This window comes from Thermoanaerobaculia bacterium, assembly GCA_035593605.1.
In the GTDB taxonomy this organism is placed as follows: domain Bacteria; phylum Acidobacteriota; class Thermoanaerobaculia; order UBA2201; family DAOSWS01; genus DAOSWS01.
On sequence record DAOSWS010000013.1, the window covers coordinates 1 to 106,208 of the forward strand.

78 protein-coding genes and 2 tRNA genes are annotated in these 106,208 nt (G+C 55.0%); 35 read left to right on the forward strand and 45 right to left on the reverse strand.

The genetic code is table 11. The features are described 5' to 3' along the window. Positions 1–83: 83 nt before the first annotated feature. A complete protein-coding gene (locus PLD04_07885; GenBank protein ID HXK68254.1) occupies positions 84–794 on the forward strand; it encodes a hypothetical protein in 711 nt (236 codons plus the stop codon). A gap of 85 nt (positions 795–879) precedes the next feature. Beyond that, positions 880–2,313 (forward strand): hypothetical protein, encoded by a 1,434-nt coding sequence (locus PLD04_07890; GenBank protein ID HXK68255.1) that lies wholly within the window; start codon positions 880–882, stop codon positions 2,311–2,313. A gap of 1,147 nt (positions 2,314–3,460) precedes the next feature. Here the strand turns inward: PLD04_07890 and PLD04_07895 are convergent. Continuing rightward, positions 3,461–3,533 (reverse strand) — tRNA-Phe (locus PLD04_07895). A 98-nt stretch (positions 3,534–3,631) separates the two neighbouring features. Here PLD04_07895 and PLD04_07900 point away from each other — a divergent pair. The 5 genes from PLD04_07900 to PLD04_07920 are packed head-to-tail and all read left to right on the forward strand — an operon-like array spanning position 3,632 to position 7,414. Next, on the forward strand, positions 3,632–4,123 hold the full coding sequence (locus PLD04_07900) for an HAD-IIIA family hydrolase (GenBank protein ID HXK68256.1): 492 nt from the start codon (positions 3,632–3,634) through the stop codon (positions 4,121–4,123). Next, positions 4,111–4,980, forward strand: coding sequence for a lysophospholipid acyltransferase family protein (locus PLD04_07905; protein HXK68257.1), 870 nt, complete (start codon positions 4,111–4,113; stop codon positions 4,978–4,980). The genes PLD04_07900 and PLD04_07905 overlap by 13 nt, the downstream gene beginning before the upstream one ends. 4 nt (positions 4,981–4,984) lie before the next feature. Beyond that, entirely contained in the window at positions 4,985–5,785 is an 801-nt protein-coding gene (locus tag PLD04_07910) for a hypothetical protein (GenBank protein ID HXK68258.1), read from the forward strand. After that, a complete protein-coding gene (locus tag PLD04_07915; GenBank protein ID HXK68259.1) occupies positions 5,785–6,828 on the forward strand; it encodes a radical SAM protein in 1,044 nt (347 codons plus the stop codon). The genes PLD04_07910 and PLD04_07915 overlap by 1 nt, the downstream gene beginning before the upstream one ends. Next, entirely contained in the window at positions 6,818–7,414 is a 597-nt protein-coding gene (locus PLD04_07920; protein HXK68260.1) for a hypothetical protein, read from the forward strand. Before PLD04_07915 ends, PLD04_07920 begins: the two co-directional genes overlap by 11 nt. A gap of 316 nt (positions 7,415–7,730) precedes the next feature. On the opposite strand, the gene PLD04_07925 is transcribed toward PLD04_07920, so the two are convergent. Continuing rightward, positions 7,731–7,817: transfer RNA gene (locus tag PLD04_07925), tRNA-Leu, on the reverse strand. A gap of 22 nt (positions 7,818–7,839) precedes the next feature. On the opposite strand from PLD04_07925, the gene PLD04_07930 reads away from it, so the two are divergent. After that, positions 7,840–9,900 carry a VacB/RNase II family 3'-5' exoribonuclease gene (locus PLD04_07930; protein ID HXK68261.1) on the forward strand — a complete coding sequence of 687 codons (2,061 nt, stop codon included), beginning with the start codon at positions 7,840–7,842 and terminating at the stop codon, positions 9,898–9,900. A gap of 4 nt (positions 9,901–9,904) precedes the next feature. On the opposite strand, the gene PLD04_07935 is transcribed toward PLD04_07930, so the two are convergent. Continuing rightward, a complete protein-coding gene (locus PLD04_07935; protein HXK68262.1) occupies positions 9,905–10,645 on the reverse strand; it encodes a hypothetical protein in 741 nt (246 codons plus the stop codon). Between the two features lie 6 nt (positions 10,646–10,651). Then, positions 10,652–10,837: a DUF4177 domain-containing protein gene (locus PLD04_07940; GenBank protein ID HXK68263.1), complete on the reverse strand. Its 186-nt coding sequence runs from the start codon at positions 10,835–10,837 to the stop codon at positions 10,652–10,654. A 162-nt stretch (positions 10,838–10,999) separates the two neighbouring features. Here PLD04_07940 and PLD04_07945 point away from each other — a divergent pair, with 162 nt between their 5' ends. Beyond that, complete coding sequence (locus PLD04_07945) at positions 11,000–11,521, forward strand: hypothetical protein (protein ID HXK68264.1); 522 nt, start codon at positions 11,000–11,002, stop codon at positions 11,519–11,521. Here PLD04_07945 and PLD04_07950 read toward each other — a convergent pair. From PLD04_07950 to PLD04_07960, 3 genes are all read right to left on the reverse strand, one after another. Next, positions 11,518–11,982 (reverse strand): DUF4440 domain-containing protein, encoded by a 465-nt coding sequence (locus PLD04_07950; GenBank protein HXK68265.1) that lies wholly within the window; start codon positions 11,980–11,982, stop codon positions 11,518–11,520. The genes PLD04_07945 and PLD04_07950 overlap by 4 nt on opposite strands. Positions 11,983–12,030: 48 nt before the next feature. Then, positions 12,031–13,368, reverse strand: coding sequence for an MATE family efflux transporter (locus PLD04_07955; protein ID HXK68266.1), 1,338 nt, complete (start codon positions 13,366–13,368; stop codon positions 12,031–12,033). 85 nt (positions 13,369–13,453) lie between these two features. Beyond that, entirely contained in the window at positions 13,454–14,062 is a 609-nt protein-coding gene (locus PLD04_07960; GenBank protein ID HXK68267.1) for a hypothetical protein, read from the reverse strand. 50 nt (positions 14,063–14,112) lie between these two features. Here PLD04_07960 and PLD04_07965 point away from each other — a divergent pair, with 50 nt between their 5' ends. After that, the gene (locus PLD04_07965; GenBank protein HXK68268.1) at positions 14,113–16,626 is read left to right on the forward strand and encodes a PEP/pyruvate-binding domain-containing protein; all 2,514 of its coding nucleotides are present in this window, start codon (positions 14,113–14,115) and stop codon (positions 16,624–16,626) included. Between the two features lie 8 nt (positions 16,627–16,634). On the opposite strand, the gene PLD04_07970 is transcribed toward PLD04_07965, so the two are convergent. The 5 genes from PLD04_07970 to PLD04_07990 form a co-directional block, all read right to left on the reverse strand. After that, complete coding sequence (locus PLD04_07970) at positions 16,635–19,031, reverse strand: sucrose synthase (protein ID HXK68269.1); 2,397 nt, start codon at positions 19,029–19,031, stop codon at positions 16,635–16,637. Then, positions 19,024–21,189 (reverse strand): HAD-IIB family hydrolase, encoded by a 2,166-nt coding sequence (locus PLD04_07975; GenBank protein HXK68270.1) that lies wholly within the window; start codon positions 21,187–21,189, stop codon positions 19,024–19,026. The genes PLD04_07970 and PLD04_07975 overlap by 8 nt, the downstream gene beginning before the upstream one ends. A 16-nt stretch (positions 21,190–21,205) precedes the next feature. Next, positions 21,206–22,135: a PfkB family carbohydrate kinase gene (locus tag PLD04_07980; protein ID HXK68271.1), complete on the reverse strand. Its 930-nt coding sequence runs from the start codon at positions 22,133–22,135 to the stop codon at positions 21,206–21,208. Positions 22,136–22,148: 13 nt separating this feature from the next. Further along, positions 22,149–22,361: a hypothetical protein gene (locus PLD04_07985; protein ID HXK68272.1), complete on the reverse strand. Its 213-nt coding sequence runs from the start codon at positions 22,359–22,361 to the stop codon at positions 22,149–22,151. Positions 22,362–22,594: 233 nt separating this feature from the next. Further along, positions 22,595–23,044, reverse strand: coding sequence for an Hsp20/alpha crystallin family protein (locus PLD04_07990; GenBank protein HXK68273.1), 450 nt, complete (start codon positions 23,042–23,044; stop codon positions 22,595–22,597). 189 nt (positions 23,045–23,233) lie between these two features. On the opposite strand from PLD04_07990, the gene PLD04_07995 reads away from it, so the two are divergent. After that, on the forward strand, positions 23,234–23,848 hold the full coding sequence (locus tag PLD04_07995; GenBank protein HXK68274.1) for a DUF4203 domain-containing protein: 615 nt from the start codon (positions 23,234–23,236) through the stop codon (positions 23,846–23,848). A 57-nt stretch (positions 23,849–23,905) separates the two neighbouring features. On the opposite strand, the gene PLD04_08000 is transcribed toward PLD04_07995, so the two are convergent. The 7 genes from PLD04_08000 to PLD04_08030 all read right to left on the reverse strand — a co-directional run bounded on the left by PLD04_08000 (position 23,906) and on the right by PLD04_08030 (position 36,261). Then, positions 23,906–24,391, reverse strand: coding sequence for a DUF3347 domain-containing protein (locus PLD04_08000; GenBank protein HXK68275.1), 486 nt, complete (start codon positions 24,389–24,391; stop codon positions 23,906–23,908). A 65-nt stretch (positions 24,392–24,456) separates the two neighbouring features. Continuing rightward, positions 24,457–27,573 (reverse strand): CusA/CzcA family heavy metal efflux RND transporter, encoded by a 3,117-nt coding sequence (locus tag PLD04_08005; protein ID HXK68276.1) that lies wholly within the window; start codon positions 27,571–27,573, stop codon positions 24,457–24,459. A gap of 7 nt (positions 27,574–27,580) precedes the next feature. Continuing rightward, positions 27,581–29,149, reverse strand: coding sequence for an efflux RND transporter periplasmic adaptor subunit (locus PLD04_08010; protein ID HXK68277.1), 1,569 nt, complete (start codon positions 29,147–29,149; stop codon positions 27,581–27,583). Further along, complete coding sequence (locus PLD04_08015) at positions 29,139–30,470, reverse strand: TolC family protein (GenBank protein HXK68278.1); 1,332 nt, start codon at positions 30,468–30,470, stop codon at positions 29,139–29,141. The genes PLD04_08010 and PLD04_08015 overlap by 11 nt, the downstream gene beginning before the upstream one ends. A gap of 51 nt (positions 30,471–30,521) precedes the next feature. Next, positions 30,522–30,857, reverse strand: coding sequence for a hypothetical protein (locus PLD04_08020; protein HXK68279.1), 336 nt, complete (start codon positions 30,855–30,857; stop codon positions 30,522–30,524). A 46-nt stretch (positions 30,858–30,903) separates the two neighbouring features. After that, positions 30,904–31,728, reverse strand: a complete 825-nt coding sequence (locus PLD04_08025) for a 4Fe-4S dicluster domain-containing protein (protein HXK68280.1) — start codon at positions 31,726–31,728, stop codon at positions 30,904–30,906. Positions 31,729–31,800: 72 nt separating this feature from the next. Then, positions 31,801–36,261 carry a fibronectin type III domain-containing protein gene (locus PLD04_08030; GenBank protein HXK68281.1) on the reverse strand — a complete coding sequence of 1,487 codons (4,461 nt, stop codon included), beginning with the start codon at positions 36,259–36,261 and terminating at the stop codon, positions 31,801–31,803. 87 nt (positions 36,262–36,348) lie between these two features. Between PLD04_08030 and PLD04_08035 the strand changes: the two genes are divergently transcribed. The 4 genes from PLD04_08035 to PLD04_08050 all read left to right on the forward strand — a co-directional run bounded on the left by PLD04_08035 (position 36,349) and on the right by PLD04_08050 (position 42,750). After that, positions 36,349–37,341 carry a sodium:calcium antiporter gene (locus tag PLD04_08035; GenBank protein HXK68282.1) on the forward strand — a complete coding sequence of 331 codons (993 nt, stop codon included), beginning with the start codon at positions 36,349–36,351 and terminating at the stop codon, positions 37,339–37,341. Positions 37,342–37,420: 79 nt separating this feature from the next. Beyond that, positions 37,421–41,365 carry an N-acetylmuramoyl-L-alanine amidase gene (locus PLD04_08040; protein HXK68283.1) on the forward strand — a complete coding sequence of 1,315 codons (3,945 nt, stop codon included), beginning with the start codon at positions 37,421–37,423 and terminating at the stop codon, positions 41,363–41,365. Positions 41,366–41,389: 24 nt separating this feature from the next. Further along, on the forward strand, positions 41,390–41,812 hold the full coding sequence (locus PLD04_08045; protein ID HXK68284.1) for a zf-TFIIB domain-containing protein: 423 nt from the start codon (positions 41,390–41,392) through the stop codon (positions 41,810–41,812). A gap of 23 nt (positions 41,813–41,835) precedes the next feature. Then, positions 41,836–42,750, forward strand: coding sequence for a CPBP family intramembrane metalloprotease (locus tag PLD04_08050; protein HXK68285.1), 915 nt, complete (start codon positions 41,836–41,838; stop codon positions 42,748–42,750). 30 nt (positions 42,751–42,780) lie between these two features. On the opposite strand, the gene PLD04_08055 is transcribed toward PLD04_08050, so the two are convergent. The 10 genes from PLD04_08055 to PLD04_08100 all read right to left on the reverse strand — a co-directional run bounded on the left by PLD04_08055 (position 42,781) and on the right by PLD04_08100 (position 53,739). Then, positions 42,781–43,386: a DUF1579 domain-containing protein gene (locus PLD04_08055; protein HXK68286.1), complete on the reverse strand. Its 606-nt coding sequence runs from the start codon at positions 43,384–43,386 to the stop codon at positions 42,781–42,783. 74 nt (positions 43,387–43,460) lie between these two features. Continuing rightward, positions 43,461–44,708, reverse strand: a complete 1,248-nt coding sequence (locus tag PLD04_08060) for an aconitase/3-isopropylmalate dehydratase large subunit family protein (protein HXK68287.1) — start codon at positions 44,706–44,708, stop codon at positions 43,461–43,463. A 1-nt stretch (position 44,709) separates the two neighbouring features. After that, complete coding sequence (locus PLD04_08065; protein HXK68288.1) at positions 44,710–46,176, reverse strand: sodium:solute symporter family protein; 1,467 nt, start codon at positions 46,174–46,176, stop codon at positions 44,710–44,712. Between the two features lie 86 nt (positions 46,177–46,262). Beyond that, positions 46,263–47,969 (reverse strand): right-handed parallel beta-helix repeat-containing protein, encoded by a 1,707-nt coding sequence (locus PLD04_08070; GenBank protein ID HXK68289.1) that lies wholly within the window; start codon positions 47,967–47,969, stop codon positions 46,263–46,265. An 82-nt stretch (positions 47,970–48,051) separates the two neighbouring features. Next, positions 48,052–48,966, reverse strand: a complete 915-nt coding sequence (locus PLD04_08075) for a hypothetical protein (GenBank protein HXK68290.1) — start codon at positions 48,964–48,966, stop codon at positions 48,052–48,054. Beyond that, on the reverse strand, positions 48,963–49,886 hold the full coding sequence (locus tag PLD04_08080; protein ID HXK68291.1) for a hypothetical protein: 924 nt from the start codon (positions 49,884–49,886) through the stop codon (positions 48,963–48,965). Before PLD04_08080 ends, PLD04_08075 begins: the two co-directional genes overlap by 4 nt. Before the next feature lie 119 nt (positions 49,887–50,005). After that, positions 50,006–50,956 carry a radical SAM protein gene (locus PLD04_08085; protein HXK68292.1) on the reverse strand — a complete coding sequence of 317 codons (951 nt, stop codon included), beginning with the start codon at positions 50,954–50,956 and terminating at the stop codon, positions 50,006–50,008. A gap of 34 nt (positions 50,957–50,990) precedes the next feature. Further along, entirely contained in the window at positions 50,991–51,473 is a 483-nt protein-coding gene (locus PLD04_08090; protein HXK68293.1) for a biotin/lipoyl-binding protein, read from the reverse strand. Then, positions 51,470–52,975, reverse strand: a complete 1,506-nt coding sequence (locus PLD04_08095) for an acetyl-CoA carboxylase biotin carboxylase subunit (protein ID HXK68294.1) — start codon at positions 52,973–52,975, stop codon at positions 51,470–51,472. The genes PLD04_08090 and PLD04_08095 overlap by 4 nt, the downstream gene beginning before the upstream one ends. Continuing rightward, positions 52,963–53,739: an enoyl-CoA hydratase-related protein gene (locus PLD04_08100; GenBank protein ID HXK68295.1), complete on the reverse strand. Its 777-nt coding sequence runs from the start codon at positions 53,737–53,739 to the stop codon at positions 52,963–52,965. Before PLD04_08100 ends, PLD04_08095 begins: the two co-directional genes overlap by 13 nt. Before the next feature lie 95 nt (positions 53,740–53,834). On the opposite strand from PLD04_08100, the gene PLD04_08105 reads away from it, so the two are divergent. Next, on the forward strand, positions 53,835–56,459 hold the full coding sequence (locus tag PLD04_08105; GenBank protein ID HXK68296.1) for a C25 family cysteine peptidase: 2,625 nt from the start codon (positions 53,835–53,837) through the stop codon (positions 56,457–56,459). 9 nt (positions 56,460–56,468) lie between these two features. Here the strand turns inward: PLD04_08105 and PLD04_08110 are convergent, their stop codons facing one another. The 4 genes from PLD04_08110 to PLD04_08125 all read right to left on the reverse strand — a co-directional run bounded on the left by PLD04_08110 (position 56,469) and on the right by PLD04_08125 (position 64,127). Beyond that, entirely contained in the window at positions 56,469–59,714 is a 3,246-nt protein-coding gene (locus PLD04_08110) for a thrombospondin type 3 repeat-containing protein (GenBank protein HXK68297.1), read from the reverse strand. 162 nt (positions 59,715–59,876) lie between these two features. After that, a complete protein-coding gene (locus tag PLD04_08115) occupies positions 59,877–60,383 on the reverse strand; it encodes a ferritin family protein (protein ID HXK68298.1) in 507 nt (168 codons plus the stop codon). Positions 60,384–60,477: 94 nt separating this feature from the next. Next, positions 60,478–60,921, reverse strand: coding sequence for a C-GCAxxG-C-C family protein (locus PLD04_08120; GenBank protein ID HXK68299.1), 444 nt, complete (start codon positions 60,919–60,921; stop codon positions 60,478–60,480). 20 nt (positions 60,922–60,941) lie between these two features. Continuing rightward, positions 60,942–64,127 (reverse strand): SpoIID/LytB domain-containing protein, encoded by a 3,186-nt coding sequence (locus PLD04_08125; GenBank protein ID HXK68300.1) that lies wholly within the window; start codon positions 64,125–64,127, stop codon positions 60,942–60,944. A gap of 79 nt (positions 64,128–64,206) precedes the next feature. On the opposite strand from PLD04_08125, the gene PLD04_08130 reads away from it, so the two are divergent. Continuing rightward, the gene (locus tag PLD04_08130) at positions 64,207–66,291 is read left to right on the forward strand and encodes an EAL domain-containing protein (GenBank protein ID HXK68301.1); all 2,085 of its coding nucleotides are present in this window, start codon (positions 64,207–64,209) and stop codon (positions 66,289–66,291) included. On the opposite strand, the gene lpdA is transcribed toward PLD04_08130, so the two are convergent. Genes lpdA through pdhA form a run of 4 tightly spaced genes read right to left on the reverse strand, consistent with a single transcriptional unit; the run spans position 66,288 to position 71,164 of the window. Next, a complete protein-coding gene (gene lpdA / locus PLD04_08135) occupies positions 66,288–67,706 on the reverse strand; it encodes a dihydrolipoyl dehydrogenase (protein HXK68302.1) in 1,419 nt (472 codons plus the stop codon). The genes PLD04_08130 and lpdA overlap by 4 nt on opposite strands. After that, entirely contained in the window at positions 67,706–69,043 is a 1,338-nt protein-coding gene (locus PLD04_08140; protein ID HXK68303.1) for a dihydrolipoamide acetyltransferase family protein, read from the reverse strand. The genes lpdA and PLD04_08140 overlap by 1 nt, the downstream gene beginning before the upstream one ends. Positions 69,044–69,059: 16 nt before the next feature. Next, positions 69,060–70,094: an alpha-ketoacid dehydrogenase subunit beta gene (locus PLD04_08145; GenBank protein ID HXK68304.1), complete on the reverse strand. Its 1,035-nt coding sequence runs from the start codon at positions 70,092–70,094 to the stop codon at positions 69,060–69,062. Beyond that, complete coding sequence (gene pdhA / locus PLD04_08150; GenBank protein ID HXK68305.1) at positions 70,091–71,164, reverse strand: pyruvate dehydrogenase (acetyl-transferring) E1 component subunit alpha; 1,074 nt, start codon at positions 71,162–71,164, stop codon at positions 70,091–70,093. The genes PLD04_08145 and pdhA overlap by 4 nt, the downstream gene beginning before the upstream one ends. Before the next feature lie 150 nt (positions 71,165–71,314). On the opposite strand from pdhA, the gene PLD04_08155 reads away from it, so the two are divergent. The 7 genes from PLD04_08155 to PLD04_08185 all read left to right on the forward strand — a co-directional run bounded on the left by PLD04_08155 (position 71,315) and on the right by PLD04_08185 (position 79,188). Beyond that, positions 71,315–72,082, forward strand: coding sequence for an electron transfer flavoprotein subunit beta/FixA family protein (locus PLD04_08155; protein ID HXK68306.1), 768 nt, complete (start codon positions 71,315–71,317; stop codon positions 72,080–72,082). A gap of 9 nt (positions 72,083–72,091) precedes the next feature. Further along, positions 72,092–73,054: an electron transfer flavoprotein subunit alpha/FixB family protein gene (locus PLD04_08160; protein ID HXK68307.1), complete on the forward strand. Its 963-nt coding sequence runs from the start codon at positions 72,092–72,094 to the stop codon at positions 73,052–73,054. Between the two features lie 9 nt (positions 73,055–73,063). Beyond that, on the forward strand, positions 73,064–75,022 hold the full coding sequence (locus tag PLD04_08165) for a (Fe-S)-binding protein (GenBank protein HXK68308.1): 1,959 nt from the start codon (positions 73,064–73,066) through the stop codon (positions 75,020–75,022). Next, on the forward strand, positions 74,964–75,356 hold the full coding sequence (locus PLD04_08170) for a YraN family protein (GenBank protein HXK68309.1): 393 nt from the start codon (positions 74,964–74,966) through the stop codon (positions 75,354–75,356). Before PLD04_08165 ends, PLD04_08170 begins: the two co-directional genes overlap by 59 nt. Before the next feature lie 47 nt (positions 75,357–75,403). Beyond that, positions 75,404–76,315 carry a mechanosensitive ion channel gene (locus tag PLD04_08175; GenBank protein HXK68310.1) on the forward strand — a complete coding sequence of 304 codons (912 nt, stop codon included), beginning with the start codon at positions 75,404–75,406 and terminating at the stop codon, positions 76,313–76,315. 127 nt (positions 76,316–76,442) lie between these two features. Next, a complete protein-coding gene (locus tag PLD04_08180) occupies positions 76,443–78,389 on the forward strand; it encodes a hypothetical protein (protein HXK68311.1) in 1,947 nt (648 codons plus the stop codon). Between the two features lie 100 nt (positions 78,390–78,489). Beyond that, entirely contained in the window at positions 78,490–79,188 is a 699-nt protein-coding gene (locus tag PLD04_08185) for a pirin family protein (protein ID HXK68312.1), read from the forward strand. Between the two features lie 34 nt (positions 79,189–79,222). Here the strand turns inward: PLD04_08185 and PLD04_08190 are convergent, their stop codons facing one another. The 6 genes from PLD04_08190 to PLD04_08215 form a co-directional block, all read right to left on the reverse strand. Continuing rightward, complete coding sequence (locus PLD04_08190; protein ID HXK68313.1) at positions 79,223–79,588, reverse strand: YdbL family protein; 366 nt, start codon at positions 79,586–79,588, stop codon at positions 79,223–79,225. A gap of 22 nt (positions 79,589–79,610) precedes the next feature. After that, a complete protein-coding gene (locus tag PLD04_08195; protein HXK68314.1) occupies positions 79,611–79,814 on the reverse strand; it encodes a hypothetical protein in 204 nt (67 codons plus the stop codon). 66 nt (positions 79,815–79,880) lie between these two features. Next, a complete protein-coding gene (locus PLD04_08200) occupies positions 79,881–82,772 on the reverse strand; it encodes a YdbH domain-containing protein (GenBank protein HXK68315.1) in 2,892 nt (963 codons plus the stop codon). A gap of 66 nt (positions 82,773–82,838) precedes the next feature. Continuing rightward, a complete protein-coding gene (locus PLD04_08205; GenBank protein HXK68316.1) occupies positions 82,839–83,693 on the reverse strand; it encodes a hypothetical protein in 855 nt (284 codons plus the stop codon). A 119-nt stretch (positions 83,694–83,812) separates the two neighbouring features. Continuing rightward, complete coding sequence (locus tag PLD04_08210; GenBank protein HXK68317.1) at positions 83,813–84,148, reverse strand: SH3 domain-containing protein; 336 nt, start codon at positions 84,146–84,148, stop codon at positions 83,813–83,815. Beyond that, on the reverse strand, positions 84,138–86,636 hold the full coding sequence (locus PLD04_08215; protein ID HXK68318.1) for a CocE/NonD family hydrolase: 2,499 nt from the start codon (positions 86,634–86,636) through the stop codon (positions 84,138–84,140). The genes PLD04_08210 and PLD04_08215 overlap by 11 nt, the downstream gene beginning before the upstream one ends. 114 nt (positions 86,637–86,750) lie before the next feature. Between PLD04_08215 and PLD04_08220 the strand changes: the two genes are divergently transcribed. Both PLD04_08220 and PLD04_08225 read left to right on the forward strand, forming a co-directional pair. Further along, positions 86,751–87,350, forward strand: a complete 600-nt coding sequence (locus tag PLD04_08220) for a TonB family protein (protein HXK68319.1) — start codon at positions 86,751–86,753, stop codon at positions 87,348–87,350. A 70-nt stretch (positions 87,351–87,420) separates the two neighbouring features. Next, positions 87,421–90,132, forward strand: coding sequence for a pitrilysin family protein (locus PLD04_08225; protein ID HXK68320.1), 2,712 nt, complete (start codon positions 87,421–87,423; stop codon positions 90,130–90,132). 111 nt (positions 90,133–90,243) lie between these two features. Here PLD04_08225 and PLD04_08230 read toward each other — a convergent pair whose 3' ends face one another. Together PLD04_08230 and PLD04_08235 are read right to left on the reverse strand one after the other, a co-directional pair. Next, positions 90,244–90,492 carry a zinc ribbon domain-containing protein gene (locus PLD04_08230; GenBank protein HXK68321.1) on the reverse strand — a complete coding sequence of 83 codons (249 nt, stop codon included), beginning with the start codon at positions 90,490–90,492 and terminating at the stop codon, positions 90,244–90,246. Between the two features lie 39 nt (positions 90,493–90,531). Next, positions 90,532–91,674 carry an aminotransferase class V-fold PLP-dependent enzyme gene (locus PLD04_08235; GenBank protein ID HXK68322.1) on the reverse strand — a complete coding sequence of 381 codons (1,143 nt, stop codon included), beginning with the start codon at positions 91,672–91,674 and terminating at the stop codon, positions 90,532–90,534. A 103-nt stretch (positions 91,675–91,777) separates the two neighbouring features. On the opposite strand from PLD04_08235, the gene PLD04_08240 reads away from it, so the two are divergent. The 9 genes from PLD04_08240 (at position 91,778) to PLD04_08280 (ending at position 105,975) form a co-directional block, all read left to right on the forward strand. Next, positions 91,778–93,832, forward strand: a complete 2,055-nt coding sequence (locus tag PLD04_08240) for a chloride channel protein (protein HXK68323.1) — start codon at positions 91,778–91,780, stop codon at positions 93,830–93,832. A gap of 77 nt (positions 93,833–93,909) precedes the next feature. Further along, positions 93,910–94,416 carry a rubrerythrin family protein gene (locus PLD04_08245; protein ID HXK68324.1) on the forward strand — a complete coding sequence of 169 codons (507 nt, stop codon included), beginning with the start codon at positions 93,910–93,912 and terminating at the stop codon, positions 94,414–94,416. A gap of 45 nt (positions 94,417–94,461) precedes the next feature. Next, the gene (locus PLD04_08250) at positions 94,462–95,028 is read left to right on the forward strand and encodes a DUF4126 domain-containing protein (protein ID HXK68325.1); all 567 of its coding nucleotides are present in this window, start codon (positions 94,462–94,464) and stop codon (positions 95,026–95,028) included. A gap of 3 nt (positions 95,029–95,031) precedes the next feature. Continuing rightward, positions 95,032–95,835, forward strand: a complete 804-nt coding sequence (locus PLD04_08255; GenBank protein ID HXK68326.1) for a PhzF family phenazine biosynthesis protein — start codon at positions 95,032–95,034, stop codon at positions 95,833–95,835. Continuing rightward, entirely contained in the window at positions 95,820–96,290 is a 471-nt protein-coding gene (locus tag PLD04_08260; GenBank protein ID HXK68327.1) for a YkvA family protein, read from the forward strand. The genes PLD04_08255 and PLD04_08260 overlap by 16 nt, the downstream gene beginning before the upstream one ends. Positions 96,291–96,310: 20 nt before the next feature. Next, complete coding sequence (locus PLD04_08265) at positions 96,311–96,940, forward strand: hypothetical protein (protein ID HXK68328.1); 630 nt, start codon at positions 96,311–96,313, stop codon at positions 96,938–96,940. 393 nt (positions 96,941–97,333) lie between these two features. Continuing rightward, positions 97,334–99,664, forward strand: coding sequence for a PKD domain-containing protein (locus PLD04_08270; protein ID HXK68329.1), 2,331 nt, complete (start codon positions 97,334–97,336; stop codon positions 99,662–99,664). A 12-nt stretch (positions 99,665–99,676) separates the two neighbouring features. Beyond that, positions 99,677–105,475, forward strand: a complete 5,799-nt coding sequence (locus PLD04_08275; protein ID HXK68330.1) for an RHS repeat-associated core domain-containing protein — start codon at positions 99,677–99,679, stop codon at positions 105,473–105,475. Between the two features lie 38 nt (positions 105,476–105,513). Further along, a complete protein-coding gene (locus PLD04_08280) occupies positions 105,514–105,975 on the forward strand; it encodes a hypothetical protein (GenBank protein ID HXK68331.1) in 462 nt (153 codons plus the stop codon). Positions 105,976–106,208 lie beyond the last annotated feature (233 nt).

Below are 106,208 nucleotides of genomic sequence, written 5' to 3' on the forward strand. Positions count from 1 at the left end.
TGAATAAGGATCATGCCGCATGAACCCTTTTTACACACCTATTGACATGACCTCGCCCACCAATTATCGGCTACAGAAAAAGAATGCAAACAGTTGGTTTTTGGCCTTTTGCCATGCCACTGGCGCATGAAGCTGGGCACCTGTTTCATGCGCATTTACAGGGAGGGATAGTAGGATATACGGGTACACATGGATATTGTAAACAAACAAAAGATTTATCAGGCAATATTTCAGCAGGTTTTGCATTCGCTGAAGGATTTGCCGACTGGTTTGCTAACTACTCGGCAGTTGGTTGTGGCTATGACATTATTGACGAAGGAAAACTAGTAGATGGAGTAAAACAACCATATTTTTGCAAGATTGAGGATGATAATAGTGGTGTCGAAGTATTCAATTGCGGGCGTTGCACGATCCCCATATGCACATCCAATATCGATTATTGTCAAGGGCAAGGAATGTATGAGGAAGTTCATGTTGCCTCTTTATTATGGGACCTTCTAGATAATGTGAGCTACTATCAAAGCGTAAATGGATGCGCAGTAGATGAAGTTTTGCCCGCCTTTTGCGTAAATCCCGATACAATTCCAGATCTTCCGTATTGGAGAGATGAAATCAACAGTGGGGTTACCCTTCTTAAATCTTGGAAGCCAGGGGGGTATTCAAGCATTTTGCAATTTTGTTCTTATCTTACGCGGCCTCCGCAGGCGGGGGATCCTGGGGGGCCATTGTACGGCCAGGAAGCAAAAGTTAATCATCTTCTCAAGCTTCACGGAATGCCTCATATCTTACAGTAAGATGACAGCTCTTTTTTTTGCCCTTCTATTGAATATGCATGTAGTCGATGTCATTCATTACCCTCCTTTGAATCAAAGAGGGGAGATGGCTGTCTCTCCCGAAGTCTACGATATCCTTTTTTACGGAGGATACCTCTATGCTGCAGGATTGAATGCACTCTCCATCTATGATCTGACAGAAGGAACATGGGATCTGAAGAATGTTATCCAGTTCAAGGGTAGTGGATACATTCCAAGACTCTACCGATGGAAAAACCAGCTAATCATCTCCTACTATGTAGATGAGGATGATAACGGGCTTCTCTTTTATGATATTTCAACCCCGATTCAACCCCAATGGATTAAGGAGTTTCATCCGCACGACGTGAGAGATGAATACATCATGATCAATAGTGGATTCCCAAATGAATGTCGGAGTACATGCAAAGTTGTAAATGATTTATTAATATGTAATATGGAATGGTATCCAACTGATCCCTATCCTTGCACATTCTACGGTAGTTATGTCCCCTTTGTTATCGACTTAAAGACCATGAAGACTCTGGATATCTGGATGCTGGACACAGGATGGAACTGCGACTGGAACGCATGGAGATCAATCAATCAATCAGGTTTTGAATATTTTGAGGGCAATTTTCTCTTCCAACAGGGTCAGGGACATTGCAAGATTCCAGGTGACTTTGTTTCAGAAGCTTTTGAAGATGGTCTTTCATCTACCCGATACTGCTCCGCATGTTACTACTTCTGCGAAGGCTGCCCCCTTGCACCAATTACGCGTTACAAGACGTGGCTCATGTTCGGCAGTGCTGGATACTTTAGCCCTCAACCACTCATGGATAAAATGAAAGCCGGAGTTACTTTGGGAGGTGAGTTTATATATATAGAACCTTATAGTTGCACACTTGACCAAATCTGGTTCACACCGCAAGATATTTCTGGGCATGAAGATTGGGTCTACTCAACCGATTTCGAGTGCCAGAGAGTCGCCAATTACGATCCAGAGACCGATAGCTCAAATAGTGAATTTGCCGGTGTTAATGTGATGGACCAACCTCTTTACAGAGTTAAAGTCTTGAACAATGTTGTCTATGTAACGGCGGAAAATCGGATTTACATGTTCGATCCAGTTCACTTCGACGAGGACCAACCGGTTGGAGATGTAACCGTGTGCTCTCAGGGCCCCATCCTGAGGTTTGCAGGTTCAGTCCAGGATGAGGATGGCATTGCGAGTGTAAGTGTACGCATCGGGGATGAGTTGATGGCATCCTATGAGTTTACCGATCCTTACTACCTGCCCCATCCACTTAGAAGAGAGCATGAGAGGCCCTTTGATCTTCATGATTGGACTGTCACGATCGACACTGCTTTACTCACCCCCGGCACCTATTCACTCAAGACTGTTGCCGTGGATTGGGAGGGAAGTTTCTCCGTAATCGAAGAGAGGGAGATCGAAATTGGTTCCACTAAATTTAAGAGCGATATTGTTCCGATGGATAGAGAAACTAAACTCATTAAATAATTCTTTCCGGGGATGACCGATTCCCAAAAATGTACGATGTGAAAAAAGGGGACGGTCCGCGGCCCTCTCACCTTCCCTGGGGCAGTCCCTCTTTTTTCAGGCCCTGTTCCGCGTTCAGGAGAATAACGAATAACTGGCTGTACGTGTGAGAGATTCGCCTCCCCGACTTCGCTCAGGGAGCTACATCGTGGCATGGTTTCGGCATGAAACGCCAAAACCATGATGGGCAGGGACGGAATTGAACCGAGTATACTTACGAATCCTACCCCGGAGGACCGATTCCGGATAACTACATTGTAGGTGAGATGTATGTGGGATCTTGTCTCGGTAGTTGGAGTGGGCAGGGACGGAATTGAGCCGAGTGGACTTACGAATCCTACCCCGGAGGACCGATTCCGAATAACATACATTGTAGGTGAGATATATGTGGGGTAATGTCTCGGTAGTTGGAGTGGGCAGGGACGGAATCGAACTGAGTCAACCCCAGATAACCCTCTTTCGAAGAGCGATTCCGAATGACGTACATTATTAAGTGAGATGAAGGTGCGGCATTGTCTCGGAAGTCGGAGTGGGCAGGGACAGAATCGAACTGAGTCAACCCTAGATAACCCTCTTTCGAAGAGCGATTCCGAATGACGTACTTTGTAGGTAAGATGAATGTGGGATCTTGTCTCGGAAGTCGGAGTGGGCAGGGACGGAATTGATCCGAGTATACGTACACAACCTACCCTGGAGGACCGATTCCGAATAAAATACATTGTAGGTGAGATGAATGTGGGATCTTGTCTCGGTAGTCGGAATGGGCATGGACGGAATCGAACTGAGTCAACCCCAGATAGCCCTCTTTCGAAGAGCGATTCCGAATAGCATACGATGTAAATGAGGTGATTGAGGGGGATAACCCCGGAAATTGGAATGGGCAGGGACGGAATTGAGCCGAGTGGACTTACGAATCCTACCCCGGAGGACCGATTCCGAATAACATACATTGTAGGTGAGATATATGTGGGGTAATGTCTCGGTAGTTGGAGTGGGCAGGGACGGAATCGAACTGAGTCAACCCCAGATAACCCTCTTTCGAAGAGCGATTCCGAATGACGTACTTTGTAGGTAAGATGAATGTGGGATCTTGTCTCGGAAGTCGGAGTGGGCAGGGACGGAATCGAACCGCCCACACGGGGATTTTCAGTCCCCTGCTCTACCGACTGAGCTACCTGCCCACCGCGCCTATCATACCCACTTCCCTACCGGTTGTCAAAGGTCACGGAGGGGCCGGGCTTCTATGGACAGGGGAGGGAAAACACGCTAGAGTATCGGCATGGAATCGCTCGAATCAATCCGATTGATCGTGACGGATGTGGACGGTGTCCTGACCGACGGCCGAATTTATCTGATGCCGGACGGAGAGGAAATCAAAGTCTTTAACTCGAAAGACGGGTCGGCCATCCGCCTCGCAATTCGAAATGGAATCCCCGTAGCCTTCCTTTCCGGAAGGGGAGGGAAGGCTCTGTCGGCCCGTGCCGAGGAACTGGGTGTCGAACATCTCATTATGTTCAGTCGAAACAAGGAGGAAGATTTTCTTGCTCTGACAGGGAGACTGGACATTTCTCCGGATGAAACGGCCTTTATCGGGGATGACATGATCGATCTGCCCGCCATGGCCCGTGCGGGGTTTACCGCCTGCCCTTCGGATGCTGTGCCCGAGGTTCGCGCCCGCGTGGATCGAATCCTCCACACTCCCGGTGGCGGGGGGGTGCTTCGAGAGGTGGTTGAACTGATTCTCAAGGCCAGGGGGGCATGGCCTCACTGAAACATTTTGCCGTTCTTATCCTCTTCGGGGCCTTTTCCCTCGTTTTCAAGGTACTTCCCGTCAGCGGCGCCCGAAGGGTGGGGGCCTGGATCGGAACGCTCACCCGGATTCTGCTCCCTTCCCAGGGCCGCCGGGTCCGGTCCCACCTGGAGAAAGCCTTTCCAACCTGGGGCTCACGGAAAATAACCCGCTGTATAAGAGAAAATTTTCGACATTACGGGATGACCTTCGCCGAACTTTACCATCTGGAGAAGCTCTATCCATCTGTAGAAATTTCAGGAATCCACCACCTTTCCGGAACGGGTGTGGTTCTCGTCACCGGCCACTGCGGAAACTGGGAACTGATGGCCCGGACCATTGCCCGGCGATGCGGAGGATTAACCGTTGTCGCGCGGGAAGCCTACCTGGATACGCTGAACGACTTCCTGGTTGGACTGCGAAAAAAAGGAGGGGTGGAGACCATTCTCCGCGGTTCTTCGGACAGTCCCCGACAGCTTCTCAGTGCGGTAAAGGAGGGACGGACCCTGGGCATGCTGATCGATCAGGATACGAAGGTCGAGGGGATTTTTGTCCCCTTTTTTAACCATCCGGCCCATACACCCGTAGGAGCCGCCCGTCTGGCCCTGAAGTACGGCATTCCTTCCGTTACCGGTTTTATTCACCGAACTCCCTCCGGTGGCCACATTCTTCACTTCGACGACCCTATCCAATCTGAAGGGCATACGGAGGAAACGCTGACTGCCCTCCTCACACGGCGGATCGAGGATCAGGTCCGTCGTCATCCGACCCAGTGGGTATGGGTGCACCGAAGATGGAAAAAGGTACCTTCCCGGGAGGAGGTGAACTCTGGAAGCTGAACGGTTGAGTCCCCTGATTCCCCAAAGTGTCGTTGAGGTTTCCGGGGCACTTCAAAAGAGTATCGAGATCTGCGGCATCCTCGAACCTGTCCGGATCTCAAACACAATTGTGGTGGACGGATTGCGCCGCATGGCTGCAGCTCTGGCTCTCGGTCTAGATGATATTCCCGTACAGGAGATTTCCGGAGATCCCCACATCCTGCGCTGGCATCTCAATCTAACCCGTCCGTGGAATCTTTTGGAAACCGCTCATGTCTACAAAGGATTAAAAGACAGCCAAAAAAAGGCCTTCCTGTCCGATCTTTCAATGGGAGATTCACCTTCAATTCCCGCCGTCATGGATCTGCTGGTCTCCGATCCTTCGCTTCATCCGGCCATTCTGGAAGGCAGAATGACCCTCGCAGCCCTGCGGGATCTGGCTGCCTCCGGATCGGACTTTCGATTCTGGGTGAAGGTTCTCCTGGAAGCGAAGGGAACGGTGGGAGAGAGAAGGGTGGCGGCTTCCCTGGTTCGAGATTGCGTCTTTCGAGAGACCCTTCCCGGGGTTCCCGCAGTTGCCTCTGTCAAAGACGTAATTGCATGGCTGCACCCCCTCGCCCATCCCGAAACAGACACCCGGATGAATGAACTGAACACGGCCCTCGGTGAGGTGAATCTTCCTCCGGGAGTGCGGGTTCACGCTGATCCCACGCTGGAACGGGAGGGGGTTGAGCTGTCGTTCAGGGTGACGCGGCGGGACCTCTCCCGGCTGGAAGAAATCAGGCAATCCCTTGCCCGCCTCTTCGAAAAACTGGATTTTCTCTGATGCGAATTCCCATTCCAAGCGTCATCGTTGTTGACGAGGCCGTGGAAGACCATCCGAGAGTAAGAAGCCTTCTCGACCTCCTTCCCCGGATCCCGGTTCAGACTGTTCCTGCAGGAGAGCCCTATGAAGGGAAAGGGTGGTGGATCACCCGGAACCTGGGATCGTTCCTGAGGCCATGTCCCGGTCAGAAGGGACATGTATGCTGCGGCTACTGGACGATGGAATGGATGCTGGGCTGTCCATTTCGCTGTGAGTATTGCGCTCTGCAGGCCTATCGGCCTTCAGGATCCCTGACCCTCTATGCCAATCTGGAGGACGGTCTGGAGGAAATCCGAGAACTCCGGCAGAAACGGCAGGGGCCGATTCGGTTGGGAACGGGAGAGTTCGGGGATTCCCTTGCCATGGAACCCTTCTTTCCCTTCGTGCGTGATGTGGTGGAGGCTGTGGGATCCCTGGATGATATGGTGGTGGAACTGAAGACAAAGAGCAACTGGATCGAACCTCTTCAGGACCTGCCGCACCGGGAGCGGATCATCGTAGCGTTTTCCCTCAATCCGCCGGATCTCATATATCGATACGAAACGGGAGCCGCTACCCTGGATGAGCGGCTTTCCGCCATATCCAGGGTTCTGGGCTGGGGGTACCGGGTTGCGGTCCATTTCGACCCGATCCTCCAGAGGCACGATTGGCTTTCTCTCTACGGAGAGGTCGTTGACCGACTTGCGACGATTCTCCCGGCTGAGAAGCTGGCGTGGATCTCCATGGGAACCTTTCGATTTCCAAAGGGAATGGATGACGCCATTCTTAAATCCTATCCTGAAACGGACCTCTTTCGCCCGGAGTTTATTCGCGCCAGAGACAACAAGATGCGATATCCGAGGCCGGTCCGGGAAATGCTCTACCGGGGCCTTCTGACCGTTCTGGAGAAGCATTACCCCCGCAGGGCCATCTATCTCTGCATGGAGTCTCCGGATGTGTGGAACCGCGTCTTCGGGGAACTTATGAATTCGGCCAGGCTGACCGCGAGGTTGGATGAACGGTAAGATTCTGATCGTCACGGCCCACCTCAAGGAGGCAAAGCTTCTCGCCGCCTCCCTGTCCGGGTGCGTATCGGGACCTCTTCCCTACCGCTACAGTGCTCCTGGAATGGTCATCCTGGTTGCCGGGCAGGGAGAAGAATCACTACGGCGGTCCCTCGTCAGCCTTCCCCTGACAGGGATTCGGGTTCTCCTGCTATTTGGGACCGCGGGCTCCCTGACCACAGTCTACGCACCCGGAATGGTCCTCGAGTGTCCCTGGGTTCACACCCTGGAGGGAGATATTCTGGTCTCTCCGTTGAGCCTCGGACTTCCAAGGGCCTCCATCCTGGCGGTTCCAGGGCCCGTGATCGATCCGGCTGAACGGGAAGAGCTCTTCAGAGAGCATGGGACCCTGCTGGTGGATATGGAGTCCGGAGGGTTTGTAAAAATCGTCAAGGAGAGGGGACTCCCCTGGGCTGTCGTCAAGGTTGTATCGGACACACCATCCGAGCCGGACACCTTCCCATTTTCAGTCGAACTTGATACACTACTTCGAGAGAACGCCCGGGTTTTTCTCGGTGCCGTTCAGGAGGTTTTTTGTGATCATTGAACGCAATAAACATGGGGAGATGGTCGTCATCAATGTGATGGGGACCATTACGCTCGGAGAGTCTTCCAAAAAATTTTCCGATTACCTGGAGAAGATATTGCAGGAACGCCCGAAGGGCGTGATTATCAATATGGACAAGATCGATTATGTCGATTCCACGGGAATCGGTGAACTGGTGGGATACCTTTCCCGCTACCGGGATGAAAAAATTCCTCTGGCTTTGGTGAACCCGAGGGAGAGAATTCTCAAACTCCTGACGATTACCGGACTTGAAAAGGTATTTCCAATTTTCGAAGAGATGAAGGATGCGCTGAAGTGGTGCGAAAGGGGGGACTCGAACCCCCACAGCCTTTCGGCCACAAGATCCTGAATCTTGCGCGTCTGCCAATTCCGCCACTTTCGCGACGCTCGATTATAGCACATTGATGAAGGATTCAAGCCTCCAGGGTACCCTCGTATCTTTCCTGAAAAAGAAGGGCGGAAAGCCCGTTGAGATCAGTGTTTTACGAAGACAGTTCGGGAAAAAGGTTGATGGTGTGCTGGAAGAACTGGAACTTACCGGCATTGCCGTTCGAATTCGCCGCCATGTCTGGGCCTATGGGCCGTTCACACGTTACCGTGTGGGCACGATCCGGATCCGGGCAAAACGGGGAGAACTTCGCCTGGAGGATGGCTCCCTCACCATTCCGTTGAAGAAGGCCCAGGGAGCCATGGATGGTGATCTCGTTCTCTGTCTGGCCGAACGCGGAGACGAGGGGCGGGTGGTCCGGATTCTCCGCCGTAACCGGGAAACCCTTCCTGGCTTTCTCGTGTCGGAAGGGAAGACAATCCTGTTCCGGCCATTTCGCAGAAATCTTCCCGATATGATTCCACGATTTGAAGACGGACATCCCGCAGATGGTTCCATTGCCTTTGAAGGCGCGATCGTCTTTTTTCCGACAGCGACCCGGCAGGGGCGTGTCAAGATTGGCAACTCCCTGGGAAAATTCGGGGAGCGTGGAATGGAGGCCCGGGTCCTCTACGCGGACCGCGGCTGGACCATGGAGTTTCCGGAGGAAGTGCTGAGAGAAGCCGAGTCGTCGGCCGATCGTTTAAGTAATATCCAGCTTTCCGACCGTACTGACCTTCGGGGGGAAACAATCTTCACCATTGACGGAGAGTACGCCCGGGACTTTGATGACGCAATCTCACTCTCAAAAATCGGACCTCGACGCTGGCGTCTGGGCGTTCACATTGCCGATGTGTCCCACTTTGTTCGACCGGGGACCTCCCTGGATGAGGAAGCCTTTGATCGGGCCACATCAACCTACTTTCCCGATACGGTTGTCCCGATGCTTCCCGAGGCCCTTTCCAACGGCGTATGTTCCCTGCGACCGGAGGAAGACCGTCTCACCCTGAGTGTCTTTATGGATGTCGACGAACGGGGAAGAACATCGAAAGTACGCCTCCTGCCCACCATCATCCGTTCACGTTATCGCATGACCTATACGCAGGTCCAGGCCATTCTGGATGGCAGGGAGCGTCATCCCCTGACCGATACGCTTCGGGAGATGAACCGGATTGCTAAGCGTTTTCATCGAAAACGGGTAGGTCTGGGCAGCCTGGACTTTGACCTTCCCGAAGTCGGCATCCTGTACGATGATCAGGGAAGAATGGTTGGTGTCCGTCCCGAGATCCGTTTCGACTCCCACCGTCTCATCGAAGAATTCATGATCACGGCCAACCGGGAAGTGGCAAAGATTCTGACCTTTAAGAAAATTCCCTTTCTGTACCGGATTCACGAGGATCCGGATAAAGGAAAGCTCCTGGAGCTGAAGATCATCCTGGAAGGCCTGGGATATCCCTTCCGGGTAAACCTTGAGGAGCTGACGCCGCTTCAGGTTCAGCGACTTCAGGATTCCTGGGAAAAGCGGCCCGAGGGCCCCTACCTGAATGAACTTCTTCTCCGTTCCCTGGCCCGGGCCCGGTACACTCCCGAGAATGTCGGACATTTTGGTCTGGCCCTGGAGTACTACTGCCACTTCACCTCTCCCATCCGCCGGTATCCCGACCTGATTGTCCACCGCAGAGTCAAAGAATACCTCTCGGGGGTCCAGTATGATCAGAAGCGTGCGGATCTCGCCTTCGATGAGCTTGTGCAGGCAGGCGACCATTGCTCAAAACGGGAATGGGAGGCCGAAGATGCCGAGAGGGAGGTCATGGAATGGAAGACTCTCCAGATCGTAAAGGAGAAGGAAAACCAGATCCTGTCCGGTCGCGTCAGTGGAGTGATTGAGACGGGCATCTTTATCATTCTGGAGGACTATCAGGTTCAGGGGTTTCTCCCCTTTGCCACCTATAAGAAGGATTATTTGACCGCCTCCACTCTCCGCCAGGAGGTTAGCGGCCGCCGTACTTCCCTATCCCTCAGGCTGGGAGATGAAGTCAGGGTGAAGATCCTATCCGTGGACCTGCACAAACGCTATCTTCGACTGGAGATTGTGTAATTCTTTACCGGCGTTCGAGGAGATTTTGGGCCGCCACCTTGATTGCGTGACGGATCGCCGGATTCTTGGTGATCCCCTGTAGATCGATGCGTTTCAGGGAGGATAGAAAACCAAGGGCTGTGCCGAGGGGAGTGGCAGGATTTTTAACCAGTGCCATCTTGATGCAGTACTGATTCGACCATTTGGGTAGCCGGGAAAGGTGGGTGAGGATTTCCCCGGACGTTCCCGGATCGTTGGCAATGACCTGCAAATGAACGATCGTCATTCGAGGATTTTCCATCAGGGCTTCAATCACTTTCAGATGTTTCTCCCGGCGAAGATCGGGCAGAAGAGCCTGGGGCGCCCTGCGGGCGAGGGAGATCTTTTCTCCAAGACCCATTCCGGGAAGGCGTTCCCGAAGGGTCTTTTCTCCAATTCGCCGTATCAGCGGCGGTGTCCTCTGGTCCAGGGTAATCTCCAGCAGTTCCTTCCAGTAGAGAACGGGCACAAATCGCTGAGCCACCGGGGAAGGCGTGGTTGGATTCCGCACCAGGGCGAAACGAACTTTGTGGAAGGAAGTAAGATCTTTACTTTCAGCGATATGGTGGATGGTTTTCCATGTACAGTTGGGGTTGGTAAGAATGGACAGAGACTCCTGCTCGTTGAGCTTGAAGTCGATCGATTCCAGCCTGGAAAGCACTTCCTCTTCCGATCCATCCCTGAATACGGTTGAATCGGAAGAAAGAGGTGAATTTCTCGGGGGCATCAGGGCTTAGGCTTTTTCCCTCTTGAAAATAAGACCGATGTGGTCCGTTGCACCGGATTTGAAGTTGACCGAGGTAAGGCCCACAAGCTCCCAGCCGTCCTGACCGTAGCCGTTCAGTTCAGCCTCGTAATCTTTCCGGATTTGATAGTTTTCCGACCTGAGATTGACGATTCGATATTCCCACGTTTTCATCTCCACACCCCTTTCCACGGGTTTTCACTCTTAAGTGTACACCTCCAGTGGTCACCATGCAAGGCAAATTGTCAAAATGGTGATTGAACGCACCCGGTCAAACTGCGCGAAAGAGCCTGCAGTTGGAATCCTGAAAGACGATGGGTGTGGGATAATCGAAGGGTGAAATCGAATCCGGCACGCCCTTCCCGTTTCCAGCGTTTTACGCGCTTCCTGATCCGTCATTCGGTCCCTCGAACCATCCTGACGTGTCTAATGGCTTTGATCACGCTTGCCGGCCGGACGCTCCTGTACCCGCCCGTACGGGGTGACATGTTCACGCTCCTCTACGAACTTTGCCTCTTTGCTTTTTTCTGGACAATTCTGATCCATCGCTGGCTCTACCGGGAGCCGAATCTCAAAGGGGTCGAAGGCCAGATCTCTGTTCCCGGCTGTCCTTCCTGCGGGAACGATCTTCCCATCGAAGAGGAAGCCTGCCCTTCATGCGGACAGGAGGTTCACACTCTCCGATGGATTCGAATACGATCTTCCGGGCTAGCCGTCTTTCCGTTCTGGATCCTGGCTATTGTTTCCGCATTTCTGGCGGGGCAGTCTCTCCTGGCATTTATTACGGGAGCTGCGGGCCTGGTCATGGCTTACAGTTACAGGGTTCTGATTCTCCCCTCCGGGGAAGGTGATCGCTAATGGGTTTCCGTTTCGCTGTTGCTTCCCGCGTTTCCAATATCCGCCACCACCTTCCAGTCTCCGTTCTTATCCTTCCGCCAGACGGTCAGGTACTTTCCCTCCGCCGTTCCCGAAGTGCCATCTTCCTTCTGGAATGGGAGGGTCCAGGTTCCGTAGGTGTAGCCCAGATCCCCCGAAGTGGAAAGCTCTGCGTGTAGGGGGGTCCAGGAGAGGTTCTTCGGGTTAAATCCGGTGGAGGAATAGTGACGACGGATCGCGTCAAGGCCCTTCACGACGGGGCCCTGATCGGGAAAGATACAGGCGTCTTCCGCAAAGTACGCCATCCAGCCCTCCAATCCATGTTCCGCCGTGGCCTTTCCAAAGGCACGGTCCGCTTCGAGAAGGGATTGTGCGGGATCCGGTACGGCGGAATCTGCAATGGCAAGACCCGTTACGAGTAAAAAGAGAAAGATGAGTTTCAATATGTCCTCCCGGTTGACCTGGATAGTGTGTCCACGACAGCACGCAGGTTAATCAAGATCCATCCATCGACGGCGTACGTACCGCCGGGTAATGAGAAAGGTCTGAAAAAAAATCGAAGCATTCATGGCCCACCATACTCCCTCCGGCCCAAGACTCAGTCCAACGCCCAATGCCAGCGCGAGGGGAATCCGAACCCCCCAGACGGCGGAAGAGACAATAGCCATCGTTGTCCGGGTGTCCCCGGCTCCATTCAGGCCCCCCGCGAGGATGACGCCCCAGGCCATGAAAGGTTCCGAGATCAGAGCAATGGTGAGATATCCGATCCCTTCTGTGATGACGGTGGGATTGTCTGAAAGGAGGGCACTCACCCATCGGGCATTCAGGATCACGGCGACAGTGAGGATCGAGACAATGGCTGTACCCATGGCAGCGGTGGTAAGTCCTCCGCGGTAGGCTTCCTCTCTCTCCTTTTTCCCAAGAAAGTTCCCCACAATCACGGCGTTGGCCATATTGAAGGCGAATGCGGGAAGGTAGATGAGGGATTCCACACGGTACCCATTGGTGAAGGCTGCCATGATGGCGACGCTGTCTCCGGGCAGGGCACCCAGAATCAGGTAAAGAGCCGTCGCCCCCGCCTGCCAGAGGACCTGAAGGAGTCCGGTTGGCCAGCCTATCCGGATAATTTTCCAGATTGACTCTTTGAGATAGCGGTGAGACTTTCGGAGGAACATCCTGAGGTGGTAAAGATTCAGGGCCGCTCCCAGAACTACCGATGCCGCCGTGGACAGGGCGATACCCCGGAACCCGAGGGGTGTGAAGAAGACAAAGAAAACATTGAGAGAAATATTGGTGACGCAGACAAGGGCCATCGTGGCCAGGGACTTTTTAATTCCCTCGCAGGCACGGAGGATTCCGTTGGTGTTGATCAGGACATAGTGAAAGAGCAGGCCCCCTGCATAGATCAGGATCAGGGGACGACCGTATGTTTTTACTACCTCGGGAACATTACTGATTTCCAGGACCCACGGGGAAAGCAGGATACCGCCGAGGCTCAGGAAGATTCCCAGAACGGTGGTTGTAAGGACAACGGAAAAGAGGGTTGAGGCATAGGTGTCGTTGTCGCGTTCTCCGCAGAGGCGGGAGACGACGGACACGGTCCCGACGGTCAGGGCGTTGGCCAGGACGGTAAAAATGAAATAGATCTGGACGACAAACCCGTAGGCCGCCTGAACCTCCTTACCGATTTGCCCTGCAATGTATACATCGGCGAAGGTGATGAGAAATTCGAAGACCATGATCAGCGTCATCGGCCAGGCCACGGCCCAGCTCCGGTTAAGGAGCGTCTTGAAAATGGGGCGGGGGGGCATCGTACCGGGATTTACCACTCAGAGAGTGTACACGATGAGGGAAGGGAAGATATAGAAGGAGTGATTCTTCAGGGACACAAATTGCGGGGGTCGATCAGGGGTTTTATTCCGGGTGAGGGATCGTCAGGCTCCGAAGCTTGCCGCAGACAAAAAGGGGTCCTGTTTGTGGATCGAGCATCCGGATCGCGGAGACGTCCATCAGGAAATGAACCGTGTCGCCAGGAAGCACGGAGGGCATCGGCCTGTTAAAGGGAATCGCCAGGTGGTATTCGATGGTCAGCTCTCCTCTTTTCACGATTGTAACCAGAAGAGCAGCGGGTTCTCCCCGATAGAGAGGGGCTGTGCCCGAGCTGACTACTTCACCGGGTATGCCGTATTGAATGGCGCATCGATCCTCACCCGACACGTACCATTCCTCTTCCTCCCCGATGGTCCGGTTGGGAAAGATACCGGCGACAGGTACATGCAGAACCTTCAGAGTCTTTCCGCAGAAAGAATTGATGGTGTCCTGCATGGCCTTCGTCAGATCCGTTGGGTCGGGGGAGTGGGCCTCCAGAGAGAGGTGAGTCAGGGGCCGCAGAAGATCGATCTCGGTTAGATAGGGACCGGCTTCGTCCTCCGGAAACGGTTGAGACAATAGAAGGATGGGAAGGAGAAGAAGCACAAGGATACCGATTCCATAATTCAACCCTGTCGGGATTCGTTGCTTCATCTTTCCATCATACACCATCCATCACACGCTGTAACGTACAATAGGTGTGGATGAACCCGGATAAACTGGAGATCGTAAATCTTTCGGAACTGGCGAAAAGGGATACCCGGGATCCCGGATTTTTCGGCGGAAAGGCGGCCGGTCTTGCCTCTCTGATTCGAAATGGAGCACGGGTACCGGACGGCTTTGTCGTTGAGCCCACATGTGCAGTCGTTGAGCAATGGTTAGAAATCTCTCGAGAATTTTTTCTGGAGCGGGTTCGCGCCCTATTGAAAAGAGGACCCGTGGCAGTGCGTTCTTCCGCCCCGGTCGAAGATTCACCGGAGCGATCCTATGCAGGCATCTTCGAAACCGTACTGAACTGCTCTACGGAGGAGGAAGTCCTGGTTGCGGCTTCCCGTTGCGTTGCCTCAGGGCAGTCTCCACGGGCTCAGGTATATGAATCTCAATCCGACCCCATTCCTGTGGGTATCCTAGTTCAATGCATGGTGGAAGCGGAGGTTGCCGGGGTCTGCTTTACCCGTGATCCACGGGGAACGGATAGAGCCTGTGTCGTCGAAGCCGTGCAGGGTGGGGGAGATTCTCTCGTTTCAGGGAAAATCTTACCCGATCGCTGGAGAATTTATCAAAACGGATTCGGGGAGGCGGAAATCCTTTCGGAAGAAAATGCGCATTTCCTCACCGGCGACCAGATCCATTCCCTCTATCAGGATGCCATGGATCTTACCCGTCATGCGGGATACGACCTGGACCTGGAGTGGGCCATCGATCACTCCGGAAATTTATGGTGGCTTCAGGCCCGACCGATCACGGTTTCCATGAAACAGCAGGAAACGTATCGAGTGGAACGTTCATGCCCTGAGGCTGCAGACGGACCTGTGACGGTCTGGTCCAACTGGAACGTCCGGGAGACGATGCCTGAGCCCCTTCATCCCCTGACCTGGGACCTCTGGCGCCGGAGCATTCTGCCTACCGTGACCGAACATCTCAGCGGAGTTCAGAAAACATCGCCTGTCTTTCCCCATCTTGCAGGACTGGACCGTGTCGAAGGAAGGATCTACTTCAACATGAATGCGGCTCTGGCAGCTCCGATCATCGGATGGATTATGGAGAGGATCCTTTTCACCATGGATCCGGAACATGGAAAGAGAATCCAACCCCTCATTTCGAAGGGGATATTAAAACCGAGGAACCTGCCCGGTCATTCGATTCAGAGATTACCGGGTCTCCTGCTGGCATCGTTGAAGGGATCGGCACGGTTTCTTCTGGCGGTTCGGCCGGGTAAGGCCATGAACTCCCTGGTGTCCGACTCTCGCACAATACAATCCCGCCCTGCCATCTCAGGGTTGTCCAGCGAGGAACTGCTGGAGGAGATTTATCTCTGGGAAAAGCCCGGCACACGCCGAATCCTTCTGGGACTTCAGATGGAAGGGCTTGCCATCGGGATGTTCCAGCTTGCCCGATATCTATTCCGGGACCATCCGGAGGCGCTTCACCTCCTGGCAACGGGAATTACCGCCAACCCCACGACACAGATTTCCCTGGCCATTGATGATCTTATCCATGAGGCCCGGCCCATGAAGGACCGGTTTCTGGACCATTCCACATGGCAGGATCTGGAGTCTTCACTTCAGCAGGTGAATGATGGGAAACGATGGCTCACCTGTTTCCATGACTTTCTGCAAACGAACGGTTTTCGAGGACCCGGGGAGTTTGATCTTTTCAGTCCTCGATGGATCGAGGATCCCGATATGATCCTTTCCCTGATCCGCACCGGTCTTGCCTGCGAACCCGGTGAGACAGTACGAGACCGAATGGTGCGTCTTGGAATCAGGAGGAAAAAAGCAGTCGACACAGCGATTCAGGCGTCCCCTTTCTGGAAACGACCACTCCTCCGTATTTCTGCCGATCTTGTGAACCGATTTATGCCCCTTCGAGAGGCACCCAAACACTATGGCATGGTTGTCTTCCAGCGAATCCGGCAGGCGGCCCTGGAGCTGGGAAAGCGTGGGGTGGATCGAGGCTGGATGTCTAAGCCGGACGAGGTCTTTTTTCTTTCGCTCCGGGAATTGGAGATTATGGCCCGGGAAGAGAAACCCCGGGAGGATATTCAGCAACGAATCCTGGAGCGAAGAAATCTTTTTACAGAGCAAAGAATGATTCACCCACCGGATATTCTCCGTTCCGATGGTGTTCCCGTACCCGGACCGAAAATAGAGAGGGAAGGACGTCTCACCGGTATTGCCGTCTCTCCGGGTTCGGTCACGGGACCTGCACGGATTCTCTCCGATCCCGATCCGGAGAAGTTGAAAGAAGGAGACATCCTGGTCGTGGGCTTTGCCGACCCTGGTTGGACGCCCCTCTTTCCCAGGGCGGCGGCCCTTGTGGTCGAGGTTGGTGGCCTCATGTGCCATGCCGCAGTGGTCGCCCGGGAGCTTGGAGTACCTGCTGTTTTCTCAGTACCGGGAGCACTTGCGCGCATTACGGAAGGTCAGGTGATTCAGGTGAATGGAACCGAGGGGTGGGTGGAGATTGAATCCGGGGGTCCGGCAGGTACGGTTTGAAACTGTGCTTACGTTATGGTTTTCACCCGGGATTTCAGGAGAAAACGATAGATGAGATCGCAGTATCGATCCATCTGGATCTTCCCCTTCTCCGATACGGAATAGCGCCAGAATCCATAAAGCTTTGCCAGACGTACCAGTTTTTCCGTATAGAGATTCCAGGTGTACTGGTCCCGTATCCTGGCAACGCCCTTTTTCGATAGAGAATCCCAGAATTCATGATCCTTTTCCTGTTTTCGATGGAAGGCTTCAAGGGAACGGGCCATCAACTCGGATCTTGACGTGTTTAATAGATGGCCGTTCTCCCCGTGCTGAATAATTTCGCTGGGACCTCCGAACCGCGTGGCAAAGGTGGGGAGCCCGGATGCCATGGCCTCCAGCACCGTCAAACCAAAGGCTTCGAAAAGAGCGGGTTGAACAAAGATGCCTCTCAAATCTGCCATGATTCGGTACGCCTCTCCAGCTTCTGCTTTTTTCAGAGTGGGAAGCCAGCGAAAGGACCCATGAAGATTGTAATGCTGAATGAGATCGTGGGCTCGGATGATCTGATCTTTCTCCTCAGGGTCCGATGATTCTTCCGGATGAAGTTTGCCTGCCGAAAAGACGAGATTGTACTCTTCTCTGAGAAGACTCGATTGACCAAAGGCATCAATCAGACCCGTGATGTTTTTGATACGGTCAAACCGGGCGAGCGTAAATATGGGGGGTTTTTCCGGGTTTTCGAGATGCCCCAGGATTCTGTCTTCTTCTGATTGGAAAATCCAGTGGCGAAGAGATTCTGTCACGTGGGAGGTTCTTCGTTCCATTTCATAGAAAGGGAAATAGATCGCATCATCGACTCCGGGTGGGATGACGTTAAACTTTGGAGCGAAGAGATTGATCCCGTTGATCACCTGAAAGAGACCGGGAAGGGAAAAGTGCTGGTAGGATTCGTATTGCCCGAGTTCATCTTCTGTTCCCGCAATCTCCTGGTAGGTGGAGGTAATGATGAAATCCGATTTATTCATGGAAAGCATGTCGGCGGTGAACTGAAGGGAAAAGTGGTAGTCAGCCTCCATTGTCTTCCAGTAGAGATCCGAGAAGAGATATTTCGACTTTTCCAGAGCGTGGGCAATGGTGCACTGGATAACGTTTAATTTATCCGAAAGAAGCGTGGCAACGAGGTTTCCATCGGAATAATTACCGATGATCAGGTCCGGTCGTCCCTGAAACTCACTTTGAAGAAGGGGGGCCGCTTCCTCCGCAAATCGTTCAAGATAGGGCCAGACTTTGAACCGGGAGATCCAGGAGGGAAGAGTGGTGCCGTCCTCCGACCGGAAAGGAATTCGTACAATCCAGGCATGATCAGTGTTCGCGACCTTCTCTCTGGGCAGATGGCAGGAAGTTTCTCCCGATTCGGGAATCAGGCGGGTCAGGATAAGGATTTTTGGTTCTACCTCCAATCCCGCCAGTCGGGTTTCCTCCTTGATGTGACGTTCGAGGGCCCGCACCTGATCCAGAATATAGATCACCTGCCCACCCGTATCGGGAAGCCCGAGAACATCTTCCTGGCCGAACCATCCATGCGGGGAAACGATGGCAATCCGGGAGATGAGCGGTGCGGGAACGCGGGAAATAAAAGCCTCCAGGAGGGTGTCGTCCGGTTCATTGATCAGATCCAGCAGAAGCTCCATGGACTCAAGAACCCGCCGGGCGGTGTTTCCCCATCCTGGTTCGTATCCCTGCCGCCTCAGTCGGTCTGACAGATTTTTCCAGGGTGTATCGGGATTCATGGTTTTTAACCAGTCCATTGTGCGGGGGAGAGTGGCATAGAGCTGATCGAAATCTGAAATCACGGAACCGTTGATCAGAAGCTGACGATCCCTGTGCGCGTGGAGTTTGAGAAATTTAAAGAGGTTAACGTTCCATTCCCCCGGATCCTGAAAGAACTTGCTGGACATATACCGGTTCAGGAAACGAATGCCGTTCCCGATATTTTTTGGATCTTTCTGGGAGGGGGCATAGCTGTAAAACGGCATCATGTCGATTCGGAGAGGACCTCCGAACGGACGTTCCGAGGTCAGGGTATCCTTTAGATCCAGGTAGTCCCCTGCCGAAATCTCTTCCATGAACTGACCGTCCGAGCTCAGCCGAAAAAAACGACTGCGCGCTCTGGTTTCACGAAATACGAGCGCAAGGTACTCTTCTCCGGTCACGATCTCCTGAATCCGATTCAGAAAAATCGCAACAGAAGACCGTTTCATGAATTGCGCGCTCTTTCCTTTCTCGTCACAGTACGTCTGAAATCCGAGCAGGATGTCATTTCGAAGGACAATCCGACCCGGTGTTGTGGCCATCCGGGCCAGAAAGGATTTAAGTTCGGGCAGGTCCCTGGGATTTAGATAGGCCGCGATACCATCACTCATAATGTTGAATCCCCTTCTTTGGGATTTTCACCAGACCATAATGCGCAAGGCCTTCAAGGATACCTGCCGTATGGGGATTTTTCGCGAAATAGAGATTTTTCAGACCGCGAAGCCGTTTCATTTCCGGTGCATGGTTACCCACAACGATCCCCTTGAACCCACCCCTCAGCATGGCTTCATCGTTACCGGAATCTCCGCTGGTGATCATATGGGTCAGAGGGATGGCCCATTTTTTTCCAAGGTAACGGACAGCTTTACCTTTTGAGGCTCGGTAGGGAAGGATGTCCAGGAATGAGCCGTGGGAATGAATCAGGGTATATCGAAGGCGGCGTCGGGAGAGGGCGTGATGAACGGCTGCGATATTGTCCCTGGAGAAGTCCATGTAGTAACTGACCTTCAGTTTTCTTTGAGCCGGTTTTTCCTGGAGCTCAAGAAAGGATAGCCCCTCCAGCGCTTCGAGCACGGCCTCTCGGTCCCATCGATGGGAGATGTGGGCCTCCCAGCCGGAGTCGCAGGCAAGATCTTTCCCATAGTTGATTTCGCTTCCCACGGAGGTGATCAGGACATCGGGTTGAGGAATGTGGTGTTCTTGAAGGTGTTTCATGGTGGATTCAAGGGTTCTCCCCGTTGCGATTCCGAACCCCATGCGGGTTCGAAGATCCTGGAGAGCCCGGAGAAAAATTTTCAAATCGGACGGTTTTCCACCTGTGAGTGTGTTGTCGATATCGGTGATCAGGAGGTGGGAAAAATCTCTGAAGCGATCCGCAACGGGCTGGGCCTTGTTCTTCCCTTTTCCGCCTCTCTTTCGGCCTGATTTGCGAAGGAGCCTGATTTCTTTCTCGTACAGCCTGACGTGGGCATCCCATGTGTAGATTTTCCGGGCGTTGACGATACCGTTTTTCGAACAGGTACGCCACTGCTTCTCATCTACGATCAGAGTTCGAATGGCCCTGGAAATATCTTTCGTTGATGTTGCATCCACCAAGATTCCGTTCTTGAGGTTGGAGAGAATATCCTTCGGACCCCCGTCATGGGTGGCCACAACAGGAAGACCGCAGGCGGCCGCTTCGATAATTGTCAGTCCAAAGGGTTCTGTCAGGGCGGGGTTAACAAAGACTCCCTTCTTTTCCGCTGCAATTCGGTAGAGCTCGGGTACCTCCACCTCAAAGTCATGACGTTTGGGGATGGCCATCTTTCCATACAGGTCATATTTGTCCATCAGGAGAAGCATCTCAGTCAGGACATCCCGCTCATTATCCTCCATGGAGGAGATATCTTTTCGAAGTCCGGCAAAGATGGCAATGTTTGCCATGGCCTGAAGCTCTTTATCCTTTCCATAGGCCTCGATCAGTCCTCCGATATTTTTCCTTCGATCCGGCCTGCATAGGGCAAGGATTAACGGTCGGTCCGGGTGGAGAAAGAAACGGTCCAATTCATCCATAAGCGAGGCATGTGCGACTCGATCCAGGTCCGTTCGCGCGGAATCTTCAACATAGGGAAAGAACTTTTCCAGGTTGAAACCGGGGGGAATTACGCAAAATCGGGGAAGCGTTCCTCCCTCATACTGTCCGTACTGCTGTGTGGATTCCTGGCTGGTGCTCGTAATCACAAGATCGACACCGGTGAGGATTTTCTCCTCCATCGCAATGCGGTGGTCAATTCTGAATTTACGAATCATCTCCTCTCTTTTTATGCCTGCGGCAGCAAGCCTCATCTCCTTGGACCGCCCCAGAGAGTGACCCGTAAAGACAAAAGGAACGCCAAAGTAGGAAGAAAGGCGCATGGCAACAATTCCTGCGTCGGCGTAGTGTCCATGGACAATATCGGGTTTCCGGCCTTCTCTTCGAGTGAAACGGACAACCCCGTCCACAAATTCTTCAAGGTGGGGCCAGAGATGTTCCTTGCGAAGATACCGTTTGCCTCCGCACCCGATTCGGACAATCCTGCAGGAATCGGATAGATTTTCAACAGGTTGCGAATAGTCTTCGGATACGGTTCGATCCTGGATGCGGCGGGTAAAGAGATCGACCCGGGTCACGCCTGGAAGACGGCTGACGTGGCGGGCAAGATCGACAACGTAGAGGATCTGGCCTCCGGTGTCGGCATCGCGTCCGAGCTCGAGGTTTTCGCCCCGGATGAGTCCGTGGAGGCTGAACATCTGGATATACAGGGGTTCACTCACAGGATTCCTCCCAGCGGGACATCAGTTCATGATAAATGGAAGGGTCGTGCGGAATGGCTCCCCGAATTCCACATATTCTGGATGCGAATTCCGTCGCCCGGTGCAGTATGTTCTGAAACTTCCAGCGCCTCAGAATTCCAACCGCCAGAACTGCTGTGTAGGCGTCTCCCGCACCGACCGTATCCATTATGGGAACATCCCGTTCCGGGGATATGGAGAAGGTTCTATCGGAAAGAAAAAGATCGCTTCCCTCCGAACCCCGGGTTCTCGCGATCCACGTCAGATCATACCGGGAAAGTGCGAAATAGGGGAAGTCCGATAAGGGTCCCGAGTACCCGGAACATTCTGCAATGATCTTCTCTTCTTCGTCATTCCACTTGACTCCATTGGATGCATGGAGGGAAGCAAGAACATGCTCTTTGGACCACTGTCCCTTTCGGAGGTTGACATCATAGAGAAGAAAGGTTTTAGGAGGGCGGTTCTCCCAGATGAGACGGGTCAGGCCGGCTCCACGCGGTGTCCGCTGGAGCAGGGTTCCGAAGCAGATAAGCCCCGGCCCGTTTTGAACGAGGCGGGAGAGGGTTGGAGTGTATTCCAGATAGTCATAGGCTTGATCGGTGAGGATGTCATAGGAGGGGATGCCTTTATGGTCAACCGTGACCAGGACCTGTCCGGTCGGGTAGTCTGGATCGATCTGAATCCCCTCCTGGGGAAAATTGAGATCCCTGAGGAGGGTGAGAATGTCTTTGCCGTCCGGATCCTGTCCGACTCGGCTGAAGAAGGTGCAGGGAGTCCCAAATGCGCGAATGTGGCAGGCAACATTAAAGGGTGCACCTCCAGGACGTTTTTCATCTCCAAAGTGATCAAAGAGGACTTCCCCGAAGGTAAGCGCTGAAGGTGTTGTCTGGATTTCGGGCTCCACCGGGTAAATCAAATTAAAGTATGACCGTGTACTGTAGAACCTTCTGAAGTTGCTGGCTCAGATGTACAAATTCCTGGTCAGTAAGAATCGTGCCCCGCTGGAAGGTAATCGAGGACTGTTCCAGATCGCCCCCTGCTGAAAATTGAAAGGTGATCTGGTCATCCGCGAGCAAGATCGATTCGACACGATCAAGATGAATAACCTGATTTTTTACCTTGACCCACATGGTTTCCTCCTCATCTTAATAGTAAGACATTATTACTATTATACTCTGAAAAAGAATGGATTTCAAATTACCCTGGAATGTGGATTTACGATACATTGAAGTATTGATAAAGGTTATTATCTATATGAAATATATACGCGATATAATAAGGTGTATTATTACTTATGGATATTTATGTTAATAACAAAAAAGGGAGACCGGAGGTCTCCCTTTGGTTCAGGTGAAGGGGAGTGTTAGCCCTTGATGGAAATCTTCTTTGGCTTTGCCTCTTCGCATTTGGGAAGGCGGAGGGAGAGAACGCCGTCCTTGTAGTTGGCTTCGATTTTTTCCCGTTCCACCGGGCAGGAGAGGGTAAAGGCGCGGGTGAAGGATCCGTAAGAGCGCTCCACGCGATGAAAGGTTTCGCCTTCCTCTTCTTTCTGAAAGTTACGTTCGCCCTTGATGGTGAGGGTGTTGTCATTCAGCTCTACGGCGATATCTTCCTTCTTGACTCCTGGAACTTCCATGGAGACATGGATCGCATCCTTGGATTCCTTGATGTCAACGGGCGGGTAGAACGACAGTTCCCTGGATCCTTCGCGTCCCGAGGTAAACCAGTCGGAGAGGAAGTCATCAAAGAGGCGATCCATTCTGCCTCGAAGGGTTCCCACTTCATTGTACGGCATCCAACGTCTGATGGTCATGGCTATGACCTCCTTTCGTGTATTTTCACCCTTACGATAATATCTGTTGTACAAAATGTCAAGTATGTGATACGTAAACGATAATAAATATGATATATATCATATCAAATATTAGGGTCAGGATAATGTCGAAGGGAGGTGGAAGATTTCCGTGACAAGGAGTTTGACTTTCTGGTACACTTGTTCTGCATGGCGTTCCCCTCACTGCAGGCTCTTATCTCGGGCTTCACGCTCATGACCCTGCTGGTTGGTCTGATAATCGGGCTATTCGGGTATCGATTACTAAAACTGACACTAGGGCTTCTTGGTTTCATCGTTGGAGCCTACCTGCTGGGATACCTGGCTTCAGCCATGCTTCCGGGCCGGCAGGCCTTTGTCATTGTTGCAGCCTTTGTAGGCGGGCTGTTCGGTGCGCTTTTTCTGGTTTTTGTTTACAAAGTCGGCCTCTTTATCCTGGGTCTCCTGGCCGGAGGTGCCATTGGAGCCGTCGTGGCCGCACCATTCCAGGATTCGCAGGCCCTGCTGATCGTGGCGGTTTTTGCCGTCGGTGGTGCTGTCACCGCGATTCTTGTCCAGAAGGTTGTCCTGATTGTGGCTACCTCCGTTGTCGGCTCGTGGCTCGTCATGACATGCATTATTCAATGGCTTGGACTCACGACCGATCCCCTGGGATGGTTTACCCGATCCGATCTGCTTAATGTGCGGAACACCCTTTCATTCCTGACGGTTCTTGCTTGGCTGACCCTGATGGGGGCCTGTGCCGTCTTTCAGTTTCATCGTCGAAGACCTGCTGAACCAAACTGACCGAGACCCGGTCTCTCCATTCCTTTCTATAGGTTAGAAGGCCTGTCTGACAAAATGTCATTTTCCATCATTGTTGATCGGGCGGGATTCGATTTTTTTTCCGCATCGGAGCATCTTGCTTCCATAGTATGGGTTGCCGATATCGTCCGTGGCCTGCATCCAGGACCCCGGGGCCATGGAACAGTAATAGGTCACCACGGCGGTATTTCCAGGAAGTTGGCCATGGAGGCGGATCAGGGCTTTGGAGAGGTCTTTAAAGAGGACTCTGGCATCTTCCAGTCCTGCCCTGGCGATCTTTTCCGAACACGTCCGAATCGATTCCGCGTCCTTGACAACCGATTCATCCCGGGCCTTCTCCTTCAGGTAGCTTTGGGATAGTTGAGACAGCTCCTTCGCCGCATCGGTGACGCCTTTGATGGAATCTCCTGCGAGGCTTTCGCGGATTTTGAAATAGGATGGAAGAAGCTCGTCGGTGATGGTTGAAGCCGCTGCAGCGGACAGGCTGAAACATAAAAGAATGAGCGAAAAAGTGATGAACTTCATGAATTTCTCCTTTGTGTAATTGTTAGATTTTGAACGTAAGGTTCAGTTTCATAGAAGGAAGCGGTTCACGTCATGGGATTCTCCCGTTTCAGGGGAATGGATCTCCAGATGAAATAGATGGCGGGATAGACGATGAGTTCACCGATAAAGGAGGTCAGAATGCCTCCCACCATCGGCGCCGCAATCCGTTTCATGACGTCTGCTCCGGTTCCCGTTGCCCAGAGGATCGGTACAAGGGCGATAAACGTGGTCACCACCGTCATCATCTTGGGGCGGATTCTCTGGACGGCACCGTGGTGGACGGCCTCCGTCAAGTCCCGGTAGGTAGCCATCCGCCCGTCTCTCTTCCAGCGGTCGTAGGCGATGTCGAGATAGAGCAGCATGACGACACCGGTTTCCGCATCCAATCCCGCGAGGGCGATCAGTCCGACCCAAACTGCAATGGACCAGTTATATCCGAGCAGGTACATCAGCCACACGGCACCCACGAGCGAGAAGGGCACAGCCAGAAGAACAATCAGGGTCTTGATCCAGGATTTCGTGGAAAGGTAGAGAATGAGGATAATGAGAAAGAGAGTAATGGGGACAATTACCAGAAGCCGATTTTTGGCCCGCTCCATATATTCATACTGGCCTGACCATTCCAGAGAGTATCCATCCGGAAGGATGACGCTTTTCGAAAGAGTTTCTCTGGCGGACCGAATCCAGCTGCCCACGTCGATTCCCCTGAGATCCACATAGATCCATGCATTGGGTCTTGCGTTCTCCGATTTAATCATCGGGGGACCCTGGTGGATCCGAATGTCGGCCAGGTAGCTCAGGGGGACCTGGGCTCCGGATGGTGCAGAAACGAGAGTTTGACCCAGAGCCTCCAGATTGTCTCGAAAATCCCTGGGGTAACGGACATTGATGGGGTACCTTTCCAGCCCCTCCACCGTCCAGGAAACATTCATGCCCCCAATGGCGGATGAAACGACATCCTGGATGTCCTCCACCACTACACCGTATCGAGCGGCCGCTTCTCGATCAATCTGAATATCGATATAGTTCCCACCCATGACACGTTCTGCGTAAGCGGAGAGGGTTCCCTTCAGGGGCCTTACGACAGCTTCGATTTCCCTGGCAATGCGTTCCAGTTCCCGGAGGTCTGGGCCTGCGACTTTGATTCCGACCGGTGTTTTAATTCCCGTGGAGAGCATATCGATCCGGGTCTTGATGGGCATGGTCCAGGCGTTGGTGAGACCGGGAATCTGGATGGCCCGGTTGAGTTCCTCAATCAGCCTTTCTCTGGTCATTCCCGGACGCCAAGCAGAGGGATCCTTGAGGCGGATCGTCGTTTCAATCATGGAAAGAGGTGCCGGGTCTGTTGCGGTGTCGGCCCGGCCGACCTTTCCCAAAACGGAATCTACCTCCGGGAACGATCGAATGATCTTGTCCGTTTGCTGAAGAAGTTCCTTTGCCTTGGTAATGGAGATCCCGGGAAAGGTCGTGGGCATATAGAGAAGATCCCCTTCCCAGAGGGGGGGCATGAATTCCGATCCGATATGCTGGAAGGGAATCCAGGTGATGGCCATAAGAAGGAGAGCTCCAAGGAGAATCAGCCATCGACGGTGGAGGACGGTTTGAAGGACGGGAGTATAGAGCCTGTGAAGAAGCTTTGAAACGGGGTGCGTGGCTTCGCTGTGAATTTTGCCTCGAACAAACCAGAACATGAGGATGGGAATGATGGTAACGGCCAGAATCGAAGAGGCCGCCATGGCATAGGTTTTCGTAAAAGCAAGGGGACGAAAGAGTCTCCCCTCCTGGGCCTGAAGCGTAAAGACCGGCAGAAACGAGATGGTGATGACGAGGAGCGTAAAGAAGAGGGTCGGACCTACCTCACGGGAGGAGTCCAGGATGATTTCAAAGTGACTCTTCTTTCCGCGCCACTCCTCGTAATGTTTATGTGCATTTTCTACCATGACAATGGAGGCGTCCACCAGAACACCAATGGAAATTGCGATGCCTCCCAGGGACATGATGTTGGCACCCAGGCCCTGGATACGCATGACGATGAAGGCAATCAAAATGGAGACCGGGATTGAGAAGATCGCAACAAGAGAGGATCGGACGTGAAAGAGAAAGAGAATACAGATCAGTGCGACAATGATCGATTCTTCGATCAGGGTGCGGGTGAGGGTTCGAATCGATCGCTGAATCAATGCGGTCCGGTCGTACCCTACGGAAACCGTAACGTCATCGGGCAATCCCTGCTTGAGTTCCTCGAGGCGCTTCTTGACACGCTGTATGGTTTCCATCGTGTCTGCCCCGGAACGGACCACGATGATCCCGCCGACCGTTTCTCCCTCTCCGTTCCATTCGGCGAGGCCCCGTCGAATTTCCGGCCCGATCGTGATGTGGGCGACATCCTTGAGGGTCAGAGGAGTACCTCCGGGTCCCGTGCCCAGGGAGATCGATTCCAGATCGGAGATCTCCTTGATGTAGCCCAGGCCCCGCACCATGAACTCCTTTTCGCTCATTTCGACAAGCCTCCCCCCGACATCCCGGTTGGATCGTTGAATGGCCTGCTTGACGGTTCGAAGAGAAACGGCAAAGGCCCGCAGTTTGACCGGATCGACTTCCACCTGATACTGTCGGATAAACCCTCCCATCGAGGCGACTTCCGATACGCCTTCCAGAGAGATAAGACCGTATTTGAGGTAGTAATCCTGAATCGAGCGGAGTTCGGAAAGATCCCGGACTGGAGAGTTTAATACATACATAAAGGCCCATCCCACACCTGTGGCGTCGGGACCCAGCTGGGGAGAAACACCGGAAGGAAGACGGGATGTCAGTCCGGAAAGATACTCAAGAACACGGGAACGGGCCCAGTACAGGTCGGTACCGTCTTCAAAGATCACATAGACAAAGGAAAAACCAAAGTAGGAATAACCGCGAACCACCCTGGCGTGGGGTACGGAAAGCATGGTTGTCGTGATGGGATAGGTGACCTGATCCTGTACGACCTGGGGACCCTGCCCCGGATAATCGGTATAGATAATGACCTGGACATCGGAAAGGTCGGGTATGGCGTCGAGACGGGTGGTCCGGACAGCCCAGATTCCGCCCAGAACAGCAAGGAGGACGGCAATCACCATCATTGTCTGATTTCGAAGGGACCATTCTATAATTCGACGAAGCATGGCCGCCTCAGGAAAGCGGACCGGAAGATCCGGTGAGCTTCTCAACCATCTTCTTGACCGCCTCTCTCAGGTTGGATTCGGAGTCGATGAGAAACTGGGAAGAGGTGACAATTCTTTCCCCCTCCTTGAGGCCCTGGAGAATCTCGGTGCGGTCTTCGCCTGCCCTGCCGAGTGTTACGGTTCGGGGAGCATAACGACCTTCTCCCAGATCGACAATCACAACATCTTTCTCTCCGGTCCGAAGGACCGACTGGGTTGGAATGGTCAGAACATTGCGGGCTGCAACCGGCTTGAAGGTCACAGTGGCATACATTCCCGATCGAAGATCTCCCGATCGGTTTTGCAATTCCAGAGTGACCGTAAGGGTTCGCGTTTTTTCTTTAACGGCCGGCTCGATGTAGCGGATTCGACCTGTGTGGGTCTTTCCAGGCAGGTAGGGAAGAGAGACATCCGCGGTGCTTCCGATGTCAAGCCACGGAAGTTGTTCCTCGTAGATTTCCACATTCAGCCATAGCGTGGAAAGATCGGCGATATGAAAGAGCTCCATCCCGGGCCGGACTGCCATTCCAGCAAGGCTGTCCATTCGCTTCATGACCAGGCCGGATACTGGAGCGGTAACGGTCAGGGTTCGAAGTATGGACCCCGATTCCTCAATCTCACGGACCTGGTCCTCCTGGATATCCCAGTACCGAAGCCTTTCCCGGGTTGCATCGAGAAGGGATTCTGCACGTCTTCTTGTTTCCTGGGACGCACCGGAAAGTCCCTCGGCATACGCCTTTGCGGAGAGAAGTTCCTGTTGCGTCTGAACAAGGGATGGCGAGTAAATATCAAAGAGAGGGTCACCCTTTTTTACAGACTGGCCCGGGTAGTTGACATACACCCGCTCTACCCAGCCTTCGTACTTGGGTGTCACGGTGGTCATCCTTTCCTGGTCAAAGTCCAGGTAGCCAACCGTGCGGATGGAGTGGGTCAAATCCATTCGCTGAACGGTGTCGGTCCGAACGTTCATGGTTTGCACCACTGCAGGGTCGATGGTCACGGTGGCGCCCGAGGATCCCGTGCGGTCAGCCTCTCCCTCATAGACGGGAACGTAATCCATGCCCATTTCATCTTTTTGCGGCACCGGGGATGTGATGGAAGGGTCCATGGGGTTTCGATAGAAGAGTACTTTCCCGCTGTCTGAATCCTGCGGTTTTGGTACGGAGTCCGGCTTACGGGCCGGAACGAGATCCATCCCGCAAACGGGGCACTCTCCCGGCTCTTCCTGGAGGATGTCCGGGTGCATGGGACAGGTGTACAGGATTTTACTTTCCTGGGAAACGGGCTCGCTCGACACAGCGGCGTGTTGTAAAGGAACGAGATCCATCTGGCATATGGGACAGGTTCCCGGATGGTCCTGAATTACATCGGGATGCATTCCACAGGTCCAGAGCTGTGTTTCTTTCGCATCTTTCTCAAAAGTTACGGAACTGGATCCCCTGAGCCACTCATCGATGGAATGCATGTGAAAGGGATCAAGAAAGAGAATGATCCCGACGATTATGCCGAGAATCAGAAAGGATAGTTTAGTTTTCATGAGGGGGGACTCCTTCAGCCAGCAAGGCCAGGGGGGCTCCAATTACACCTTCGAGCCGGATGAAAGCCCCCGCTATATCGGCCTGTGTTCGTAAAGAGGAAATTCGAACATTCAGAAGAACGCGTTCCGAATCGAGAAGTTCCAGCGCTCCCAGAGTGCCGGATGAATACGCTGCCAGGGTGGAATTCAGAGACTCCTGCGCCTGAAGGGTCAGCACGTCCCGAAAGAGAATCCACTGGTTCCAGAGCAGAGGAAGACGGGAAGAAAGATCGCCGAGGCTTTCATCGATGGAGCGCTCCGTCGATTGCAGGAGGTGCTCGGCCTCAATCTGCCGCTGGGTGGCTTCCTCCAGGGCTGCGGTTCTTCTCTCCCGATGGATGGGAAGATTGATCCCTGCGGTAAGCCCAAGAATGTCCCGACCGTTGTTGCTGGGGTCGGCATCACTCCGGCGTCCCACGGCGGTGTAGGTCAGGCCCGCTGTAATATCGGGGTAAAAGTTGGCTTTCGCCTCCTCCATACGAGCTTCCCAGGCCTGGATCATGGCGTGCCGGGCTGCCAGCTCGGGCCGTCTGAGTACCGCTTCCTCCCTCCATTGTGCGTATTGAACCTGGATTTCAACCGGTTCCGGAAGAGGAGGAACGGAGAGAATCGGGACCTCCTGGGAGCGGTTCATCAGGCCGTTCAGAAGAGCGACGCGTCGAGCACGTTCCTTTTGAATGTCCAGAAGCTTCTGCTCGTCCAGGGTGATCTCGGACTGGATTTTTAGAATTGCCTGTTGCAGTCCCGTCCCCGAAATGTAGCGGGTTCGCGCCAGCTCTTCAAAATGGGAAAGGATCTCCATATCCTGACGGATTAGATCGGCTCTTCCATCCAGGAAAGCAATCTCGGAGAGATGCTCCCGGGCCCGGGTCACAAAGTCCAGTTTTTGGGCTTCCGTGCCGGCCAAAGCTGAAGCGGATTCAAAAAGGGCCGCCTTTTCTCTTAGCTTTAGTTTCCCGAACCATGGGAAGGTCTGGGACAGGGAAGCCATAAGCCGCTGAGGGCCCAGCCTGGTCTCAGGGGACATGATGTAGGTGGTAAGGCCTACCATGGGGTCGGGAAGGGATCGGACCTGGGGTGCCCGTTCCGCCGCCGCCCGTGCGGAAGCCTCCGAAGCCAGGATGTCCGGGTTGGAGCGAATGACTTCGTTCAGCAGGGATCGAATATCTTCATTCGATTCCGCGGAGACAAGATCTTCCGCCGGTGAGAGAACATCCTGGGCAGAGAGAAACGATGTTGCGGTAATAACCACGAGATAAAAGAAACAGATACGATGCAGCATAAAACACACCTCCTTGGGTGAGTAAAAAAACTCGCCTGGCTGGAGGTCTGGTTAAATGAGTAAGGAAGAAACTTTCAGAAAAATAGGGGGGCCGTGTCGGGGAGGGAGAACGTTCTCCCTGGAAACCTGCCGGGAAGGATTCGTTGTTTCATCCATCACGACGGGAAGGACAGCAATGATTTCCGTATTGTCGGATCCCATGGGCCGCAGCGTGACCGCGTGCTCATCATGGGGGTCCGGTGTCTCGGTACAACAGGGGTTGTCCTGGGCCTTATGGTTGCAATGGCACACGCTGCTCCCCGACATCGGGCAGGCATGCCCGACGGGAAACGCCGGTGTCAAAAGGGTGAGGAGACCGGCCAGGATAAAAACCGAAACAACTCTCATATCCTTAGGATAACATATTGCATGACCATCTATTCCACCGGCAAGGTTATCCTGCCTGCCGACGGGTCTCGGAAAGGACTTCTTTTTCTCCCCGTACGGAAATTCGGACGGGTTCCACGGGGATGTCCAGTTCTGCCTGGTTCACGGCCATTTTCACGGCCTGTACGAGTCCGAAACAGCAGGGGACTTCCATGAAAGCCACCTGAATGGACCGGGGTCGGGATTGGCGGGCGATGTCGCGAATCTTTGAAATGTAAGCCTGAATATCGTCCAGCTTGGGACAGCCGACGGCAACAGCCTTGCCTTTCAGGAAATCCCGGTGAAAATTAGGATAGGCGAAGGGTACACAATCGGCGGCGATGACCAGGTCGGCATCCCGAAAGTAAGGGGCGGAAGGGGAGACCAGGTGCAGCTGAACCGGCCACTGCGTCAGCTCGGAGGGAATGTCTTCCGGCTCTTCCCCTGATGACGCCTCCTCTTTCCACGCGATCATTCGGGATCCGGGACATCCGCCTCCATGGTGGAGCTGAACCGTGTTTGATTCCCTGGAATTGTCTACCATTCCATGCTCCCGCATATGGTCCATGTGGGCCTGGAGCATCTCCGGAGCGACTTCCCTGATCCGCTGAACCGTGGCCGAATCATCATAGGGCTCCGCTTCCATTTCCTGAACGGTCATGGCGCCGGTGGGACAGGCTCCTACGCAGGCTCCCAGGCCGTCACAGAAAATCTCCCCGACCAGCCGGGCCTTCTTCCCCGCCGGTGTATCTACGAGCTGAAGGGCCTGCTCCGGACAGGACGGCATGCAGAGACCGCACCCGTCACAGCGGTCTTCATCGATTTGGATCATTTTTCTCATGACTTTCGGCATGACGCTCTCCTTGACATCATTCCCGCCATTGTATATTAGGAATCCTAATATGTCAAGGAGGTAAGATAACGATCAGTCGTCGGAGATATCGGTTCCGTTGGTGGCCCTCACGTCATAGAAGTAGATCGGGGAGGGACTTCGGTCGTCCGTACCTTCGCTGATAACCGTCTGCCAGGAATCGGGTGTCCCACCCATGAAATCCGGGGCTGTACCCCAATAGACGATGTAACCCGTGGCTCCGGCCGCAGTTCCCCAATCCAGGTCTGTAGTATCCACCCCCTTCGTGAGAAAGAGGGATACGCGGACATTGCCGAGGGAAGAGGAGGGAGATGCAGCGGGTGAAGAGGAGTTATGGGGTGTGGGAGAGGTGTCCACGAAGAAGTCATTCACATTGACATCGGTGTCCTGGCCCGAACCTGATGTACCTCCAGGAAGGCGGACCAGGGATTGCCCGGCATCATGAGCCGGTGTAGATGTCGTTTCCGGGCAGTTCCCGGTGCCCCAGGCCACCTTGTCGATGATCGAAGCGTCGGTGGAACAGCTTCCCGAAAGGGCGGAGGTGGAATTCACCAGAAAGAGATTTCCACCTCCCGCACCCATGTAAAATGTCGAATAGGTTAGGTCCGGAGTCACGGAGCCAAGGTAACCCCCGGATCTCGCAAGAAGAAAGTATTCGTGGGAGGGAATCGAAACCGAGGGTAATGCGACCACAGTATAGGTGCTGCCTGTGTCCGATTTGTATTGAATACTCTTTCCGCTGAGGCTGATGGCCGCACCCGTCGGATTGTACAGTTCGACACATTCATCGTCATGATTTGCAGCACCCTGAGTCTGAATCTGACTGATTACCAGGTGGTCCGTGGAAGGACCTACACCATCTGGAGCTGTGACAAACATCCGGTCTTCCGAGATCGTTTCAAGTCCGCAGGCATCGGTGGAGCGGATTCGGTAGTGGTACGGTGTGTCCTGGGTCAGCCCGGAAAGAACCAGAGAGTGGTTTGTGGCTGGACCATCAGATTGGGTGGATCCGTATGTGAGGGTCGTTCCATACTCCACGGTACTGTTCGTGTCTTCGTCGGTCGTGAAGGAGATCGTGGTCTGCACGTTGGATATGGGAGACTCCGTAATTCCGGAATGAGCTGGATAGCTTTCCGAGGTCGTAAAGGTGGATACCGAGCTCCACGTGGGACCATTGCCGGAGGCGTCTGTCGATCCAACCCGGAAGTAATAGAGAGTTCCGGTGTCCAATCCGGTAAGTGGGATGGAATGGCTGGTGACCCGGGTGCCGTCGAACTGGTTACCTGTGGGAGGATCGGAAAGGCCGTACTCAACGATGGAACTGGCATCTTCATCAGTCGTCCAGGTAATAAGAGCCGAGCACTCGGCGGGTGTCGCGGAAACGCTGGAGACCACAGGCGGAGTCGTGTCCGGCTCCGTCACTCCCCCGTCGTAGAAGAGCTCGATATATTCGTTGTTTGAACTGGCACCATCCGTCATTTCGGTGATGACGATCCCCGCACCGCAGGAAGTCGGTGCTCCCGCTCCCGGATCCCCCAGGGTGTCGGTCCGTGTCTGCCATGTCGAGCCGACTTCCGATTCTCCGCAGTTATCGACGCGGTAAACCGAAAGGTTGGCGCCACTGCCCACGGTCGGTCCTTCAATGATCGTCCCGACCTCATCCTCCAGACGATAGGCATAGTTGCTGGAGTTGATGACAAGCTCATCCCCGGAGTTGATATAGACCGTACCGGAAGGAAGCGCTCCCCATTCCGTCTCAAAGCCTGCCCGGGTGTTATTTCGTCCAACGACAACGTAGCCTCCCGACTGGATAAAAGTACCGGCCGGCATAATGGCGACGTACTGGCTGTTGGTTGTATTGATCAACTTCCAGCCGCTGATGTCCAGCTGGGTCGGGGTGTCTGTGGTTGAAAAAGTGAACGGGGAGCTGGTGACGGTGTTTCCGCACACGTCTCGAGTTTCGACCTCGTAGTAATACAGCGTTGATGCCGTGAGGCCGGATAGAGGAACGACGTGATTCGTGATCGATTCCGTTAGAGATTCGGTCGATCCAAGGGCGGGTGTTGTGCCGTACCGCACGGTGGAATCACCTTCCTTGTCCGTCGTCCAGGAGATGGTGACGGACGTATCCGCCAGGTTCGTTTCAAAGGGTCCGACCGTAATCGCTGGCTGAGTCGCGGCCGAGGTTGTGAAGGTCGAGACGGAGCTCCACGCGGGGCCGTTATTCGATGCATCGGTCGATCCGACCCGATAGTAATAGAGAGTTCCCGGGGTCAGGCCGTTAAGGGGTATGGAATGGCTGGTCACCCGGGTACCATCGAACTGGCTGTCCAGAGGAGGATCGGAGAGGCCGTATTCCACGATGGAATTGGCATCTTCATCGGTGGTCCAGGTAATCAGAGCTGAACATTCGGAGGGTGTGACGGAAACGTTGGAAATCACGGGAGGCGTGGTATCCGGCTCTGCCATGCCCCCGTCGTAGAAGAGCTCGATATATTCGTTGATCGAACTGGCGCCGTCGGTCATTTCGGTAATGACAACGCCCGCACCGCAGGTCGTTGGAGCTCCCGCTCCCGGGTCGCCCAGGTTGTCGGTGCGCTCATGCCATGTTGCACCGAGTCCCGGGTCGCCGCAGTTGTCGACCCGGAAGACCGACAGGTTGGCATCACTGCTCACCGTCGGGCCATCGATGATCGTCCCGATGTCATCTTCCAGACGATAGGCATAACTGCTGGAATTGATGACGATTTTGTCGCCGGAGTTGACGTAGACCGTACCGGAAGGAAGTGCACCCCACTCTGTCTCAAAGCCTGCCTGGGAATTGTTACGCCCAACGACGACGTAACCTCCCGACTCGATAAAGGTGCCGGCCGGCATGATGGTGACGTACTGGCTGTTGGTCGTATTGATCAGCTTCCAGCCGCTGATGTCCAGCTGGGGCGGTGTCTCGGCGGTCGTGAAGGTGAACGGGGAGCTGGTGACGGTGTTTCCGCACGCATCCGTCGTTTCGACTTCATAGTAGTAGAGGGTGGAGGATGTCAGACCGGAAAGGGCCATGACGTGGTCGGTGACCGATTCCGCCATGGATTCCGTCGATCCGAGAGCCGGTGACGTTCCGTACCGGACCGTCGAATCGCCGGTCTTGTCCGTAGTCCAGGAGATGGTGACCGACGTGTCTGCCAGGTTCGTTTCGAAGGGCCCGGCGGTGATCGTCGGCTGTGTCGTGGCCGTGGTAGAAAAAGTGGAGTCGTTACTATACGTCGGTCCGTTCCCTGAGGCATCGGAAGAATAGACCTGGTAATGGTAAAGAGTAGAGGGGGAAAGGCCGGTCAGGGTAATGGAATGGCTGGTCCTCAGGCCAACGAGTGTTTCAGTGGATCCGTAGGCATCCGTTTCACCGTAGTCCACACCGGACGTGGCCGATTCATCAGTGGTCCAGGTAATCACTGCGGAACAGTCGGCCGGGTCCGCGGAGGGGCCGGCCGTGATCTGGGGATCGGTCGTATCGGGAACGGCATTGATGAGCCAGTCGCAGGCGTTCAGGTGAATTTCGCGATTGTTGACGCCTCCGGAGGCCTTGTCCCATCCGTCATAGAGAGTATCTCCTGAGTCCCCGGTTCCGTCATCGGCGGGAGAGGAATCTCCGATAGCGGCAACCCGACCAGACCCGTAAGCCGCCGTGGCAAAGGTGACCCGAAAGTTGTCGTGGGCCTGCCCCGTCCTCCACACATGGGCCTTGACCGTCGGGTTGTCTGAAAGATTGATATCCATTGAGGTGGCGCCAAAGAAGCCCAGACCACCCGACCCGTCACCAAAGGGACCGTGAATGATGGGGTCCAGGGGATCGGTGGAAACGTTGTTGTCCGTCGGATCGTCAAACCAGTCCTCGGAGGGGCGGGTGTCGGTTCCATCCACACGGAACCAGATCCCGAAGACGCCGGCGTCTGTGGCCGATGTAGCCCCTGTTAGATCATTGAAAATATGGGGGCTGTCCCATCCGTCGCAATCACGGTCCGAGGTTTCATGGTCGGCCACCATGAAGAGGCCGCCTCCGGCAGCGACAAAATTCAGAAGGGCCGTGATTTCACCGGACGAGAATGGTTTATTGGGTTCCACGATGATGACCAGGTCGTAATTGCTCAGATCCTGGGAATCGGGGGTCCCATAGGTGAAGGACGACCCGTCTGGAAGGGTTTCGACCGAGTGGCCCGCTTTGACGAGCTCGATGCCCCAGGCGGAAATGCCGCCCTTCCAGTACGTTTCCAGAGTGGACCCCGTAACCCCCGACTGGTCGGGCGTCGGATAGCGCTGAGGGTTGGCCTCATTTGTTGTTCCCGTGCAGGGATAGGCATTCATCGTCAGGTTCCAGGCATCGGAATCGATGACCCAGTCGGCATTGGCTGCCATTTCGTGGTGAGAGGCGTCGAAGAGAACGGCTGCGGCGGGAAGAAGGGCCGACATAAGAAAGATTGCGGTGGCAATAAAAAGGACGGGACGGATAACGATTGTCTTCATGGCAAAATCAGTATATCACTCTATGGTTTAGAAATAATCTTTCTATCGACCGTCTGAACCGGGCCATCCCCGTGCTAGAATGCCGAGATGATCCAGTCCCTGATGATCTTCCTGGGAAGTATGGTGGCTGTATGGCTTGCCGGCCGCACCCTGACCCGGACCTGCGATACCCTGGCGGAACGAACCCGAATGGGCAGGGTCTTCGTGGGGTCCATCCTTCTGGCCGGGGCGACATCCCTTCCGGAAGCAGCCGCGTCTGTCTCCGCAGGGACCATGGGGTATGCCGATATCGCTCTTGGCAATGTTTTCGGATCCAATCTCTTTAACATGGCGATCCTGGGTATCTGCGGAATTGTCTGGGGAGGGAAATCCATGCTTCAGGCCGCTTCCCAGAGCCAGGTTCCTGCGGCCGTTCTGGGAATGATCCTCTCCACCCTTGCCTGCCTGGGGCTCCTGGCAGGGGAAACCACAGGCCTTTTCCATGTCGGAGTGTGGACCCTGGCGATCCCGGCCGTCTACCTTCTCTGGATCTACTTACTCAGGGTTCGGGCAAGGGTGGATCTCAAGCTTCCACCCATCGGGGTTGAAACCATGGAGGTCGATTCGAGGGGAACGGGGCGTCTCTGGCTCCTCTTTGCCGCCTCCGCGCTCCTTCTGATTGCGGCGGCTTCCCTTTTGAGCTATTCCGCGAAGACTATTGCGGACCTTTCGGGACTTGGGGAAACTGTCATTGGAACGACCCTTGTAGCTCTGGTTACCTCCGCACCGGAGCTCATCACCTGTCTCGCTGCGATCCGGATCGGATCGGTGGACCTTGCAGTGGGCAATGCCCTGGGTTCCAACATCTTTAACATGAATATTCTATTCTTTGCCGATATTGCTTACCGCCGATCCCCTATTCTGACTGCAGCCTCACCCATTCACAGCAAGACCGCCCTTGTCGGGATCTTTCTCTCCGGACTTGTTGCCCTCGGGATGGTCACGCCGATCCCGGGTCGCATCGGACGTTTCACCGTGGAGTCCATTCTCCTCCTCCTTGCCTACATGGGATTCTCCGCCTATCTCCTTACACAGGTGTGATTTTTTCGGGCCCGAAGTCGATGCTTTATAATAGAGGAATCCCGAAAGAGTCCTGTGACACGGGAGGGCCCTGACTGTGATGCGCACGATGCTGGTTTTTCTTGCCGTACTTCTCCTCCTTGGGAGCGGTTTTCTCCCTGGTGAAGATACCCCTGATCCAGGGGAAGCCGCGCTCAATTCTTCACAGGAACTGCAGGATGATACGATCGTTATGCCCCTCCGGGATTCGAATGGATCCCTGATCTGGGTTCAGAGACGGGATCGAGACCTGGAGAATGTACTCCGCAACCAGGATGATCCCGATCCATGGGGTGAGGCAAGGCTTCGGGCAGCCGTGCGGGCTGCTTTGGACGGGCCCGATTATTACGAGGGAACGGACGGGCTGAGCTCCGCACTTCCGGAGGGAATCATCATAGATGAAATCCGGGTCAGGGGGGATCAGGGCGGGTTCTTCGTCACGCTTCCTGTGCGCACCCTCAATAATCTGACGCCCGATTCGGCCCAGGCCCTATCTGAAATCTTCCTTGGGCTCGATTTCAATGTTCCCTCCATTCGACGCCACGTGCTCATGATCCGTGATCCTGCCGACGGTCTCCATTACCCGCTGGACCACTTCCTGCCCCGCCTTCCTCCCGTACCCCCAAAACCCTCGGAAGAAGAGGTGACCGAAGGGCTCCGGGCCACTGGTCAACCCCCGGCTCCGGGACAGGGACAGCCGGCGGGATATCTTTCGGGAAAGAGCATTTTCCTTAACCCGGGCCACGGATGGTATTACGATAGCGGCTTGGGAAGGTGGGCGACTCAGCGCGGAAACACCAACAACATCGTGGAAGACCTCTCCAACGCGGAGGCGGTGGACACCTACCTGGTCCACTATCTATGGAACGCCGGGGCGGGGGTTTACACCTGCCGGGAACGGGACATGAATGACAACATGGTCATCGTGGACAATGGGGATCCTGGCTACTCCGAAACCGGGTCCTGGACCACGATAACCTCCGCCGATGCCCATGATGGAAATTATAGACAGGCCGGAACCAGTTCGACGGAAACGGCGACCGCCACCTTCACGCCTACGATTCCGGAAGCCGGGGATTACTATGTCTCGATCTGGTATATCGGAGGAAGCAGTAACGCGTCGGATGCACAGATCACGGTCCGCCATACCGGGGGAGAGACTGTTATTACAAGAAACATGGAGGTGGACGGCTACACATTCCGCTACCTGGGCCGGTTTCACTTCAATGCAGGATCAAGCCTGGCCGCAGGATCCGTGGTCGTATCCAACGTGAGTGGTGAATCCTCGAACTTTGTCGTCGCCGACGCCGTCCGGTTCGGAGGGGGAACGGGAGCCGAACAGCCCTTCGGGGAGCCCTTTCCTTCCAACTGGCCGAGATTTGAAGAGGCCGGGCCCTACTTCGCCAACTTTATGGGATGCCCCTCGGCCACGTGCGGGACCAGCACGGTCACGGCCATGCCCCGCTACGTCGCATGGGAAAACGAGGGATGGGAAGATTCCGTTTACATTTCGTGGCATACCAACGCTTTTGCGGGGACTTCCCGGGGCACCTCGTCTTTTGCCTATGCCTCCGGAGGATGGGATGCCGCGTTCAATGGGGTTGCCGGGAGCCTGGAGCTTCGTCACCTTGTCCACACGGAACTCATCAATGACCTCCGGGCAGCCTTCGATCCTCTCTGGGGAGACCGGGGGGAACACACCAACTGGTATGGGGAGATCAATCCCAATTACAACAATGAGACGCCCGGCGTCATCTACGAAATGGCCTTTCACGACAACGCCACAGATGCGCTCTACCTTCAGAACCCGTACTTTCGAATGACCCTGGCCCGGGCGGTCTATCAGGGAATCGCAAAGTACTTTGCCGACCGGGACGGGGATCCCACCTACACACTCCTCCCCGAACCCCCCACGCATTTTAGGGTCCTCAACAGCGGGGGCGGAGAGATCACACTGTCCTGGAACGCCCCTCCCTACGACACGGGAGACGGCCTCTACGGGGACGCGGCGGAGGGCTACCGGGTCTACCGGAGCTTTGACGGCCGGGGATTCGACGACGGGACTGCCGTGACGGGTACGACGTGGACCGACATTACAGTTCCGGAGGGGACGGTAGCCTATTACCGGGTCACGGCAGCCAATGCCGGAGGGGAGTCCTTTCCCACGGAAACCCTGGCGGCACGGGCCTCTACGGGAAGTGTGACCATCCTCGTGGTGACGGCATTCGACCGCATGGACCAGGGTCTCATCGTCGTGACTGACGATCCCTACAGTACCAACGCCCTCCACCGGGGGTACGTCGACATGATGAACTCGTACCGGTACATCATTTCTTACGGTACCTCCATCGATGCCTATGGAAGTCCCTTTGATTCCGTCGCCAACGAAGCCGTGCGGGACGGGCTGGTTTCCCTCTCCTCTTACGGCGTTGTGATCTGGACCTGCGGCGAGGAATCGACAACCGATCACACCTTTGAAAATGCGGAACAGTCTCTCCTTGAATCCTATCTCGATTCGGGAGGCAATCTCTTCGTATCCGGTTCCGAAATCGGGTGGGACCTCGATTACAAGGGAAACGGTCCCACCTTTTACAATACCTACCTCAAGGCCGACTATGCCGGAGACGATGCCGGGACCTACAACGTCGCTCCTGTATCGGGATCCATCTATGACGGAAACGCCGCTTTTTTCTTTGACGACAACACCTTCGGCGAGTACGACGCCAACTATCCCGATCAGCTGACCCCACTGGGAGGAGCTGTGGCCGCTCTTTCCTACAGCGGAGGAAGCGGCGGTACGGCAGGTCTCCAGTATGACGGCGGTTTGAACCGGATTGTTCTCTTCGGATTTCCCTTTGAGACGATCACCTCAGCTTCCGCCCGCAACGAGACGATGGCCGACATCCTGGATTTCTTTGGAACCTCTGTTCCCGATCCATGCGAGGGCGCCATCGAAGTTGACACCTTTCCCTATGTAGATTCCAATACCACGTCGGGGATGCCTTCCCGGATTGATGGTTACAGCTGTCCTCCCTCCACGGGTTCCGAGGCGGGACCGGAGGTGGTCTACCGGCTCACCATCCTTCAGCCGGGGAACCTCACCGTGAGCCTCTCCGACGGCGCGGGTGTTGACATCGATCCTCACCTTCTCGCAGCCTGTTCGCCGACCTCCTGCCTTGCCCGTCATGACACCGGTTTTACCTATGGTGTAACCCCGGGAACCTACTTCCTGGTCTGCGATACCTGGACCCACGACTCCGGAACCCAGTATCCCGGTGCGTACACGTTAAACCTTGCATTTTCGGCTACGCCGGGAGATACGACATCGCCAGCCCCTGTGGGGGACACCCTGGCCTGGGAAGAGAGCGGCACGCAATGGACCTGGACAGCCGTTACCCTCGACCGGAAAGGCTCCACGGAAACCGGAGTGTCCTATCGCGTATACCGTTCCGAGGATCCGGCCCAGGAAGGAGAAATTGTGGCCACACCCGGGACCCATGCCTGGACCGATACCGATGAACCCATTTCCGGTTGCTGGTTCTACCACGTCGAAGCCGTGGATGGTGCCGGGAACCGGGAACTGGCGGTGAGCGTGTACGAGACCATTGTCGACAATCCCGATGCCGTTTTTTCCGGCACATGGACCCTGGGGACCAGTTCGACCGATAAATGGGGTGAAAATTACCGGTACATTGCCACGGGAGGCACTGGAGCCTCGACCGCCGCCTGGTCCTTTCCCGTCCGGGAACGCGGGCTCTACCAGGTGTCCGTTTACTATCCCCAGGGGACCAACCGTTCCACCGAAGCCCGCTTCACGATTCAGCACGCCGGAGGTACGACCCTGGTACCGGTGGATCAGTCGATCAATGGCGGACAGTGGGTTACCCTCCAGACCCGATGGCTCGAGCCGGACGGTTCCTATCCCGTCGTTCTGGATGATGCCGAACCGGGAGGAAAGGTCGTTATCGCCGATGCCGTTCGCTGGATTAAGGAAACCGACCTGTAGCGTCTGCTGAAAGGAGCGCATACCATGTCCTGTCCCGAGTGCGATCACATTCTCTCCCGGCGGACCCTGTCGGGCATCGAGGTCGACTACTGTTCCTTCTGCAAGGGACTGTGGTTTGACCAGGGAGAGCTTCTGGCCCTGGGTGATGCGGTCAATTTTGATATCAGCCAGCTCCCGGCCCAGATTCTTCGAACCGGCCGGGTTCCCCGGAACAAGAAACGGTCCTGTCCCGTCTGTCTCGACCAGGCGATGAAATCCCGGACCTTCAAAACAGCGGACATCGACATCTGTCCGACGTGCCGTGGAATCTGGCTCGATTCGGGAGAGATCCAGGCCATCTTTCGGGCGTATCGGGGGGATTCCGATCGGCCCTGGTTCAACCCATCGGGGGACTGGGTGGATGAAATCGGCGATGCCGTAAAGGGGTTCTATACCCGGCTTTTCTAACGATCCCTACAGGGAGATCTGTCATGGAATCTGAAATCCACGATGCCGGTGTTTCCAACAACACAACCTTGATTATTCTGGCATGGCTTTCCATTCTCCTTGTCTCCGATCTTCCCGACATGGCTGCCTCGCTTTTCGGGCCGGTGCCATCCTGGCTCCTCCCGGGGAAATTGGTCTTTCTGGCTGTTTTTCTTCTGGTTTGCTCCCTTTGGAAGATGGTTCGGCCCCTTCGGCCCTATGCCCTGGTCATGGCGGTATTTTTTGCCATGCTGTCTCTCTCCGACGTAATTCGCACGTCGGCCTGGTGGGCCGGTCTGATTGACGAATCGACCCGTTCGTTCACGCTGGCCTACCTTCGCCCCTATCTCAGGGATATCGGAGTCACCTTTGTGGTTATTCTCGCGCTCTGGATCGTCAAACGGCGGAGAACGGATTTTTTCTTCGTGAAGGGGAATCTATCCGCGCCCATCGAACCGGTTCGATGGCTGGGGATCCGCTCCGGGGAGTCGTGGAAGACCTTCGGCTGGATCTTCGGGCTGGTCGCGGCGGCGGCAGTGGCCTTTCCCACGGTTTTTTCCCTGAAGCCAACCGTAACGGAAATGGGAAGGATTGTGCCCCTCCTTCCTGCGGTGATTCTCTTTGCCGCGATCAACGCCTTTGCCGAGGAAACGTACTTTCGGGCGACCCTCTTTTCCATGCTTCCCGGGGTTATCGGCAGGGGGCATACTCACCTGATCAACATCCTCTTTTTCGGCCTTGCTCACTGGCTCTACGGTTCTCCCCCGGGGCTGGTCGGGTTCCTCATGACGGGTTTCCTGGCCTGGATTATGGGGAAGGCCATGGTGGAGACCCGGGGATTTTTCTGGCCCTGGTTCATCCACTTCCTTCCCGATGTCGTGGTATTCCTGTCTTATGCCCTTCTCTGGGTGAGGGGGTAATAGAATGATTCTGTTCTCAAACGAAAACTCTTATTTCTGGCGGGTGTAGGTCAGCTCCATCGTTCGGACTTCCTTGCCGTCGGGCATCACCATGTACATCTCCATGACGAACTTGTCTCTGTTGATGTGGGTGTAGACGTTCTTGACCTTCATCTTGGTTCCGGTGGTGTAGTCATCCCATACACCGGTTTCAGTGCAGACCTTGTTTTCCGGATCGCAGGTCCCCTCGGTGAAGTAAAAGCCCGTGCTCCAGGTGTCTAGCCAGAGGCTGACATACTTTTTGTTATACCGGTCGTACCCTGAAAGCCCGTACCCCTGGAAGGGCATTCCCATGGCATCGCCCTCGTAGTCGTACTGAATGTAGCGGCCTCCCAGGATGGCCCGCTGAACCGACTTCCCCTTCGATTCCATCGGGGGAGCTGCGGGATCCATCCAGTATTTGGAGGCCACATCCCATGTCCCGACACCCTCAAGGAGAAGCTTGTGCTCCGGTCCCGGCGTGCCGTACTGCTCCATCAGGGCCATCATCGCCTGCATCTGGGGATCGACGGCGGGTGCTTCCGCTTCCTGGGCCAGAACGAGTCCGGCCACGCCAAGGATCAACAGTCCCATAAGAATAAGAGTCCACAATCTCATACAATCCTCCTGGTTCATTCGTAATACTGATTGTAGCACTGAGGTTGTCTCCAATGGAGGATTTTGTACTGGCTCTACCCCTCCGGGACCGTGATTTTGCCTGTGAGGGCGGAGTAGGCGGCGGTTAAGGGGCTGGCGAGGTAGGTTTCCCCGTCGCCCTGCTTGCCGCGGAAGTTCCGGTTTGTCGTGGAGACGGCAACCTCTCCCTTTCCCGTCATGCCGATCTGGCCTGCGGCGCATCCGCCGCAGCCCGGGTTGGAGACGATCGCCCCGGCGTCGTAGAGGGCCTCCAGGGCACCCGACTTGAGAAGGCTCCCGAAGGCTTCCTTGGTGGTGGGGACCACCTTGACCATGATGCCATCGGCCACCTTCTTCCCCTTCAGGACCCGGGCGACCTCTTCGATGTCCGAGACCCTTCCGTTGGTGCAGGATCCGATAAAGACCGAGTGGATCCGTGTACCGGCCACATCCCTGACGGGCACGACATCGGCCGGGGAGCCGGGCCGGGCGATGAGAGGTTCCAGGTTGTTCAGATCGATCGTGAGCTCCTCGATATAGGAAGCGTCGGGGTCGGGTGTGATGTCGGGAAAGTCGGTCCTGCCGGTTCGGGCCTTCACGTATTCGAGAGCTTCCCCTCCGGGCAGGCAGAACCCGATGATGCCGCCCATCTCGGTGACCTGGCTGCAGAGGGTGATCCTTCCGTCCAGGGAGAGCTCGTCGATGGCGGGCCCGAGAAACTCGACGGCACGGTTCAGGGCGCCCCGTGTTCCCAGTCGTTCCATGACCTTAAGCGTCAGGTCCCTGGCTGTACAGGGATCGGAGTATGAACCGGTGAAGGTGACCTTCATCGAGGGTGGTACCTCGAACCAGGTCTTTCCTGTTTTGAAGGCAAAGGCGATGTCCGTATCGCCCATCCCCTGGCCGAAAACGCCCACAGCACCCAGGATGTTGAAGTGGGAATCGGTTCCGACGGCCGTGTCCCCAGGTCCGACGAGACCTTCGTCCAGGAGGACGTGGGTTCCAACCCCGGCATCCACATCAAAGACCCGGATTCCCTGCTCTTCGGCGAAAGTTCGGCATGTCATCTGGTTGTTGGCGTAGGGAATTGTATTGGCCGGCGCGTTGCAATCGAAGGTGAAGTAGGTCTTCGCCACATCGGCTACCGGATCGGATCCGTAATTCTTCCGGTAATTCTTTACGACATTGGCGCCGGCGAAATCTCGCGCGGTACGAACGTCGATATCCAGCCAGATGATGGCACCCGGCTTTACCGGGTCACTGGAATGTCGAGAAAAGATCTTTTCGATGATTGTGAAGGCCATGTTATTTCTCCGGGAAGAAGGATGCGAGGGTCTCTTTGGACGGAGGGGGGGTCAGGTAGGAGACGATGACCAGCGCCAGGAAGGATACGGCAAAGGCCGGGTAGATCATGGGAATGCCGTAGGGGTCGCCGCCGGGGCAGAGATCGGGACGGACCGCAGTGAAGATCTTGAGGCCGAGGGTGACGATGATTCCCAGAGACATCGAGACGATACCCGCTGTCTTTGTCGCTCGCTTCCAGGCCAGGGCGGCGATCAGGGCTGGCGTGATGGCCACGCCGTAGATCGTGTAGGCGAAGTAGCTCATGGAAAGGACTGACGTGAGGCGGGTTGCCAGGAAGAAGGCTACGACCCCCAGGAGAACCACGAATACCTTCTGGAGTGCGACCATTGATCCCTGGCTGGCGTCCTTGTTGATAAAGCGCTGGTAAACGTCGCGCATGATGTTGGTTGTGGGGGAGAGAAGGTAGTTCATTCCCGTGGAGATGACAACGGCGCAGGCGGCGCCCAGGAGAAGGATTCCAATGGGCAGGGGAACCAGCTCCCGTGCGGCCATGAGGACCAGCTTTCCTCCCTCCTTGGGGATCGTGAGGTCGAGACGATCCTGGAATTTGCTGTAGGCGAAAACGGCAATGATCACGACAACCGTTTCGACGAAGATCGTTCCAATGACCCAGAGGAGGACAGCCTGCTTCGCATCCTTGGGGGTCCTGGCCGAATAGAACTTCTGGTACATCGACTGGATGCCCAGGAGGAGGAGGAGCGTGCTCAGGAAGTACCCTCCCGCTTTGAGGATCGGGTGGGCTCCAAACGTTTCGTTCACGATCTGAAAGTGACCGGCGGGAAGGACCTGCATGGCGCCGGAAAGACCGCCGGCCGCCGCGTAGACGAAGGGGACCGAGGTGATGCAGGCCAGGAGAATAATGATGCCGTTGGGCAGGTCGGTATAGGCCACGGCTACCATACCCGCCAGGGCGGTGAAGAGGATGACGAAGGCGGCCGTGATCAGGGTTCCCGTGGAATCGGAGATGGCTCCGTCCGTGATGACGTTAAGGATAAATCCACCCGCCACGAACTGGTAGGATACGATGGCTGTGAAGGAGATAATCAGGGCGATGGCCCCGAGGATGCGGGCTACAGGACCGTACCGGACTTCCAGGATGTCACCGATGGTGTACTGGCCGAAGGTGCGGATTTTCCCGGCCAGAAAGTAGATGAGGATAATTCCGACCCAGGCGCCCGCGGCGAGCCAGAGGCTCGTGAATCCGGCCTGGGCGGCGTACTCCGCTCCGGCGATGAAGGTTCCCGAGCCGATCCACGTGCAGATCAACGTAAAGACCATGACCCGAAGCGGCAGGGACCGGCCCGCAACCATCATGTCATCCTGCGTCTTCACCTTGCGGGCGCGGAGAAAATTAAAGACCGTCAGGACAGCCAGGTAAGCAACCAGGAGCCAGAGGTAGATCGTCACGAAACCTCCCTATCAATCAGCGGTAATGTAGTGGATTGTAGCACAGAGCCGGGCCGGACTCTTGCGATTTGTATCGATCCGGAAGCTCAGGGACAGGCGTTGAGGGATGCCGCTATGTGTGTGTCCCGGGAGACCGGCTGACCCGCACAGCCGCAGTCGTAGGATCCTTCTGTCGGGGCCGCCGCCCGGACCAGGTAATACCATCCCTCCCCGGCAAGGGGCATATTCGAATCGGATGTCGCGGGAGACGATCCATCATTCACAAGACAGTCAAGGAGGCTTCCGGTGAAGTCCCCGTTTCCCGCCCGAAGAAGCATCAGGTCTCCCTTGACGACATCGTAGGCCGTCGCGGAGGGAACCGCGTCCCAGGTGAGAGTTCCATCGGATGCAAGGGTCAGGAAGGCAACAACGGAGGGTGAGATCGGCCGCTCCAGGGCGCCGATGTCAAGGCGGCAGTCGAAGGGGCGGGGCAGAGGGTCGCCGGGATCGGGAACCGAATGACCGGGGGGGTGGGTACGGGGCACGGGAAGGGGCTCGGGGAAGGGGAAATCGGGATGGGTGGGCAGATCCGCTTCCGCATGGTCCAGAAGGGGACTTCCCGGCGCAGGGAGGAGGTCGTTGGCCGGAAGATCCGAAAAGCCGGGATCGGAGCCGGTTAGAGTTCCCGTCCATCCGGAAGGAATATTGGTCGATCCCGTGGTGACCCAGTTGTCCGTGCCCACCATCTGCTCCCCGTCTGTCCATTCCGCTTCCACGGTCCGTGTGACGTTCACGGCTCCGCCTCCCGCCCGGAAGAGGACATTACCATGCATTTCGATGCTCTGAATCCCGTCGAAGATGCGGAAGACGACGCCGGACCCGGGAATGATCGTGTTATTCACGAACCGGTACCGGCCGTTGCTCTGACCCGTTCCGTCACCCCCCGGCCGGATCACCGCAAAGTCGTTCCGTTTGACCAGGACATTCCCCACGACGTCGGAATCCTCCCGGACCAGGCCTTCGCTCCATTCGTCCGGCGCACCTCCCGGGTCGGGCCCGATCAGCTCCAGCTCGTGATAGTAGGCACCTTCAATCCAGTTGTAATAGATTTCGTTGCGCTCGGCCCGGCTCTTGACGTTGTTTCCCCCGTTGCCGTCGTGGATGTAGCAGTGAACCATCCGGAAGACGCTCCCCGGGTGGTGGACTTCATCGGTGGCCATGTAAATCTGGTGCTGGCTCCCGTCGTTCCCGCAGTGGTAGACCTCCACTCTTTCCAGAGTGGCCGAACCCGAGCCCTGGTCGGCTCCCAGAATTCCATGGGCCGGGCAATCGTGGACGAGGGTGTCCCGGACGGTGAGGTCGTCGGCCTGGTGAAAGATGCCGCGGAAGGACCCTGCCGTAATCTCGAAGTTCTCCAGGATGTAGTGGTTGGCGCCATCGTCGGGAACATTTGGGTTCGGAGTGGAAAAGGTGATCGTATTGGTTCCTCCGGAGAGGATCGGCCGGTTTCCATTGATGGAAATCCCCCTGATGGTAATGGGAGACCCGGGCAGGCCGGGCCGCTCGAAGATGACTCCTCCGGGGTAAGTGTGGTCCCCGTCTACCTCCACGACATCCCCCGGGTTGACCAGATCCACGACTTCCTGGAGACTGGCATAGGTCTTTCCCGGTCCCACCTGGAGCGTCGCGGCATCTAAGGTGAGCGGTAGAATCGTGCTGACAAGAATGAGTACAGGAAGCGAAAATCTGAATCTCGAAGGGGTACGTAGAAAGCTGGTCACGATCATCCCGGAATCAGTGTACCGCCAGGTCATGACTGCCTTCCCGTTCCATCTGGGGATTCCAGCTGACAATAAAGGAAAAATACGATTCGAGAAGTATGAGGGAATTGGCCATCTAATCCTTCTCGAACGGCCGTTCATGGGACCGGCGGAGGACATACACAGCATCAATACTGAATAAATAGAATTTGCCGTCAATAGGATAGTAGACCATGGGTCCATTCACGGGGGTATCTAAACCGATTATTTTTCTCCATTTATAATCATTGTAAATCATCGTACTTTCCCAGGTCACGATCCCGATTAATCCTCTTATCTCAGGATTATATTGAATGCCTGCACCTGATTGTGGATCAACACCATTAGGATAGGGAGCTTCAATTTGCCGCAAGGAAACCCCACCCCATTCCCATACTTCGATTACGTGACCGAAGTTTGTTGTACCAACATATACGGTGCTCCCCGTTTCAGGATTGAAAGCCACGCTTGCATTACTGTCAAGGACCATGGCTTGAGGAAACGTGTAGAATCTACTCCCATCGAATTCGATGATTTTATTATCTCCCCAAAGAAATGATACGGCTCTCTTTCGAACCGTATCATAAGCGGTCAGGGGCGATCCTCCCGTTTTATAAATTTTCCAGCATAAGGATTCGTCCCTCTTTAATATGGACAAACCTACATTGATATTGCCTGGATCACCACAAATTTGAAATAAGGTTAACTCCTGCAGATTCTCATCAAAAACCAATCCCTGAGGCCTCATCCAGCATTTAAGAGATGATGGATAGGTTGTTTTACATACGTACTCAAAGGTTTTTCCATCAAACGTCCACGTGTCATAGGTGGTTAAGGCATCATCGCCTTCCCCGGAGGCATTGAGGATGACGATTTTTTGCTGGGTAGGATCATAGGCTGCATTTTTCAAATAGTAGGTATAGGGGACTTCAATATCCAGCTTCTCCCACTTCCATCCGGAAAAGAGGGTGCAGGGGAGCAGGAGCAGAATGAAGGCGAATAACTTATTCATGGTTTCTCGAACGGCCGTTCATGGGACCGGCGGAGGACGAAAACTCCGTCGAGGTAGGTGATGAAGTACATCTCTCCATTTGGAGGGTAATAGATGACAAGGTTACCCCATGGTGTGTTTCCCTGGATCAGCGGTTCCCATTTCTTGTTTTTGTATAGCAGTGCCCCCTTCATTCCATAGGGTGACACAGACCCTCCCAGAGCCGGATGATATGCAATGCTGTAGGGTGAATACGAACTGACATCATATCCAGCAGGGGGGGAAGGATTAACTGCAATTAAATTAATCCCATCCCATTCATACAGAATTACAGAAGGTTTAGTATCCCAACCAAAATATATTAATTTTTGGGTAGTCTCATCAAAGGTAATATAACCTTGGTCTCCAAAGGTATATGGAAAGCCAGAGAAAGTATAAATGGAGGTGCCATCATATTCATAAATCTCATTATAATTCAATGAAAAAAAGACGGCTCGTTTTCTAATTGGATCAAAACCGGCATCATAAGACAAGCCTTGACTAAAAGTCTTCCAACAATAGTAACTGTCCTCTTGTAATAAATAAAAATTCAGATAGGACGAATACGGATTACTGCATAATTGGCAAGATACCAATTTTTGCAGATTCGTATCCCAGAAAAGTGAACTAGTTGAATAAAGAAAACAGGAAGAAACACTGTCTGGATATCTTGTGCAAACCTTTTCAAAAGATTGGCCGTCAAAGAGATACGTGTCATAGACATCACTGCTCTGAGCATCATCATTGAGGTTTAGGATGACGATTTTTTGACGGACTGGATCGTATGCGGCAGCAGTTGTGGAAGGATGAAAAGGGACCTCGATATTTACCTTCTCCCACTTCCATCCGGCCGTGAGTGAAGCGGCGTAAAACAGGATACAGAGAATCGGTACTTTTTTCATCGTAGCGGCTCGCTGGATTCCATTATACTGTCAACGATCCGATGATGCATTTCCTTGAGATGCGGATTGCGGATTCAGGTCATTTCAGCCTTTGCTGCGAGATAGTGACCGGACCTGTATCAGGAACCGCCCCGGCGGAACATCTTTTTCCGGAGAACGTCTCGGAAGGGAAGCTGGCGGACAAGGCGGTAGAGCCAGGTGGGATAGATGGTTACTTCGCCCTGGTGCTTGAAGCACTCGGCGCACCGGGGAAGGTAGGAGAAGTCGTGGTTGAGGAAAGCGTCGTGGATCGACTTCAGGACCGGGCTCTTCGCGATTTCGACGATCGATTCCTCCCGGGCATTCCCGATGATCTGGTGGCCCTCGTAGTCGTAACAGCAGTGGGTGACCGTTCCGTCAGCCAGGACGACGAACCAGTTGAAGGGGCCGCCCTGGAAGCATCCGGCGTATACACCGTGAAGCTCCGTGGCGTCTGTCGTGTCCAGGGCTTCGCAGGTCTTTTCGATGACACGGGCGTTAGGGTAGTCCTTCAGGTTGAAAAGCCGCTCGAAATCCTTCACCGATTCCTTCAAGGTGATCCGGGTGATCATTCGCTGAATCTGAATGTCGATGGGCTTTCCCCGGGCAAGTTCGAGGAAACGGCGCGTGTTTTCCACGACAACATCGAACTTGCCTCCGATCCGGATCTTTGGGTAGATCTCCGGATTAACCGTGTCGAGGCAGATTCGGATATGCTCCAGGGGGGTCGTGAGGATCTTTTCCGAGACGGATTCCTTCAGGAGGCCGCCGTGGGTGGAGAGGGTTACCTCGGGAAAGAGGTTCAGGGCCTCGATGATGTGGGGATAGATCAGGGGTTCCCCCATCTCGTGAAGCCAGCGCACCTTCACGCCCATTTCCCGGATTTCGCGGTGCAGTTTATGAAGAAGGTCCAGGTCCATGTGGACGAAGCCCCGCTTCATCGTCTTCAGGGGACACATGGCGCACCGCAGGTTGCAGTAGGAGGTGACTTCGAGAGCGATCCGCGCGCGGGTCAGGTCGATGGAGGGCTGATCCATTGTTTTATCTCTCATCAAACGGCCGTCCGGCTTCCCGTATTCCTGGGTCTCAGTCCTCCACCGCCATTTCCACCATGACTTTAGCCAGTTCTGCAAGTTCTCCCGCCGCAACGTTAACGGCCGTGACGGTTCCTTCCACCGGAGCTGTGACCGGGTGTTCCATCTTCATCGATTCGATGATGATGAGGGGTTGTCCCTGAGTCACCGTGTCGCCCGGCTGAACCAGGACCTTCACGACGTTTCCGGGCATCGGGGGCCGGATCTTCCCGTCGAAGGAGGCGGCTGCGGCATCTTCTCCTCCGGAGCTGATCGAGCGCTGAAGGTGAATCGCGTGGCCGTCGATGTGGAGATAGGTATGGTCCTTAACCGTTACCTGGGCCGCCCGGATTGTCCGTCCGTTAAGCGTAACCAGGGGGCCGGATATGGCGGCTTCCAGGGTGTCTTCTCCCCGGCGGACGGTGATCCGGTTTTCCCGGGACTCGACATCCACTTCCCAGATATCCTGACCGACGTGAAATCGTTCTCGTTTCATGATCGCTCCCCCAGTCGGAATCGGCCCAGAGTCTGCCAGGGTGTCGGCGGCGGACCCGAAGCACGCGATGAGGTGCCGCTTCCGTTTGCCGGTGCACCCTGACCCTCCACCGCCAGCCCGCAGGCCAGAAGAAGGAGTTCTTCCGGGATCTCGTTTTTCCACCCGTTCATGTGGTCGCCCACAAAGTGGGTGTCGTAGTGGCCCGAGCGGAAGACCTCGTGGGCCAGGACGTCCCGAAGATAGGGGATGATCGTGGGAGTTCCCAGGACGACGTACTCCTTGAGGGCGAGGTCCATCCGGTCGATGGCGTCATCCCGGGTCTCGGCCCAGGTCACAACCTTGGAGAGGATGGGATCGTAGACAGCGGGCACGGTGAAGCCGCTTCGGATTCCCGAATCGACGCGGATCCCCGGACCCGAGGGCTCACGGACGAGATGGAGGGTCCCGGGAGCCGGGAGAAAGTTGGCTTCCGGGTTTTCGGCGTAGACCCGGCATTCGATGCTGTGTCCCTGCTGACGGAGATCTTCCTGTTTCAGGGTCAGCTTCTCCCCGCGGGCGATCCGGATCTGCCATTTCACCAGGTCGACTCCCGTCACCATTTCGGTGACCGGGTGCTCCACCTGGATTCTTGTGTTCATTTCGAGGAAGTAGAATTCCCCTTTGGAGAAGAGAAATTCCACCGTCCCCGCGTTGACGTAGCCGGCTTCCCGGGCCAGGGCCACGGCGGCCTCCGTCATCCGGGTCCGCAGCTCCGGGGTGAGGGCCATAGAGGGTGTCTCTTCGATGATTTTCTGGTGGCGGCGCTGGACCGAGCACTCCCTCTCGAAGAGATGGAGCACGGTGCCGTGGCTGTCGGCCAGAACCTGGACCTCGATGTGACGCGGCTCTTCGAGGTACTTTTCGAGATAGACCGTGGAGGAACCGAAGGCGGAGGAAGACTCCCGAATACTTGTTTCCAGGGCCTCCTGGAGGTCATCGGGCTTTCGGACGATATGCATGCCTTTACCCCCGCCGCCGTGAGCCGCCTTAATGAGAACGGGAAAACCGATGTCCCCTGCGATCCTGCGTGCATGCTCCAGGTCGACGGGACCGTCACTTCCCGGCGTGATGGGAACACCGGCCCGTTTGGCCAGGGCCCGGGCCTCGAGCTTGTCCCCCATCAGGCGGATGGCTTCGGCGGGAGGCCCGATGAAGACGAGGCCCGCGTCCCGGACCTTTCCTGAAAAGGCCGGGTTTTCCGCCAGGAAACCGTACCCGGGGTGGATGGCGTCGGCTCCGCAGGAGCGGGCGGCTTCGATGATCCGGTCCATATCCAGATAGCTCTGCAGAGGCGGGGGGGGGCCGATGAGACATGATTCGTCTGCCTCCAGAACGTGCAGGCTCCCGGTATCGGCTTCACTGTACACGGCCACCGATGTCAGGCCCAGCTCCTTGATGGCCCGAATGATCCGGACGGCGATTTCGCCCCGGTTGGCTACCAGAATTTTCTTTATTTCACCCATCGCGGATTCCTCCGTTCAAAAAAAGCGGTAATTCCTTCCTGACCATCCTTTCCGGCCCTCAGGTCAGCGATCAGGGCAGATGTGAATCGGCGTTCTTCTTCCCGGGAGGGGAAGGGCAAATGGTCCAGCAGTTCTTTAATGGCCTTCTGAGCTTCCGGGCTCCCCTTGAGAAGGTGGAGGACCGTCTTATCCACAGCTATATCAAGCTCCTCCGGACCGACAACCTCGGTGACGAGCCCGTGATCCCGCGCTTCGATCGCTGAAAATCTCCGGCCGGTCAGAAAGACTTCGCGGAGAAAGGCGGGGTCCAGCTTCCGGGCGACAAAGGGAGAAATGACGGCCGGAGCGAGACCGAGACGGACCTCGGTGAATGCAAAGCTTGCTTCCGAGGAAGCAATCACGATGTCGCAGGCGGCGATCAGGCCGAGAGCGCCGCCGAAGGCCGGTCCCTGCACCCGGCACACGGTTGGGACCGGAAGGCGGAAGAGACCATCCATGCAGTCGTAGAGATGACCGGCATCCGCCAGATTTTCCTCTTTTCCAAAACCCGCCATGGCCTTCATCCACTTCAGATCGGCACCGGAACAGAAGGTGTCACCCGCAGTCCGCAGGATCATGGCGCGAAGGTCTGAATCGGAGGCAAGGATTTTCCAGGTTTCGAGAAACTCTCCGATCACCTCGTCGTTGAAGGCATTTCGGACCTCCCGGCGATCGAGGGTTACCTCGGCAACCCCTTCCATTGTATGTGCATGGATTGACTTCATTCTTCGAAGGTTACGGCCTTTGAGGGGGGATGTCAAGATTCCTGTAATTGGACAGCGAGGAATCCATGCATTACTCTATAAGGTGAGGAGGGTCCATGTATCGAATCGTTCTTTATCTGGCCTGTTCAGCATCTATCTACGCCGCATCGATTACCGTTCCCGTGAGCCATTTTCTGGAACAGGGAACTCCCGCCGCCCGGACCCTTCCCGGCGCCCCCGCCATTCCGGAAATCCGGGGGACCGTTGTTCTACCTCCCGGATCCGATCTGTCCAGCCTGAGCGTGAGTCTCCTCTCCCCCGTCATTGAAGCGGCGGTGGAGGCTGAATTCACGACAGCCGGTCCGATCCTGGTTCCGGGTCATCCCGAACGGGCCATCTGGAAACCGAAGGAGGCGGCAGACCCATCAAATTCCCCTGTATGGTTTCGCATTGATTCGACCGGATACCTTGGCCCCCTTCCCATTGTCTCCCTGCGAATCTACCCCTATCAGGCTTCAGGAAATACCGTTTCACGCCTGGTAGGCGGGACCCTGGTCTTTTCCTGTAAATCCGGAAAGACCATGGCGGGCCCTCTTCCCCCTCACGCGGGGATAGTCCTGGAACACGCGGTAAACGGGATCGAAGCCAGGCGGTGGTTTCCCGCGCGGAGCGAGGGGAGCCATCTTTTGATCCTCACAACCAACCGGGTCTTTGAAGGGACCCGACAGCTTCCGACCTATATTCTGGCCCTCCGGGCCAGCGGATGGGTCGTGACCCCGGTAGGGGTCGAATCCTTTGCAGGCGATCGGGAAGGCCAGGCCCGCGCCGCGGCCATCCGGGAGTATATCCGTGCCAGGGTGGTTGAGGGTGTGACCCATGTCCTGCTGATCGGGGATCCCAACCCCCTGACGGGAGACCTTCCCATGCGGTATGCCTACCCCCTCCCCGAGGACCCTTCCCATGCCGTTCCCACTGACCTTTACTATGCCGATCTTTCCGGGAACTGGGATCTCGACGGAGACGGGTACGAGGGAACGTACGGGCTGGACACCTTTGCCGGAGGTGTCGATCTCTATCCGGAAGTGATCGTGGGCCGGATTCCGGTCTACCGCTCCCAGGTCGAGCAGCTTGACGGATACCTCCGCAGAATTCTGTACTTTCGAAGTCACATCCAGGGAACCGACCGGACCTTCCTCCTTCCCGATTCGATCCCCTTCCTTCCCAACGAAATGGGACTGGGCGAGCCCATGACCGATGGAGCGGAGCTGGGGGAAGAGTTTTCCCGGGACGTCCTGGATCCCGTGGGTACCCCCTACTGGAAGATGTACGAAAAGGGTGGAATTGCCCCGAGTCCATATGAGTGTGACTTTCCGATCACGGAGGCCAACGTGGTGGCTGCATGGAAGATGGGAGCTTCCGGCGTTCTCTACTACGGCCACGGCGGGCAAGATATCGTCGTCCGAACCCTCTGGGACCACGACGATGGCGACGGCCGTCCCGAAGCTGATCAGGGAGAAATTGCCCAGCACGCCTTCTTTGCCTCCGGGAATTCATGGGACATCAACCCCACGATGCCCTCCTTCGTCTTCGGTGTGGCCTGCAACAACGGTACGCCGGAAAACGAGAATAACCTCGCCGCCTCCATGCTGCGCACGGGCGCCATCGGTACCTTCGGGGCCACGCGCTGGGCTGCGGTCATCGGGTGGGAAACCGACTTCGTGGAACACTGCACCGCCCCCGGGATCGGCTTCCGTACAATGAAAAACCTTGTTTTGGAAGGAATGGATGCCGGTACCGCTCTGTTGATGGCCAAGTCCGATCCTGCGGCCGATCGAAGCCACAGTTACTGGTGGGCCAACCTCTATGATTACAACCTCTACGGGGATCCGACGGTCACCTTTTACGGCGGAGACCTGTCCCAGTCCTTTCCCGAACCCGGGATCTACTGGAGCCGGGTGGAGCCGGAAGTCGTGCCCCCCTGCGGCGGCGAAATCCATCTGACCCTGCGAGGATCCTCATCGAACCAGACCCTCTCCTTCGGGAATCCGGTTTCAGAAGCAAGGGCCTTTCCCCCGGCGAACATTTCTCTCCAGACTGTGACGGAAACCCGGGACAATCAGTACCATGCCTCGATCAATGCCGATCTATCCTCAAATCTGCCGGGAACGATTCTTCTTCCCGTGACCCTTGGTTCCACGACGATCGATCTTCCAATTCAAATCGCATCCGCCAGCGTATCCGATCCGGCCGGTGATTTCGGTGGAGCTCCCGAAATGGGGTCTGCCGACATCGTGCAGATTTCCCTCGGGGAGGCGGGAACCGAGGTCCTGCTGGATCTCGATGTGGCCTCTCCGCTTTTACCCGTGAGCTTCTTCCAGGGGGAGGATTTCTACGCGGCCGTTTGGTGGCTGGACACCCTGGGAGACGGTCAGATCGACATGAGCGTCCGGTATTACATGTATCAGGGAACGGAGTGGGCCATCCTGACCACAGAACCGTACAACGACTCCATAATTGAGGTTCCCTTCATCCGAAAGACCTCCGGTGTCACGGTCCGGGTTCCCACGATTGATTTCCTGAGCCGGGGAGACAGCCTCTGCGCACAGGGATCCGCCTATGCGATCACCTTTAATTACGGAGATAACTACGAAGAGCTGGGTTCGTGGGCCTGTCTGTGCCTGGGCGATTCTCCCCCTCCCAAGGCGGACCGGATGGCGGGAGGCCGGATTGTGTCAGATTAAACGATTGCTCTAGGGAATAAAAGAGCCGCATTTGTTTCTTATTCGAACGAGATAAAAATACGGGTCTTCATCCCCTGCTTCAATCGTAGCCGACGTTGTCGTAACAGGTAAATTCAGCTGCAGTATGTCTGCCGAAGAAAAATCGGACGGGCTCAGACTTCCCAGAATATCAATAAATGTCGAGGCAGGTTCAGAACCCCATGTTGTTGAATCTGGCACGGTCCAGACAAAATTATCTTCTGTAGATTTATCGATTTTAAAATTAGAGATATCTTCAGAAGGAAGATACCAGGCATGGATATTAAAGGGGGCACAATCGGATTCGTCAGGAACGCTGTCATTGTCATCATCCGGATCGCAGAGATCACCCAAACCGTCCAGGTCATTATCCTCCTGGCCCGGATTGGCGATCTCGGGACAGTTATCCTTATGATCTGCAATTAGATCCGAATCCGCATCCCAGATATAAGCCCACAGCTCCACGCCGGTATCGGGTTTATATGCACTGAAAAGGAACCTGTTCCCAATCGGTGTGATCCATTCACCATCCGACGAACATCCACCCTCACAAATGTCACCAAGCCTCACCGTGTTTTCCGCTGATCCATCACTTCTCCGCAATTCTCCGTCATAAAGGGGATCTTGGGCTGAAAAATAGAGAGTACCGTTAACATTTGCCAGGCTGAATGGATAGGAGTTACTGCTTCCCGGATTGATGTCGGCGACCAGGTCCGTTCCTTCAGGTGTGCCGTCTGATTTCCATAGCTCTATACCGTAGAGACCGGTTCCAGCCTGAAAGTAAAGGACATCGTTCACGCAGGTCAGATGACGTGGCCATTTTGCGAGCGGATCACCCTCAAAAAAGTTCTTGAGAATGATCGTTCCTTCATCCGTCCCGTCACTCTTGAACAGAATGCCTCCGTAGCTGCCGTTGTATCCCGCAAAATATAGGATCCCATTGCAGCCTGTAAGCTCTTCGAGATAGGATTCTCCAATTCCGGGATTGATATCCTTCACCATGGTCGTTCCATCCGGTGTCCCGTCGCTTTTCCAGAGTTCATAGCCATGAATCCCATCATTGGCATAAAAGTAAATATATCCAGAAACTACGACCGGATCGTCTGGAAAGTTAGGAAAGGCACCTGCGGTTCCTGGATAAATATCCTTGAGCAGATAGGTTCCTGCTTCGGTTCCATCGCTCCTCCACATCTCCCATCCGGAATCCGGATGGACCGCTAAAAAATAGAGGATTCCATTCAGTGCAGCCATATATGCAGGTTGACTGCCATAGAGTTCATCGGAAATATCCTTCACCATGATCGTACTCTCTGGCGTTCCATTACTTTTCCAGAGCTCATTTCCATGCGTATCGTCGGCCGCACTAAAATAAACCGTATCACCGATCCCGACAAAATAGTCCGGCTTGGAGCCACTGGAGCCCGGGTTGATATCCTTTACCTGAACCGTCCCCTCTTCGGTTCCATCAGATTTCCAGAGCTCTGAGCCATGAATTCCGTCATCCGCGGAACAATAGAGAAAACCACCAACTGGAGGAACGCAGGTCACAGAAGACGAAGCGCTTCCGAAAGCAATGTCTTTGACAATCATTGTTCCTTCGGATGTACCGTCGCTTTTCCAGAGCTCTTCCCCGTGGGTGGTGTCATTGGCGGAGAAATAGACTGTGCTTTCCATCGTGACAAAGTCACGGGGCCGGGAAGGCGTGGTACCGGAATTAATATTTTTCACAAGTACAGTTCCTGGCACTGTCCCGTCACTCTTCCAGAGTTCCGATCCATATAAACCATCATCCCCCTGAAAAAAGAGAATCCCATCGACTGAAGTGAGATAGGCTGGAGGATAGACAGTATCTCCAGGATTTAAGTCTATGAAAAGGTAGGTTCCAGCTTCCGTTCCGTCGCTTCTCCAGATTTCCTTGTTATGAACTCCGTCATTGGCCTGAAAGTAGAGAGTCCCGTTCAGATCGGTAAGGTACGAGGGGGTTGATGAGGTTCCATCCGGATATATATCCTTCACCATAAAGGTTCCGGGAGCGGTGCCATCGGAAACCCAGAGCTCTTTTCCATGAATGCTGTCGCTGTCTACAAAGTACAACTTTCCATTTGATACCGTAAGATTTGTTGGTGAAGCAGGTATCATCGTACCCGGATCGATATCCACTACCATCCAGGTCCCCGTTTCGGTTCCATCGCTTCTCCAGAGCTCACGGCCATAAAATCCATCATCTGCTGTAAACATGATGATTCCATTCAAATCCGTGAAATATGCAGGACCGGAACTTCCCCCGAAGATATTGATTTCCTTTACGAGCACCGTACCGGCATCGGTTCCATCACTTTTCCAGAATTCGTAGTCTGTCGAGCTGGTAAATCCAGCGCTGAAGTAAAGGGTTCCATTGATTGCCGTGAGGTTTCTAGGATCTGAACTGCTGGAGCCCGGCAGGATATCTTTAACCATGAAAGTTCCAACGATTGTGCCGTCACTCCGCCACAGTTCGGTTCCTGCGATTCCATCTGTTGCGGAGAAGTAGAGGATATTATTCATTATCGCAAAATAGCCCGTCACGGAGGATGCGGATCCCGGGTTGATATCCAGAAAGAGGGAGGTTCCTTCCGGTGTGCCGTCACTGGTCCAGAGTTCCACGCCGTGGATTCCGTCCGTGGCAGTAAAGAATAGGGTTCCGTTATAGTTGATCAATTTGTTTATTTTCACTGCCTTCGTTGGACCGAAATCCAGGAGCTGCACAGTTCCGTCCGGGGTCCCGTCGCTTTTCCAGAGTTCATCGCCATCCGCTCTGAAATATAGAGTTCCATTTACGTCGGTCAATAGAGCAATGCTTGAAGAATCGAGGCCGGGTTCGACGTCCTTTACGAATAACGTTCCTTCGGAAGTTCCATCACTTTTCCAGAGCTCTCTTCCATAATCAGGTGTAAAGGCAGAAAAATAGACGATTCCATTGACCTCTGTAATGTCTCGCGGTTCGGAGTTCACCTGTCCAAATTGTGTGTTGATATCCTTCACAAGATAGGGATTATCCGTTTCGCTGAATCCCGGTTCGTTGTCGATGTAAGGATATTGATTATTGTCTGAGTATCCTGATGCTGAATAAAGAACATCGCTGTAATCGCCGGCAAGCAGTGCAACACGAAGTCCTGACAGTCCAAACTGCATGATGAATGAAACCAAAAGAATAAACCGCACCTTTTCCAACCCGGTGAATTTGATGGAATGTAGCATGGTTTGTCTCCCATAGAGCCTGAATAAAACCGAGTTATTGTACTACAATTTTCGACCCGTAATAAGAGCAGACAAGAAAGCTAAACCTTCAGCTTGAAGGATTGTGATCATTCATATTTCGGGAATCGCGCTGATTCCCTGAGAAGGCCTTTCCAGAACGAATCAGAAGGGTTCGAAGCGGGATTCGGCCCAGTAGCTTTCCCGGAGATACCCCATCTGGCGGGAGAGGGCCTCGAGGTGGGTTTTTTCCCAGTCAGCCAGTTTGGTGAAAAAGGCGCGGAAGGTGGAATTATCGGTCTTTCCTGCCAGGTCGGTGTAGAAACTGATCGCACCCTGTTCCAGAGTCATGGCGATGGAGAGAGCGGAAATTTCGAAGTGCTTGTCCTGAATGCGTTGTTTAAACTCCGGCGAAAAGATGGGGCTGAAATTGTCTACATCCACGGAGGCCTTTCCTTCCAGGGGCGGGATGTTGGGCAGGGAGCCCTGCTGGGTGTATTCCTTCAGAATCTCGTCCAGGGCCTTGTGATGAAGGAGCTCATCATTGGCCAGGCCCTGAAAGACCTCCTTTGCCTTCGGGTCTTCCGTGCGCAGGGCGGCATTGGCGTAATGGTTATATCCGTCGCGCTCGGATTGCATGGCGAGTCGGAGCATGTGGGCGATATCGGTCATTGGAGTTCCTCCTTGTCCGGAATTGTCTCGTTCAGCGACTGAGGTTTCATTGTACTTGAGGTGCTCACCCGCCGCAAGTCGGGCACGGTTCCGTCTACGATTCAGAGAGAAGCTCTTCCACGATGCGGACAGCGTCCCGGACAAGTTTCGTACAGAGAGTTTCATGGAGATTGCGGCGGTCGGCCTCCTCCCGGCCTTCGGGTGTAAGAAGAGAGCATCCCAGCAGGTTTTTACACTCCAGGGTTCCATGCAGGGCGCGAAACCGCTCGGCAAGGGACTGGACCCGTGAATAGGTGATCTCTTTTGCTTCAATATCTTCCTGTATAGAAGGTCCCCCCTGAATGCCCAGTGCCATAAGGGCTCCGGTCACAGCTCCACAGGTCTCTCCCATTCGCCCCATTCCACCGCCAAAGGCCGACGCGATTTTCATCACAACCGCGGGGTCGATCTCCTCAGGATCCGTAAAGACGGAAAAGACAGCCTGCGCGCAGGAAAACCCTTCATTGAATCTCATCACTGCCTGCTCTTCTCGGGACATCAGCACACCTCCAGGGGAATTCATGGGCGGACAAAACGCACGGCGTCGGCAATAACGACCTTGCCTGACGGAGCGTCATCGGACACCGAAATGGAAACGGATTCGGGGTTCAGGATCCAGGAGCCCAGGTAGACCCACTGGCTCCCGTTCTGGCTCTGATCGACGAGTACGGTTTCGGGACCGTCGGCGGTCACTACGGTATATGGAGCCACAGTCGTCCGGTTGGTACCGGATCGATACCATACATAGATGTCGTAGAGGTCCCTCTCCCAGAGAATGGGAATCCATCGGGCATAATCGGCGCCGGTGCCACCCGTGGACTGCCAGGCGTAGTCCCCGTCGTACCCTTCCGAATGGTAGGAAAGGCTCCAGGTTCCGGTAAAGTTGGCCTGATCCTCATCCATGATGACCTCAGTCGGTAATTCGGGTACGGCCCGGAGACCGTCAGCCACGATGAAGGAGACGGCCGGACAGTCCAGGTCGGAGAGAGTCACCTCACTTGCAGGGGAGGAAAGATCATACGCTCCCACGGGCACCCAGAGACCTCCGTTCGAGGTCAGGTCCACAGAGGCAAGAACGGGACCTCCCGATGTCTGGATCAAGTAGGGAACCGCATTGCATTGATCCGCCGAAGCCGGGTGCCATAGGTAGAGGGTGTAGGGTCCGTCGCAGATGTTTGAAAGGCGATATCGAGCCGTTACGTCACCCGCTCCGGCAGAAGTAATTCGATGGCAGGCAGAGCCGTAAACATCGGGCTGAGTCGAACTTTCGGACCACGTCCCGGTATACACGGCATCAGGGTCATCCAGGGTCTGCTCCGGGCATAGGTAGGCCCGGTTTCCGGAATTGTCCACGGGGCTGGCCCGGTAATAGTAGGAAATTCCATCCGTGAGAACATCGTCGTCATAGCTTGTGGCCAGTCCCACATCGTAAGGGGCAAGACCGCTCGGGCCCGTTCCGCGCCAGATGTCGGAATGGTCGATCACCTCCGGATGATCCAGGACATCCTCCGTAACGGGATCCCAGGACAGGTGAACCTTTCCTCCCGTCTTGTCGGCCCGGAGCGATTGAACCGTTCTCGGGCGGATCGAGTCTCCGGGCGTGAAGGTGACGGAGAGATCGTACGAGCCTGCGGACGGTCCATCGACGACCAGCAGGTAAGTCCCGGCGGGCAGGCCGGAAAGCGTCAGAGAGCTGTCAGCCCACCCCTGGCACGTGTAAGGATCGCAGGTTTGAAGAAGGTAAAGATCCAATGGATCCGATGGGGTAAGGGTCGCCTGGAGGGTTCCCATGGATGAAAGGGTGAATTCGTAAACCCGCTCGGGTCCTGACAGGTCCCGGGTCGAGGCGCAGTTGACCGTGTCCAGGAACTGATCACCCCCTGAGGTGGATCCGGAACGCGTCGCGGGTAAGGGATCGAAAATGTAGGGATCGTCACAGGTTCCCGCGACGGGAGGAACTACGGACAGCACGCCGGTGTCGGTCCGGGAAATCAAGGCCAGGTCGTCCCCGGTAATCGCACCGTTCTCATCGGTGTCGAGCCAGAGGGAGGTGATGAGATCGTAGGAGCCTTCCGGCGTTCCCGCCGGGACGGCAAAGGGACGGCTGGTGGACTGGAGCCCCGGAACGAGGGAAACGGCCGTATCTCCGGGAGGATCGCTGATGTACCCGGTGGACGGGGAATAGATGCTGGCCCCGATCAGGATCCAGTCATGGGAGAGATCGGCCAGGTTGTCGGCCGAGGCCTGGATCGTGAAGGAGCTTCCCGCTTCCACTTCCGAGGGATTTGGGGCGGCCGAAGGAAGTTCGAAGGGGGCGGTCATCTGCGCAGTACGGTATCCCGTGCCGGAGCCGCTGGCGTTGTAATAGTGGTTGGTGATCCAGTTGAAGAGACGGCCGCCGGTGAGAGCCCAGCGCTGGGTTCCCCATTGACACATCCCCCGTCCGTGCCCGAAACAGCCGTGGCCCGCGCAGAGGGAGTCGGAGAGGCAGGGCCAGGATGTCGAAGGGCTTCCCGCATAGCCGTCTCCGCAGGATAAGTCGCCGTTGGAGCAGTTCAGACCGTCATTCGGGTCATCCCATGCGTTGTTTTCTGCAGAGTATTCCGACCGGAACGTCAACCCGCCCCGCTGGAGGAGGATCCCGGCCGTTCTGGCTCCCGCCGTATTGGTGGATGTGGCGGTATCGGTATCGTAGACCTGACAGCAGGTGGTGCTGCAGATGTCATAGGTTCCGGAAATCGGATGCTCCACGTAGTAGGCACCATAGGAGCGGTAAGCCACGGCACCCGATCGGAGGGAGTGCTGGGACCAGGAGGAGATCCACTCGTCGTTGAGGCCCCGCTGAACGTAGGTTTCCATGGAGACGACATCGACGGAGGCGCAGGAGGTACAGGAGCATGAAGTCCCCACCCGGATCGTGGAGGGCGGATCCTTGGAAATGAGCAGGGGAGCCATGCCGGAACTTCGGGATACCGGTGTGTACAACGGAAAAGCAGGCTGTCTTTGTATTTTCTCAGGTGAGGGCGGAATCTGACCCTCTTCCTGGTCCTGAAGAGGCGCCAGAAATTTATGGTCCAGGATATCTGCGGAGTACGGTCCTACAGGATGGAGATCCAGGAGAAACCGGGTGGTTCCGGCTGCAGGAAGGAAGGTTCGCTCCAGTGATGCGTACCCTTCAAGCCGGACACGCAGGGTAAGGGTCGGGAAAGCTCGATCTGATTCAAGAGTTTCCGCCGGGACATAGAGTGAAAAGATTCCTTCCGGACCGGTCTGCATGGAGATCCCGTACTCTTCCACCTCGACTGTGGCCCCGGAGAGCGCCTTCAGGGTCCTGTCATCCATGACCCGGCCGCAGAGGAAGGCCTGGTCGTCAACACCGGTTTCGATTTCCGGAAAGTAAGTACGATAGGGTTCGACCGGGTCCAGCCAGAAGGTCACGGGAAGATCTTCTTCCTTTTCACAAAGGAATTCGGCTCCGAGACTCTTATATCCGACCGATTCGATTCGAAGGGTGAAAGGGGAATGTTCCGGTTCCACCTGCAAAATGCCCGTATCCGTTTCGTACTCCTGCAATCCATTCACAAGCACACGGGCCGGAAGGCCTTCTCCCGTATGGGCGTCACGGATCTTCAGATCCATTCCCCCGATGAGGATTGAGGGAAGAAGAGAGAAGAGAATCGACCCGAAAAGAAGAAACCATCTCATCTCTCTCATTATAGACAATCTTCAGGGATAGAGTTCAACGGTCAATCGATAGACGAACCGCGTGCTACAATGGGGCTCGATGATCAATCCGACGAGCATGATTCTCGCCACTCACATGGCCCAGGCCCTGGAATCGATCATCATCGCTCTGGTCCTTGCGGGACTCTATCGAACCTACAATCGAAACTTCCTTCTCCAGTGGTCCAGAAGCTGGTGGGCCGTTTCCATCTACCTCTTTGGAAGCTGTGCGGGTCTCCTCTACTATCAGATGCAGGTTTCCATTGAGTCGCAGGGTCGCCTGGCCATCAGCGCCATCTCTCTTGCCGCGGCCTACCTCCATGTAGCGTGGCTGCTTTTCGGAATGCGGGAGATTGCAAGCGGAACGGTTGTTCCCCGGCCCCGGATGATCCGGGTCCTTGTGATCTTCTCCCTTGCGGGTATTGCCTCCACCTTCATCTTTCCCTTCGATCCTTCCATGGAGTTTGTCCGTTTCTTCGTCCGGGTCGGCGTGCGGTCCCTCGTGGCGGGCATTGCCTTCGTTGTGTCAGGTGTCGTCATGTGGCGTCAGAGGGTCCAATCGGCCAGGATCGGCTACCTTTTCATCAGCGGATCCTTCGTTGTTTACGGCATGGAGCAGTTTCTCTACTTCGTTACCACCCTGGGGCAGCTTGCGGGACAACCCTATCCCCGCTATGCCCTTTACCTTGGATATGTCGATTTTCTTCTCTATATGTTCATGGGAATCAGCATGGTTCTCTGGTTTCTGGAAGAAGCACAGGCCAGGGTCGTCGACGCGACCGAAAAGATTCAGCACATGGCCTACCATGATCCTCTGACCGGTCTCCCCAACCGACACCTTTACGTGGACCGTCTCTCCCAGGCCCTGGCTCATGCCTTCCGGGAGCGCGAAAAGGTGGCCGTTCTCTACCTCGACCTGGACCGGTTCAAGACCATTAACAATACCCTCGGATACGCATTCGGGGATGAGCTCCTGCGCTCTGCGGCCGAACGTCTGAAGCAATGCATTCGGGATGGGGATACCGTTGCCAAGTTCGGGGGTGACGAATTCGGTCTGATCGTGACCGGTCTTCATGAAACCTCCGCCGTCGATACCGTGACGCAAAAGATTCTGGCGTCTCTCCGTCAGCCCTACCACCTCCAGAACCGGGAAGTCTACATCACCACCAGCATCGGCGTGAGCCTCTTTAACGATCACGGGTACTATCCCGACGATCTCCTGGATGGCGCACACAGCGCGGTCTTTGAAGCCAAGAAAAGGGGACGGGATCGTGCCGTGCTCTACGATCCGGTCATGCGGGTGGAGGACTCGGAGCACCTGTCGATGGAGGGTGACCTTCGGAAGGCGATGGCTTCGGACCAGATCGTTCTCCATTATCAGCCCCTTCTGGACTTGAAAACTGGAAAGATCCGCGGATTGGAAGCCCTGGTACGCTGGGAGCATCCCACCATGGGGCTTCTCTACCCGGCCGAGTTTCTCTCCCTGGCGGAAACAATCGGGATCGGGGATGAACTCAACCTCCGGGTTCTTCGAAAAGCCGTACAACAGGTAAAGGAATGGCATAACAGGGGGATGAAGGACCTCTTTATCGCAATCAACCTTGTGGCCCGACTCTTTCAGCACCCCAGCCTTGTGGAGGAGGTTCGCTCTCTTCTGGGAAAGGCCGGGATCCCTCCGGAAAATCTTCACCTGGAGGTCACCGAGACGGTGGCCATTCAAAACCCGGATGCAAGCCGTGAGGTACTGAACAGTCTGCACGACCTGGGTGTCAATATCTCCATCGACGATTTTGGTACGGGGTATTCAGCCCTGAGCTATTTGCGCAACTTCCCCATTGATACCCTGAAGATCGATCAATCCTTTATCCAGAGCATGCCCTTTGATACCGTGGCTGTTTCGATCCTGGAGGCGATCATCGCGATGGCCCACAGCATGGATCTGGTGGTTGTGGCGGAGGGAGTGGAAACGGAAGCCCAGAAAAGCCTTCTGGCAAAGAAGGATTGCGATCTCATGCAGGGCTTTCTCTTTTCACGGGCAGTTCCGCCTCAGGAATGTGACCTTCTGCTGGAGGAGCACTACGCGCCTGTAGTTCCTGGAAAACAGGCCGGAAACAAAAAAAGAGCCGTCTCGGATCAGACGTTCTAACGGTTCACCATGTGGATGGCCTGGTTCAGGGCCGCTTCCACCGATTCCAGAAGACCTTCGGACAGGGTTGGGTGGGGGTGGATCGTTCCGGCCAGATCATCCAGGAATGCTCCCATTTCAATGGCAAGAGCCGCCTCGGAAACCAGTTCAGATGCACTGGATCCCACGATCACAACTCCAAGGATCGCCTTGGTTTCCGCTTCAGCGATCGTCTTGACAAACCCTTCGGGCTGGTTGAGGGTCAGTGCCCTGCCGGAAGCCCGGAAGGGAAAGGTGCCGGTCACAATGTTGAGACCCTTTGCCCTCGCCTCTTTCTCGGTCAGTCCCGCCCAGGCGATTTCCGGGTCGGTGTATACGACTGCGGGAATTACGACGTTATCAAAGGCACTCGGCTCCCCGGCAATCACTTCCGCAGCGACTTTGGCTTCGCGGTAGGCCTTGTGGGCAAGGAGGGGACCCCCGATGACATCTCCGATGGCATAGATGCCAGGTGACGAACTCTCCATTCTATCGCTGACAGTAATGAACCCCTTTTCATCCGTATTTACACCAATGGTTTCGAGGTTTAGATCCTTTGAATTCGGGTTTCTCCCGATACTGACGAGAATGGTGTCGGCTTCCAGGACAACTTCCTTTCCGTCGGGATCCACGATGAATACCCGGGAAGGATCTCCCTTTTCAAAGCGATCCGCCCTGTGGCCCAGGTAGAGATCCATTCCCAGAGCCTCAAGGCGTTTTCCAATGGAAGCAACCACGTCGTCATCCTGCTGGGGAAGAAGGTCGGGGAGAAATTCCACGACGGAAACCTCGGCACCGAACTTCTTGTACACCATGCCAAGTTCCAGGCCGACATAGCCCGCTCCAATGATCACCAGGCGTCGGGGAACTTCCTTCAGGGAGAGAGCCTCTTTCGATCCGATCACCGTTTCCCCGTCCAGGGGAAAGTTTTTCAGCGGCATCGGTGAGCTTCCCGTTGCAATGACGGCTTCTTCAAAATCGATGGAGACGGTTCCCGATGAGGTTTCAACCGAGAGGGAACGATCCGAGGCGAAAGAGGCCTTTCCGTGGATGATCTCCACCCCGTTCCGTTCGCATAGCATCTTTACACCCCCGGTGAGCCTGGAAACGATGGAATCTTTCCAGGCGATGAGACGGGGCATGGATACTTCCACACCTCCGATATCCACACCCATTTCATGGGCCTGGGTTGCATCGAGGGTGAGATCAGCGACATGGATGAGGGCCTTGGAGGGGATACAGCCTTCGTTCAGGCAGATTCCCCCAAGGGATGGTTCCTGTTCGATCAGTATAACGTCCTTTTTCAGCTGGGCAAGCCGGATTGCGGCCACGTACCCGCCGGGTCCGCCTCCGATTACCGCCACCTGACATCCGCGGGAAATCGAGCCGACAACCATTAGAGCCTCACCATCAGCATTCCGGGGTGGGAAAGAAGCGATACGAAATCGGTCATGAACCGTGCCGCTTCGGCTCCATCGATAATCCTGTGGTCAAAGGATACACTGGTGTGCATCATCTTTCGAATCACGATTTCTCCTTTTCGGACAACCGGACGCTCCTGGATCGTGTGAAGGCCCACGATGGCAAGCTCAGGCTGGTGAATGATGGGGGTCGCAAAGAGGCCTCCGATCGGTCCGATGTTGGTGAGGGTAAAGGTACCGCCCTGGATCTCGTTGAGGGAAAGCCTCCGTTCCCGGGCTCTGAGGGCCAGGGACTGCACCTCTTCCGCGAGCTGGAGAAGATTTTTCGATTCAGCATTTTTCACCACGGGAACGATCAGCCCTTCGGGCGTGTCCACAGCCATTCCAATGTTGAAATACTTTTTCAGAACGATCTCACCGGCTTCTTCGTCGAAGGACGCATTGAGAAGAGGGTGCTTCCGGAGTGCGGCCACAGCCGCCTTGATGAAGAAGGGCATGAGCGTCATACGCACGCCGCCGAGCTCTTCCTGCCTCGCCTTGATGTCCCCGTAAATTTCCAGCAGGCTTGTGACGTCGGCTTCATCAACATGGGTCACATGGGCACTGGTGTGCCTGGATACGGTCATCGCGGAGGCGATGACCTTGCGCAGGTGGCTCAACGGCACCCGTTCAACCTCCCCTTCCTCGGTCGAGCTGGTCGTTCCAGAAAACCGGGGACTATCTGACTGCGTACGGGTCTGAGAAGCTCCTTCGCCGGTGGAAGCCGGGAGAGGGGCCATGAGGTGGGGACGGGCCGCCGCCTGCTCCACGTCTTCATCAGTGATGCGGCCGCCCTTTCCGCTTCCCTGGATGCGGGACAGATCCACGCCCAGCTTTCTGGCCAGGGCCCGCGTGTGGGGGGTCGCAAGGGGACGGAAATCGGCAGAGGGAGATGAATGGAATTGAGGTTTCGTCTGGAGAGGGGGACTGGAAGCCTTTTTGTCTTCCAATTTTTCGCTTGAAGGTTCGGGTCTGGTTTCGGGTTTCGAAGGTTCCGGGGACTTTGATGGGGCTGTCGATTCCTTCACGGTTTCCCCCGGTTCTCCCACGGTAAGGATGACGTCTCCCACATGGATGATGTCCCCGGCGGACGCATGAATCTTCAGGACCGTTCCCGATACGGGCGAAGGAAGGTCGACAACGGCCTTGTCCGTTTCCACCTTCATGATGTTCTGGTCCTCTTCCACCTTGTTCCCTTCCTGGATCAGCCACTCGAGGATCTTACCCTCGTGAATGCCTTCCCCGACATCGGGAAATTTGAATTCAAAAGCCATAGATGCCCCCTTACTATTAAAATTCGAGTGTCTTCCTCACGGCCGCAATCACGCGGTCCTTGTGGGGAAGGTAATGGTCTTCAAGCTGGGCCAGGGGGAAGACGGAATCAAACCCGGCCACCCGTTCCACCGGCGCCAGAAGCTGGAGTAGAAGGTGTTCGTTGATCAGGGCCGTGATTTCCGCACCCAGTCCCAGCGTTTTGGGTGCTTCATGAACAACAACCGCCCGGCCTGTCCTGGCTACGCTGTTCAACACCGTGTCCCGATCCAACGGATGAAGGGTACGCAGGTCGATGATTTCGGAGGATATGCCATCCTTCTCCAGCCACTGAGCGGCTTCGAGGCATACGCGAACCATGGCGCCGTAGGCCACAAGGGTCACATCGGTTCCTTCGCGAAGGACATGGGCCTTACCCAGGGGAACAGTGAAGGGCTCGACAGGGATCTCTTCCCGGAAGGCCCGGTAAATCCGCTTGGGTTCCATAAAGATGACCGGGTCGTTGTCCCGGATGGCGGAGATCAACAGGCCCTTGGCGTCGTGGGGGTTGGACGGCACGACCACCTTCAGCCCGGGTGTGTGAATCAGGAGGGATTCGTAACTTTCCGAGTGGTGTTCCGGAGGCCGGATTCCCCCTCCGTACGGCATGCGGATCACCATGGGAACTGTAAAGCGGCCCCGGGAACGTGTTCGCATTCGTGCGGCATGGGCAAAGATCTGGTTGAGGGCCGGGTAGATAAAGCCCATGAACTGAATTTCGGGAACGGGTCGAAACCCGGCAACGGCCAGCCCGATGGATGTACCGATAATTCCGCTTTCCGCCAGAGGCGTGTCCATGACCCGGTCCGGGCCGAATTCTTCCAGAAGGCCCTCCGTGGCGCGGAAGACGCCTCCGTCTACTCCGACATCCTCACCCAGGATCAGGACCGAGGGGTCACGGCGCATCTCGTCGGCGAGGGCACGGGTAATGGCCTGGATCAGGGTAACTTTCTCAGTCTGCTGAGAGGGCACAGCCTTCAGCTGTGCGGCGGGATTCTGGGCAGCGGCGGTCATCGGTTCACCTCCTCGGCAAGAGCCTGTCTCTGCTCGGCGAGGTTCAGAGGCAGGGATTCATACATATAATCCAGCATGTCCGTAGGATCGGCCTTCGGTAGTGCTTCCAGGGCGGCCACGTCTTCATCGACGCGTTTAGAAACCTCCCCGGCAAGGGCCTCTTCCTTCTGATCGTCCCACATTGACTCCCGATCCAGAAAGCGGCGGAGACGGACAATGGGATCGGATTCCTTCCACTTCGCGACCTCCTCCGCCTTTCGGTACCGGCTGGCATCGTCGGCCGTGGTGTGATCTCCGAAACGATACATCAGGGCTTCGATCAGCGTGGCTCCTTCTCCGGCCCGGGCACGTTCCAGGGCCTCCTTTGAGACGGCATAGGAGGCAAAGACGTCCTGACCGTCAAACTGGACCCCGGGAATGTTGTATCCATGGGCCTTCTGCGCGACGGACGTCGCGGCCGTCTGCTTGTGAAAGGGGACCGAGATCGCCCACTGGTTGTTCTGGATAAAAAAGACCGTATGGGTCTTAAAGACTCCGGCAAAGTTGAGGGCTTCGTGAAAATCTCCCTGGGACGAAGAACCGTCACCTCCGAACGTCACCGCCGCGGCCTTCTTTCCCTGTCGTTTGAGGGCCATTCCGATCCCGACGCCGTGGACATGCTGGCTTCCCACGGGAATGGAAATCGGAAGGACATTCACACCCTCGGGTGCCTTTGATCCCCGTTCGTCGCCCTTCCAGTACATCAGGATCTGCCGGGCAGGAATACCGTGCATCATCATGACCAGCTGTTCCCGAAAGGAAGGGGCGAGCCAGTCCTCCGGCTTCAGGGCCAGTCCAAGGCCGGCCTGGGCCGCTTCCTGTCCCTGGATCGATCCATAGGTTCCGAGACGTCCCTGACGCTGGAGCTTGAGGGTCTTGGTGTCCAGGGCCCGCATGTACACCATCCAGCGATAGAGCGAAAGGATCTGGTCCTGAGAGAGATCGGGCATCAATGATTTGTCAACCTGGCCATCTTTGTCCAGGATTTCTACACGTTCTGTCACAGCCTCGTAGATCGTTGTCTTGGGCACGATGTACTCCTTCAGTAAGATGGGTCGTCTGTCTAGGTTGCAAAGTGATAACAGGGAATACCCATAATTTATTCTGGACAGATGGGGCAGACCGGGCGCTCAGGCGATGTGGTATAGTACCGTTCAAGGAAACAGAGGAAAGGAGACGCTATGGACATCCTTGTCTGCATGGCTCAGGTGCCCGCAACGGACATCAAGGCTAAAATCGCGTCTGACGGAAAGAGTCTGGATACCGCGGACGTCAAATTTGTAATCAACCCCTACGACGAATTTGCCATTGAGGAAGCCCTTCGTACCCGGGAAAAGAGCGGGGGAGAAGTGACCCTCATTTCAATCGGACCGGATCGTGTCCCTTCCGGTCTGCGGGAAGGCCTTGCCCTGGGTGCCGATAAGGCCGTTCATATCCAGTCCGCAGGCGGATACATGGACGCCTTCAATGTAGCCCGGGCACTGTCAGCCCAGATCAAGACCATGGCTCATGATCTGATTTTTATGGGCAAAATAGGTGTCGGCTATGACCAGCACCAGGTTGGAGCCATGGTTGCAGAGCTTCTGGGCCTTCCTCACGTGGCCGCAGCGGTCCACCTTGAGCTCCAGGAGGGAAAGGCTGTCGCAAAGAGGGAGATCGAAGGTGCGACCGAGGTCATGGAACTTCCGGTTCCCGCGGTGATTACCACAGAAAAGGGTCTGAATGAACCCAGGTATGCCTCCCTGAAGGGAATTATGGCTGCCAAAAAGAAACCTATAGACACGGTGCCTCTGGAATCCCTGGTTCCTGACGCTAAGCCGATTCTTGTCATCGAATCGATGGAACTGCCGCCGGCCAAGCAGAGGGGCAAGCTGATCGACGCGGAAGACCCTGCGGCCGCGGCCAAAGAACTCGTCCGGCTTCTGAAGGAAGAAGCCAAGGTTCTCTAGGAGGCATACATGGCTACGATTCTTACCTTTATCGAAGTTCGCGACGGGCAGATCAAAAAGGCCTCCCTTGAGGCGCTCTCCGAGGCTGTCCGCCTCGGTGGGGCCCATGGAATGGGAGCCTCGGCCGTTCTCGTTGGTGACAATCTTGCGGCACTGAAGGATGTTCCCGGACAGTATGGCGCATCGGTCGTCTACACGGTGGAACATTCCGACCTCAGGCTCTACTCTCCGGAAGGTTACACTACGGCCATTGTCGAAGCCGTCCGTGCCGAATCTCCGGCCGCCCTCTTCTTCTCCTCCACGGCCATGGGGAAGGATCTCTCCGGCCGTGTCGCCGCCCGCCTCTCCACCGCGGTCGCCAATGACTGTACGGAGGTCTCCTTTGCGGGCACCTTCAAGGTTCGGAGGCCGATGTATGCGGGAAAGACCTTCGCCACCGTCTCTTTCACCGAAGGGTCCTTTCCCGTAATCTCTCTCCGTCCCAACATCTTCCGGGCGGAGGAAAAGGCAGGTCAGGCGGAGCAGAAAGCCCTCTCCCCTTCCGATCTCGGCATCCGTTCCCGGGCCGTGGCCCTGGAAAAGCCGGAAAGCGCGGAACTCGACGTTACCGAAGCCCGCGTCATCGTGTCTGGAGGCCGGGCCATGAAGGGGCCGGAGAACTTCCCGATGCTTCGGGAACTGGCCCAGCTTCTCGGCGGAGCCCTGGGGGCTTCCCGCGCGGCCGTCGATGCGGGATGGATCGACCATAAGTATCAGGTCGGGCAGACGGGGAAGACGGTTTCCCCCGATCTGTACATTGCCTGCGGGATTTCCGGAGCCATTCAGCACCTGGCCGGAATGTCGTCTTCGAAGGTGATCGTGGCGATCAACAAAGACGCGGAAGCTCCTATCTTTGGCGTCGCCGACTATGGAATCGTGGGGGATCTGTATCAGATCGTTCCCGAGCTCGTAAAGGAAGTGAAAAACCTTTAGGAGGTACTCATGGTAACCGCCACCCGGCCCGGTGTCTTTGCCCTGGTCTTTGCGGCCTTCATGCTCCTGCTGGCCTACAGCCTCTACCGGCGGTTCCTGCCCCTTCAGGATTCACGTCCGGCCGATGTTTTCAACCGCTGGTGGGATCGCGTTAAGGACTTCTTCACCTACGTAATTTTTCAGAAGCGGATGATGAGGGACCCGTACGCGGGCCTCTATCACATCCTGATCTTCTGGGGATTTCTGGTCCTTGGGCTTCGATCCCTGGGACTGGTCCTGGAAGGACTTGGAGTTTCCCTTCCCTTCCTGACCCATCCGGCTTACCAGATGATGAAGGATGGATGGGAAGTCCTCGTCCTTGCCGGAATTGCGCTCGCGGTACTCCGCAGGCTCTTTTTCAAGCCGGAGCGCCTCAAGAACAGCCTGGATGCCTGGATCACCCTGAGTTTCATCGCCATGCTCATGGTGACCGACCTGGCCGCGGACGGAGCGCTTATTGTCCTTGGATCACCCTCATGGGCGGCTTATGCACCCTTTTCAGCCATGGTGTCCTCCTGGATTCCTGTCGGATCGGCGGAGTCCTGGTTCGTATGGTCCTGGTGGCTCCACATCCTCACCCTCTTTTCCTTTGCCAACATGCTTCCCTACAGCAAGCATTTCCACGTCTACACCTCCTTCTTTAACGTCTTCTTCCACCGGCTTGAGCCCGGCGGAAAGATGGAGACGATGGATCTGGAAACGGTGGAAGATGACACGGTTTTTGGCGTGAAGAGCTACCGTGAACTGTCCTGGAAGCAGATTCTGGACCTTTACACCTGCACCGAATGCGGGCGATGCAGAGAACTCTGCCCCACCCGGCTTACCGATAAGCCCCTTTCCCCCATGGAATTCGGGAACGCGGTCCGCAACTACGTTTATGACCTGACCCCCGGCCTTGCTGCCAGGGAGACCGCGGGAGAGGTTCCTCCAGAACCGGCCCTCATCGGGGAGACAATTTCGGAAGACACGATCTGGGCCTGCACGACGTGCCGGTGGTGTGAATATGCCTGTCCGCTCTTTATCTCCTTTACGGACAAGCTGACGGCCATGCGCAGAAACCTCGTCCTGGAAGAATCCAACTTCCCCTCCGAGATGCAAACCGCCTTCAAGGGGATGGAGGTGAACGGCAACCCCTGGAACATGCCCGCCGACCGAAGGACGGATTGGTGCGAAGACCTCGATGTCCCCCTGATTGGGGATAACCCGAACCCGGACGTTCTCTTCTGGGTCGGCTGTGCCGGGGCCTATGACGACCATGGACAGAAGGTCTCCCGCGCCCTGGTCAAAATCATGAAAGCCGCGGGCGTCTCCTTTGCCATTCTGGGGGGTGAAGAGACCTGTACGGGAGATTCGGCCCGCCGCATGGGGAATGAATATCTTTTCCAGATGCTGGCCCAGCAGAATGTGGAAACGCTGAACGGGTACGGTGTGAAAAAGATCGTCACCAACTGTCCCCATTGCCTCAATACGCTGGCCCATGAATATCCCGACTTCGGGGGACATTACGAAGTGGTTCACGCTTCCCAGTTTGTGGCAGAAATGGTCTCCCGCGGACGTCTCCATTTCACGAAATCGATTGAAAAAGAACTGACCTTCCACGATCCCTGCTATCTGGGACGGACCAACGGAATCCTGAATGAACCCCGCTACCTTCTGGAGCATATTCCCGGCATTACGCTGAAGGAAATGGACCACTCAAGGGAACGGGGCGTCTGTTGCGGGGCCGGGGGAGGGCGCATGTGGATGGAAGAGAATCTCGGAACCAGGATTAACCACCTGCGCCTGAAGGATGTGGAAGCGTGCGGCGTGAAGGATCTGGCCGTGGCCTGCCCCTTCTGTTATTCGATGCTGTCGGATGCCGCCAAGGAGAATGAAAAGGAACTATCCACCCTCGATGTGGTGGAACTGGCTGCGGAAGCTCTTCCGTAAGGGTAGAGTCGGGGAGCGGATCGCCGCCCGATATCTTGCGGAGCAGGGATATGAAATTCTCCAGCGAAACGTCCGTTTCCCCATGGGGGAGATCGACATCGTCGGCCGGGACGGGAAAGATCTTTGCATCGTGGAGGTCAAACGCCGGATTTCTCCCCGGAAGGGAAGTCCCGAGGAGGCGGTAACGCAGAAAAAGCTGGATCGTCTCCGCAGGCTGGCGCAGGCCTACGTCAAACGTGAGCGGCTGGGAGATGTTCCCGTTCGGATCGATGTTGTAGCGGTGGATGACAGGGGAGAGAGCCGGCAGATTCGTCTCCACAGAAATGTAGGTTGAGGTGAACCCGATGCATCGGGTGAGAGGTGAGTGACAGGAGAAAGGCCATGGAGAATCTGGTACACCGTTTTTTTGAGCTCTACATGCAGAATCCGGGCTTCTTTGACAAGGTTGCCGAATCCCTCGTCGTTATTCTTTTCCTCTGGTTTCTGCGCCGTCTGGTCCTCTTCCTCGCCTTCAAGAGAGTGGAAGAGCTCCGTTCCCGGTATAGCTGGAAAAAATCTACTCTTTACAGCGCCTTCTTTGTCGGTCTCTTTGCCATCAGCCAGATCTGGCTCTCCGGTCTGGCCCACCTGAGTACCTTCCTCGGCCTTCTTTCCGCCGGTATTGCCATCGCCCTGAAAGACCCCATCACCAATATCGCAGGCTGGGTCTTCCTTATCTGGAGAAAGCCCTTCACGGTCGGAGACCGGATCCAGATCGGAGAACACACAGGGGATGTGATCGACATCCGGATCTTTCAATTTTCGATCCTGGAAATCGGGAAATGGGTTCGCGCAGAACAGAGTACCGGCCGCATCATTCACGTTCCCAACAGCCAGGTTTTCTTTACACCCCTTGCCAACTACACGATGGACTTTCCCTTCATCTGGACGGAGCTGTCCATTCTGGTCACCTTCGAGAGTAACTGGAAGGCGGCAAAGGCCCTGATTCAGGACCTCTGCCGCGATCTTGCTGGAGACCATGCCCGGGAAGCGGAGCGCTACCTGAAGGAGGCGACCAAGAAGTGGTTCATCGTTTTCAATCGCCTCGATCCGATCGTGTACACCTCCGTTGAAGATTCCGGGGTTGCCCTGACGGCCCGCTTCCTCTGTCCTCCCCGCCAGAGGCGGTCGACCGAGGAGAGGCTCTGGGAGGCAATCCTGGAGAAATTTTCCGAGCGGGACGACATGGACTTTGCCTACCCGACGATTCGCTATTACGATCAGGGTACCGAGGGAAAAAGGGTACCTGAGTAACGCAATTTCATACTATTTGTCTTTAAATTGCACAATGGATGGGATAACCGTGGGTTGACATCACTAACCCCGTGTGCAACCATGGGGTCGGGAATGGGAGAAAGAACAAACCATTAGGGGGCTTTCCATGAAAAACCTGTTGATTGGATTGCTTGTGCTGCTACAGGCCTGTCTTTTCTTTGGCGGTACAGCGGAAGAAGAACTCATGTCCAGCCTTACCTGTGACACACCCTCAATCCTGACAGGACCGGTTCAGGTCGGACCTTACTTTTCCGCTTCCTCTTATAATGAAATCGGTATCGTATGGGATGGTGTCGCCTATGGTGCCGTATGGGTGGCCGGCGATCATATCCATTTTGCCAGAATTGCAGCCGATGGGACCTTTTTAGCAGGCCCCAGACAAATCACTCCAGCTTTAACAAAAAATTATGAACCTGATCTTATTTGGGCGGATAATATGTACGCCCTTGCATGGACGAATCAAAATGGCTCAAATTCGGAAGTTTTCTTTGTGTTGTTGGACAGGGATGCAAATCAAATCATTGAGCCGGTTCAAGTTACAAGTGCGGCTGGTTATCAGAGCGGTCCAGCAGTCTGTTGGACTGGATCAGAGTTTGGTCTGACCTGGAAGGATCCCCGAAATGCAGGAACATCAGGTGACGATATCTATTTTGCGCGAATTGATGGGGACGGGGAATATATTGCCGGAAGTGAAACGGCAGTTTCTGAACAGGTAAACTCACAAACCGAACCCAGAATCGAATTCGTCTATGACCATTATTTTATCTTCTGGGAAGATGATCGAAATGGTAACTACGATATTTTTGGTCGAAGATTATCGAATGCCGGATCCCTGGTTGGTGCGGAGATTAACCTGGTGGTTGCCAGCGGAGATTCTATCGACCTTTCATTGGCATGGAACGGTGTATACCTGGGCATTGCCTGGACAGATAATCGAGATGGAAATGAAAATATCTACTTTACATTGGTGGACTCTAATGGAACGGAAATAGGAAACGACCGACAAATTACGAATGATTCCGCCACCCAGAGAGTCCCTTCTCTTGCCTGGTCGGGCAGAGAATTTGGTATGGTGTTTATGGATAATCGTAATCCATCGAACCTTACGGATGTGTACTTTGTTCGATTATCAACAGATGGAACGATGATCGATTCCGAATTACTCTTAATTGAATCAACAGAGGCTGAATTTACTTCATCCAGTTCGCTTGCTGTGGGAAATGCCGGGTACGGTATTGGAATCTTGACTCTGCTCTCCATGAATTATAAATTTTACAGCATCGGGTGTGATGACGACGTCACCGATCCCTACTGTCCGGCCCAGCCTGCGGAATGCAGCCGGATGTCTTCCACGGTGACCCTCTGCTGGGGACCCGGCAAGGATCGGGAAACCGAAATTGCCTATTACAGGATTTATAAAAACGGCCTGGAGTATGACATTTCGGCCGATCGGTGGTGGACCGATTCTTCCTTCGATCCTGCCGACGGGACCCATTACTACATCGAAACGGTCAATGCCCTGGGATGGACTTCACCCGGATGCGATATGGTGGACACGACCGATGAAGTTCAGCCCACCTGTCCCGGGAATCTTCTTGCCGCCGAAGTGGGGGAGGACCATGTGATCCTGACCTGGCTGCCGGCGTTCGATGCACTTTCCGGCATCAGCCATTACTCCGTGTACCGGGATAATGGGCTTGAGGGACTCGTCAATTCCCCGACGGCAACCTTTGAGGACGTGCACGTCTATGCGGAGACAACCTACAATTATGCTGTCACCGCGACTGATTTTGCAGGGAATGAGCAGACGGCGTGCAGTTCGATCTGGGTCTCCACATCGCCGATTACGCTCACGATCGCAAAGAATCCGGACGGAATCCATGCCAACCTGGACTGGAACGATGTGGGGCTTCCGGAGTATCGTGTCTTTCGGTCCACGACCCCCCAGGGAACCTCCGAGCTGAAACGTGTGGAAGATTCGATGACGACTGATCCCGTATTACAGGACGGAGTTCAGTCCTGGTTCTATTTTATTCAGCAGAAAGGTCTGTAAAGGTTTTACTGGTAAGGAATTTTTCTGAATCCAGTGGCATTTGATGGAATCGAATCCATGATCTCCCTGTTCTCATTCGATTACGCAGAGGAGATTAACGATGATTCACCATGTTCCGGCCGAGCAGCGTCACTTCAATGATTTCGAATGGCTGAAGACCTACTGGCTCTTCTCCTTTTCTGACTACCGCGATCCCGACAACAACCGGTTTGGCCCCCTCCGGGTCTTTAATGACGACATTGTGGAGCCCGGGACCGGCTTTCCCACGCACCCCCACCGCGAGATGGAAATTGTGACGGTAGTCCTGGAAGGGGAAGTCACCCATGAAGACAGCATGGGAAGCCGTACCGTAATCGGCCCGGGAGAGGTCCAGCGGATGTCGGCGGGAACAGGAGTAACCCACTCGGAGTACAACCGGGGTAAAACCCCGGTCCATCTTTGCCAGGTCTGGTTTCTCCCCGATCGTCCCGGCCTCACGCCCTCCTATGAGCAGAAACAGTTTGCGGAGGCACAGTGGAAGGGAAGTCTGCTCCCCCTCGCTTCGGGGAGGGGTGCATCGGGAGCCGTATCGATTCACGCAGACGCGACACTCTACCGCTGTGCACTGGAAAAGGGCGGAAGGCTTCCATATTTTACGGGACAGGGACGGGGCGTCTTTCTTTACCTGCTTTCAGGAAAGCTTACGCTCAAGGGTCAGGCTCTGGAGGCGGGAGATCAGGTTCGCACCGAGGGGGAAGACACCCTCACCTTCGAGGCTGAATCCTTGTCCGACTTGATCCTGATTGATGTAAAACTTTAGCCCGCGTTTCTCACACTCCCCTACTATTTTCAGGTCAGGGCTTCTTGTACCAGGTTCCGTCCGGTTTCTGGAGCCAGTGCCCCGAAGGAGCCTTTTCGGCAATCTGAATGGCCCGCCGCTGACCGACGACCTCTGCCGTGACCCCTGTTTTCTGAGCGATCGAGGCATAAACCTTGAGACGGTCTTCATTCTCTGCCTTGACCATCTCTGCCTTTTCGGAGGACTGAACCCTGTATTCCAGGAGACCTTTGTTGTTTTCTCCAAGTATCCCGCTGTCTTTCAGGTCATTCAATACGGGGAGGCGCTGAAGCATGCGATCCTTGATGGCCTCATCGTCTGCGAAGGCGAAAAGTGCTGACAGAGCTATCATGAATAGAATAAGCCACGAATAGCGTTTCATGGGATCCTCCTGGGTTCCGGATTCAGGATGCGCCGCCCGAATCACTCTGGGTGTCGGGAGCGGCAGCATCGAGATCACCGAAGAAATCCTCCAGTTCCTTGTCAATCTTGATCCGGATTTCCACGGTGATGTGCATGGGTTGAATGGTCATCTCGTGCTTGACGCGAATACAGCCCGGGGCCGCAAGCGTGAGGGTGAAGAGAAGAAGGAAGAGACTGCGTTTCATGGTGCCTCCTTTTTGCGACTTCCTATTATCCCAGATTCAGAGAACAGCTGCCAGCCTGTGTGTATCCTATCGCGAAGAGGACTGACGGTCCATCAATCCCTTTTCCCGAAGAAGTTCATTGACGTCGATGTCCACGAAATTCAGATCCAGGGAGAGGCCCTGAAGCTCCACGGCCCGTTCACCGGAAGGATCCCGTACCAGCTCCTTTGACTTCGGGTCCAGCTTCAGGGGGAGCTTCTGGTTGGGTTTTCCGTCCAGCTCCACCTTCATAGTGAGACGATCCCCCAGGGAGTTCAGGGTGATTCGAGCCCAGTCATATCCAAAGTCCTTGATGGCCTCTTCCGCCAGCACGACATCGCCCACCAGCTGTCCCCCCTCCGGAATGCGGATTATGCCCCGCTGTCCGGGGACCGAATAGAGGTACGCATCCTCAATGGACAGGCCCCGTTTTGTCAAAGTTACCGGAATCATTCCGCTTACCGTACCCTCTCCCGTGGCCAGCAATTTTCCCATGGCAAGGTTGATGAGCCCTGTAAGCTCCACACGGTCCAGGAAGGCCAGGATCCGTTTTTCGGACAGATCCGGAGCCAACCGGAAGGCATCGGTGCGGATCGAGCCGCCGCAGAAGCGAAGATAGGCCTTTTCTACGAAGATCGAATCCTGACCTGAAAGAGCATACATAATCTTTCCATCCGTTGCCGTGACAGATCCCCGGGTCAGGCTGGAAAAGGTGAGTTTCTGAGAGGGAAGGGTGGTGAAAGAAAGAAAGTCGGAGAATTCAATCACCGTATTGACACCGGAGAGGGTCATTTTTACGTCCGCCTGATCCACTCTGAAATCGGTGAGTGTCAGTGTGGCCCGGCTCTGAATGGCTCCAGTATTCCGGCTCATCAGAGTTCCGGAGAGGCTAATCGTTCCCTGACCGTTCATCCCTTTGGCCATGGGAGTCAGGGCTCCCAGAGGAGTCGGAACGGAGAGATTGGTTTCCGGGATTTCAAATCGGGCGTTGATGTTGGGTCGAAGATCTGACAGATCCGCGAGGCCCTCTCCGCGAAGATGGAGCTTCTTTACAGGAAGACGCGCTTCTGCGGTAAAAGCCAGTGAGGTACCTTCGATGGAAGCGGTACCTGCCACATCTTCCATGCTGATTCCCTCAAGACTGACAGAGTCGGCATGAAGGCTGCCCCCGGTGTCCAGGGAATGCGAGGAAACCGGAAGGTCGAAGGAGATTCCTCTGGCCTGCAGGTTTCCGGAACTCGAATTCAACTGACCGTTGTCCAGCAGAATCCTGCCGAGGTATGAAGATGGAAAAACCGCTTTGCCCTTTCCTTCCGCCGTTACGATCAGGCTGTCTGCGGTAAAGTGGTCTTCCCCGCTGAGTATATCCAGATCCCGTGAGACGAAGTTCATGGTCGACACGGCAGGGTTTGCAGAATGTTTAAGATTCAACGTCAAAACCATTTCCCGGTTTCGGGCTTCCACCCTTCGGTTCCCTATGGTAACAACGGCTCCCGGTGCTGTGAGGACAGCTTCCACATCCGGGCTGTCTGGTACGGATCCACGGGCTTTCCCCTTCAGATTGAGGTGGGAAATATCACCCTGGAATGATCGATCCCCCATCTCCAGATTGTAGAGATCCGCATTGAATTGAGCGTTGAGAGTGTTGCTCTCACCGGCCCCTTTCATGGTGACCTGAACCCTTTTTGCCCTGAAATATCGGCTCCCATTGGTCAGCTGAAGCGGCTGATCCAGATCAAAGTTCCAATCCCATTGCAGGTGGTCCGGTCCCATGGTTCCCTTCATTGACAGGTTCGTCGAGATCGGCGGGAGGATGTGAAGATCGGACAGCTCCAGTGGACCCTTATCGATGTTGACTTTACAATCCAGGGTGAATTCTGTTCTATCTTCATGGAAACGAACCTCTGCCCGGGGTGCCAGTACGCGAGCGGAAAGAGGTGAGTGAATGTGAACGGACGATAGCGATAGAGCCAGGGTGCCGTTCAGGTTCCCCCTTGCCGTGAAGGAAATGGGTGCCTGGATTACAAATCCCGGAACCTGCAGATTCTGAATCTTCCCGTCCGCGAGAATTGACGAGGGTATCAGCCTCTTTTCCAGGTTCCCCGAAAGGGCCATCGTAGTCTGCAGGAATCGATCACCCTGTTGAATCCAGAGATCGGGGATGGATCCCTGGAAGGATCCGCCGGTCAAGAGCCAGGTCTCCATTCTCAGATTGGCGGAGAAATCCAGCCTGCCTCGGATCTCCAGGTCTATGTCCGGATTCAATACCGGGGAAACGCTTTCCAGGGGTATATGTGTCCCCTGTACGTTCAGCTCACCAGAACCCGTTGAGGGATCGATCGTTCCTGAAAGGGCCGCCCGGCTGTCTGGAAGGTGAAGGCTTCCATGAATTGCCAGCGTGTTGGTTTCCGGATATTCCAGGAACAGATCGAAGGGAAGAGAAAAATGGGTATCTTCAACCTGGAGGTGAAGGGTTCCCGACTGAACCGAAATCATCGGGATGCGGTGAAAGAGGTCGGCCAGGTTTCCGAATCCTGTCGAACCGGTCCGCTTGATGAGCGGGAGTCCGGGAATGTATACGGCTTCGTCCTGTACCTGTGCCGTCATCACAGGGCCGATGATCGTGATGTTTTTCAGTGTTCCCGTAAGAATCCCCTTTGGAGAATAGCCGATCGATACAACGGGGAGGTGAAGTTCACCGGAAGGCCCGATTTTCACATTACGAAGGAGCATCTGCCAGGGCGTGAGCTGGACAATGGAGAGGCTGTGGATCTCAATCCCTGATTCCTGTGCCTTCCTTCGAATCTGATCCTCCAGGAATGAAAAGAGGAACATGCGGACTGCAAGATAGGCACAGACGCCCAGCAGGAACGCCCAGAACATCCATCTCGGGCGAATTCGTCTTTTTCTCTTCGGTTGTTCCGGTTCCACGGAAATCATGACTCCCCTAGACTAGGCTTCCCGCGGGTGAAAGTCAATCACTCCGGAGATAAAGTCCGGGTTTTGCTATTCGGTCACAGGCCTCGTGCTGTCCAGCTTTCTCAGCATTCCGTAGGTCGTACGATCAATGATCAGATTCTCCACGATGGGGGTAACGTTTTTATCCTCTTTCCCTTCACTGTCATAGGTAAGCTGAACCGCGTTCACGGTCAGCAGATACATCTGCATACAGACCGCGCACATGCTCAGATCTACCGTGAGGTAGGTCGTATCTGCATCCGTTGCGAGCTCAAGGTTTCCCAGGGAGTCAAAATTTCCATTCTCAAACTGCACGACCAATCCCCCCAGATCGGAAACCATTTGATAGGGTCCGAGTACCCTGGAGACGGTTAGCCATTTTTTGCACTTTTCACAGAAAACCTTGCCATTGATGACGGTCATGCTCATCAGCGCGGCTATTCCGACAATCATGCCTCCTTCGATCAGCCAGATCAGGTAAAGGGCAACGCCTCTTGGGGTCCAGCCGAAGATTGACCATGCCCCTTCCGAGGCGATAATCTTCAACACGCTGAAGAGATGGGCGGGAGATGCGATCGATACCTCTCCGCTGGAGAGGATGGATACAGTCTGGGACCATTGCACATATTCACCCAGCAGACCAAAGAGCAGGCCGAGGATCATGTAGGTTTTTGCGCTTCGTGACAGCCCGATTTTTCCTCCGTATCCGACGCTTAAGCCGATTGCAGCTCCATAAAGAATTGTGATAAAGAAATTCAGGTAGATGAACGGAAGGTAGTAGATGATATAGGCGTAGATAATGCCAAGGATCGTAGAGGTCAACAGACCGAACAGGATCATGAGAATGAATCCCATGGGCTCGACCTTTCCGGACAGCTTATAGTAACGATGAGCAAGTTCCATAAATCTCTCCTCCAGCCCGGATTTTGAGAATTGCGCTCATTGTAACATGTAGAATCGCATCGACAGCCCTGCTATCGAACTATGAAAGCGTAACAATCTATGGAGAAATTCAGTTCAGCTTATTGCGGCTGGAAAATGTCTTCCGGCACCCAGCCCTTCTCGCCTGAATCGGTTTTGCATAGCGCCCATCCGCTCTCACGTTCCAATAGAATCAACCTGTCCCCCGGTGACACTTTCAACTCCGTGGAGTCATAATCACGGAGGAGGATCCCCGTATTTCCCCGAATTTTCATCCAGCGTTCCGGTACCCAGGCTTCCCGGCCGGAGAGGCCGGTACAACGGACCCATCCCGGCCAGATCGGGGATGCTTCACTCACCAATACTTCTTCACCTTCCCTGAAATGGAGGGGAGGTTCCTCCGGGCCCGGGTGAGCCCGGATTACCTCAGGGTTCACTCGTTTCGCTTTCCGCAGGCTCGTCCGATTCCGGAAGGTCAAGCTCGACAACCGGAAGAAGAACGTGGGAAGGATATTCACTGCTGTGATAGATCCTCTGCCTGGCCTTCACCATATCCGTGTCCATCTCGTTGTGGCCGCCCGTATTCAAATTGCGGGAAAAGGCCGGGAAGAGAGCGGAGGAGACTTCCACCCTGATCCGATGGCCCTTTTCAAAGGTAATTCCCGTCTGCCAGAGGTCAATGGTAAAGGGATAGATCTTCTTCTTTTCCAGAAATTCGGCTTTCCCTGTCGAGTTTCTGAACCGGGCACGGAGCGTTCCCCGGGCCAGTTCGAGAATCTCACCTTCCTCGTTCACGTCGATGATCGTCACAAACCAGTCCGTATCGACAGCTGTGGAAGAGGCATAGAGAACGGCGGACATGGGCCCCACTACCGTCAACGGTTTCTTCAGAGGCTCGGTCTGGTACACCAGGATGTCCTTCCGGGAATCGGTAACCTTATTGTGAAACGCCTTGGCCCGCGCCTTTCGCTCTTCTACATCCAAGGTGCCCTTCTTTTCCTCTTCGATATCTTCCTTGCTCTTGTAATAGAATTCGGGCCACGGTGTAGGATCTTTGGGGTTATAGGTATAGGAATCGTATTCCTTTCCCCGGATATCCTGGTTCAGTACCAGCCGACCGTCTCCCCTGGATGTATTGGCCCCGTTGCGGCTGGACAGATAAAGCTTTGTCATCGTGGTTTCTTCGAGGGGGTAAGTGTCGCCGGTGACCCACTGGTTGGAAAACATGGCGAACATCTGCACCTTCGGCTCCGTATCGATTCCGTTTTCCACACCCTTGAGCCAGCGGTCAAACCAGCGGATGTAGAGGGTTTGAAGATCCATCGCAGCAGAATCGCCGAATTCGTAATCACCGAGCCGGGAGGAAGATTGAGCCGTATGGCCCCAGGGCCCCAGGACCAGCTTGATGCAGGGACTCTTTGACTCTTTCAGTGCCAGATAGTTCAACTTGCTACCAATTCCGTCTCCATCAAACCATCCTGATTGAAGAAAGACCGGAATTTCCAGGTCCTTCAGCTTCTCCATAAAGTTGGCTTTCTCCCAGTAGCCATCATTCGTGTTGTGCTGAATCCACTTCCTCCAGTACGGATTGGCCTTTCCGAAGATATCCACATCCAGATCGACCACAGGAAGTTTTTTCAGGATCTCTTCGTATTTTCGATCGGAGATCCGGGAGATGATTTTTCCGGAGAGGTCGGCCGTTGCTTCAGTTTCCAGGATTTCGGCCCACCAGATGGATCCGAGAATAAAGAACGTACCATACTCATAGGGAATGTTATAAAAGGGATCGGGTGGTGCGACATTGGGGATGATCGTGGTGAGATGCTCCGGCTTCAGGGAAGCGGCCCAGAGCTGAACCCATCCGACGTAGGATCCTCCGATCATGCCCACCTTTCCTGTGGACCAGGGTTGGGCAGCCAGCCATTCGACAGCATCGTAGCCGTCTTCCGCCTCATGGATAAAGGGTTCCCAGATCCCTTCGGACCCGAATCGTCCCCTGCAGTCCTGAATGGCGGTTGCATAGCCACGTCGAGCCCAGAAGTCGCCGTCGAGCTCCTGCATGTCCTTCTTATAGGGGGTCCGGATCAGTATCACGGGCCATTGTGTGCCGTCACCCTCGGGTATGTACAGATCGGTTGCCAGCTTGATCCCGTCCCTCATGGGCACCATCACGGTTTCCCGCCGGAACGTGTAGTCCGCTTTGGACAAGACGGACTCCCCCGTCTCCGCTTCCTTTTTCAGCAGATCTTCGTACCCTTCCCGGACAAAGGCGGCATACTGGACGGGTACGTCCATCAGATAGATACGGCCATCCGGGTCGGTCCAGATGTCCACGCCGATACCGGCAATGGTCAGATGGTAGATTTCGAAGCTTATGTCTTCACCGGCGACCTTCCGGGTGACGTTGTCCTTCCGCTCCAGAGTGACATCCATGCACATGGATGGAACCAGAAATCGGGAAAAGGTCTGTTCTCCGCCCTTCTTCTTATCGTACGCCCGGATCATCAGGCTTTCAAAGGCAGGGCCGTAATTGTCATAGAGAATGTGTCCGGGCGTAAGATCCGCGCTTACCGACGTGTCCTTACTTAACACCTTGTACTCGGCTTTCATACCCTTCCGTGTCACGGTTACGCTGTCGGTCGGAGCCACAATCAGCATGTCTTTCCAGTAGCCTTTGTCATCGGGAGTCACTTCGAAATCAAAGGTAACCTCCTGACCGGCCATGGAAAGAACAAACCGGCGGTTATACTGACCGTTTTCAGCAAGCTTGTAGGTAATGGTTCCGATCCTGGCTTCGTTCTTAAAGAGTGCGAACGTTCCTTCATCCGCGAAGCCGGAAATCGGGGCGGGCAGAGCATTGGTGTCCGCCGCATACAGCCCTGCCACAAAGAGAAAAGCAGTGATAGACAGGATCCATCGTCTCATAACGTCCCCCTCATGAAAGATCGAGTTATATCTACCATACGCCTGTCGAGGGCATCTATTCAACTCCGGAGAATCGATCTTGCCCGAATTTCCGATTCAGGGTAGAGTGGACCCATGAAGATCAACGGGCTCCAGTTCTGGCTTTTCTTCTTTCTGCTGATGTTCCTTACGGCCTGTGCAACCCGTAAGCCCGCACCGGAAACAATACCGCCCGAACCGGCTCCCGCCCCCCTCAGCGTTGAACCCGTTGTGGAACCTGAATTCTTACGGGTCTTTGTTCCCCATGCCAATATCCGTTCGGGTCCGGGGACCGACACGGAACGGGTGGCTCAGGTGGAACGATGGGATCGATTGCAAATCCTCGAAAAAAGGAGTTCCTGGTTCAAAGTTCGGTTGGCAGATGGACAGGAGGGTTGGGTTTACAGTGATCTGGTGGTTCAGGATCGTCCCTGTCTTCCCGACCGTGAGAAGCCGGAACTGATCGAAGAACCCCCCGTTTCATTCCTGGATGGACAGCCAAAGGGAACCATTGTGATTCAGGCTTCGGTCAATACGGAAGGCGAGGTAACGGAAGTCTCCGTCCTGGAAAACACAACGGGGGATGACGCCCTTGGGGAGATTGCGCTCCAGGAAGCCCGCCAGATGAAATTTCTCCCGCCCGTAAGGGATTGTGAGCCTCAGCCCTTCACGTATACCTACCGAAGAACGTTCTGATTCCGGCCCGGGTGAACCCGGGACCCCCTTCCTTCGTATCACATGTCGTGAAATCCCCAGGAGGTATCCAATGAAAAAGTTTCTTGCCGTTCTCATGCTGGTAGCGGCGTTGCCGCTGTTCGGCCTGACCCTGCCCAAATTGTCCATCGAATCCTATACGCTGGACAATGGGCTTACAGTCTATCTCTACCAGGACCACTCCACGCCGATCGTTGGAATCAACGTCAACTACAAGGTGGGGTCCAAGAATGAGGCACCTGGAGGACATGGTTTTGCCCACCTCTTTGAGCACATGATGTTCCAGGGCTCGAAAAACTTTGACGATGACTACTTCAATGCGCTCCAGGACGTTGGGGGATATGTAAACGGAGCGACGAACCAGGACCGGACCCGGTACCTGGAAATCGTTCCCTCCAACTACCTGGAACGGGCCCTCTGGCTGGAAGCCGATCGGATGGGCTTTCTCCTCGATGCCATGACACAGGAGAAGCTGGACAACCAGATTTCTGTCGTTGTCAATGAAAAGAGACAGAATTACGACGATGCTCCGTATGGAAAATCCTATGGAGAAATGCTGTCCATTCTCTATCCTTCAGATCATCCCTATTCCTGGAGCACCATTGGCAGCCAGGAAGATCTTGAAGCTTCCACCATGGATGATGTAAAGGACTTTTTCCGGACCTACTACACACCCTCCAACGCGACGCTCTGCATCGCGGGAGACTTCGATCCGGCGGAAGCCAAACGCCTCGTGGAAAAGTATTTTGCTTCCCTTCCTCCGGGAACGCCTGTTGCGTACACGGCTTCCTGGGTACCCGGGTTTGACAGCCTCAAACGGCGCGTCATGAAGGACCGTGTCAACCTGGCCCGGATCACGATGGTATGGCCCACGGTCCCGCTCTATGCGGCCAATGACGCCGAGCTGGATCTGCTTGCACGCATCTTCGGTCAGGGCACGACCTCCCGGCTCTATCAGAGCGTCCTGAAGGAAAAGGGCCTCGTGTCCGACATCATGGCGTACCACAGTTCCGGACAGCTTGCGGGGTATTTTGCCGTTGTGGCCACGGCGCTTCCGGGTAAGGATCTCGCGGAGATTGAAAAGGCGGTTCTGGAAGAACTCCAGATTCTCCTGAAGGACGGAGTGACGGCTGAAGAACTTTCCCAGGCAAAGACCGTCTATGAAGCCTCCTTTGTGAGAGCCCTCGAGAACGTGGGCGGTTTTGGCGGAATCTCCGACCAGATCACGGCCTACGATCACTATCTGGGAAAACCCGACATGTTTCAGTGGGACCTGGATCGGTATACCGCCATCGATCTAAAGGGAATCATGGATGCTTCCCGTCCCTACCTGACGGCGCCCTACGGTGTGGTCGAAGTCCATCCCTACGGGAACCTGGTGGCTGCGGAAGACACCGTGGACCGTTCTATCAAGCCCGAAGGAACCAGGGCTCCCAAACTTCAAATTCCCACCCCCAATTCTTTCACGCTGAGCAACGGACTCAAGGTTCTTGCTCTCTCCCATACGGAGCTTCCCCTCGCTTCCGTACATCTGATCCTTCCCGTAGGTTCGGCTGCCGATCCGGGAGCAAAGCCCGGTGTCGCCAACCTGACCGGAGAGATGCTCATGGAAGGGACCAGGACAAAGACAGCCAAGGAGATTCAGGAAAAACTGGACGCAATCGGTACGAATCTTTCCATCGGCGTCGATCGTGATGCGACCATTGCCCGCATGTCTTCCCTCACGGACAACCTGCCTGAATCTCTTACGATTCTCTTCGATGTGATCGAGGATCCTGTCTTCCCTCAAAAGGAATTGGATATTCTCAAAAAGCAGCTCCAGTCCCAGTTCCTTCGTATGCAGGATTCGATGTATGCCATGGCCTCCGCCACTCTCTATCACAACCTGTACACCGGACACCCGTACGGCAACCTGACGATGGGAACCCCAGCAGTCCTGGAAACGCTGACGGTGGACGATCTCAAGGCCTTCCATGACGCCTACTATCAGCCCGGTATTGCGACCCTGGTCTATGTGGGCCCGCACTCACCCGAAGAGTTGAAATCTCTCCTGCAGCCCTTTGTGAAATCGTGGAAGGGGAAGGATGTCAAGCTTCCGAAGCTTGATCCGGCAAAAGCCCCTTCAGGAAAGAAGATCTATCTCGTTGACAAACCGGGCAGTGCTCAATCGATGGTCGTGGTTGCAGCCCCGGGAATTGACCGTACCGATAAAGACTATGTCACGGCCACGCTCGCAAACCATCTGCTTGGCGGATACTTCATGAGCCGGCTGAATATGAATCTCCGTGAAGATAAGGGTTACACCTATGGCGCACGGAGCCGGTTTGCCACCTATCGCGTTCCCGGTCCCTGGACGGCCGGAGCTCCGGTCCAGGGTGACGCCACCGTACCCGCCCTCAACGAGATTTTTAAGGAAATCCAGGGCTTTCAGGGAGCGATTCCCGTTACCCAGGAGGAGTACGATCGCAGTAAGAACAATATGATCCTCTCCCTGCCGTCCCAGCTGGAATCTTCTTCCGATCTTGCCTATCAGCTTGATGACATCGCGCTCTACAACCTCCCGCTCGACACGATCAACAGGGAATATGACACGCTGAAAAAGGTCTCGTTGAAGCAAATGCTGGATTATGCGAAATCCTTCCTGGGTTCCGCCAATTTCCAGATCGTGGTGGTCGGAGACAAGGAAAAGCTCATGGACAGTCTGAAAGCCATGAATTTTGGTGATATTGTCCTCTGCGACCGTCTGGGTAACCCGATCAACTGATCCTCGAAATTAGTCCCATCACACTGAAAACGCCCCCACGGTTTCGTGGGGGCGCATTTTTTTACATCAAGGATAATTCAGGTAACGAAACTTCTTTTTTTCATTAGCTCGTCAATCGTGGCTGCAGCCTCCTCCGCCGCAGCAGGAGCCGGGATCACAGTACGGTCGGTCCGTCTGGCAGGGCATGGGTCTGTCTTTCATTGAATTCGGCCCTGAAGACACGTTTGAAACTGAAAAGATCTTGGCCATGTCCTTCGATCCGCATGCGGAGCATACAAGAGAATCCGGATCCTGACCCATAGAAACCAGGTGTTCATCGATATGGTTGCAGGATCTGCACTTATATTCATAAACGGGCACGGCATACCTCCTGGAACGGTATTGTATCACCCGGGAAGTTCATGAGATCACGCGAATGGTGTGAAGGATGGATAAGATCTGTTCGATATCTTCCGGAGTGTTCGTACAATGGGGGGAAAACCGCAGGATACCGGATCGGGCCGCGGCCCAGATATTGTGCTTCTGCAGAGATTGAACCACGCCTTCCGCATCGGGGATCCGGTACGAAACGATACCGGAACGTTCCGATCGTTTCCCGGGGGAGATACACTCCATTCCCCGTGCCGCTGTGCCCTGGATTAACTGTTCGGTCAGGTTCATGATGCGCTCATGAATTGCTGCGATTCCAAGTTCGAGAAAGGTTTCCAGAACCTGACACGCGACAACCAGGCCGATAAAGTTCATGGTCCCATGTTCAAACCGCTCCGCCGAATCTGCCAGGTCGAGCTTGTAATCCAGGAAATTCCATGCATCCTTCACGGAGAGCCAGCCCGCGTACGCGGGCTGCATGGTTTTGAAAAGACGGGGGGACGTATAGAGAAAACCCGTACCCATGGGCCACATCAGCCACTTGTGTCCACCGGCGGAGAGGGCGTCAACTCCCCACGTGTCGACGTCCATCGGGGCTACACCAACACCCTGGATTCCGTCCACAACAAACCAGATTCCCTGCTCCTGGCACAGGGATCCGATCTCTGCCAGATCTGCACGAAACCCGTTGGAAAACTGAACATGGCTGATGGAGAACAGACGGGTTCGGGGTGTAATCCTTCGTGCGATTTCGTCCGGAAGGATACGACCGTTTACCGGTTCCACCCAGTCAAGAATCACGCCAAGATTTTCAAGGTTCATGAACGGATAGATGTTCGCCGGAAATTCAATTGGATTGAGAAGAATCCTGTCTCCTTCCTTCCATGGAATGCCGCGGGCAACAATATTCAGGCCCTCCCCGGTATTGGGAAGAAAGGCCACCATACCCGGATCGCGTGCACCGATAAGGCGGGCCATAAGGTTTCGAAAACGCGTTTTAAGCTCGACAAGCTCAGGATAGACATCGACAGGAATTCGGGACCGTCTGCTCCAGTAATCCAGAAGAGTTTCACGTACGGTGGTGGAGAAGGGCGCGACCGCTGCGTGGTTGACATACACGCCTTCGCTGTATGCGGGAAAGAGGGAGCGGAAAGAGAGAAATGGATCATTCATATGTACTCCGTCAGGTGCCTGTAACATTATACGCTGGTTCCACTTTCTCGCTGGATATCGATAGAGATAAGTTGACCCGGAGAAGCCATGCGGTTATGATTCCATGCGTACCTCCATGATCCATTCTTCGATTCCCGACCCTGCCGCGGTCAAACGATCCCGCAATCGTCTTCGTGCCCTGGGCATGACGGACCACCTTTCGCTTGTGATCGTTGCCGTTGTGATCGGTTCCCTGAGCGGAATCGGGGCCATCCTCCTCCGGCTGGCCATTGGAGGTTTCCAGGTTCTCTTCTTCAGCCGGGCTCACCCGGAAATGGAGTTCCTCCAGGCCATGCCATGGTTCATGAAGATGCTGATCCCGGCCACGGGCGGACTCGTGGTCGGTTTTATCATTCAGTACATTGCTTCGGAGGTGAAGGGGCACGGTGTCCCTGAAGTCATGGAGGCCCTGGCACGTAAGGGAGGAATCATCCGGGCCCGGATTGTTGCGGCCAAAATTGTGGGGTCGGCGATCTGTATCGGTTCGGGGGGGTCAACGGGACGTGAAGGCCCGATTGTCCAGACCGGAGCCGCGATTGGATCCACCATTGGTCAGATTTTGAAGATTTCCGGATCGAGGATGCGGACACTGGTTGGATGCGGTGCCGCAGCGGGAATTGCCGCGGCCTTTAATGCTCCGATCGCGGGGGCTCTCTTTGCCCTGGAGGTTGTTCTGGGAGATTTTGCCGTAGCACAATTTTCCCCGATCGTCATTTCGTCGGTGACAGCCACGATCATTTCACGGTACTACTTCGGAAACATGCCTGCCTTTGAAATCCCTTCATATGATCTCGTTTCGGCCTTTGAGATGATTCCCTATGCCCTCCTGGGAATTCTTGCGGGCCTGGCCGGTATCCTTTTTATTCGATTGCTCTACGGAGTTGAAAACCTCTTTGACCATTCCCGGATTCCTCCGGTTCTCAAACCGGCCATCGGAGGCCTTCTCCTGGGTGTGGTGGCCCTGTGGTTTCCCCATATCTATGGTGTGGGATACGAGACAATGGACCATGCGCTGGAAGGATATTTCGGCGGGTGGCTTCTGCTGGCCATCTTTTTTGCCAAGATCGTGGCCACCTCACTTACGCTGGGGTCGGGAGGATCAGGGGGGATCTTTGCGCCTTCCCTCTTCATGGGGTCGATGCTAGGGGGATTTCTGGGCACCTTCGTTCACCACCTCTTTCCTCACCTGACCGCCGGACATGGAGCCTATGCCCTTGTGGGTATGGGAGCCATGGTCGCGGCAACCATACATGCTCCGATAACATCCATCATCATCATCTTTGAGCTGACGAACGATTACTCCATTATCCTTCCTCTCATGGCATCCTGCATCCTGGCTACGCTGATATCCACGCGGCTTCATCCCCTGAGTATTTACACGATGAAGCTTGCCCGCAGGGGGATCGACCTGCAGGAAGGAAAGGATATCAATATCTTTCGAAACCTGAAAGTTGGGGAAACGATGGACGAAGCACCGGTAACTGTCAACCGAGGAGAACCCTTTGAAACGATTGCCCGTCATTTTCTCGCCGGAGGAATTCGTTCCCTTTTTGTAATCGATCGTGAGGATCGTCTGGTCGGGATCATTCCCTTTGACCACCTTCGCCAGAGCCTTCCCGAGTGGCAGGATCTTGAAGCCATCCTGGTTGCGGATGATGTCATGGTTGAACCTTCTGCAATGTTAACGAAAGAGGATACCCTGGACCGGGCGGTGCGATTTTTTGCCCGAACAGCGGAAGAAGAGCTTCCTGTTGTGGATGAAGACGGTGTTCTCGTGGGTGTTGTTTCCCGGAACCGCGCCATCAGCGCCTATCACCGGGAGCTTCTCAAGGAAGACCTTGCCCTCGATATGCGGGAAGGACTGACGGAAGCCATTCAGTCCAGTCAATACCGGCTGTCGGGGCACTTCGTTCTGGCTTCCTTTCCCGTTCCCCGTCCCTTTATTGGAAAGAGTCTGATTCAACTTCAGATCCGTTCACGGTTCAATGTGGAAGTGGTCCTGATTAAGGATGCCGAGGGAAACGAGATTCTGCCGGAAGCGTCCCACAGGTTTCATTCGGGGGAGACGATCTGTGTTGTCGGAGAAAAGAGCCTCGTGGAAGATGTGAAAAGGCTCTGATTTGTTCGTGCAGGTTTCATTGCGAGGGTTTCAGCCCTGTGTTAGGATGACGGGATTGCTAAATCAGGAGGCTAAGAATGAAGACCATGGTCAACAATTCCATCAAGGATGCCTTTGCCGGTGAATCCCAGGCTCACATGAAATATCTTCTCTTCTCCGAAATAGCCGGGAAGGAAGGATTCCCCAATGTGGCGCGTCTCTTTAAGGCGATTGCCTTTGCAGAACAGGTCCATGCCTTTAACCATGCACGGAAGCTGGGCATGGGCGGAACAACCGGAGATAATCTCCAGGCCGGTATCGATGGAGAGACCTTTGAAGTCGAAGAAATGTATCCGGCCTATGACGCCATGGCCAAATCCCTGGATGATAAGGAAGCCCTTCGTACGATCTTCTATGCTCTGGAAGCGGAAAAGGTTCACGCCGTCATGTATCAGGACGCCCGGGAGAGAGTCCTGGAAGGTAAGGATATCGATGGACAGGCTGTTCACGTCTGTTCGGTCTGCGGTTATACACACATTGGGGAACCCCCGGATTGTTGCCCCGTCTGTAAGGTCCCCAGGACACGCTTTCAGATTTTTGCATGATTGCAAAGGGTGTTCCGAAATAGCTCTCTTTCTTGAGGCTGGACTTTGGAAGCTTCCTTAAGCGTTCTTCTTGCTGTTGGTCTTTCCGCAGCCTGCGGATTTCGGGTATTTGTTCCCCTTCTGGTTGTCAGCCTTGCCATGAAAACGGGACACCTCACGCTGGCGCCGGGATTCGAATGGATTGGGTCCTGGCCTGCCCTTCTTGCCTTCGGGATCGCGACGCTTCTTGAGATTGCCGCCTATTTCATTCCCTGGCTGGACAACCTCCTGGATACAATTGCAACGCCGGCAGCCATTGTGGCTGGAATCGTTGTCGCGTCTTCCGTTATTCAGGATATGGATCCCTTCCTGAAGTGGACCCTTGCGGTCATTGCGGGAGGAGGCGCTGCGGGAATGGTTCAGGGATGGACAACCGTAACGCGGGCCGCATCAACTCTGACAACAGGCGGAGCGGGGAACCCCATTTTCTCGGCACTGGAAACCGGGGGAAGCATCCTTCTATCATTCCTTGCAATCCTGATTCCGGTTGCTGCCGGGATTGTCGTACTGGGCATCCTGATTATGACCGCCCGGATCTTCAGGAGACGGGCTCCATCCTCTATCGGGAGGTGACGTGTGGAATGGATAACGATTTTCCAGGTTGATGCTTTTACCGATGAACCCTTTCGAGGCAATCCGGCGGGAGTCTGTTTTCTGGAGACAGAACGGGGGGAGGACTGGATGCAGGCAGTCGCACGGGAAATGAACCTGTCGGAGACAGCCTTCCTGGTTCCTCAGGATGACGGCTACCGTCTTCGATGGTTCACTCCGGCAGCAGAAGTCGACCTCTGCGGCCACGCCACGCTGGCGAGCGCCCATGCCCTCAGGGAAACGGGACGCGCTTCCGAGGATGCCGAACTGCATTTCCATACCTTAAGCGGGCTTCTCACTGCCCGCCGGACGGGAAAGACCATCGAATTAAACTTTCCATCCGAACCTCCGTCGGCCTGCAGCCTTCCCGCCGGGATGGCGGAGGCACTGGGGGTCGATCCGATCTGGACCGGCGCCAACCGCATCGACTTCCTGGTTGAAATTAAGGACGCGGAAGAACTGAGCAGGATCCAGCCCGACTTCCGGGCATTAAAGGCTCTCACATCCCGGGGGGTCATGGTGACCTGTCGCTCCGATCGTGAAGGATTTGATTTTCTTTCGCGCTTCTTTGCTCCTGCCGTGGGAGTGGATGAGGATCCGGTAACCGGTTCCGCTCACTGCTGTCTCGGACCCTACTGGAAGGAGAAGACGGGCCGGAACATCTTTACGGCCTTCCAGGCCTCCTCCAGGGGAGGAACGGTTCGAGTCAGGGTTCTCGATGATCGTGTGATCCTCGGAGGAATGGCCGTAACGGTCTTGAAGGGGGAAGTCCTGTGTCCGAAGAAATGACCCTGTGTTCTCGATGCAGCCGTCCCCTGGGGACGACCTCCGACTGTCCCGAGTGCCTCTCCTTCCTTGCAGGGAAAGGTGCAGATTCCCTCAGCCGGCGGGAGGCAAGGGAGGCGGGACGGAAGGCGGAGCCGTGGAGCCGGGGTCGGGGAAAGAGTGCTCCGGCGGAACTGGTTCAGACGGTGAGGGACCTTGCGGGAATGGTGCGTTCCTATTTTGGGGGCCAGTACACCCGCGTTCCCTGGCCGGTTATCGCTTCCGCCGCCTTTGCCATTCTCTATGCGGTGAATCCCTTTGATCTTGTACCCGATATCATTCCAGGTCTTGGCTTCGTCGACGACACCGCGATTATCACGCTCGTACTCGCATCGATCCGTGGAGAGATCGAAGCCTATCGGGACTGGAAGGAAACCGGGGAGGGGGAACCTACCGAAGAGCGTTCTCGTATAGAATAGGTGAGAAAAGGAGCCTTGCCATGGAAGAGTTCAAATATCCGGACGAAAAGCGATCAGGATCCTCGATCCTGAAATGGTTGTTCTTCGGGTGCGGCGGATGCCTGATTCTGGTGGCTTTGCTGATTGTTTTCCTGATCGTTTCCGGTGCATGGGTCTTCAAGCGTGCTGTCATCACCGATTCCGCCAATGTCCTGGCCGTCGCGCACGACATCATGGATTTCACCCTCCCGGGAGACTCCCGGGGCGCCTTCGCCATGGATGTCGGATTTTCCATGGCCATCGTCCACGATGGCCATGATATCGAAGAGAGTCGTTCTCTGCTTGTTCTGGCTTCCTTCCCGATGTCCTGGTCGGGGAGTCAGGAGGAGTCCATCAAACGGAAGCTCGATACCGTGATCCACGAAGAGGAAACCTATACGGTGGAAAATCAGGAAACCCGGATGGATACCCTCTGCGGCCAGAAGGTTGAACTCCAGGTACAGAATGGAACCGTGGAGAGAAATGGAACCCGGGCCCCCATGACGCTCTACCAGACGATCTTTTCCCATGGCGACCAGACCCTGATGGTCATGGTCTTCGGGTTCGGGGAGGACCACGCTTCCGTCGCAGAATCGATCTACCGCTCCCTGGCCTGTGTGAACGAATCCTGATCCGTTTCTTAATAATGTACGCCGATTGATACTGACAAATAGGGGGTGATCTTTTATCAGGGTTTCATCTCTGCATTTGGATCGACCGATGGTACTGAGTGAAAAGTCTTATCATGAATTGAGGCGAAATCAGCTGTTACTAATTGTGCCACCCTGATTCGATTTTCTAACGCGATATTGTTGCGAATTGATCTCACAAATGAAATCAAAGCTCACTATACGTACGCAAAAAATTAAGGCAAGAAAGCCTTTGCACATTGGCGGAAAATTTGCATATAATAGTTGATTCTATAAACAGCCAACATAGTCTCATGATGGGGGGATTCTTAGCGCGCATTATTGGGTATCTCTTTTCTTTTCCTGACGCTTCCTCTTTGGGGCCAGGGCGCACCATTGCAACCGGAACTGACAGGCTTCACGGAAGACTCGATCACCATAAGCTGGACGACGGTGCCGGACGCGACCGCCTACGTCATCTATCGGCTGCCCTTCTTGACGAAACGGCGGGACGCCAAACCCAGGCTCTTCGACAAACGGTTCATCTTGCAGTACGAGCCGGAAGCCGTGTACACGGATATCCAGCCTATGGATATCACGTTGCGAGCCACCGACCACGTCGATTACATCATCACCTTTGTCGGACCAGACGGGATCACCGAATCCTCCTATCGAGCCGCCTATTTCAACCGCCTGACCCTGGAGAAACCCGTAGCCAATTTCACGCATGCGGCACCCCGCTATTGCGCGGAATCCCCCATCACTTTCACCGACAGTTCCACCGGGCTTGCCGCAAGATGGTACTGGACCGACCCGGAAGGCGACCTGGGGCAGGGAGAAACCCTTTCCTACGCCTTCCCCGAGGGCGGAAACTATGATGTCACCCTGACGGCCAAGAGCCCCATCGGGGAATCCAGCAGGACCGATACCGTCATCATCCACGCACTCCCCATCCCGACGATCACGGGAGAACCGTATGCCTGCATCTCCTCCACGCTGAGCACGGACCCCGACAAAGAGAACTACCAGTGGTCCAAAGACGGGATCCCCGTCCCTGAAGCCACCCAGGCAACGTATGAGGCCGCCGAGCCAGGCATCTATACCGTGGCCTACACGGACGAAAACGACTGCACAGGCGCCTCGGAACCCTTCGCGTTCGATTTCTTCGCGTCCCCCACCTGCGGTTTCACCCTCTCCATGCAACAGGCCGAAGCGGGAGAACCGATCAGCGCGTACCAAGAAAGCACCGGGGAGCAACTCACGTACCTCTGGGACCTGGGAAACGGACAAACCATGACCGAGGCGGAACCCGCTATCGTCTACGGCCGACCCGGTACCTACACCCTGGCCCTCACCGTGACCGATCTCTGCGGCAACACCGCCACATGTACGGAGGACGTCACCATCACCACAGGAACCTTCACGAGCTTCCCGCCCTCCGGCACCTCCGCAGGAGGAACCGAAATCACGCTCACAGGGAACGCCTTCCCCGAATCACCCACCGTGACCATCGATGGACAGGCCGCCCCAATCCACGCATCCTCCAGCACCAGCATTACGGTCGAAGCCCCCAGCCATTCCGGCGGACTTGACAGCTACACGATCGCCGTCCACGACGCGACCGACGACCTGCTCACCCATGAACTCACCGACGCCTACCGCTACGTCACCATGGGCTTCGTAGCCCTTCCCTCCCTGAACGCGGTCCAAACACTCGATCTGAACTCCTACACACTCTACCCATGGCCGGTCGAAGAAGGAACGCCATCCGCGCTCCTGCCCATCCACGGCCAATCGTTCCCGATTCAGCATCCGACGGCCCTCCTTCTCAGCCCCGACGAACGGTATCTCTACCTGGGAGCATACGAAGCCATCTACAGGATCGACACGGCAAGCGGAGCCGTCACGGGCGAATTCGCGATCCCTGCGGGAGCCAGAGCCCTCTCTCTTGCCTATCACGACACCTATCTGACGGCAGGCGTCACCCTGCCCGGAACGCCATCCACCTACATCGAGGCCCTGGATCCCGCCACCCTGGACCATCTGGCCTACGGCTCGATCTGCCATGACGATCAGACCCTGACGGCCGACCAGGCGATCATCGGCGACCGGCTCTACCTCCTCACCTTCGGCCCGGAAGCATCCGACCCGAACAACACACACAAGAGCCGCCTCACCCTGAACGTCTTCGACCTGGCCGCGCCACCGGACATGACCGACGGGGAGGCGTACCTGCACATCCTCGCCGGCAAATCCGCTGGCGAACTCACCACGGAGACCATCGTGGAAGCCTCGCTCGCGTACGAACCCTCCAGCAATCTTCTGTACGTCAGCGCGCCGCACGATGAACGCATCTTCAAGTTCGACGTCAGCAGCAACACCTTCAGCGGCGTATCGCTCAAGACCACCGGATATGCGCCCGAGCACCTACTGGGAACCACCGCCGGGGGCATCCCCGCCCTCGCAACCACCTTCCACGGCCTCCCGCTCCTGCGCTTTTACGACAGCCCGACGAACGGGCAAAACGGAGAGCTCGCCACCACCGATCTCTCCGCGGCCGGATGTCTTGAAATCCAGGATCTCGTGACGTTCCGGCTACTCGACGCCATCCTCTGCGATCCGGCAGCCCAGGTCCTCCTCTTCGATCCCGCCCTATACCAGACCACCGCCACCATCTCCCTCGACGGATCCTCTCCCCTCGGCACCCTCGCGGTCCAGGAACGATAAGGAAGGCCCCCCATGAAACGAACCATCCTGACCATCGCGCTCACCTTCCTCGCATCCCTGGCCCTGGCCACTTCAAACACCCGGGGAGAATCCTCCTCCTCCGTCACGGCGAAGGGCATCTTTGAAAACGCGCTCTTCAACGACATCGACAGCGTCAATCCCTACAACGGGAATCTCTCCGTCGACATCCCCATCGGACAATCCTATTCCGTCGGCCCAAACCTCGCCCTTCAGCTCTCCCTCTTCTATAACCTCTCCCTATGGACGGACGTCCACATCATCACAAATGTGCTGGAAGACCCCAATTACACGCCGACCTGCGAATTACTGGAACTTTCCCGATTCGCCATAAGCGGACGCGACACGTACGGCGCGGGATGGGACATCCATCTTGGATACATCTCCCGGCAGCATATCGATACCGACCTGAACGGAAGTTACCACTACAACGCGCCCGACGGATCGAGCCACGCGTTTTATCCCGAGACCTCCAGCACATATCGGACGCACGACGGGAGCTACCTGAAACTCACGCGGTACACGACCCCCTCCGAATATTTCAAGATGGAAGACGGCTCGGGAATCGTTTACACCTTCGGCCACCCGGTCACCCATTACACCGAAACCACGGGACCGCGCTACTGTAGCAGCGTGATCGACTTCCAATACAACCGAAACGGTTTCTACGTCACCGAGATCGCCGATCCATGGGGAAACAAGATCGAGGCAGCCTACGTCACTTCCGGAGGATACAGCAGCGACAAGATCGATACAGTCACCCTCCGGGACGGCAAGAACTTGAACGTACGGACGATCGCCTTCCACTACACCACGATCCAGAACTCGATGGATTACGACTTCTGCCCCTACAACCAACCCTGCACGACGGAAACCGTCACCTACACGTACGATGTCCTGACCGGGATCGATCTCCCGACCGTCGGAGGAGCCACGCTCTCCTACACCTTCCAGGTGGAGAACAAGCTCATCACGCGACCCGACCGCCTCCCCGGCACCCTGAGCTGCTGGGCGATCGACATCAACAATCCCTGTGGAACCCCCATCTTCCCGACGCAGAACACCCACTACGTACCCATGCTCACCTCCGTCAGTGCCGACGACGGGGGCGGAAATACGTACACCTACGCATTCGACTACAACTACGACGCCATCCCGGATCTCTACGAGCGACCCGACAACATCGGCAATCTCAATGACGAAGTGGGCACGCTGGCCTCCATCACGCTGCCGACCGGTGGCCGCGTGGACTACACCTACATGAGAACCTTGCGGTTCAGCGGACCCGGAGCTTGCGAGCCCGAATTCGGCGAGCCCAGGGAGGACACGCCGCCGTCGATCTTCGTGGGCGTGAAGACAAGAGAATACTACAATGCCGACGATCAGCTTGTCGGGACCTATGAATACGACCTCGGAGGCTTTGACTCCGTATCGGAACACCTGATCTCGGATCTCATCAGCACCACGGTGACGGTGACCGACAGCCGGACGGTCCAGGAAGTGAGGAAAACAAGATTCACTTTCGATTACCGGAAGGTCGAGCCTTCGGAGGATCCCCTCGGGGAAACGGTCTGCGAAGGAGAATATCCTCTCCACGGATCACTGGTGAAAGAGGAGCGGCTTGATTCGTCCGGCACCGTGATGAACACCGTCGACTATGAGTACGAGTACGATGACATGAGCCTCATCGAGGCATGCCACGCCGCTGGCGACTGCGCGTCCCAAACGCTGGACATCCCCGCCTATTCCAAAAACCACAACATCCGCACGAAGCGGGTCGTCTCCCGCTATGCCAAAGCCTCCGGCGAGGATGTCACGACGACGATCAATGAACAATGGGACAGTTACGGCCATTTCAAGCGGACGAAATTCTATGATGGCGATGTCCCCTCGACCACCACGATCACGCCTCTGAGGGAATCCTTCACGGATTTCACCCCGGATGTCAGCCACTGGATCCTCAATACCAAGGACTACTCCTGGGTCAAGGACCAGAACGGCAGCTATGCCGCCTACACGAAATACCAGTACGCCTCCTCGGGAACGCATCTCGGCAACCACTACCTGAACGCCGTCTGCCAATACGAAAAAATCTATGCTTCCAACCTTGCCCAAACCTGTTCGGCCGAAATCGGTTACAACTCATTCAACTACGAAGTACCGGACTACTCCATCATGACCTACTATCCGGACATCACGCTGATCGGGGAAACGTACGACGGCCTCCCGAACGAGGAGCACCTCATCTATGCGGGATCTTCGTTCGGGGGCACGGCAAGTCCAAGTTTCAAGATTGACAACACGTACCAGTACAACTTGTTGACCGAACGCCGCTTCATGGAACTTCGCTCGAATGGCGTCTGGCTGCCGTTTGCGGGCTACCTGACGAAAGTCGTCCGGGACAAGACCACGGGCCTCGTGACCCGGAGCTACGACGAAACCGGAAGCTATTTCACGGCGACGGCCTTCAATAAGCTCGGCTTGCCCACGTCGATCGTTCCTCCCGGAGAAGCCGCCATCTATCTCTCATACCAACTGGACCCCGCAAGCGGGATGACCGTGCAAACCCGAAGAAACACCAGCACCGGCCCCCTTCAGGCGGAGGTCCTTTCCGACAGCTTCGGCCACGTCAAGGAGGAGAGGAAGTACATGCCTGGCGGCACGTACACCAAGAAGGTCCAGCAATTCGACATCCTGGGAAGAACCACATTCGCCTCCGCATGGGCTCACCCTGACACGCCGGAGATGTGGCTTTCCGGCACCAGCATGACCTATGACGGTCTCGGCCGGATTCTCTCAACCCATAAATCGGGGGATCCCTATCCCATGACGGTCGCCTATGACGGCACACGATCGAAGACCGTCCGCACATGGGTGCAGACCTCGCAGCAGCTTCAAACGGAATCGAGTACAGTCTATACCTACGACGCGCCGGGGAATTTGATCTCCGTCCTAGACCCGCTTGGCAACCCGACCACGTACACCTATAACGGACAGGGAAACCTCACCGAGGTCCATCAAGGCATCCAGGGTCGATTTTTCTCTTACGACTTACTGGGCCGGATGACATCGGAGCTCCACCCGGAGGGGAAGAATATCCAGTACCAGGGGTACAACGCCCTGGGAAACGTGACAGAATACAAGACCTACCAGGACTATCTCGGGACGGCCTTTTCCTATTACTTCACGAACAGCTACGACTATGCCGGGCGGCTCACGCGCTCTGAAGTCTCCACCCAGAGCTACTTGACCGGCGACGCGTGCACGCCTGACAATAGCTGCTACCCCCTGAGGGAACTCACCTACGACAACCCGACGCTGACCGTCACGGCGGCCGACGGCAGCCTCATCCAGGGGAACCTGACGGTCGGGACCACGTCCTCCGTCCGGGGAAAACTGACCATGGCGAAGGAATACGTCATTATTGACGGGAACCGATCCGGCAGTCTAAGCACCGGCCCCTGTACCGTCGGGGTCAATTCCTTGACGGACGTCTACCAGTACGCCTCGACCGGGTATGGACGCATCACGGGACGCAGGCTCTACTCGGATGGATTCGCGCACGGGAGCACCTATCCCCAGACGGAGAAGCTCTATTTCTCCTGGGGATACAATTACGATTATTACGGGAACCTGGCCTCCATCGACTATCCCGAGGCATTCGACGTGGCCACCCAGCAATCGCTTGGACTGGTCAAGGACGAGACAGGAACCCTCTTGAACAGAACCGTCAGTTATGCCTATGACAACAATTATCGTGCCTACCTGTCCGGCTTGAGCCGTCCCGGGATCAGGGCTTCGATCATCGGGGACGCATTCTATAACGAGCAGGGATTGCTTGATTCCATCTTTTACGGCGAGGGCCTGTCGGGCATGGAATATCAGTACGACGGCCTGAATCGCCCGAGAGATATTCAAGGTTTTCAGGGAGTCAATGGCTTGGAGTACGTGTTCAAAGAGATTGCTATGACGTACGACAGTACGGGCAATCTGACTTACTTCCATAATGCCGTGATTAAGCCTATTGATCCAAGTGAGCCTATTGAAATTGGGCCGACACCAGTTCCGATTCCAATTAAATGCAGGGCAAAATGGCGCAACTATTATGCCACGTACGACGCGGCCTCCAGGGTGATGACGTATAAGAAAGAAACTGAGTATTATGGGAGCTTCGGTTGCGACATTTTTACGAATACATTTGCTCGAAACTGGACCTATGATGAGTATGGTAATATTCTCCAATATTCAACGGGAAACCGCGGTAATATTTTTAATGCTACCGTGGATCTTCCTACCAACCCTGTAACCAACCAGTTGATCGGGCCGGATTACGACGGGAGAGGGAATCTCGTTCGAGGCGAACCGGTCGATGACGATGGGAACGCCACCACGCCGGACCGCAGAATCCACTTCTATCAATACTCCCCGGAAAACAAGATGGCCACGTACTTTGAGGACGTGTGGGATGCTCAGGCCGGACAGAACAAGATGGTGGAGCAGATCTTTGCTTACAACTGGCAGGGCGAGCGTACCGTCGCGCTGAAAAGAAGCGTCGTGGAAAGCACGTGCGGGGATGCCGTCGCCTGCTGGTGCGTGGATCAGGATCCGTCGGTGACCAGCGCATGGTCGCTGGATACGATCTATATCCGGGATGAAGCCGGCAGGATCCTGGCGGAATTCGACCGTCAAACGGACCAGCTGACCACCTATTCCTGGCATCGTTACAACTACTTTGCGTTCGGAAGGATGGTCGCGGCGGATGGTATACTGGACGATATGGACGGGGATGGATATCCCGAGGCGCTCGGTCGCCGATATTATTATCACGATCATCTTGGATCCGTTCGCGCAGTCACGGACGGATACGAGAATTTCCTAATGGCGTATGATTACTGGCCGTATGGGGAGGAGATGTACAGCTCGCAGTGGAACGAGGAGTCGTACCGCTATACAGGCCACGAACGGGATTATGATCTCAATTTGGACTATATGCACGCCAGGCATTATTCGTATGGGAAGGGGAGGTTTTTTTCCACAGATATTCTTAACGGTAGTATTAATAGGCCTCAAACACTTAATTTATATAGCTATACTGCAGGTAATCCATTAAATTACGTAGATCCTCTCGGATTTGCAAGGAAAGGGCCTCAGTCCGCCAATAATACGGTGACACAAGAGCAATGTGAAAGAACAAATGAATGTGAATGGACATCCAATGGCTGCGAATGTGGAGGAATTCCAATAGACGACCTCGTTTTTGCTGAAGACTATAATGATCGCTCTTTTGATGCATTCGTGTACCGAACAATTATGCAAACGATGTCTTTGTCTCTTGATGTCATGTCAGCATTACCACAATTTTCTCCTACTCCTATTCATCAAGTACTTCATAGGCCATTAATTTACACTTCAAATCGTATTTCAAACGCCTGGAGTGGGCATCCTGTTCTTCATGACATAGTAAACACTCTGTCTTCAACTGGAACTTTAGTCGGGACTTACTACTTCGTTTCATCATCAGTGGCCGCCACTACAGCTCAAGTTGAATTGGCAGCCTATATATATTCAATCGGTGGTGAACAAGTTTTGGTGCCATTAGGTTTTGCAGCATCTGGTTTATCAATTGCTACTGGTAGTATCTTGGCTGTAGGTTCGTTCGGGGCCGGTTATTCAATAGGTGTAATGTTGCGAAAATATACAATTCCCCCCAAATGGAACCAGTTGTATGGAGATGCTATGTATAATGGAATGGTAATCACAACAAATTTCTATGGCATAACGGATGTGCATTAATGTTTCATTTATCCTGAAATGCTTTTGGAGAATGATGAATGACAGTAAAGAAAGTAGATAATCTTATACCATTACCAGTCCCACGTTTTGTTAAAGAGGGACCAGCTATAACATTTTTATCAGTCATTTTATTCTTCGCACCTTCATTCGCTTTAGTTTACTTGTTAAGTGAGAAAGTTTGTGTGTTTATTAATACAATTACAGGAAAATATTTTGAAATCCCTATCATTCTTTTAGTATTTATAGGATTTTCAATTTCGTTTTTCCCGCCGTTTATCTTTGGATTTAGTCGCACAAGTAAATTTATTTTAGAGTGTGTTCAATGGCACATCAATAATAATGATAATAATTCCGCTAAAAAACTCGCTTTAGCCCTTGATTATCAAGTGTGGTTTCGAGAATGGAAGAGGAATAGTTGGTTTCGGCAATTTGTAATTGAAAGCAATCTTCATGTCAACAGTAAAAGATATGCAAGATTTTCTGATAAATTGAGTATTTAGTTTTTTATATTTTTACGATATACCCTGTAAATTATAAAAAAGGGCTAAGTTTATCATTTTCAATATTATTTCGCACAATTAATAAGGGATTTGTTCTCCCGAATTACCTGCGACCAGAGGGGGTACTGTCAATAAGGTACTGTCAAAGAAGCCACCGTAACTTCCCTATTACAATAAGTAGGGTCTGCTGAAAAAGTCTACGATCGACCTTATCCCACTGGTAATTATAGGGT

Coding starts and splice junctions, on each gene's coding strand:
- PLD04_07885 (HXK68254.1), top strand. CDS start 84: ATGCAAACAGTTGGTTTTTGGCCTTTTGCCATGCCACTGGCGCATGAA.
- PLD04_07890 (HXK68255.1), top strand. CDS start 880: ATGGCTGTCTCTCCCGAAGTCTACGATATCCTTTTTTACGGAGGATAC.
- PLD04_07900 (HXK68256.1), top strand. CDS start 3,632: ATGGAATCGCTCGAATCAATCCGATTGATCGTGACGGATGTGGACGGT.
- PLD04_07905 (HXK68257.1), top strand. CDS start 4,111: ATGGCCTCACTGAAACATTTTGCCGTTCTTATCCTCTTCGGGGCCTTT.
- PLD04_07915 (HXK68259.1), top strand. CDS start 5,785: ATGCGAATTCCCATTCCAAGCGTCATCGTTGTTGACGAGGCCGTGGAA.
- PLD04_07920 (HXK68260.1), top strand. CDS start 6,818: ATGAACGGTAAGATTCTGATCGTCACGGCCCACCTCAAGGAGGCAAAG.
- PLD04_07930 (HXK68261.1), top strand. CDS start 7,840: ATGAAGGATTCAAGCCTCCAGGGTACCCTCGTATCTTTCCTGAAAAAG.
- PLD04_07935 (HXK68262.1), bottom strand. CDS start 10,645: ATGCCCCCGAGAAATTCACCTCTTTCTTCCGATTCAACCGTATTCAGG.
- PLD04_07940 (HXK68263.1), bottom strand. CDS start 10,837: ATGAAAACGTGGGAATATCGAATCGTCAATCTCAGGTCGGAAAACTAT.
- PLD04_07960 (HXK68267.1), bottom strand. CDS start 14,062: ATGAAGCAACGAATCCCGACAGGGTTGAATTATGGAATCGGTATCCTT.
- PLD04_07965 (HXK68268.1), top strand. CDS start 14,113: ATGAACCCGGATAAACTGGAGATCGTAAATCTTTCGGAACTGGCGAAA.
- PLD04_07970 (HXK68269.1), bottom strand. CDS start 19,031: ATGAGTGATGGTATCGCGGCCTATCTAAATCCCAGGGACCTGCCCGAA.
- PLD04_07975 (HXK68270.1), bottom strand. CDS start 21,189: ATGTTCAGCCTCCACGGACTCATCCGGGGCGAAAACCTCGAGCTCGGA.
- PLD04_07985 (HXK68272.1), bottom strand. CDS start 22,361: ATGTGGGTCAAGGTAAAAAATCAGGTTATTCATCTTGATCGTGTCGAA.
- PLD04_07990 (HXK68273.1), bottom strand. CDS start 23,044: ATGACCATCAGACGTTGGATGCCGTACAATGAAGTGGGAACCCTTCGA.
- PLD04_07995 (HXK68274.1), top strand. CDS start 23,234: ATGGCGTTCCCCTCACTGCAGGCTCTTATCTCGGGCTTCACGCTCATG.
- PLD04_08000 (HXK68275.1), bottom strand. CDS start 24,391: ATGAAGTTCATCACTTTTTCGCTCATTCTTTTATGTTTCAGCCTGTCC.
- PLD04_08005 (HXK68276.1), bottom strand. CDS start 27,573: ATGCTTCGTCGAATTATAGAATGGTCCCTTCGAAATCAGACAATGATG.
- PLD04_08010 (HXK68277.1), bottom strand. CDS start 29,149: ATGAAAACTAAACTATCCTTTCTGATTCTCGGCATAATCGTCGGGATC.
- PLD04_08015 (HXK68278.1), bottom strand. CDS start 30,470: ATGCTGCATCGTATCTGTTTCTTTTATCTCGTGGTTATTACCGCAACA.
- PLD04_08020 (HXK68279.1), bottom strand. CDS start 30,857: ATGAGAGTTGTTTCGGTTTTTATCCTGGCCGGTCTCCTCACCCTTTTG.
- PLD04_08025 (HXK68280.1), bottom strand. CDS start 31,728: ATGCCGAAAGTCATGAGAAAAATGATCCAAATCGATGAAGACCGCTGT.
- PLD04_08030 (HXK68281.1), bottom strand. CDS start 36,261: ATGAAGACAATCGTTATCCGTCCCGTCCTTTTTATTGCCACCGCAATC.
- PLD04_08035 (HXK68282.1), top strand. CDS start 36,349: ATGATCCAGTCCCTGATGATCTTCCTGGGAAGTATGGTGGCTGTATGG.
- PLD04_08040 (HXK68283.1), top strand. CDS start 37,421: ATGCGCACGATGCTGGTTTTTCTTGCCGTACTTCTCCTCCTTGGGAGC.
- PLD04_08045 (HXK68284.1), top strand. CDS start 41,390: ATGTCCTGTCCCGAGTGCGATCACATTCTCTCCCGGCGGACCCTGTCG.
- PLD04_08050 (HXK68285.1), top strand. CDS start 41,836: ATGGAATCTGAAATCCACGATGCCGGTGTTTCCAACAACACAACCTTG.
- PLD04_08055 (HXK68286.1), bottom strand. CDS start 43,386: ATGAGATTGTGGACTCTTATTCTTATGGGACTGTTGATCCTTGGCGTG.
- PLD04_08060 (HXK68287.1), bottom strand. CDS start 44,708: ATGGCCTTCACAATCATCGAAAAGATCTTTTCTCGACATTCCAGTGAC.
- PLD04_08070 (HXK68289.1), bottom strand. CDS start 47,969: ATGACCTGGCGGTACACTGATTCCGGGATGATCGTGACCAGCTTTCTA.
- PLD04_08075 (HXK68290.1), bottom strand. CDS start 48,966: ATGAATAAGTTATTCGCCTTCATTCTGCTCCTGCTCCCCTGCACCCTC.
- PLD04_08080 (HXK68291.1), bottom strand. CDS start 49,886: ATGAAAAAAGTACCGATTCTCTGTATCCTGTTTTACGCCGCTTCACTC.
- PLD04_08085 (HXK68292.1), bottom strand. CDS start 50,956: ATGAGAGATAAAACAATGGATCAGCCCTCCATCGACCTGACCCGCGCG.
- PLD04_08090 (HXK68293.1), bottom strand. CDS start 51,473: ATGAAACGAGAACGATTTCACGTCGGTCAGGATATCTGGGAAGTGGAT.
- PLD04_08095 (HXK68294.1), bottom strand. CDS start 52,975: ATGGGTGAAATAAAGAAAATTCTGGTAGCCAACCGGGGCGAAATCGCC.
- PLD04_08100 (HXK68295.1), bottom strand. CDS start 53,739: ATGAAGTCAATCCATGCACATACAATGGAAGGGGTTGCCGAGGTAACC.
- PLD04_08105 (HXK68296.1), top strand. CDS start 53,835: ATGTATCGAATCGTTCTTTATCTGGCCTGTTCAGCATCTATCTACGCC.
- PLD04_08110 (HXK68297.1), bottom strand. CDS start 59,714: ATGCTACATTCCATCAAATTCACCGGGTTGGAAAAGGTGCGGTTTATT.
- PLD04_08115 (HXK68298.1), bottom strand. CDS start 60,383: ATGACCGATATCGCCCACATGCTCCGACTCGCCATGCAATCCGAGCGC.
- PLD04_08120 (HXK68299.1), bottom strand. CDS start 60,921: ATGTCCCGAGAAGAGCAGGCAGTGATGAGATTCAATGAAGGGTTTTCC.
- PLD04_08125 (HXK68300.1), bottom strand. CDS start 64,127: ATGAGATGGTTTCTTCTTTTCGGGTCGATTCTCTTCTCTCTTCTTCCC.
- PLD04_08130 (HXK68301.1), top strand. CDS start 64,207: ATGATCAATCCGACGAGCATGATTCTCGCCACTCACATGGCCCAGGCC.
- lpdA (HXK68302.1), bottom strand. CDS start 67,706: ATGGTTGTCGGCTCGATTTCCCGCGGATGTCAGGTGGCGGTAATCGGA.
- PLD04_08140 (HXK68303.1), bottom strand. CDS start 69,043: ATGGCTTTTGAATTCAAATTTCCCGATGTCGGGGAAGGCATTCACGAG.
- PLD04_08145 (HXK68304.1), bottom strand. CDS start 70,094: ATGACCGCCGCTGCCCAGAATCCCGCCGCACAGCTGAAGGCTGTGCCC.
- PLD04_08155 (HXK68306.1), top strand. CDS start 71,315: ATGGACATCCTTGTCTGCATGGCTCAGGTGCCCGCAACGGACATCAAG.
- PLD04_08160 (HXK68307.1), top strand. CDS start 72,092: ATGGCTACGATTCTTACCTTTATCGAAGTTCGCGACGGGCAGATCAAA.
- PLD04_08165 (HXK68308.1), top strand. CDS start 73,064: ATGGTAACCGCCACCCGGCCCGGTGTCTTTGCCCTGGTCTTTGCGGCC.
- PLD04_08170 (HXK68309.1), top strand. CDS start 74,964: ATGAAAAGGAACTATCCACCCTCGATGTGGTGGAACTGGCTGCGGAAG.
- PLD04_08175 (HXK68310.1), top strand. CDS start 75,404: ATGGAGAATCTGGTACACCGTTTTTTTGAGCTCTACATGCAGAATCCG.
- PLD04_08180 (HXK68311.1), top strand. CDS start 76,443: ATGAAAAACCTGTTGATTGGATTGCTTGTGCTGCTACAGGCCTGTCTT.
- PLD04_08185 (HXK68312.1), top strand. CDS start 78,490: ATGATTCACCATGTTCCGGCCGAGCAGCGTCACTTCAATGATTTCGAA.
- PLD04_08190 (HXK68313.1), bottom strand. CDS start 79,588: ATGAAACGCTATTCGTGGCTTATTCTATTCATGATAGCTCTGTCAGCA.
- PLD04_08195 (HXK68314.1), bottom strand. CDS start 79,814: ATGAAACGCAGTCTCTTCCTTCTTCTCTTCACCCTCACGCTTGCGGCC.
- PLD04_08200 (HXK68315.1), bottom strand. CDS start 82,772: ATGATTTCCGTGGAACCGGAACAACCGAAGAGAAAAAGACGAATTCGC.
- PLD04_08205 (HXK68316.1), bottom strand. CDS start 83,693: ATGGAACTTGCTCATCGTTACTATAAGCTGTCCGGAAAGGTCGAGCCC.
- PLD04_08215 (HXK68318.1), bottom strand. CDS start 86,636: ATGAGACGATGGATCCTGTCTATCACTGCTTTTCTCTTTGTGGCAGGG.
- PLD04_08220 (HXK68319.1), top strand. CDS start 86,751: ATGAAGATCAACGGGCTCCAGTTCTGGCTTTTCTTCTTTCTGCTGATG.
- PLD04_08225 (HXK68320.1), top strand. CDS start 87,421: ATGAAAAAGTTTCTTGCCGTTCTCATGCTGGTAGCGGCGTTGCCGCTG.
- PLD04_08235 (HXK68322.1), bottom strand. CDS start 91,674: ATGAATGATCCATTTCTCTCTTTCCGCTCCCTCTTTCCCGCATACAGC.
- PLD04_08240 (HXK68323.1), top strand. CDS start 91,778: ATGCGTACCTCCATGATCCATTCTTCGATTCCCGACCCTGCCGCGGTC.
- PLD04_08245 (HXK68324.1), top strand. CDS start 93,910: ATGAAGACCATGGTCAACAATTCCATCAAGGATGCCTTTGCCGGTGAA.
- PLD04_08265 (HXK68328.1), top strand. CDS start 96,311: ATGGAAGAGTTCAAATATCCGGACGAAAAGCGATCAGGATCCTCGATC.
- PLD04_08275 (HXK68330.1), top strand. CDS start 99,677: ATGAAACGAACCATCCTGACCATCGCGCTCACCTTCCTCGCATCCCTG.
- PLD04_08280 (HXK68331.1), top strand. CDS start 105,514: ATGACAGTAAAGAAAGTAGATAATCTTATACCATTACCAGTCCCACGT.